This is a genomic window from Mangrovibacterium marinum, assembly GCF_003046625.1.
GTDB lineage: Bacteria > Bacteroidota > Bacteroidia > Bacteroidales > Prolixibacteraceae > Mangrovibacterium > Mangrovibacterium marinum.
This window is the reverse complement of sequence record NZ_QAAD01000015.1, coordinates 1-96,297: the sequence shown is the minus strand read 5'-3', so window position 1 is coordinate 96,297 and position 96,297 is coordinate 1. Positions and strand designations below refer to the sequence as shown.

79 protein-coding genes, 5 tRNA genes and 1 pseudogene are annotated in these 96,297 nt (G+C 45.7%); 39 read left to right on the top strand and 46 right to left on the bottom strand.

The window, feature by feature from the left end:
* The first annotated feature begins 203 nt into the window (after positions 1–203).
* Complete coding sequence (locus C8N47_RS13865; protein ID WP_107823173.1) at positions 204–1,736, top strand: alpha-N-arabinofuranosidase; 1,533 nt, start codon at positions 204–206, stop codon at positions 1,734–1,736.
* A 171-nt stretch (positions 1,737–1,907) separates the two neighbouring features.
* The gene (locus C8N47_RS13860) at positions 1,908–2,249 is read left to right on the top strand and encodes a hypothetical protein (RefSeq protein WP_107823172.1); all 342 of its coding nucleotides are present in this window, start codon (positions 1,908–1,910) and stop codon (positions 2,247–2,249) included.
* 87 nt (positions 2,250–2,336) lie between these two features.
* Here C8N47_RS13860 and C8N47_RS13855 read toward each other — a convergent pair whose 3' ends face one another.
* The 9 genes from C8N47_RS13855 to C8N47_RS13815 form a co-directional block, all read right to left on the bottom strand.
* The gene (locus tag C8N47_RS13855) at positions 2,337–3,341 is read right to left on the bottom strand and encodes an arabinan endo-1,5-alpha-L-arabinosidase (protein WP_211316142.1); all 1,005 of its coding nucleotides are present in this window, start codon (positions 3,339–3,341) and stop codon (positions 2,337–2,339) included.
* Between the two features lie 22 nt (positions 3,342–3,363).
* The gene (locus C8N47_RS13850) at positions 3,364–4,971 is read right to left on the bottom strand and encodes an arabinan endo-1,5-alpha-L-arabinosidase (protein WP_107823170.1); all 1,608 of its coding nucleotides are present in this window, start codon (positions 4,969–4,971) and stop codon (positions 3,364–3,366) included.
* A 166-nt stretch (positions 4,972–5,137) separates the two neighbouring features.
* Entirely contained in the window at positions 5,138–6,949 is a 1,812-nt protein-coding gene (locus tag C8N47_RS13845; protein ID WP_107823175.1) for a RagB/SusD family nutrient uptake outer membrane protein, read from the bottom strand.
* 19 nt (positions 6,950–6,968) lie between these two features.
* Positions 6,969–10,166, bottom strand: coding sequence for a SusC/RagA family TonB-linked outer membrane protein (locus C8N47_RS13840; protein ID WP_211316141.1), 3,198 nt, complete (start codon positions 10,164–10,166; stop codon positions 6,969–6,971).
* Positions 10,167–10,198: 32 nt separating this feature from the next.
* Positions 10,199–11,959 (bottom strand): RagB/SusD family nutrient uptake outer membrane protein, encoded by a 1,761-nt coding sequence (locus C8N47_RS13835; RefSeq protein WP_107823168.1) that lies wholly within the window; start codon positions 11,957–11,959, stop codon positions 10,199–10,201.
* Positions 11,960–11,965: 6 nt separating this feature from the next.
* On the bottom strand, positions 11,966–15,076 hold the full coding sequence (locus C8N47_RS13830) for a SusC/RagA family TonB-linked outer membrane protein (protein ID WP_211316140.1): 3,111 nt from the start codon (positions 15,074–15,076) through the stop codon (positions 11,966–11,968).
* A gap of 31 nt (positions 15,077–15,107) precedes the next feature.
* Positions 15,108–17,357, bottom strand: coding sequence for a LamG-like jellyroll fold domain-containing protein (locus C8N47_RS13825; RefSeq protein WP_107823166.1), 2,250 nt, complete (start codon positions 17,355–17,357; stop codon positions 15,108–15,110).
* Between the two features lie 100 nt (positions 17,358–17,457).
* Positions 17,458–17,751: a hypothetical protein gene (locus tag C8N47_RS13820; RefSeq protein WP_107823165.1), complete on the bottom strand. Its 294-nt coding sequence runs from the start codon at positions 17,749–17,751 to the stop codon at positions 17,458–17,460.
* Positions 17,752–17,907: 156 nt separating this feature from the next.
* Entirely contained in the window at positions 17,908–22,260 is a 4,353-nt protein-coding gene (locus C8N47_RS13815) for a hybrid sensor histidine kinase/response regulator transcription factor (protein ID WP_107823164.1), read from the bottom strand.
* A 344-nt stretch (positions 22,261–22,604) separates the two neighbouring features.
* Between C8N47_RS13815 and C8N47_RS13805 the strand changes: the two genes are divergently transcribed.
* Both C8N47_RS13805 and C8N47_RS13800 read left to right on the top strand, forming a co-directional pair.
* Positions 22,605–22,817, top strand: a complete 213-nt coding sequence (locus C8N47_RS13805) for a dodecin family protein (RefSeq protein ID WP_107823162.1) — start codon at positions 22,605–22,607, stop codon at positions 22,815–22,817.
* A 153-nt stretch (positions 22,818–22,970) separates the two neighbouring features.
* Entirely contained in the window at positions 22,971–24,269 is a 1,299-nt protein-coding gene (locus C8N47_RS13800) for a citrate (Si)-synthase (RefSeq protein ID WP_107823161.1), read from the top strand.
* A 127-nt stretch (positions 24,270–24,396) separates the two neighbouring features.
* On the opposite strand, the gene C8N47_RS13795 is transcribed toward C8N47_RS13800, so the two are convergent.
* From C8N47_RS13795 to fbaA, 21 genes and pseudogenes are all read right to left on the bottom strand, one after another.
* Positions 24,397–24,717 carry a DUF3467 domain-containing protein gene (locus C8N47_RS13795; protein ID WP_107823160.1) on the bottom strand — a complete coding sequence of 107 codons (321 nt, stop codon included), beginning with the start codon at positions 24,715–24,717 and terminating at the stop codon, positions 24,397–24,399.
* Between the two features lie 2 nt (positions 24,718–24,719).
* A complete protein-coding gene (rpoC, locus tag C8N47_RS13790) occupies positions 24,720–28,997 on the bottom strand; it encodes a DNA-directed RNA polymerase subunit beta' (protein ID WP_107823159.1) in 4,278 nt (1,425 codons plus the stop codon).
* Positions 28,998–29,054: 57 nt separating this feature from the next.
* The gene (gene rpoB / locus C8N47_RS13785; RefSeq protein ID WP_107823158.1) at positions 29,055–32,867 is read right to left on the bottom strand and encodes a DNA-directed RNA polymerase subunit beta; all 3,813 of its coding nucleotides are present in this window, start codon (positions 32,865–32,867) and stop codon (positions 29,055–29,057) included.
* A gap of 107 nt (positions 32,868–32,974) precedes the next feature.
* Positions 32,975–33,352: a 50S ribosomal protein L7/L12 gene (gene rplL, locus C8N47_RS13780; protein WP_107823157.1), complete on the bottom strand. Its 378-nt coding sequence runs from the start codon at positions 33,350–33,352 to the stop codon at positions 32,975–32,977.
* Between the two features lie 38 nt (positions 33,353–33,390).
* The gene (gene rplJ, locus C8N47_RS13775; protein WP_107823156.1) at positions 33,391–33,915 is read right to left on the bottom strand and encodes a 50S ribosomal protein L10; all 525 of its coding nucleotides are present in this window, start codon (positions 33,913–33,915) and stop codon (positions 33,391–33,393) included.
* Positions 33,916–33,930: 15 nt separating this feature from the next.
* Complete coding sequence (gene rplA / locus C8N47_RS13770; RefSeq protein WP_107823155.1) at positions 33,931–34,623, bottom strand: 50S ribosomal protein L1; 693 nt, start codon at positions 34,621–34,623, stop codon at positions 33,931–33,933.
* A 14-nt stretch (positions 34,624–34,637) separates the two neighbouring features.
* Positions 34,638–35,081 carry a 50S ribosomal protein L11 gene (rplK, locus tag C8N47_RS13765; RefSeq protein ID WP_107823154.1) on the bottom strand — a complete coding sequence of 148 codons (444 nt, stop codon included), beginning with the start codon at positions 35,079–35,081 and terminating at the stop codon, positions 34,638–34,640.
* A 21-nt stretch (positions 35,082–35,102) separates the two neighbouring features.
* Entirely contained in the window at positions 35,103–35,651 is a 549-nt protein-coding gene (gene nusG, locus C8N47_RS13760; RefSeq protein WP_107823153.1) for a transcription termination/antitermination protein NusG, read from the bottom strand.
* 18 nt (positions 35,652–35,669) lie between these two features.
* A complete protein-coding gene (gene secE / locus C8N47_RS13755; RefSeq protein WP_107823152.1) occupies positions 35,670–35,861 on the bottom strand; it encodes a preprotein translocase subunit SecE in 192 nt (63 codons plus the stop codon).
* A 145-nt stretch (positions 35,862–36,006) separates the two neighbouring features.
* The gene (gene tuf, locus C8N47_RS13750; RefSeq protein ID WP_107823151.1) at positions 36,007–37,194 is read right to left on the bottom strand and encodes an elongation factor Tu; all 1,188 of its coding nucleotides are present in this window, start codon (positions 37,192–37,194) and stop codon (positions 36,007–36,009) included.
* Between the two features lie 40 nt (positions 37,195–37,234).
* Positions 37,235–37,306: transfer RNA gene (locus tag C8N47_RS13745), tRNA-Thr, on the bottom strand.
* Between the two features lie 17 nt (positions 37,307–37,323).
* Positions 37,324–37,396: transfer RNA gene (locus C8N47_RS13740), tRNA-Gly, on the bottom strand.
* 78 nt (positions 37,397–37,474) lie between these two features.
* A tRNA-Tyr gene (locus C8N47_RS13735) sits at positions 37,475–37,560 on the bottom strand.
* 44 nt (positions 37,561–37,604) lie between these two features.
* Positions 37,605–37,678, bottom strand: a tRNA-Thr gene (locus C8N47_RS13730).
* Positions 37,679–37,838: 160 nt separating this feature from the next.
* Entirely contained in the window at positions 37,839–38,141 is a 303-nt protein-coding gene (hpf, locus tag C8N47_RS13725; RefSeq protein WP_107823150.1) for a ribosome hibernation-promoting factor, HPF/YfiA family, read from the bottom strand.
* A gap of 22 nt (positions 38,142–38,163) precedes the next feature.
* A complete protein-coding gene (locus C8N47_RS13720) occupies positions 38,164–38,784 on the bottom strand; it encodes a tyrosine-type recombinase/integrase (RefSeq protein ID WP_245915718.1) in 621 nt (206 codons plus the stop codon).
* A 15-nt stretch (positions 38,785–38,799) separates the two neighbouring features.
* Positions 38,800–39,048, bottom strand: a pseudogene (locus tag C8N47_RS18935) (site-specific integrase); the annotation flags it as partial.
* Between the two features lie 37 nt (positions 39,049–39,085).
* On the bottom strand, positions 39,086–39,277 hold the full coding sequence (rpsU, locus tag C8N47_RS13715; protein ID WP_107823148.1) for a 30S ribosomal protein S21: 192 nt from the start codon (positions 39,275–39,277) through the stop codon (positions 39,086–39,088).
* Between the two features lie 265 nt (positions 39,278–39,542).
* A complete protein-coding gene (locus C8N47_RS13710) occupies positions 39,543–40,460 on the bottom strand; it encodes a helix-hairpin-helix domain-containing protein (protein WP_107823147.1) in 918 nt (305 codons plus the stop codon).
* Positions 40,461–40,542: 82 nt separating this feature from the next.
* Positions 40,543–41,907: a sodium-dependent transporter gene (locus C8N47_RS13705; protein ID WP_107823146.1), complete on the bottom strand. Its 1,365-nt coding sequence runs from the start codon at positions 41,905–41,907 to the stop codon at positions 40,543–40,545.
* Positions 41,908–42,033: 126 nt separating this feature from the next.
* On the bottom strand, positions 42,034–43,113 hold the full coding sequence (gene fbaA, locus C8N47_RS13700; protein WP_107823145.1) for a class II fructose-bisphosphate aldolase: 1,080 nt from the start codon (positions 43,111–43,113) through the stop codon (positions 42,034–42,036).
* A gap of 258 nt (positions 43,114–43,371) precedes the next feature.
* Between fbaA and C8N47_RS13695 the strand changes: the two genes are divergently transcribed.
* The 3 genes from C8N47_RS13695 to C8N47_RS13685 all read left to right on the top strand — a co-directional run bounded on the left by C8N47_RS13695 (position 43,372) and on the right by C8N47_RS13685 (position 45,686).
* A complete protein-coding gene (locus C8N47_RS13695) occupies positions 43,372–44,367 on the top strand; it encodes a class II fructose-bisphosphate aldolase (protein WP_107823144.1) in 996 nt (331 codons plus the stop codon).
* Positions 44,368–44,626: 259 nt separating this feature from the next.
* Positions 44,627–45,151, top strand: coding sequence for an RNA polymerase sigma factor (locus C8N47_RS13690; protein WP_107823143.1), 525 nt, complete (start codon positions 44,627–44,629; stop codon positions 45,149–45,151).
* Between the two features lie 13 nt (positions 45,152–45,164).
* Positions 45,165–45,686 carry a hypothetical protein gene (locus C8N47_RS13685; RefSeq protein ID WP_107823142.1) on the top strand — a complete coding sequence of 174 codons (522 nt, stop codon included), beginning with the start codon at positions 45,165–45,167 and terminating at the stop codon, positions 45,684–45,686.
* Between the two features lie 217 nt (positions 45,687–45,903).
* On the opposite strand, the gene C8N47_RS13680 is transcribed toward C8N47_RS13685, so the two are convergent.
* Positions 45,904–46,656 (bottom strand): DUF6261 family protein, encoded by a 753-nt coding sequence (locus C8N47_RS13680; protein ID WP_107823141.1) that lies wholly within the window; start codon positions 46,654–46,656, stop codon positions 45,904–45,906.
* 934 nt (positions 46,657–47,590) lie between these two features.
* Between C8N47_RS13680 and C8N47_RS13675 the strand changes: the two genes are divergently transcribed.
* Positions 47,591–48,025, top strand: a complete 435-nt coding sequence (locus tag C8N47_RS13675) for a hypothetical protein (protein WP_107823140.1) — start codon at positions 47,591–47,593, stop codon at positions 48,023–48,025.
* An 8-nt stretch (positions 48,026–48,033) separates the two neighbouring features.
* On the opposite strand, the gene C8N47_RS13670 is transcribed toward C8N47_RS13675, so the two are convergent.
* A complete protein-coding gene (locus tag C8N47_RS13670; RefSeq protein WP_107823139.1) occupies positions 48,034–48,495 on the bottom strand; it encodes a globin domain-containing protein in 462 nt (153 codons plus the stop codon).
* Positions 48,496–48,760: 265 nt separating this feature from the next.
* Between C8N47_RS13670 and C8N47_RS13660 the strand changes: the two genes are divergently transcribed.
* The 4 genes from C8N47_RS13660 (at position 48,761) to C8N47_RS13645 (ending at position 52,733) form a co-directional block, all read left to right on the top strand.
* Positions 48,761–49,765, top strand: coding sequence for a PhoH family protein (locus C8N47_RS13660; protein WP_107823137.1), 1,005 nt, complete (start codon positions 48,761–48,763; stop codon positions 49,763–49,765).
* Positions 49,758–50,705, top strand: a complete 948-nt coding sequence (locus C8N47_RS13655; protein ID WP_107823136.1) for a phosphoribosylaminoimidazolesuccinocarboxamide synthase — start codon at positions 49,758–49,760, stop codon at positions 50,703–50,705. The genes C8N47_RS13660 and C8N47_RS13655 overlap by 8 nt, the downstream gene beginning before the upstream one ends.
* Before the next feature lie 145 nt (positions 50,706–50,850).
* Positions 50,851–51,381, top strand: a complete 531-nt coding sequence (locus tag C8N47_RS13650; RefSeq protein WP_107823135.1) for a TlpA family protein disulfide reductase — start codon at positions 50,851–50,853, stop codon at positions 51,379–51,381.
* Positions 51,378–52,733, top strand: a complete 1,356-nt coding sequence (locus tag C8N47_RS13645; RefSeq protein ID WP_107823134.1) for a sensor histidine kinase — start codon at positions 51,378–51,380, stop codon at positions 52,731–52,733. Before C8N47_RS13650 ends, C8N47_RS13645 begins: the two co-directional genes overlap by 4 nt.
* A 93-nt stretch (positions 52,734–52,826) precedes the next feature.
* On the opposite strand, the gene C8N47_RS13640 is transcribed toward C8N47_RS13645, so the two are convergent.
* Complete coding sequence (locus C8N47_RS13640) at positions 52,827–54,851, bottom strand: cache domain-containing protein (RefSeq protein WP_107823133.1); 2,025 nt, start codon at positions 54,849–54,851, stop codon at positions 52,827–52,829.
* A 306-nt stretch (positions 54,852–55,157) separates the two neighbouring features.
* On the opposite strand from C8N47_RS13640, the gene C8N47_RS13630 reads away from it, so the two are divergent.
* Positions 55,158–56,603 carry a Do family serine endopeptidase gene (locus C8N47_RS13630; protein WP_107823131.1) on the top strand — a complete coding sequence of 482 codons (1,446 nt, stop codon included), beginning with the start codon at positions 55,158–55,160 and terminating at the stop codon, positions 56,601–56,603.
* A 114-nt stretch (positions 56,604–56,717) separates the two neighbouring features.
* Positions 56,718–57,578 (top strand): sigma-70 family RNA polymerase sigma factor, encoded by an 861-nt coding sequence (locus C8N47_RS13625; RefSeq protein WP_107823130.1) that lies wholly within the window; start codon positions 56,718–56,720, stop codon positions 57,576–57,578.
* A gap of 128 nt (positions 57,579–57,706) precedes the next feature.
* Here the strand turns inward: C8N47_RS13625 and C8N47_RS13620 are convergent, their stop codons facing one another.
* The gene (locus tag C8N47_RS13620; protein ID WP_107823129.1) at positions 57,707–58,444 is read right to left on the bottom strand and encodes a class I SAM-dependent methyltransferase; all 738 of its coding nucleotides are present in this window, start codon (positions 58,442–58,444) and stop codon (positions 57,707–57,709) included.
* A gap of 65 nt (positions 58,445–58,509) precedes the next feature.
* Complete coding sequence (locus tag C8N47_RS13615; RefSeq protein ID WP_107823128.1) at positions 58,510–58,983, bottom strand: low molecular weight protein-tyrosine-phosphatase; 474 nt, start codon at positions 58,981–58,983, stop codon at positions 58,510–58,512.
* Positions 58,984–59,184: 201 nt separating this feature from the next.
* Here C8N47_RS13615 and C8N47_RS13610 point away from each other — a divergent pair, with 201 nt between their 5' ends.
* Together C8N47_RS13610 and C8N47_RS13605 are read left to right on the top strand one after the other, a co-directional pair.
* Positions 59,185–60,528, top strand: a complete 1,344-nt coding sequence (locus C8N47_RS13610; protein ID WP_107823127.1) for an MATE family efflux transporter — start codon at positions 59,185–59,187, stop codon at positions 60,526–60,528.
* Positions 60,529–60,797: 269 nt separating this feature from the next.
* Complete coding sequence (locus C8N47_RS13605; protein ID WP_107823126.1) at positions 60,798–63,092, top strand: sodium-translocating pyrophosphatase; 2,295 nt, start codon at positions 60,798–60,800, stop codon at positions 63,090–63,092.
* Between the two features lie 64 nt (positions 63,093–63,156).
* On the opposite strand, the gene C8N47_RS13600 is transcribed toward C8N47_RS13605, so the two are convergent.
* Positions 63,157–63,864, bottom strand: a complete 708-nt coding sequence (locus C8N47_RS13600; RefSeq protein WP_107823125.1) for an RDD family protein — start codon at positions 63,862–63,864, stop codon at positions 63,157–63,159.
* Positions 63,865–64,022: 158 nt separating this feature from the next.
* Between C8N47_RS13600 and C8N47_RS13595 the strand changes: the two genes are divergently transcribed.
* From C8N47_RS13595 to C8N47_RS13565, 7 genes are all read left to right on the top strand, one after another.
* A complete protein-coding gene (locus C8N47_RS13595) occupies positions 64,023–64,997 on the top strand; it encodes a stage II sporulation protein M (RefSeq protein ID WP_107823174.1) in 975 nt (324 codons plus the stop codon).
* Complete coding sequence (locus C8N47_RS13590; protein ID WP_107823124.1) at positions 64,981–65,841, top strand: DUF7847 domain-containing protein; 861 nt, start codon at positions 64,981–64,983, stop codon at positions 65,839–65,841. The genes C8N47_RS13595 and C8N47_RS13590 overlap by 17 nt, the downstream gene beginning before the upstream one ends.
* Positions 65,834–66,556, top strand: coding sequence for a DUF4129 domain-containing protein (locus tag C8N47_RS13585; RefSeq protein WP_107823123.1), 723 nt, complete (start codon positions 65,834–65,836; stop codon positions 66,554–66,556). Before C8N47_RS13590 ends, C8N47_RS13585 begins: the two co-directional genes overlap by 8 nt.
* Positions 66,553–67,758, top strand: a complete 1,206-nt coding sequence (locus tag C8N47_RS13580) for a hypothetical protein (RefSeq protein ID WP_107823122.1) — start codon at positions 66,553–66,555, stop codon at positions 67,756–67,758. The genes C8N47_RS13585 and C8N47_RS13580 overlap by 4 nt, the downstream gene beginning before the upstream one ends.
* Before the next feature lie 3 nt (positions 67,759–67,761).
* The gene (locus C8N47_RS13575; protein ID WP_107823121.1) at positions 67,762–68,751 is read left to right on the top strand and encodes an AAA family ATPase; all 990 of its coding nucleotides are present in this window, start codon (positions 67,762–67,764) and stop codon (positions 68,749–68,751) included.
* A gap of 32 nt (positions 68,752–68,783) precedes the next feature.
* The gene (locus C8N47_RS13570) at positions 68,784–70,118 is read left to right on the top strand and encodes a DUF58 domain-containing protein (protein WP_107823120.1); all 1,335 of its coding nucleotides are present in this window, start codon (positions 68,784–68,786) and stop codon (positions 70,116–70,118) included.
* Between the two features lie 213 nt (positions 70,119–70,331).
* Positions 70,332–71,345, top strand: coding sequence for a dihydroorotate dehydrogenase-like protein (locus C8N47_RS13565; protein WP_107823119.1), 1,014 nt, complete (start codon positions 70,332–70,334; stop codon positions 71,343–71,345).
* A gap of 62 nt (positions 71,346–71,407) precedes the next feature.
* Here C8N47_RS13565 and C8N47_RS13560 read toward each other — a convergent pair whose 3' ends face one another.
* On the bottom strand, positions 71,408–72,718 hold the full coding sequence (locus tag C8N47_RS13560; protein WP_107823118.1) for a DEAD/DEAH box helicase: 1,311 nt from the start codon (positions 72,716–72,718) through the stop codon (positions 71,408–71,410).
* Between the two features lie 69 nt (positions 72,719–72,787).
* On the opposite strand from C8N47_RS13560, the gene rlmF reads away from it, so the two are divergent.
* Positions 72,788–73,750, top strand: a complete 963-nt coding sequence (gene rlmF, locus C8N47_RS13555; RefSeq protein WP_107823117.1) for a 23S rRNA (adenine(1618)-N(6))-methyltransferase RlmF — start codon at positions 72,788–72,790, stop codon at positions 73,748–73,750.
* Between the two features lie 21 nt (positions 73,751–73,771).
* Here rlmF and C8N47_RS13550 read toward each other — a convergent pair whose 3' ends face one another.
* The 4 genes from C8N47_RS13550 to C8N47_RS13535 are packed head-to-tail and all read right to left on the bottom strand — an operon-like array spanning position 73,772 to position 76,680.
* A complete protein-coding gene (locus C8N47_RS13550; RefSeq protein ID WP_107823116.1) occupies positions 73,772–74,014 on the bottom strand; it encodes a hypothetical protein in 243 nt (80 codons plus the stop codon).
* 46 nt (positions 74,015–74,060) lie between these two features.
* Positions 74,061–74,519 (bottom strand): 3-oxoacyl-ACP synthase, encoded by a 459-nt coding sequence (locus C8N47_RS13545; RefSeq protein WP_107823115.1) that lies wholly within the window; start codon positions 74,517–74,519, stop codon positions 74,061–74,063.
* A 50-nt stretch (positions 74,520–74,569) separates the two neighbouring features.
* The gene (locus C8N47_RS13540; RefSeq protein ID WP_170111398.1) at positions 74,570–75,712 is read right to left on the bottom strand and encodes a SpoIIE family protein phosphatase; all 1,143 of its coding nucleotides are present in this window, start codon (positions 75,710–75,712) and stop codon (positions 74,570–74,572) included.
* 35 nt (positions 75,713–75,747) lie between these two features.
* The gene (locus C8N47_RS13535) at positions 75,748–76,680 is read right to left on the bottom strand and encodes a PAS domain-containing protein (protein ID WP_107823113.1); all 933 of its coding nucleotides are present in this window, start codon (positions 76,678–76,680) and stop codon (positions 75,748–75,750) included.
* Positions 76,681–77,022: 342 nt separating this feature from the next.
* On the opposite strand from C8N47_RS13535, the gene C8N47_RS13525 reads away from it, so the two are divergent.
* The 12 genes from C8N47_RS13525 to tnpA all read left to right on the top strand — a co-directional run bounded on the left by C8N47_RS13525 (position 77,023) and on the right by tnpA (position 86,528).
* The gene (locus tag C8N47_RS13525; RefSeq protein WP_107823111.1) at positions 77,023–77,367 is read left to right on the top strand and encodes a hypothetical protein; all 345 of its coding nucleotides are present in this window, start codon (positions 77,023–77,025) and stop codon (positions 77,365–77,367) included.
* 3 nt (positions 77,368–77,370) lie between these two features.
* Positions 77,371–77,781, top strand: a complete 411-nt coding sequence (locus C8N47_RS13520; protein WP_107823110.1) for an ATP-binding protein — start codon at positions 77,371–77,373, stop codon at positions 77,779–77,781.
* The gene (locus tag C8N47_RS13515; protein ID WP_107823109.1) at positions 77,782–79,161 is read left to right on the top strand and encodes a [Fe-Fe] hydrogenase large subunit C-terminal domain-containing protein; all 1,380 of its coding nucleotides are present in this window, start codon (positions 77,782–77,784) and stop codon (positions 79,159–79,161) included. It begins immediately after the preceding gene.
* Positions 79,148–79,486 (top strand): DRTGG domain-containing protein, encoded by a 339-nt coding sequence (locus tag C8N47_RS13510; protein ID WP_107823108.1) that lies wholly within the window; start codon positions 79,148–79,150, stop codon positions 79,484–79,486. The genes C8N47_RS13515 and C8N47_RS13510 overlap by 14 nt, the downstream gene beginning before the upstream one ends.
* The gene (locus tag C8N47_RS13505) at positions 79,486–80,229 is read left to right on the top strand and encodes a PHP domain-containing protein (RefSeq protein ID WP_170111397.1); all 744 of its coding nucleotides are present in this window, start codon (positions 79,486–79,488) and stop codon (positions 80,227–80,229) included. Before C8N47_RS13510 ends, C8N47_RS13505 begins: the two co-directional genes overlap by 1 nt.
* Positions 80,226–80,777, top strand: coding sequence for an ATP-binding protein (locus tag C8N47_RS13500; RefSeq protein ID WP_107823106.1), 552 nt, complete (start codon positions 80,226–80,228; stop codon positions 80,775–80,777). The genes C8N47_RS13505 and C8N47_RS13500 overlap by 4 nt, the downstream gene beginning before the upstream one ends.
* Before the next feature lie 83 nt (positions 80,778–80,860).
* Positions 80,861–81,256, top strand: coding sequence for a (2Fe-2S) ferredoxin domain-containing protein (locus tag C8N47_RS13495; protein WP_107823105.1), 396 nt, complete (start codon positions 80,861–80,863; stop codon positions 81,254–81,256).
* A 14-nt stretch (positions 81,257–81,270) separates the two neighbouring features.
* The gene (locus C8N47_RS13490; protein ID WP_107823104.1) at positions 81,271–83,064 is read left to right on the top strand and encodes an NADH-quinone oxidoreductase subunit NuoF; all 1,794 of its coding nucleotides are present in this window, start codon (positions 81,271–81,273) and stop codon (positions 83,062–83,064) included.
* A gap of 15 nt (positions 83,065–83,079) precedes the next feature.
* Positions 83,080–84,831: an NADH-dependent [FeFe] hydrogenase, group A6 gene (locus tag C8N47_RS13485; protein ID WP_107823103.1), complete on the top strand. Its 1,752-nt coding sequence runs from the start codon at positions 83,080–83,082 to the stop codon at positions 84,829–84,831.
* A gap of 94 nt (positions 84,832–84,925) precedes the next feature.
* Positions 84,926–85,285, top strand: a complete 360-nt coding sequence (locus tag C8N47_RS13480) for a four helix bundle protein (protein ID WP_107823102.1) — start codon at positions 84,926–84,928, stop codon at positions 85,283–85,285.
* 83 nt (positions 85,286–85,368) lie between these two features.
* The gene (gene nuoE / locus C8N47_RS13475) at positions 85,369–85,872 is read left to right on the top strand and encodes an NADH-quinone oxidoreductase subunit NuoE (protein ID WP_107823101.1); all 504 of its coding nucleotides are present in this window, start codon (positions 85,369–85,371) and stop codon (positions 85,870–85,872) included.
* 191 nt (positions 85,873–86,063) lie between these two features.
* Positions 86,064–86,528, top strand: coding sequence for an IS200/IS605 family transposase (gene tnpA, locus C8N47_RS13470; RefSeq protein ID WP_107823100.1), 465 nt, complete (start codon positions 86,064–86,066; stop codon positions 86,526–86,528).
* A 954-nt stretch (positions 86,529–87,482) separates the two neighbouring features.
* Here tnpA and C8N47_RS13465 read toward each other — a convergent pair.
* Positions 87,483–88,766, bottom strand: coding sequence for an L-cysteine desulfidase family protein (locus tag C8N47_RS13465; RefSeq protein WP_107823099.1), 1,284 nt, complete (start codon positions 88,764–88,766; stop codon positions 87,483–87,485).
* Positions 88,767–88,942: 176 nt separating this feature from the next.
* A complete protein-coding gene (locus C8N47_RS13460) occupies positions 88,943–89,407 on the bottom strand; it encodes a DUF4268 domain-containing protein (RefSeq protein WP_107823098.1) in 465 nt (154 codons plus the stop codon).
* A gap of 131 nt (positions 89,408–89,538) precedes the next feature.
* Between C8N47_RS13460 and C8N47_RS13455 the strand changes: the two genes are divergently transcribed.
* Together C8N47_RS13455 and C8N47_RS13450 are read left to right on the top strand one after the other, a co-directional pair.
* A complete protein-coding gene (locus C8N47_RS13455) occupies positions 89,539–89,916 on the top strand; it encodes a hypothetical protein (protein ID WP_107823097.1) in 378 nt (125 codons plus the stop codon).
* A gap of 61 nt (positions 89,917–89,977) precedes the next feature.
* Positions 89,978–92,266 carry a TonB-dependent receptor domain-containing protein gene (locus C8N47_RS13450; protein ID WP_107823096.1) on the top strand — a complete coding sequence of 763 codons (2,289 nt, stop codon included), beginning with the start codon at positions 89,978–89,980 and terminating at the stop codon, positions 92,264–92,266.
* A gap of 120 nt (positions 92,267–92,386) precedes the next feature.
* Here the strand turns inward: C8N47_RS13450 and eno are convergent, their stop codons facing one another.
* Both eno and C8N47_RS13440 read right to left on the bottom strand, forming a co-directional pair.
* On the bottom strand, positions 92,387–93,688 hold the full coding sequence (eno, locus tag C8N47_RS13445) for a phosphopyruvate hydratase (protein WP_107823095.1): 1,302 nt from the start codon (positions 93,686–93,688) through the stop codon (positions 92,387–92,389).
* A gap of 161 nt (positions 93,689–93,849) precedes the next feature.
* Entirely contained in the window at positions 93,850–94,215 is a 366-nt protein-coding gene (locus C8N47_RS13440; protein ID WP_107823094.1) for a DUF190 domain-containing protein, read from the bottom strand.
* A gap of 244 nt (positions 94,216–94,459) precedes the next feature.
* Between C8N47_RS13440 and dacB the strand changes: the two genes are divergently transcribed.
* Positions 94,460–95,920 (top strand): D-alanyl-D-alanine carboxypeptidase/D-alanyl-D-alanine endopeptidase, encoded by a 1,461-nt coding sequence (dacB, locus tag C8N47_RS13435; RefSeq protein ID WP_170111396.1) that lies wholly within the window; start codon positions 94,460–94,462, stop codon positions 95,918–95,920.
* 195 nt (positions 95,921–96,115) lie between these two features.
* Here dacB and C8N47_RS18780 read toward each other — a convergent pair.
* Positions 96,116–96,191, bottom strand: a tRNA-Leu gene (locus C8N47_RS18780).
* Positions 96,192–96,297: the final 106 nt, after the last annotated feature.

The following is a 96,297-nucleotide window of genomic DNA, read 5'->3' as shown; positions in this document are numbered from 1 at the left end:
AAATCATAGTACATCCTTTTTTTTGTGAAACATCAAGGATGTGAAAATCGAAAGAATAATCCCGAAAGCCTATACGTTATCGTGGAGACGGATACCTTTTCTCGTTGAGCTTCCAATCTCCGGAATCAGTAAGTTTTAAAACACAAATGATAAAAGTATTACCTACTTTTATTAAATTTGGAAGATCATTCAATAACTAAATCATGAACAAAAACAGAAGTTTACTAGTCCTGTTTCTGCTATTATTTACAGGAACACTATCCGCTCAAAATTCAATTAATCTAAACGCCGCCGAGGCCAGGACGACAATCAGTAAAGAAATTTACGGCCATTTTGCCGAACACCTTGGACGCTGTATCTACGGAGGAATCTACGTTGGTGAAGATTCCGACATTCCCAATATTCAGGGATACCGCGAAGATGTAATGGGAGCACTAAAAGATATGCACATTCCCCTACTCCGCTGGCCCGGAGGATGTTTTGCCGACACCTACCACTGGAAAGACGGTATTGGCCCCAAACACGAACGTCCGTCCATTGTCAATGTAAACTGGGGAGGTGTGACCGAAGACAACAGTTTTGGAACACATGAGTTCCTGAATTTTTGCGAGTTAATTGACGCCGAGCCTTACGTAAACATCAATGTTGGTTCGGGAACTGTTCAGGAAGCTTCGGAATGGGTCGAATATGTGACCTCATCGAACGTAAGCCCGATGACCGACCTGCGTAAAAAAAACGGACGCGAAAAACCATGGGATGTTAAATTCTGGGGAATCGGGAACGAAAACTGGGGCTGCGGGGGCAACATGACACCGGAATATTATGCTGACTTGTACAACCGCTTTGCGACTTATTGCCATGGCGACCTGTACCGCATTGCCGGGGGCCCCAACGTGGACGACTACAACTGGATGGACGTTTTAATGCAAAAGACAACACGCCACCGTCAGCTGGTACAGGGTGTTTCGTTGCACTACTATACCTTTACCACCTCATGGGGAAACAAAGGTTCGGCAACCGACTTTGGCGAAAAAGAGTGGTTCTCCGTTTTGAACAGAACGCTCCGAATGGATGAGCTGATTACCAAACATTCGGCCATTATGGACAAATACGACCCTGAAAAGAAAATTGGCTTGATCGTTGACGAGTGGGGCGACTGGTTTAATGTTGAAGAAGGCACCAACCCGGGATTTTTGTATCAGCAAAATACCTTGCGCGATGCCTTGGTTGCCGGTATCAACCTCAACATTTTCAACAATCATGCCGATCGGGTAAAAATGGCCAACATCGCCCAAATGGTGAATGTATTGCAGTCGGTGATCCTGACCAAAGAAGATCAAATGGTGCTCACTCCAACCTACTTTGTATTCAAAATGTACGCAGTACACCAGGATGCCCAGTTGCTTCCGATGCACATCGACTGCGAAGACTATGAACTCGACGGCAACAAAGTACCGGCAATCAGTGCTTCGGCCTCGCTCAAAGACGGGAAAGTGTCCATTACACTTTGTAATCTGAATCCGGAAAAAGCTGAAAAACTCGACATCAACCTAACGGGATTGAATTTGACAACTGCCAGCGGTCAAATCATCACCAGCCAAAATATGAACGACTATAACGATTTTGATCAGGATGAGAGAGTTAACCTGCAAAACTTTAACGTTAAGAAACCGAAAGACGGGAAACTGAGCCTGGAACTTCCGGCAAAGTCGGTTGTACTGGTTCAATTACAATAAACATTGGTTGACATCCAATGCCCAAAGGTGCCTCGCAAGGGCACCTTTTTTTATGCTCTTAAATAGCTGTAGGTATATTCTTTAACATCTTTTTTCAGAACCGGCGAATAATCATTTTGTCATAAATTTGTTAAGACAACATCACCCAGTGTTAATTTAAAGTTATACGCCATGAAATATGTAAAGATAGCCAGACAGGCCAGCAAGCCACAAATTAACTTGAATGAATTCATCCGGGCATACCGTTCGGTTCACCAGTTAGTAGCGATGAAAGCACGCAATGAAAAAGAAGATGCGCTTTTTCAGCAAGACTTAAAACGGAGTGCGGAGCTTTTGGATCATATTCATGCTTTCGTTGATCCGAAGATCAATCAAATGCTCAACTTCTCGTTTCAATATTACCTGACTAAGCAGGAAGAAGCTCTGGAAGGAGATCAGCAGGCGGCACGTATTGTTCGCGATCTGAAACCATTGTACCACAAAGAACTGTTATCACTATCCTTTTCAAACTAGGCGATTTACTGAAGCTCGCAATAATAATGAGAGGCTACCCGAAAATATACGGATAGCCTCTTTTATTACGGAATTGCGTGTACTTTTTTACAACTTGGCTGTTGGCCATTGCTCTCTGTCCCAACTAATTTCTCGAATCAGCAACTTCGGATGACCGCCATCCTTTGCATCGTAGCCGTGAAAAACGAGATAGTCTTTCCCATCGAAACGCACAACGGCATTATGTCCCACGCCATGCCAGTTCTTGTCGCCTTTCAGAACGATTGTCCCGCCACCATGCGCCATGTCGGTACCAGCTTTATCGTTAAACGGGCCGGTTAAATTTTTCGACCGACCGACAATCATCTTATAAGTACTCTTGACTCCTCGGCAACAGTAGTCGATCGAGGCAAATAAATAATAATAGTCTCCTTTCTTGAAGACAAACGGAGCCTCGATGGCATTTTCACCAGCGTCTGCCGACAGTGAAGTCGGATCTTCCTTGGCTGCTTTTCGTGATGCCACGGTTGAAATTGAATCCAAATCTTCGGCAACCGATACTAAATCGCTGTTCAATTTCACCCGCTGCAGGCCGTCCCAAAACGAACCAAAAAACAAGTATGGTGTTCCCTCTTCATCCAATATCAGATTGGGATCGATGGCATTCCAGTTGTTTTTTCCGGGGTAAGACTGAACTACCTTTCCGTGGTCAACCCACTGAAATTCGGGATCGTCCGGATCGAGTGTTTTGTTGGTTGCCACACCAATGCAGGAGGTATTTTTCCCAAAAGCAGAGACCGAATAATACAAATAATACCGTCCGTTGTGATACGAAATATCGGGAGCCCAAATATGCCCGGTAAATCCGGGAACCGCATCGACAGCCCATTGTGGGGCAACAGCGAATACGGCTTTTTCCTTGTTCCAGTTTTTCATATCGGCCGACGACCAAACATCAATCCCCTGCCCTGTGGCAAACAAGTAATATTTTGAATTTTCGCGAATCATCACCGGATCGTGTACAATGATGGACTGCGCGCTAAGTGATTCCACGCAGAACAATAAACCAAGCAACAACATCCACGAGTAGCTTGAAACATTTACAATTCTCATATCTTCTAAATCTTTGCTTGAATTAATTCTTCTTTCCCCAGATTGAAACTCCGGAAGAATTTAAACCGGAGAAAACAATTGTCAGCTCTCGCGGCGATGCTTCCCAATCGAGTTCGCGTTCTACACACAACTCAAGACTGCCAATAGTCAGCACCTTATTTGCAGCATCAAAAGACCATGTTCCGGTTAATGCGCCTGTAGCCTTATGATCTGATGATAAGCTTAAGGCAACTGAGCTTTGTTGTGTTCCCCGGGCATAATTGAGTGTAATTTGCTCCCAACTTCCGACGAATTCATCTTCGGTAATTTCTTTCTCCGGCACTGCCGTGTATCTTTCGGGCATTACAACAGGCCAACCATCTTCAGTCCAGCGAATTTTACGCACATGCCCCATCATTATGGCATTACTGTAAGCATTGCTATTGGTATTTGCTGGCAGGCGTCCTTGCGATGAATAATACCAATCACCGGTTTCTTCATTCTGAAAGACACAGCAGTGCGAAATTCCCACCCATCCGGAATGGTTGTTAAAAGCATAAGGATGAGTAATAATTGGGAAACAATCTTTTCCTATAACCGCAGAGCCGTCAAAACCTTCATAAGGACCGGTAATATTCCGTGAACGACAGACGCGGGTATTATAAGCTACCGAAAGTTCGTCGTAGGCTAAAAACAAATAGTAGTAGTCCGTTTCTTCATTGTAAATAATTTCCGGTCCTTCAGAAGCTTGCCATCTCGAAGAGCTATTCCGTGTATAAATCGTTGTGCCCCAGGTCGATTCATCATTAACATCAAATTCATTTAAAGGAAGACCGGTTTCGGGATTCAACTGAAGAGCTGCAATGCCGCTGTGCCACGAACCGTAAACAAGCCAGTGCTCGCCTTCCGGGGTAACGACCAATGACGGGTCGATGGCATTGTATTTAAAATAGCCACTCCAGTCACCAGTTGAAGACCGGCTCCAATCTGTTCCGCGATCTGACACCGAACATACGACCATTCCTTTATCTTCCCAGTCATTCAGCAAGGGACTGGAAGTTTCCATCATCCCGATAAATGCGCGTTCGGTCCAGGTATTGTCAAAGTTTGCCTCTGTATTCGGTAATCCGTTCCCAATAAAATTATCAACCACAATGCTGTAGTACATCCGGTATTTGTCGCCAACTTTACGCACTACCGGTGCCCAGTGCCCAAAAACAGGATCTGCAATTGGATCGAGCCCTACCCTTGTTCGCATGTTATTGAGTGTATCCTTAACCCAGTCAGGCGTTGCTGCCATGGCCGTCCCTTCGAAGTCCCAGTTTACAAGATCTTTCGATTTCTTGTACGGAAAGTGCCCGTGCCCTTCGAGTGCATTTCCGTACGAAGCATCGGTTCCATACATATAGTAATACTTCCCGTCGGAAACAACACTGGGATCATGTACATTTGCCAAATTCCAGCTGCTTCTATTCTCCCAGGAAGCGATTGCTGAATAGTCATCGGCATACACTGGCCCCTTATAGTCGGCAAGTACATCTTGTTGTTCTTCCTCCTCTATCACGGGCAAGTCAGAACTCACCTCATCGTCCTTACAGGAATAAGCCACGACAATTAGTGCCATAGAGGCCATAAATAAACTTTTTCTCATAGTGTGGTATCTATTTTCAATTCTAAATAAAAAACTGTCTCTCAATTCACCAGCCGGAATTGACGCACTAAAAGCCGTCTGCAAAAGCAGCAGAATCCTGTGATTGATCTTAAAAAGCGGTAAAAGGAATGGTTACCTTTTACGCTCTTTAAGTATTTATTGAAGACTATTCGTCGGTGTTGTCCGCAACTTCTTCCTCGGACGATGCAGCAAGTTCCCAACCGGGGTTTTGCTTCAACTTAGGTGCACGTTTCACTTCATCATCCGGCAATGGGAACAAGTAGTTTTTCGGACTTGTAAATGAGCGAGTCGGATGCACGTCGGCTGGTCCGTATTCGTAAACAGGGTTGTCCGCATTGGTTACAGTTACCCCATACAAATTGTAGAACTGTTGGTAATAGGGATTTCCCTTCTCCGCGCTAACAGTTTGCCCTTCGAATATCTTCCAGCGGCGCTCGTCAAAGAATCGATGATCCTCGAAGCAAAGTTCAATCCGTCGTTCATTTCGAATTCTTTCACGCAGCTCGTCTTTTGTCATTCCCGAATAAGCCGGCATTCCAACTCGTTCGCGAAGTTGATTAACGTAGGTGTACGCGGCACTTGGCCCTTCGGACTCGTTAACGGCTTCTGCGGCATTCAACAAAATTTCGCCGTACCGGAATATTGGCCAGGCATGAATCGGTGTAGTCGGATTTTTAAACGAAATATTGTTCAGGAATTTTTTCGTGTAGTATCCGGTTAATGTACCACCATGAAGTTCCTGGTAGTCGATACCATCAGGACTGGAAACATCGACAGCACGATACTCTTCCTGTTCTACATCGCCCCACATGGAACCATGGTGAAGTATTGTCTGCTCCAAACGAGGATCGCGATTAGCATACGGATTCTGCTCATCGTAGGATGGATCTTCATCAATTGGTAAACCATTCTTGGTTTCATAACAATCAACCAAATTTTGGGTTGGATTGGTACGACCCACTGAGTTTAGCGATCCACCAAATCCACAAGGAGCCAGGAACGCTTCAATCTCGTTTGTTGTCCAGGTAGAACGACAAAGAATGAACTCATTGTTCAAGGTTGGAGTTGTGACAAAGCATTCGTAGTAGTCGTTGTCCGGATTTCCGGTATTGTACAGTTGATACGGATTACTTTGTTGATTATTAACGCTGATAAAGTCCTTCGCGGCCTGTGCAGCTTCAGTCCAGTAGCTTGAATTATTATCCGGATTATTCAAGGCTGAGGCACGATAAAGAAGCGCACGTGATTTCAGCGCATAAGCTGCTGCGCCGTTCATACGGCCCCAGTTTTCGGTCTCGTTTTCGTAACGGAAGGGCAATTCATCTTTCACCAAATCACATTGATCGGCAATCCACTTCAAGGCATCGGCAGCATTGGTACGCTCCATGTTCATTGCTCCTGAATTACCCAAATCGAATACAATTGGCGTACCGTTTTCGTCTTCGCCAATAATCGGAGCAGCTCCAAACCAGCGAACCAGTTCAAAATGAAAGATGGCGCGTAACAACTTGGCTTCGGCCATATTCCGATCGAACAAACGATCATCATCGCCATCTTTTTCGGCATTACCAATTACTGACTCCTGCGCATTTTTCAAAAACTGATTCGCTTTTCGAATTGCACTGAGGTTGTCAGACCAAAAGAAGATGAGGGGGTGATTGGTTGCGTCATAACTGTCGGTCAATACACCGTGGTAATAGTGCACGTTCCAATACGAAATCGCGTTGTCAGTCATACAGTCGCGGGAAGCGCCCAAAAACTGACCGTTGGTATAGCCGCTGAACCCATCCGGCAGGTTGGTGTAAATATTCGCCAGGAAGCCACGGGTATTCTCCTGGTTCGAGAACACCTGTTCTTCAGCTAACGAAATATCGTATTCTTTATCAAGGTAGGTGCTGCACGAGGACAAGCCAAGCGTAAGCAACGCACCTGCAATATATAATGTTAACTTATTCATTTTAATTTCGTTTTTCAAGTTAGAAACCAATTTTTACACCCATTGAGAAAGTACGGGTCTTCGGGTACCACCACACGTAACTCATCGGCTTTTCCGGATCGACACCTTTCGGAAGATCACTGAATGTATGCAAGTTGTATCCGCTAAAGTAGATTCGACATTGAGTCATATTAATTTTAGAAATTAAAGACTTCGGCAATGAATAACCGACCTCGACATTACGCAGTGATAAGAAATTTCCGTTTCTAACCCAGATATCGTTTTGGTAAGTTCCCGATCCCCGGTCGCTGTCAATTGCATTGAACCCGCCATAAGTAGGCCGTGGATAAAGCGCATTAATGTTACGCGAATCGCTTGGATCGTCCGTATAATAGCCCCAGGCTTTCGTAACCTCGTGGGTTCCCATATTACTCCAGCCCGAATAACTGATTGATGGCGACAGGAAGACCGAGCGATTTAAATAAGCAGTCATGATCACGCGGGCATCGAAGCCTTTCCATTCAAATCCGACATTCAACGAGGGTAACAATTCCGGGATCATGGTATAAGAGTCCGGAGTCATATCGTTTGAATCAATTTTTCGGTCTCCGTCCAGATCTTTAAAAACAGCAGTACCCAAAGGCTGGCCTGTACCCGAAGCCGTGTGATAAGGGTATTTATCGGGGTTGGCAATTGCATCTTCGTGACTGGTGGCAATTTTGTCCGGATCGCTGGCCCATTGTTCAAACTTATAAATGTTCCATCCCCCAACGGTGTTGTTAAATGAACTTTCGTACAATGCCGCAACGGAGGTGTTGTCGTAAATCCGTTTACCTGTTTTGCGCTGCCATTCAACGTTGGGTTCCAACTCATCCATCTCTGTAATTTTGTTGGTATTCCAGGTTAACTGCCCTTGGATGTAGTATTTAAAATCTCCGATATTATTCTGATGTCCAAGCGACAATTCAAAACCCCGGCTTTCGGCCTTACCATACGAATCGTCAGGTGCTGTAACCCCCAAAAGAGTAGGAACAGTAGAACGTTCCACCAAGATATTGGAACGCCATTCTTTAAACACGTCAACTGTACCGAACAATTTTTTGTGGAAAAAATCAAAATCCAGTCCCAAATTCGCCATATCCGAGATTTCCCATTTGCTGTTGTAGTTACCGGCTTTACTTTCGTATACCCCGGAAATATAGGACTGAGAAGTACCAAACGAATAGCCGGTACCAGAAGCATAAGTACCTTGATAAGGATATCTGCCGGCTCCGGTAGTCGATTGTCCGGCACGGCCATAAGAAGCTCTCAGCTTTAACAGGCTGATATTGGCATTATCCAACCACGATTCCTCCGACAGGACCCAGCCGACAGAACCACCGGGGAATACCCCAAAACGTTCCCCTTCGGCAAAGTTATCACATCCCATATATGACACATTTCCCGATAAAATATATCGGTTGTCGTACACATAGGTGGCTTGTCCGTTGTAAGACAAGAACCGATTAGACGATTCCGAACCATGGGACACGTTTTTGTAGGTGCGAACAAATGCCTGAGCATTCACCGCATGTTTCCCGAATTTATGATCGTACGCCAGTCCGGCCCTCATGTTGATATTGTAATAATAGTCGCGAGGCGAAGTCGTTGGGTTTGACAACGCGGAATAAGTTGAAAAACGCGTGTAGGTATATTCAGACACATCGTTTACATCGCTGGTATAATCATAATTGTATGAATTCACATTATTGGACTGATAAGCCATAAATGTTTCGTAGGAGTCGAAACTGACAATTGCATTCGCTTTCAATCCGGGTATCAGCTCGTCCAGGTTACCCGTTAAATTAACGGTACTGTACAAGTTCCGGCGACGGTTCTTGTTGATCCCGGAAGAAGCCAACAAACGTCCTGCGTTAGCGGCAGTACTGGAAGCATATATTGTTCCATCGGGGTTGTATACAGGCTCCATTGGGTTGGCTTCAACAGCACCAAATGTTACGATGCTAAATACGCCGGTCAGTGGCTGCGAGATGTTATCGATACGGCCTCCCAGGTCCAGAGACACATTCAGGTATTTGTTGACATCGATATCAATATTTGAACGAAGATTGTAGCGATTCAGCTTATGCTGCGTACTAAAGTCTTTGTTATACTCGGTCCATTTATCATTCCACATACCCGACTGATACAGATGAGACAACGACACATAATAGCGGGCCGTTTTGTTACCGCCACTAAGCGAAACATTGGTTTTGGTAGTCGGCGCGGTTTCCCGGTAAAGTTCGTCATACCAGTTGGTATTGAAATATTTATACTGATCCATTCCGGTCAGCTTCTCGCCATTGCTCACCCGACGATACATCTCAATTTGCTCATCGGTATACAAGGGGTCTTTTCCGTCCAGGTATCTGACCTGGTTACGGGTCAACGCCATGTTGTACGAGTTCTGCGTCTCCATCTTTCCGGTTAGTGTTTGCACGCCAACCTCCTGATTGATGGTAATTTTAGTTCGTCCTTCTTCGCCACGTTTGGTCGTTACCACAATGGCACCGTTAGCTCCCCGCATACCATAAATGGCAGTCGATGCAGCATCTTTCAGGATGGTGATTTTTTCGATTGGATAGGCATCCAGGAATGACAGATCCCGCTCAACATCATCCACAATCACCAGCGGCGCACGAGCGCTGCTGTTCATCGTTCTTAAACCACGAATATAGATCGCTGTTTCGGACCAACCCGGTTCGCTCGCCCACTCGTAAGTTTCCACACCGTTAACCGTTGATGTGAAAGCGTTTTGCAATACGGTTATGGGGAAATGCTCCAGCTCCTCACCGGTAACCGAAGAGGTAGCCTCTGTAACCAACTTCTCTTGCTTCCGACCGAAAGCAACCGGGGTGGTGTGCGCATATTCATCCAAATCAGGCTCCATTACTACTTCAAAGCTGCCGCCAAAAACAGCTGTTTCCGATGTGTTTTTATAACCTTCACCCGTAAAGATAATCTCATCGCTGTCTTTCACTTTGGTCAGGCTAAAATTACCATCCTGATCAGATAAGACAATCCGACTTGATTCGGCGACATTTACAACAACACCGGAAATTGGATTTCCTGCGGGATCAACAATACGTCCTGTTAAGACCTTTTCCTCTTGCGCATAAGTTGTTAGCGCAGTCAGGAAGAGTATTCCCATCAGCATAAGCTTAAAAGCTCCTGCCAGATTATTACTTATATATTTCATTATATTATGCATAGTATAACTCAATTTAAGGATTACCACCCTGGGTTGTTTTCAATATCGGTTTTCCAAACTTCGGCCTCCGGAATCGGATAGAGGTACATTTTATTTTCGAATACCCGGCTTTGGGCTACCTTTCGTGAAACAGAGCCATCAGCAGCGACTTCTACCCCGTAAATATCACGCGAAAGCGCTTTGGTAGCCACGTTCCAACGACGAACATCCCAAAACCGTTGTTCTTCGAATGCAAATTCCACCGCTCGTTCTTTTCTGATGAAGTTCCGCATATTCTCTTTCGAGGAGGTCAAGTCCGAGCGATCTTCAACATTCCCGGTAATCCCGGCACGGTGACGAACGGCATCCAAAGCGTCGTACACTTTAGTTGACGGCCCTTCCACTTCGTTCATGGCTTCGGCGTAATTCAGCAGAATCTCGGCATAACGGATGATAATCCAGTTCCGATAGCTGGAACCGGTGTGTACCGCACTTAATATATTCGCAGGGATGTACTTACGCACATAATATCCTGTTGGAGTAGCATTGGCATTACCCACCGGGTTGTCGCGTTGTCCCTTTATTACATTGATTGTTCCGTTCCCCCAGCTCACACCCTGGTATAATACGGTTGCTGCGAGACGAGGATCTCGGTTAGCCCATGGATCGTCATCGGAATAATCACTTGCCGTGTTAATCGCAGGTGTTGCCGTGCCGTTATATACAGGAGCTCCGGTTTCATCATATTCGGCAAAGGGAGACGAGCCATCGGCCATATCATACATATCGACCAGGTTTTGCGAAGGGCATAAGCCTCCGTTTCCACCTTCACCCACCGGAGTGTCATCTACGATAGCGCTCCAGCCAACTCTCACATCGTTGCGGTAGAAGATCACTTCGTTATTTTGGCCTTCATACTGTGTGCGTAAAATCGAATTGGTGTAGGCTGTTTTCCCATCAGCGGCAACGAACAGGCCGTAATTATCCCCATAATCTTCAATAAAACTTTTGGCGGCATAAGCAGCTTCATCCCAGGTAATACCCGACTCGCTGCTGTAACGATCGCTTGCCATGTAAAGCATGATTCGGGAATATAAGGCTCTTGCCATTGGCCTACTGATTCGGCCGGCATTTGCAGATTTTACACCATCATCGTAGGACATTAATCCCGCCTCGCAATCTTCCAATTCGTCCAAAATAAAATCGACTACGTACTCTTTAACCGTAGGACGTGTTGTGTAGTTACTCAATAAGTCGCCATCCGGATCAAGCACATCGGTTACGATTGGAATCGGTCCGTATCGCAGGAACATTTCCCAATAAAAGAAAGCACGCAGAAAACGAGCTTCTGATTTATAGTTCAATTTATCGATTTCGTACTTTTCGTCACTTAAATCGGATGCCTGCGGAACGCTGTCGATGCGTGTCAGGATCATATTACATTTACGAATGCCACGATAGTAATGCTCCCAGGTTGCTGTCAGCTCACTAGCTCCGGCACTGCCGTAATAGTTCCCGATATTAAAGGTAGAACGAACGCCCCCACTTGAGAAACTGGTCTCGGCTAAATCGGATGCTGCATCCAACCATGATCCGTTGATTCGTCCGGCACCGTGGCGTAAAAAATTATAGGTGTCAAAGTGGAACTGTTTGGTCGTTTCCCAGTCGCCAAAAACCTGTTCTTCGGTTAACTCATTACTCGGTTGCTTATCCAGAAAGTCGCCAAACATGTCTTCGCAAGAGGTCAGTGTTACGGCTGAGATCCCCAATAAGCCAATTATATTTAATAAAATCTTCTTCATGACTTGTTAGAATTTTAAATTAACGCCACAGTTAACTGTTTTCATAATCGGATAGCGGTTCGATCCGTTGCTTTCCGGATCCGAAACATCATCCAGATGATCCCAGGTAATTAGGTTATTTGCATTCACATACAACCGGCAATCGCTCATACCAACCGTTTTTATCCACCTTTTGGGAAGCGTATAACTGACTTCGATATTTTTCAAGCGGACAAAAGCCCCGTTTTGCAGGAAATAGGAATTTAATTGCTGGTTATGATCTCCATTACTGTCGTAATGCAAGAGCGGATATTTGGCGTTGGCCAGGTTATAAGCCTCTGTTTGGGAAGGATCCCAACGGTTAAGGTGATGTTCTTTCACTTTACCACCATCCACAAAAGCGTACATCGCTTCGGCATCGTAGTAGCGGCTCACGTGGTCAACTCCCTGGAACATAACACTGAAACCCCATCCTTTATAATCGCAGCCCAGTGTTAGTGAGTAGGTGTTTTCCGGCACATTGCTGAAACCGATCATGGTTTCGTCTCGGTCATCAATAAAGCCGTCGCTATTCATATCACGATATTTCAAATCGCCAACCTGAACATCGCCATAGGTTGAAATTGGAAGGTCGGGGTTTGCCAAATCGGCAGCTGTTATGAATCCATCACACAGCAAACCAAAATACTGCCCAATCGACTGCCCTTCCCGCTTGCGGTAATCGGTTTTTAAGTCGGGCTCATCCATATTCTTGATCTCATTTTTAGCATGAGCATAAGTTAGCCCGACATTGTAGTTGAAATCCGAGCCAATCTTATTCGAATGTTTCAATTCAATTTCGTAACCGCTATTCTTTGTTTCCCCCAGGTTTCCGGCAGCCATGGTTACACCAACCCACTCCGGACGAGTGAGGAACTCGGTCAGGATATTGTTTCGCTTTTCGCTGAATAAATCGATGTTACCGCTGATTAAACGATCGAATGCGGTAAATTCAATCCCAAGGTTGTATTTATTGGCCCGTTCCCAGGTAACACCGTAATTGGGGTATTGTCCTTCGTAAATACCAGTATATCCGGTTGTTCCAAAGTAATAATCGTTCCCGATTTGCGACCATTTTTGCTCATACAGGAAGCGTTGTTTCACGCCATTCACCAAGTAGATATCGTTACCAACCTGTCCGTAAGAAGCTCTGATTTTGAGGTTGTCCAGCCAGTCTTCGGTTGAACTCATGAACTCTTCGTTACTGATTCTCCAGCCAACTGAAAACGACGGGAAAAATCCGAAACGTTTTCCTTTCATGAAGTTTTCGGAACCGTTGTAACCAGCATTGACTTCCAGCAGGTAACGATCGTCGTAACCATAGGTAACACGTCCGACTAAACCTTGATAGCGCTGTGCCAACTCGGCCTGGTAGCGATAGTCGTTCTGGTTATAGAGCATCATCGCCGAGACATCGTGCTTGCCAAATTTTCGTGCATAGTTCAATTGATATTCAAAATAAAGCTTCCAGGTAGTCGTCTGATTATTTCCCGCATAAGCCAATTCAGTATCACTGTTAAACTTGTTGTACGCATCAACCGATTCGTAATTCGTTCTGTCATTCAGTTCGTAAGTCGCGAAGTCTGCTGTAAAGCGACGGTTATAATAGCCATCATAGTCGAAAGACATCATTGCTTTGGCTTTTAAACCTTCGGTTAACCAATCCATTTTGTAGTCCAAAATAAAGTTGGTTTCACTGATGGTGTTGGTCGCTTTATAAAAACCGGCTTTGGCCAATCGTGCAGCAATGTTGTTTTGATATTGCGAGCTACCGCCATACAATACTTTTTCGGACTCACCATCCGGAATGGTGTAACTTACCGGGAAAAGCCATCCCGGCGTATGGTTCAATTCATAAAATACTTCACTATAAGAAGAGCTTTCAGAAGTATTTGGCCCGTTACGTTCTTCGAAGCGTGTTCCGAAATTGATGGACGCTGTAAGGTCCTGTGTCAATAAGAAATCGAGGTTTGCACGAAAAGCATATCTGCGGAAACTCGTATTGGATTTATTTCCGTACTTATCCTCGCTTAAGTCTTTGTACAAGCCTTGTTGATCGTAAAATTCGCCGGATGTAAAGTAGCGCATTCTTTTGGTTCCGCCCTGTATGTTCACATTGTAGCGCTGCGCAGGAGCCGAAGAACGTAAAATTGTATCGTACCAATCAACATTCGGATAAAGCATGGCATCGACACCACTTAACTCTCCGGCAGAAGATTTACGATACATCTCAATGTCGGATGTTGAAAACTGAGAAGGAAGATTGTCGTTCGCCAAAGCTTCTTCCAACAGCAGAACCGACTGGTATGAGTTCAGGTAAGTATTTTCGCGCGTAGGGCTTTGCGATTGCCAGTTAGCCGTAAGGCTGACCACGGGTTTTTGATCGCGACCGCGTTTGGTTGTCACCAGGATCACGCCGTTTGCACCGCGCACCCCATATACGGCTGTTGCCGAGGCATCCTTCAATACAGATATGGCCTGAATATCGTCGGGAGCTATTTGCGAAAAAGAGCGTTCCACACCGTCAACCAACACAAGCGGCTGTCCGTCTCCCGCAAAAGTAGCGCGGCCGCGGATATAGATCTGCGCATCGTCGGCCCCCGGAGCACCTGAAGTTTGCGAAGTAACCACACCGGGAATTTTACCGGAAATGGCTTGGGTGATATTGGCTGCCGGCGAACTCAGGATTTCGTCGGAGGATAATTGAGAAATCGCTCCAACAATACTTTCCTTTTTCTGAGCGCCGTATCCAACCACCACCACTTCGTCCAGTTGCTTATCTTCTTTTTCTAAGACGACATTGAACTGTGTTTGCCCATTCAACGCAATTTCCTGAAGCGTGTATCCAATAAAACTCACTTGCAGGGTCGCATCGCTACTGCTAAGTGTAAGGTGGAATTCTCCGTTAAAATCAGTTATTGCGCCGTTGGTTGTTCCTTTTTCAACCACTGTGGCACCAATAACGGTTTCTCCGGTCTCGTCTTTGACAACACCGTTCACTTTTACCGACTGGGCAAACAAATTTTGCCCGGTCAGTAAAAACATCAGTGTTATCATCATACCGATCAACCGACGGCATGGTGTTATATAAGTTCTCATTCTTTTCATAATTGGTTATCTTGACTTAAGATTATTCGGTTGCATATTTTGCAGTCATGATATCTGCTATTTGACTTTCGGAAAGAGCTACAGAATAAATAGCGACATCGTCAAACTTGTATGAAGGATCATTATCGCCCCAATTCCAAGCCTGGTTACCGCCTAAGCAAACATAAGGAAGTAAATTACCTTGTGTTAATGGTCCTGAAATGTATTCTCCGTCCGTTGTTACACCATCAACAGTCCAACTATTTCGGACAACACCGTCAACATAAATAGTTAGCGTTGTTGATGTCCACACTGCAGTGTAAAAATGCCATGCTCCATCGTGCAACCAATCGTTAACGGCATAATTTACACCTTCATCATTTTGAGAATCTGTAAAATCACACCATTCTCCGCCCGGGCAATTCACTTGTGCCACAAGTCTTGACTGTAAAATCATCATTGGTGTTGTATTTGAATTATCAACAGGCGCCGCCCCGTAAGCAGAAAACATAGGATACCAATTAAATCCGGTATCAGCAGTCCCCTGGTTTACCCAAAAAGAAATGGTCATTTCATTCGTCTGAGCGTTGGTAATATTAGAAAAGACATTGCTTGGTAATAGCAAATAATTGGATCTCTGAGCTTCAGTACCATTAGCACCAACATTGTAAAATACTTGTCCAAAATGCTGACTGTCGTCAGAGTCATCAGCAACAATTTCACCTGAGCCGACTATTTGTTCTGATGTTAAACCATTTTCAAAATCCTGAGCATAAACAGGTGTCGGAAGGACATCTGGGTGTGTGTATTTTTCAGAAATTATTTGTTCTATTTGAGTTACAGAAAGAGCCTCTGAATAAATAGCGACATCATCAAATTTATACGGCACATCCGGATCGCCCCAAGTCCACCCTTGGTTTCCACCTAAACAGATATATTGAAGCAAAGAGCCTTCTGTCATTGGAGAAGAAATGAAATTACCGGCTGAAGATCCATCAACAGTCCAAGTATTTTTAGCGACTCCGTCAACATATATCGAAACAGTTGTTGTTGTCCAAACGGCTGTGTAAAAATGCCAATCGCCATCCAGCCACGTCACATCTACTGTATTTTCACCCGCATCGTTTTGAGCATCTGTAAAATCACACCATTTATCACCAACGTTGTCTTTACCATTCGTGTTTATCATTGTAGCAAGACGTGCCTGAAGAGCAAAGAACGGAGGATAATTCGCTCCCGACTCCGGAGCAGCATTGTAAGCTGCAAAAAGTGGACTCCAATAATAGGAAGAAGAAGCAGCCTCGCCATTATTAACCCAAAATGAAATTGTCATTTCATTACTTCCTGAGTTTGTAACTTTAGAAAAGATATCACTCGGCAATTGCAAGTAATTAGTCCGTTGCAATGCGATTTCAGGTGAACCGGCGTTATAATACACCTTTCCAAAATAGGGGTTATCATCAGAGTCATCAGTTACTACAGCTCCTGTCCCCATTATTGTTTCGGTAGTTAGGCCAAACTCAAAATTCTGGTAATAAACAGGCGTTGGAAGAACTATTCCAGCATCGTTGATCACCTCCGGAATTTCTATATAATCTGCCGTAATAAGGTTCCGAAAAACCCTGATATTGTCCATCCATATTGCATCCGGAGCAATTCCGGATCCATAACCTAAATAAAAAGATCGTAAAGATGGAACTGCATCTATGACTTGCTGAAAATCGATACCTGAAGATGTTACGTTTAACTTTTCAACGCCATCTACATTCACAACATAGCCATCAGTTTCAATCGTGATTGCCAGATAATGCCATTCGTTAGCTGTAAATAAATCTTCGGATATACTGTTCGAAGTAGTTCCTTCAGAAGTCGCATAAGTTAGGGAGCCATTCTCTGTCATATACAATGTTGTTCCTTCGTCGTTAGAAAAAGAAAACAGTGCGGCATCGTCCGGATTCGTATCCGAAACTTTTACCCAGATGGTAAGAGAAAAACCTTTTTGTAAAGAAGCGTCAAAAAGAGGATTGTCTACTTTTATATAACCAGTGCTTAATCCGGCTACATATCCAAGAGAATCATCTACGATTATCGACGGATTCACTCCGCCTTCGAACGCTCCTAAAGTAACTTCCTCAGGAAATTCTGCGCTAAACCGAAAGTCCCCCTTTAAAACCAGTTTCGGAAAAACCTGGTTCCCGGCGGGCGGATCCATCTCTCCCCATTCCTGGCAGGACCATAAGCCCAATAAGCCAAGAATGACAAGCATCATTATCGATCTGTTTTTTTTATTCATAAATTAAAATTTGGATTGGTTATAATAAGATTTTCATCATTCACGATCAAACAAACACAGGTGTTCGTTGCCCCACCATGAAGCCGGGGAACGGAATCTGTCAACACGCAATTCTGAAATAATCTGAAATTCGTGCAACGAAAATTGAAGGGTGATCTATCCGGATTTGTTTTGTTCCGGATGAACACAGCAGAACAGTCGCAGCTGCTGCATGACCGGAATCGGCTTCGGCTTTTACAGCCCATCCGACCAAGTCGGCTACATGCTTGGTTCTGTCCAAAAGATCAAATTCAGTTCCAACCAATGGCATTGGCAACCGGGAAGTTGGTGTTAGGGAATATGCGCCCGCGAAAGAAAAAAAGAAGTTAAAAACAGCAGCATTTAGATTCTTCATAAGATTTGGTTTGTCTTGTTCACTTAAGTCAACCGTAAAAGTACGCAGCAAGGGAATCAGCCGGGAGGACTGACGAATAATTGAAGTGGACAAAACAGGAAATCAGGGAGACTCTACGTTCAATTCAAAATCATAACCAACTGACAGACTGACATTTTAATCCTTCGCTGCAAATTCAGTCGGGGTCATGCCGTAGAACTTTTTAAAGATGCGGCTGAAATACTTCGGATCATTAAAACCGGCCTTAAAAGCGACATCAGCGATCGGCAATTTACCTTCTTTAATCAGCGAGACAGCTTTCTTCAACTTATATGAATTGATGAAATCGGTAATATTTAAATCGGTAATGGCTCGTATTTTTTTATACAGCAAGCTGCGGCTCATAAACATTTCGGAGGCAAACTGGCTGGCTGAAAAATCGGGATTCGAATAGGATTTTGCGAGCACTTCGTAAACCCGTGCCATAAACTCTTCATCCACCGGATTGGTCGTTCCTTGCCCGGGCATCACCTCGGCCGGGTTACTGAACATTTTCTTCAACCGAAGTCTTCCTTCAATCAGGTTCGTCATGCGTGCCTGCAACACCTGCAAGTTAAACGGCTTCGGAATGTAATCATCAGCTCCGGTCTCCAATCCTTCAATCCAGTTTTCAACCATATTGCGGGCCGTTAGCAGAATAACCGGGATATGGCTGGTTTGAATGTCCTTCTTCAGCCGGCTACACAGTTCGATGCCGTCCATTTCGGGCATCATCACATCGCTGATAATCAGCTCGGGTGAGTATTTTTTAGCCGCCGAAAGACCTTCTTTTCCATTCTCGGCACCAATCACCCGATAGTCTGAGCGCAAGGTTTGAACCAGGAAGCTGCGCAAATCGAAATTGTCTTCAACAATCAGCACCAGAGGCTTCGACTTGGAGTCTTCTGGCCCTTCATCGTCCGGTTGCTCCGCTTCGTCGGGCTGACTAACACTTTCTAACAATACATCGATGCGGCCACGCAAATTCACTTCCGCAGGCACAACGCTATGATCCAACTCCTGTTCGTCGAAAGCATCGGCTGTGTAGGGAAGTAAAACTTTAAAGCAGCTCCCTTTTCCGGCCGTGCTTTCCACCTCCAGTTTGCCGTGTAAAGCCTGCACCAGCTCCAGGGTCAAAGCCAAACCAATTCCGGAGCTTTTCAGCTTCGAATGCTTCTCGGAACTAACCTGATAAAAACGTTCGAAAATGAATGGCATATCTTCTTCCTTAATACCCACACCGGAATCATGTATCTCCACACAAAGCAACGGCTGATCTGCTCCCGAATCGATGCTTTGGGTGACATAACTAATTCTCATCGAAATACGTCCCCTTTCCGGCGTATATTTAAAGGCATTAGAAAGCAGATTATAAAAAACATTTTCGAGCTTTTCGGCATCAAACCAGCTTTCGGCGGGCGCTTCGGCGGCACTGAACTGATAGTCGATGTGCTGATGCTGGGCCAGGTCGACGAATGATTCGTAAACCTGGTACAAAAACGAGTTGAGCTCCCCCATACAAACCCGCAGATCGAGCTTCCCGTTTTCGATTCGTCGAAAGTAAAGAAGTTGATTGATCAGGTGCAACAATCGTTGGGCATTTCGGTTGACAATTTTCAGCGTACCCAAGGCGTTTTTATCGCCCTTTAACTTTTTCATCAGATGCTCAATCGGGTCGATAATCAGGGTCAGCGGGGTACGGAACTCATGCGAAATATTGGTAAAAAAACGGAGTCGCAGTTGATTAACCAGCTTCACCTTCTCGTTCAACTCAATTAACTCATCGCGTTGCAAAGCAATTTGAGCATTTTGTTGTTCCAGTTCCAGTTTTTGTCCTTCAATCAGGCGTTGCCTTTCCTCCAATTGATAATTGGTGCGCTGCAAGCGAAACGCCTGCTGCTCGAGTTTTTCTTTTTGTGCTTCAATTTGCTGTGTTCGCTGGTGGACCAATGCTTCCAGTTTTCGCTTTTGCATTTCCAGAAAACGTGTTCGATAGCGAATATAAGCGATCACCGCAACAACCAACAGCAATATCGCAAACAACTGAAACCAGATGGTCTTGTAAAAAGGAGGATGAACCGTAATCCGCAATTCGGCGCATTGATCTGACCATACACCATCGCTGTTTGAGGCTCGAACTTTAAAAATATAGTTGCCTCCGACCAGATTGGTGTAATTGGCAAAGCGCCGGGTAGCCGGAACTTGAATCCAGTTTTTATCCACGCCCTCCAATTTGTACTGGTATGCTATTTTTTCGGGTAGGAAGTAATCCAGCGCTGCAAACTCAATGGAGATCACCGCATCCTTGTGAGACAACCGGACTCTATCGGTTTGAGAGATTGTGCCGGACAGGATTTGTTGCGAATGATACTTCTTCCCAATTTCAACCGGTTTGTTAAAAACTGAAAACGCTGTTAACACGGCCTTGCGGGTTGGACTGTAGCGTTCAATCTCAGCTGCGTTAAAATAGTTCAGCCCGGCAATGCTGCCAAAATACAAATTCCCTTCATGGTCGGCACAGGATGCCCCCCAATAAAACTGATCGCTCAACAAACCATCTTTAACAAAGAAATTCTGAAAATGCTCTTCTGCCGGGTTAAATTTCGACAAGCCTTTATCGGTGCTAATCCAAATATTGCCTGCCGGATCTTCGGCAAGCGCATAGGCTACATTATTGCAAAGCCCATTGCTCTGGTTGTAGTTTTCAAACTGAATGTTTCCGTCGGCTCCGTTTACGAAAGCACAAATACCGTTTCCATAAGTACCTCCCCAAATGGTTCCGTCGCTGGACTGCAACAACGAGATGACATAATTACCCGCAAGCGAACTTGAGTCGGAGGGATCGTTGAGATACAAGTCGTAGGGGATCCGTTCGAGTTGGTCAAATTGTTCCAAATCCTGCTGCCGAAAGCGAAAAAGTCCGTTTCGTGTACCGAGCCAAAGGTTGCGCTGTTGATCCAGCAGCATACAGCCAATTTCCATGGCTTCGCCCCTCCCCGTTTTAAGATCAACATGTTTAAAGTGCCTGGAGTCGACATCAAAAATATCGAGCCCGCTTTCCGTACCTACTAAAAGCACTCCGGGGGACATCTCACAAACCGAAGAGACAAATCCGGACTCGATAGAATGCGGATCGTCTGCCTGCGGGACAAACGACTCAAGCTGCTGCGAACGAAACGATACCAATCGTTTAAGGCCTCCCCCCCAGGTTCCGAGCCACAGATCGCCCCGGGAATCGCGAAAAATGGACGAGACAAAATTATCGACCGAGGAGCTTGCATTCAGTGGGCTGAGGCTGAGGCGCTCAACACGCGTGTTGTTTGCGCTGATGCGATTCAAGCCACCACCGGCCGTACCAACCCACAGCACCTCGTCTTCTTTCAAGATTGAGTTAACCGTATTCAGGCTTAAACTGTTTGCATTAGCCGGATCGTGAACCAGTGCGAAAAATGGCTTCTGAAAAATATTGTAGTGATTTATTCCCCCCTTGTCCGTACCAACCCATACATTGCCATCTTCGTCAGCGGCCATACTATTTACAAATGGATTATTTAAGCGTTCATTTTCAAGATTTCCATTTCTCAAATGCACAAATCCACCAACCTCGGGTTGGTAATAATTCAGTCCGCCCAAGGTGCCAACAATAACCGTATGACTGGCATCTTCAACAATAGAGCTAACCGCCAAATGATTCAGACTGTAGGGATCATCCGGATTGTGATAAAACTCAGCGACCGAATCCCCGTTCTTGCTTTGCATATAAAGCCCCAGGCCCGTCCCAATCCAAAGATTCCCTTTTGAATCGGCAAAGATCGCACGTACGTCGAGCTCCTGAACAAGTTGTTGCAAACGGCTATAGTCGTTTACAGCTTGTTTGTTCGTCAAATCCAGCACTTCAAGGCCCGCCTCTGAACCAACAAACAGCAGATCACCGGCAACATACAGACGATTGATGGTTCGTGCAGGAAGTATATTCTCCACTCGCCTCGCCTCCCCGCCACGGTCAAAAGCAACACACCAAAGGCCGGCATCTTCGGTAGCAACCCACAAGTTTCCCTTACTGTCGAGCTTCAGGTCGTTGACTGCCAAAGCGGCAAAAACCGAATCTATGACATCCGGCACGTCAAAGCGCTCTTCATTAAAAATGTAATGAGTTAATCCGCACCGTGTTCCCACCCAAATATTGCCATCCGAATCGTTGCATAGCGAATAAATAAAATTGTTGGGTAATCCTTCAGGCTCGGACTCCTGCCGGTAAGTTACAAATGAATAACCGTCGAACCGGCACAAGCCGTTCCAAGTGCCAAACCACATAAAACCGCGAGAATCCCTCAAAATACAGTCAACCGTATTTTGCGCCAACCCGTCATCGGATGTATAGTATTGAAAGCGAATTTGATCTTGCTGCCGCAGCGTTGAATATGCAAATCCGAACTGCGAACAAAACAATATGCTTAACAGGAGGAATAGTTTGGCGTAGGTGGCTTTCATTCGTAATTAAAAGATAATTTTCGCATTCGCTGTGAACCAACGAGATCAAAGCCCATTGCAGCAAATACTCTTCGGGCTGTTCTTTGTTCGATCCGAAAGTACAAAATTCACGAAATATCAGAAACCCTCACCCGATAAAAAGCGCAGACAATTTTTCGGGAAATGCCCGAACAAACACATCTTAAGAATTGATCGCCTCATAGCTGTTCTAAACTTCGAGAACCGTTTTGCAGCCTTTCGGGCAGTCAAAGATGTGGAAGCTATTGTCAAGCAGTTGATTTTGCGAAACTGATTCAACAAAAATTCGGTACAAGCTAGTAAAACCAATTAGAAAGGAGTAAACTATGGCAGAAAGCGTTTATAAAGTGATTGAACTTGTTGGCACCAGTACCGAATCCTGGGAAAAAGCAACAACAAACGCAATAGCTAAAGCTTCTGAAACACTACGCGACTTACGTATTGCAGAGGTAACAGCTATGGATGTCCACATTAACGACGGCACAATGGAATTCCGTACCAAGCTGAAAGTATCCTTCAAGTTTGAAGGTCACCATTAATGTCTTCAAGACCTTCCCTCGAATCGTTCGGAAGGTCTTTCTTCTTTAGCTGATAAACAAAATGCCTATAAATCATGCTGGCAGTCGTTGGTTGTGGCCCACGAATGGATCAATCGACCAGGCTGCATAACGCACCTAATCGCAAAATATACGATGGAAAAACTTATCGAGAAAGTCAAGCGCCGCATCGAGTCTCTAGCGCAAGAGCTCGAGCACATTTACAATGATTATCCCGAAGCTGTGATCGGCGAAATTACGGTCAAGAATATACTTGGAGGCATGCGGGGAATGAAAAGTCTGGTATGCAACACGTCTTATGTTGATCCCTACAAGGGGCTTTTCATCAGCGACCTGGAGATCCCCGATTTCGAAGATAAAAGCCCGGAAGAAATTTTCTTCCTGCTGGTTACCGGAAGCCTCCCCTCGGTCGACGAGCTTAATGAGTTGAAGAGCGAGTTCAACAAGCGCAGTCGGGTTCCGCAACATGTATGGACCACTTTAAAGTCGATGTCCCAAACCACCCACCCCATGACCATGTTCAGCATCGGGATCCTGGCGATGGAGGGGGAATCGGTCTTCAAACAAAAATATGCCCGGGGAATTCCAAAAAGCGACTACTGGAAATACACCCTTGAAGACTCGCTAAACCTGATCGCGAAGCTCCCCGAGCTGGCGGCCGGCATCTATCGGATCCTGTTCATGAATGGTGAGTTAATTGACACATCGGACGAAAAGCTGGACTTAGCCGGCAACCTAACCTACCGCCTGGGATTTAACCGGCACAATCCTTCATTTGCCGATTTAAACAGATTGTACCTAGTACTGCACTGCGACCATGAAGGAGGCAATGTAAGTGCCTTCACCTCGCGGGTCGTCAATTCGGCACTTTCCAACATCTATCTAGCGGCATCTGCCGGGCTCAACGGGTTAGCTGGGCCGCTTCACGGACTCGCCAATCAGGTGTGCTTGAACTTCATCACCTGCATTCACGACCAATTTGGCAACAACCCAACTGTTGACCAGGTTCGGGATTTTGTAACAGCTACCCTCGATGCAGGAAAAGTTATCCCCGGCTATGGGCACGCTGTCCTTCGCGTTACCGATCCGCGCTTCACCTCGTTCATGAAATTTGGCGACGCCCATTGCAGTGATTCACCTTATTTGCAAACGGTTAAAAAGCTCTTCCAAGTAGTTCCCGACATTTTGAGATCGTACAAAGGTGGCAAAGTCGCTAATCCCTGGCCTAACGTCGATGCCATTTCCGGCTCGTTGTTGTACCACTACGGCATGACACACTATGAGTTTTACACCGTGATGTTCGGAATATCGCGGGTTCTAGGGTTCTGCGCGCAAAACACCATTGCCCGGGGACTGCACCAGCCTATCATCAGGCCTAAAAGTGTTACAACCGCCTGGTTAAAGGAATACCTGAAAAAACAACCGGGAAGCTAGAAACGGCATCTTGAGGCACCCGGCACCCGCACATCTGCAACCTGTCGATCTCGTGTTCATGAATAGATATAGAAAAAGCCGCTTCCAATTCAGGAAAGCGGCCTTTTTTATTTTATCAAGCTATGAATCAAGCCTCAGCTGTGGGGCCTCCAAAAGTCATTGGCGGCATCATTGGATTAGCACCACCGGGAACATTAATTGTCCCTTGTGCCTTTTCGAACTTCTTCACATTTTCTTCCAAGGCCATCAACAGGCGTTTGGCATGCTCGGGAGTCAGAATAATTCTCGATTTGACGTTTGCCTTGGGTATTCCCGGCATAACACGTACAAAATCGAGCACAAACTCGGAAGTTGAATGGGTGATAATAGCCAGGTTCGAATAAGTCCCCTGAGCCACTTCTTCACTCAATTCAATCGTCAACTGATTCTTGTTCTTTGGATCTTCCATAACTATTCTTCGCGATTGGCGTTCTCAGCTTCTTTAATATCGACCATACGGTCGTATTCTTCGCGTGAACCCACAACCAGGTTTTTGTATTCTTTCAGACCGGTACCGGCAGGAATCAGGTGACCGCAGATCACGTTTTCCTTCAAACCATCCAAATAGTCAACCTTACCCTGGATCGCAGCCTCGTTCAATACTTTAGTTGTTTCCTGGAACGATGCGGCAGACAACCAGCTTCTGGTTTGCAGGGCAGCACGGGTGATACCTTGCAGGATTTGGCTTGATGTTGCCGGGATTGCTTCGCGCGATTCAATTAACTTCGCATCGCGACGACGTAATGTTGAGTTTTCGTCCCGTAAGCGACGGGCTGTTACAATCATTCCGGCGCGCAATTCTGAATCACCCGGATCCACAACGACCTTCTTATTGTAAATCCAGTCGTTCTCGTGCAGGAATTCATTCTTATCAACAATTTGTCTTTCCAGGAAGCGGGTATCACCCGGATCAGAGATCTCAACTTTACGCATCATCTGACGGATAATAACCTCGAAGTGCTTATCGTTGATTTTTACCCCCTGCATTCGGTATACATCCTGAACTTCATTCAAAATATACTCTTGTACGGCAGTTGGCCCTTTGATACCGAGGATGTCGGAAGGTGTAATTGCACCGTCGGACAGCGACGTACCTGCTTTGATATAATCGCTTTCCTGTACCAGAATCTGTTTTGACAGTGGTACCAGATATTTTTTAATCTCTCCGGTTTTCGACGTGACGGTGATCTCGCGGTTACCACGTTTGATTTTACCGAAAGAAATTTCACCATCGATTTCGGAAACAACAGCTGGGTTCGACGGGTTACGAGCTTCAAACAACTCGGTAACACGAGGAAGACCACCGGTGATATCGCCTGCTTTACCTGAAGCACGCGGGATTTTCACCAAAACCTTACCAGCGTTCACCATTTCACCTTCATCGACTGAAACGTGACCACCTACCGGCAAGTTGTATGAACGAATAACTTCGCCTTTTTCATCCAACAATTGCAACGATGGGTTTTTCGTTTTATCACGGGTTTCAATGATCACCTTCTCTTTGAATCCGGTTTGCTCATCCGACTCTTCGCGGTAAGTAATACCTTCGATCAGGTTTTCGAATGACACTTTACCGTTGTATTCCGAGATGATTACACCGTTATAGGGGTCCCATTCACAAATTTTCTGTCCTTTGGTTACTTCGGCTCCATTCTCGATGTAGAGTTTCGAACCGTAAGGGATCGTGTGGTTTGACAACGGAATACGTGTGTTCTTATCGATAATACGTAATTCGGCCAACCGACCAACAACAACATAAACCATGTTGCCGGCTTCGTCCTTGGTTTCAACCGTACGCAACTCTTCAATTTCGGCAATACCATCGTAACGCGACTCAACCATAGATTGAGAAGAAATGTTACCGGCGATACCCCCTACGTGGAAGGTACGAAGTGTCAACTGTGTACCCGGCTCACCAATTGATTGGGCCGCGATAACGCCGACGGCTTCACCACGACGGGCCAGGTTTGCAGTAGCCAGGTTACGTCCGTAACACTTACTACATACTCCAACCTTCGACTCACAAGTCAATACCGAACGAATTTCAACGCTTTCAATCGGAGAATCTTCGATTCTTTTCGCAATTTCTTCGTCAATCAACTCCCCGGTTGCTACAATCAGATCTCCGGTTAATGGGTGGAAGATATCGTGAACAGATGTACGGCCAACAATACGTTCGAAAAGTGATGAAACCACTTCTTCGTTATTTTTGACGGCTGTAGCAACAAGTCCGCGCAACGTTCCACAATCGTCTTCCGAGATGATTACATCTTGAGCAACATCCACCAAACGACGTGTCAAATAACCGGCATCGGCTGTTTTAAGAGCGGTATCGGCCAAACCTTTACGGGCACCGTGGGTCGAGATAAAGTACTCCAACACCGACAGACCCTCTTTAAAGTTTGCCAAAATCGGGTTTTCGATAATTTGAGCACCGGTAGAACCTGATTTTTGCGGCTTAGCCATCAAACCACGCATACCACACAACTGACGAATCTGCTCTTTCGATCCCCGGGCTCCGGAGTCCAACATCATGTAAACTGAGTTGAAGCCCTGACGGTCGGTACTCAATGTTTTCATCACCGAGTTTGTCAGTTTCGCGTTGGCATGTGTCCAGATATCGATAACCTGGTTGTAACGTTCGTTGTTGGTAATGAAACCCATATTATAGTTATTCATTACTTCTTCAACTTCGTTGTAGCCATCTTCTACAATCACCTTTTTGTCTTCGGGGATAACAACATCGCTCAGGTTAAACGACAAGCCTCCGCGATAGGCTGCTTTGTACCCCATTTCTTTGATATCATCCAGGAACTTAACAGTTGTCGCGTTTCCGGTTTTCTTGAAGATATCAGAGATAATATTTCTTAATGACTTTTTAGTCAATAGTTCGTTGATATAACCTGCTTTACGAGGTACCACCTGGTTTACCAACACACGACCTACTGTTGTTTCAACAATGTGCTTAAAGTATTCACCATTGTCGTCAACATCTTCTACTTTTACTTTAATGATCGTGTGTTTCTCCAAGCGACCTTCGTTATAGGCGATAATCACCTCGTCGGGAGAATAGAAAGTCATTCCCTCGCCACGAGCGCCTTCGCGGTGCTTGGTCATGTAGTACAGCCCCAGAACCATATCCTGTGAAGGTACCGTAATAGGCGCACCGTTTGCAGGGTTCAGCAAGTTTTGAGACGCCAACATCAACAACTGAGCTTCCAATACTGCGGCATTTCCCAGCGGCACGTGTACCGCCATCTGGTCACCATCGAAGTCGGCGTTGAAACCGGTACATACCAGCGGGTGCAAACGGATTGCTTTACCTTCGATCAACACAGGCTGGAATGCCTGAATTGACAGACGGTGCAGAGTCGGTGCACGGTTCAGCATAACCGGGTGTCCTTTCAATACGTTTTCCAGGATGTCCCAAACAACCGGATCTTTACGGTCAACGATTTTCTTGGCTGATTTAACGGTTTTTACAATACCACGCTCGATCAACTTCCGGATGATAAATGGTTTGTAAAGCTCGGCAGCCATATTTTTAGGCAAACCACACTCGTGCAATGACAAGGTTGGCCCAACAACAATTACCGAACGGGCTGAGTAGTCAACACGTTTACCCAACAAGTTTTGACGGAAACGACCTTGCTTACCTTTCAATGAGTCTGAAAGTGATTTCAGTGCGCGGTTATTTTCGGTCTTAACAGCGTTCGATTTTCGGGAGTTATCGAATAATGAATCGACAGCTTCCTGAAGCATCCGTTTTTCGTTACGCAGGATCACCTCAGGGGCTTTGATTTCAATCAATCTTTTCAAACGGTTGTTACGGATAATTACACGACGATACAAATCATTTAAGTCTGAAGTCGCGAAACGTCCACCATCCAGTGGCACCAACGGACGTAAATCCGGTGGAATAACGGGAACAACCTTCACAATCATCCATTCGGGACGGTTGATATTTTTGCTGGCACGAAATGCTTCAACAACCTGCAGGCGTTTCAACGCTTCATTTTTACGTTGTTGAGACGTTTCAGTGCTTGCGCGGTGACGTAAGTCATACGAAAGTTCATCCAGTTCGATGCGCTCGAGCAATTGATACAATGCTTCGGCACCCATTTTAGCGATGAACTTGTTGGGATCATCATCATCCAGGTACTGGTTTTCTTTCGGAAGCGTATCCAAAATATCCAGATATTCTTCTTCAGTTAAGAAATCCAAATTCTTGATTCCATCCTGAGCTTTAACACCAGCCTGAATCACCACATAACGTTCGTAGTAGATGATCGTATCTAATTTCTTTGTCGGTAACCCCAGCAAGTAACCAATTTTGTTTGGTAACGATTTGAAGTACCAGATGTGAGCAACCGGAACCACCAGCGAGATGTGTCCCATACGCTCGCGGCGTACTTTCTTTTCGGTTACTTCAACACCACAACGGTCACAAACGATCCCTTTGTAACGGATGCGCTTATATTTACCACAATGACATTCATAGTCTTTTACCGGCCCGAAGATCCGCTCACAAAACAAACCATCGCGTTCTGGTTTATAGGTTCTGTAGTTGATCGTTTCAGGCTTCAATACTTCACCGTGGGAACGTTCCAGAACTTCTTCCGGAGAAGCAAGACTAATTGCTATCTTCGAAAAACTGCTTTTAACTTTATTATCTTTTCTGAAAGCCATATATCGATGTCTTTTTTACAAATTAACTAAGAGGAACACCGAAGTGTCCCGTTGTCATCAGTCCATGTTAACACTTAACCCTAAGCCGCGCAACTCGTGCAGCAATACGTTTAGTGACTCCGGGATTCCGGGTTGCGGCATTGGCTCACCTTTAACAATGGCTTCATACGCTTTCGCACGGCCCAGAACATCGTCTGATTTAACAGTCAGGATTTCCTGTAAGATGTGTGAAGCACCAAATGCTTCGAGTGCCCAAACTTCCATCTCCCCGAAACGCTGACCACCGAACTGTGCTTTACCACCTAATGGCTGTTGCGTAATCAATGAGTATGGTCCGATTGAACGGGCGTGCATCTTATCTTCAACCATGTGTCCCAGTTTCAACATATAGATCACCCCTACGGTTGCAGGTTGATCAAAACGCTCTCCGGTTTCGCCATCGCGCAGATAAGCTTTACCGAAAGCGGGAACACCAGCTTTATCCGTATAAGCAGTTACTTCTTCAAGACTAGCACCGTCGAAAATCGGCGTAGCAAATTTCAGTCCTAATTCCTTACCTGCCCAGCCTAAAACAGTTTCGTAAATCTGTCCCAGGTTCATACGCGAGGGTACCCCTAGCGGGTTCAATACAATATCAACCGGCGTACCGTCTTCCAGGAACGGCATATCTTCGTCGCGAACAACGCGCGAAACAATACCCTTGTTACCGTGACGACCGGCCATTTTATCACCGATTTGTAGTTTACGTTTCTTCGCGATATAAACTTTCGCCAACTGAATAATACCTGCTGGTAACTCATCACCAATTGTTACATTGTAACGTTTACGACGAGCTATCGCTTCGTATTCTTTATATTTCTGGATGTAATTCAACACCAGACTGCGGATCATGTCATTTTTATCGTTATCCGTTGTCCATTTGTTTGGATTAACTGTAAGATAATCGATCTCCTGCAATTGCTTCAAGGTGAACTTCACACCTTTGGCAATCAAATCGCCGCCGTAATAATCTTTCACACCCTGGCTGGTTTTGCCATTTACCAGGTTGAAAAGTTTATCTTCCAAACGGGCATTCAACGCGCTGATCTGACGATCGAACTCTTCGTCAATCTGCTCCAGCATCGGCTTAGTAGCCTGTTTTCCCTTTTTGTCTTTCACAACACGAGAGAACAGTTTTTTGTCGATTACAACGCCATTTAACGATGGAGAGGCTTTCAACGAAGCATCTTTCACATCGCCGGCTTTGTCACCGAAGATCGCACGCAGCAATTTCTCTTCCGGTGAAGGATCTGATTCTCCTTTGGGTGTAATTTTACCGATCAGAATATCGCCTGGCTTAACCACTGCACCGATACGGATCAAGCCGTTTTCGTCGAGGTTGCGTGTTGCTTCTTCGCTCACGTTCGGGATATCTGAAGTAAATTCTTCAACTCCGCGTTTAGTATCGCGAACTTCCAACGAATACTCATCAACGTGAACCGAGGTAAACACGTCTTCACGAACGATGCGCTCTGAAATTACAATCGCATCCTCGTAGTTATATCCCTGCCAAGGCATGAAGGCCACTTTCAGGTTACGCCCCAAGGCCAATTCACCGCCTTCAGTTGCATAACCTTCCGTCAGAATTTGCCCCTTCACCACACGCTGACCTTTTTCAACGATTGGTTTCAGGTCGATTACGGTACCTTGGTTGGTTTTTTGGTATTTAGAAATTTTGTAGCTTTTCAATTCGTTGTCGAAGCTCACATATTTCTCGTCATCCGTCATATCGTAACGAATGATGATTTGGTCAGCATCAACATAGTCGATAACGCCATCACCTTCGGCAGCCACCATCACACGCGAATCGCGTGCTGAAGGTCCTTCCAATCCGGTTCCTACAATTGGTGCTTCAGGACGAAGCAATGGCACCGCCTGGCGCATCATGTTCGATCCCATCAAGGCACGGTTCGCATCATCGTGCTCAAGGAAGGTAATCAACGAAGCCGCTACCGATGCAATCTGGTTAGGACCAACATCCATCAATTGCACTTCTTCTTTTTCAACGACAGGATAGTCACCTTCCAAACGCGATTTTACCCGTTGATTCACGAAGAAGCCGTTATCGTCGATCGGCGCGTTGGCCTGAGCGATGATCTTTCCTTCTTCTTCTTCAGCTGTCAGGTACATTACACCGTCTTCAGACAAGTCAACCTGACCGTTTTCAACTTTCCGGTAAGGAGTTGAAATAAATCCGAGGTCGGTAACTTTCGCGAATACACACAGAGAAGAGATCAAACCAATGTTTGGTCCTTCAGGTGTTTCAATCGGACACAGACGACCGTAGTGCGTATAGTGAACGTCACGCACCTCGAAACCGGCACGCTCACGCGACAGACCGCCAGGTCCAAGAGCCGACATACGTCGTTTGTGGGTCATCTCAGCTAATGGGTTGGTTTGATCCATGAACTGAGAGAGCGCATTCGTTCCGAAGAACGAATTAATTACAGATGATAATGTTTTTGAGTTGATCAAGTCAATCGGAGTAAACACCTCGTTGTCGCGAACGTTCATTCGTTCACGGATTGTACGGGCCATACGGGCCAGACCAACTCCGAACTGTTGCGACATTTGTTCGCCTACGGTACGTACGCGACGGTTACTCAAGTGGTCGATATCGTCAACATCAGTTTTCGAGTTAACCAGCTTGATCAAATATTTGATGATTTCAATAATGTCTTCTTTCGTTAGTACTGTTACATCCATGTCGATGTTCAGTCCTAACTTTTTGTTGATACGGTAACGTCCTACTTCACCAAGGTCATAACGTTTCTCTGAGAAGAACAATTTATCGATTACGTCGCGGGCAGTCGCTTCATCGGGCGGTTCTGCGTTACGCAGCTGACGATAAATGTGCAATACAGCTTCTTTTTCCGAGTTACACGGGTCTTTTTGAAGCGTATTATATATAATGGCAAAATCCTGCAGGTTGTGATCCTCTTTGTGCAACAGGATTGTTTTAGCACCAGAGTCCAGGATTTCTTCAATATGTTCTTTTTCGATAACCGTTTCACGGTCAATCAGAACTTCGTTTCGTTCGATAGATACCACTTCACCGGTATCTTCATCTACGAAGTCTTCAACCCATGTTTTCAATACACGGGCTGCAAGTTTTCGGCCTACAACTTTCCCCAGGCCAGTTTTCGAAACTTTAATTTCGTCGGCCAGTCCGAAGATCTCGAGGATATCTTTATCCCCTTCGTAACCGATGGCCCGCAACAGGGTAGTTACAGGTAATTTCTTTTTACGGTCGATATATGCGTACATCACGCTGTTGATGTCAGTCGCAAATTCGATCCAGGATCCTTTGAAAGGAATAATACGGGCAGAGTATAATTTTGTGCCGTTAGCATGTACACTCTGGCCAAAGAAAACCCCAGGAGAACGGTGTAACTGAGAAACAACTACCCGTTCAGCACCGTTGATGACGTAGGTACCTTTTTCAGTCATATAGGGTACTGTTCCCAGATATACATCCTGAACCACGGTATCAAAATCTTCGTGTTCAGGGTCTGTACAATACAGTTTCAGTTTAGCCTTCACAGGGACACTATAAGTCAATCCCCTTTCGATACACTCGTCAAGTGAGTAACGCGGTGGATCAACTTGATAATCGATAAATTCCAGAACGAAATTATTGCGTGTATCTGTGATCGGGAAATTTTCTTCGAATACCTTGTATAAACCTTCGTCTTTTCTGTTTTCAGGAGTTGTTCCTAATTGAAAAAAGTCCTTAAAAGATTTAATCTGTACTTCGAGGAAATCTGGATAATCAAATACTGTTTTTGAAGAAGAGAAACTAATCCTCTGGTTTTCAACGTTTAATGACATGTATCAACTAAATTAAGTGAACTTAAAATCTAAATATGCAAAAAGGCTTAGAATCCCACAAGGCGTGGGACTCTAAACCATCAAGACCATTTATGGTCCTTAGTCTCTTATTTAAGTTCAACTTCGGCTCCAGCTTCTGTCAATTGAGCTTTAAGAGCTTCTGCTTCGTCTTTTGAAACTTTTTCTTTGATAGCTTTAGGCGCACCGTCAACTACTTCTTTTGCTTCTTTAAGACCTAAACCAGTTAATTCTTTAACCAATTTAACTACAGCCAATTTTGAACCACCAGCTGCTTTCAAAATAACGTCGAATTCTGTTTGTTCAGCAGCAGCAGCTTCGCCACCAGCAGCTGGACCAGCAGCTACAGCTACAGCAGCTGCAGCAGGTTCAATACCATATTCTGATTTTAAAATGTCAGCTAATTCATTAACTTCTTTTACAGTCAAGTTTACCAACTCTTCTGCAAGCACTTTTAAATCTGCCATTTCTTCTTAAATTTTTATGCGATAAATTGTAACTAAAATTATTCTTTTTCTGATAATGTCTGAAGGATACCGTGGATGGTGTTTCCGCTTGATTGCAACTGACCCAATACGGTTTTGATTGGTGATTGCAACAGGGCAACAATATCGCCAAGTAATTCGTCCTTAGACTTGATAGCGGTCAATGCATCTAATTGGTCTGCGCCAACATAAATTGATTCTTCAACATAGGCAGCCTTCAATAAAGGCTTTTTCTTTTTATTGTCTTTGCTGAAAGCTTTAATCAATTTTGCCGGTTCGTTACCAACCTCACAAAACATGATCGATGTATTGCCTTTAAGTACTTCGTAAAGTTCCTCTGCATTCTTTTCAGAATTTTCCAGAGCTTTACGCAAGAGTGTATTCTTAACAACAACCAGTTTGATGTCTTTGCTGAAACACTGACGACGAAGACTACTAGAGTCTTCTGCATTCAAGTCGGCAACGTCAGCAAGGTAAAAGTGGCTGTAAGAATTGATCTCTTGCGTTAGACTATCGATGATCTCTAACTTTTCTGATTTTTTCATTTCAACAATTCTTTACTAGTCAACTGACTTTGGTTCAACTTGAATTCCTGGACTCATGGTACTTGAAATGTAAATGCTCTTCACATAAGTACCTTTAGCAGCAGTCGGTTTCAGTTTGTTGATTGTATTCATGAATTCGCGTGCATTGTCTTCAATTTTTTTCGCGTCGAAAGACACTTTACCGATTGAAGTATGAACGATTCCGAATTTGTCAACTTTGAAATCAATCTTTCCTTGCTTTACTTCTTTGATAGCTTTACCAACCTCCATAGTCACGGTACCGCTTTTGGGGTTTGGCATCAAGCCTCTCGGACCAAGTACACGTCCCAGCGGGCCAATTTTACCCATTACAGGTGGTTGTGTAATCACAACATCGAAATCTGTCCAACCGCCTTTGATTTTGTCGATCATATCATCCAGACCTACGAAATCAGCACCGGCTTCTTTTGCTTCAGCTTCTTTATCTGGTGTTACCAGCGCCAAAACACGAACTTCTTTCCCTGTACCATGGGGTAATGACACAACGCCTCTAACCATTTGATTCGCTTTTCTGGGGTCAACTCCAAGGCGAACATCAATATCTACTGAAGCATCGAATTTGGTGAAAGTGATTTCCTTCACTAATTCAGAAGCTTCGGCCAGAGTATAGACTTTACCTTCTTCAAGTTTCTCCAGAGCTAGCTTTTTATTTTTTGTAATTCTGCCCATTTTAAAAATTTTAATTAGTTATTAGCTGGGAATTCACCTTCAACAGTAATACCCATACTTCTGGCAGTACCAGCAACCATTTTCATTGCTGACTCAACTGTAAAACAGTTTAAGTCGGCCATTTTAGATTCAGCAATTTGTTTTACCTGATCCCAGCTTACTTTCGCTACTTTTTTAGCGTGAGGTTCAGCTGAGCCTGATTTCAATTTTGCTGTTTCTAACAATTGAACGGCAACTGGGGGTTGTTTAATTACAAAATCAAACGATTTGTCTGCGTATACAGTAATGATAACGGGGAGCACTTTCCCAGCCAACTCTTGAGTACGGCCGTTAAACTGCTTGCAAAATTGCATGATATTTACCCCTTTGGCACCCAATGCTGGTCCGACTGGAGGTGAAGGGTTAGCTGCACCCCCCTTAATTTGTAATTTAATTAATCCAGCAACTTCTTTAGCCATAATAATAAATAATAAATTTAACTACTCCTTCTCGACTTGCATAAAGCTAAGTTCCAAAGGCGTTTTTCGTCCAAAAATTTTGACCATCACCTTCAACTTCTTCTTCTCTTCATTGATTTCCTCAATGATACCGTTAAATCCGTTAAAAGGACCGTCAGTAACTTTCACCGTCTCTCCAACAACATAAGGTATGTTCACCTCGGCGTCGGCTTCTGCCATCTGGTCTACCCGTCCTAAAATACGGTTCACCTCAGACATACGCATCGGCACAGGATCTCCTCCTTTGGTGTCACCTAAGAAACCGATCACGTTGGTAATATTTTTCAACATGTGCGGAATCTCACCAACAAGAGCAGCTTCAATCAAAATGTAACCGGGGAAGAAATTTCGCTCTTTAGCAATCTTTTTTCCGTTACGAATTTGATAAACCTTTTCTGTTGGAATGAGTACCTGTGAAACATACTCTTGAAGTCCAGCATTTGCTATTTCGCTTTCGATATACTCTTTAACCTTCTTCTCTTTACCTCCGACGGTTCTAAGAACATACCATTTTTTGACGTTTTCGCTCATTCTGAATCTCCAATCGTTTTAATAAAATAAACTGTACACTAAGTTCATAATGTTCTCAAAAGAGATATCCATTACGAAAACTATAAGTGCTATAATAAAGGAAGCAACCATTACAATAAAAGCACTGTTCTGCAACTCTTTCCAAGTAGGCCAACTAACCTTATGCACAAGCTCGTTATAAGCCTCTTCGAAATATAGTTTAAGTTTCATTCTAACTTTTTTTATCAGTTGTGGCGGATGAGTAAGAGTCGAACCTACTTTTAGAACACAAAAAACTCCCGTCGAGTTTCATCCGAAAAGAGTCCCGAATCCGAAGATCCGGGACTTCTCTTTATTTATTTTTACAACCTAAAAATTAGGCAGTGATTTCAGTTACCTGACCGGCACCTACAGTACGTCCACCTTCGCGGATTGCGAAACGAAGACCTACGTTCAATGCTACCGGGTAGATCAACTCAACGTTGATAGTTACGTTGTCACCAGGCATTACCATTTCGCGTCCTTCTTCCAGTGAAATTTCACCAGTTACGTCCAAAGTACGCAGGTAGAATTGAGGACGGTATTTGTTGTGGAATGGCGTGTGACGTCCACCTTCTTCTTTTTTCAATACGTAAACCTCAGCTTTGAATTTGGTGTGAGGAGTGATTGAACCAGGTTTCGCCAGAATCATACCACGTTTGATTTCTTTTTTGTCGATACCACGCAACAACAAACCTACGTTGTCACCAGCTTGACCTTCGTCCAAAATCTTACGGAACATCTCAACACCAGTACATACAGTCTTACGACCTTCAGCACCCAAACCGATGATTTGCATTTCGTCACCTGTGTGGATGATACCAGTTTCGATACGACCAGTAGCAACAGTACCACGACCAGTGATTGAGAATACGTCTTCAACAGGCATCAAGAATGGTTTTTCAACATCACGTGGAGGCAGTGGAATCCAAGTATCACAAGCTTCCATCAATTCCATTACTTTATCTTCCCACTGAGCTTCGCCGTTCAATGCACCTAATGCAGAACCTTGAATTACAGGAGTGTTATCGCCGTCGAAATCGTAGAAAGAAAGCAATTCACGAACTTCCATTTCAACCAATTCCAACAATTCTTCGTCTTCAACCATGTCAACTTTGTTCAAGAAAACAACGATTTTAGGTACGTTTACCTGACGACAAAGCAGGATGTGTTCACGAGTCTGAGGCATAGGACCGTCAGTAGCAGCACAAACAAGGATAGCACCGTCCATTTGAGCAGCACCAGTTACCATGTTTTTCACGTAGTCGGCGTGACCCGGACAGTCAACGTGTGCATAGTGACGAGTTGCTGTTTGGTACTCAACGTGAGCTGTATTAATTGTAATACCACGCTCTTTTTCTTCCGGAGCACTGTCGATAGAATCGAAAGATTTTACTTCTGAAAGACCTTTTTTTGCCAATACAGTTGTAATAGCAGCTGTCAGGGTAGTTTTACCGTGGTCAACGTGACCAATAGTACCAATGTTCACATGGTCCTTATCCCTATTAAAATGTTCTTTAGCCATAACAAATAAGAATTTTAAATTTTATTTTAATTTCAATCAGAGCCGAAGACGAGATTTGAACTCGTGACCTCATCCTTACCAAGGATGCGCTCTACCCCTGAGCTACTCCGGCAACTTAGTCCAAATTTGAGCGGGAGACGGGGATCAAACCCGCGACCCTTAGCTTGGAAGGCTAATGCTCTATCAGCTGAGCTACTCCCGCTAATCAGTTAAAAATCCAGAACACAAAGTTCAAAAGACAAATTTGGAATTTGAGCTTTGAGATTTGAAATTTCAACAGTGGTGGGGAGAGCAGGATTCGAACCTACGAAGACGAAAGTCAGCGGAGTTACAGTCCGCCCCAGTTGGCCACTTTGGTATCTCCCCATCAATTTCTTTCAATACTATAAAGAACGTTTCTTTTTCTTTTGAGCCGGATCACAGATTCGAACTGTGGACCCCGAGATTACAAATCACGTGCTCTGGCCAACTGAGCTAATCCGGCGTAACATTTGCTTAACCTTTTCCGGTGAACATGTCGCCAAACTGTTAAGCAGTTTAATTTCTCTTATCCTTTTAACGTCAACACACAGGTTCTCCGAAAAGGGTTTGCAAATGTATAAATATTTTTAATCACAGCACAAGTTCAAGTGCTTTTTTTTGAATTATTTTTCTTTGAGCTTTTCTTTGAATTTCGAGAGCTGCTTTTTCAATGCGTCCAGTGACAAGTCGATTGCCTCTTCGAAAGAATCTCCTTGCTTTTTAGCAAACAAATAATCGGCAGAAGGAATTGAAATTTTTATCTCGGCCAATTTATTATTGGCAATCTCCGGTCTTACTACTTTCAATACAACTTCGGCTGATATAATACCATCAAAGAAAGTATCCAACTTACTTGTTTTTTTAACTGCAAAATCGACCAACTTTTGATCGGCAGTAAAATGAATGGCATTTACTGTTACGTTCATAACTGTTCCTCCTCTTTTTTAATTAAGCCCTGGGGTGAGCTTGTTTATAAATGCTTTGTAATTTATCTGTCGATGTGTGCGTGTAAACCTGCGTTGCGGCCAGATTACTGTGCCCCAACAATTCTTTAACAGCATTCAGGTCGGCGCCACGATTCAACAGGTGGGTTGCATAGCTATGTCTTAAGGTATGCGGACTTTTCTTTTCGAGTGGGGTAACTAACGCTAAATGATTATTCACAACCCGATAGACCAACTTATGGTAGACGGGCTTCCCTTTGGCGGTAACAAATAAGCAAGCGGCTTGATCTCCAAATTCAGCTTTTCTCATACTTAAATAGTCTCCAATCAGGTTATTCAAACTCTTTGGATAAGGGACAATGCGTTCTTTCTTGTTTTTACCCAAAACCCTGATCAAAGTTTCATGTTGAAAAATATCCGAATCCTTCAGGCCGACTAATTCTGAAAGCCTGATCCCGGTACCGTAAAACAAGCTAACAATTAACTTGTCGCGGACACCTTCAAAATCGTCTCTAAAATAACCATTATCCAACAGTCGATGCAAAGCTTCTTCATCTACAAAAACCGGCAATTTTTTAGGAATCTTAGGAGCAACGACCGAGACCATCGGCGTTTGTTCAATCAATTCCTGCCGTTGCAGGTATTTATAGAATGACTTCAGCGTTGTAATTTTCCGATTCACCGTTTTCGCAGTCATTCCTTCTTGCATTAACGAAACAACCCAACTCCGGATCAGCTTACTACCAACCGCTAAAACGTCAAAATCCCCGACCGTTTTGAATAAATAATCTTCAAACTGATCGAGGTCTTTCTTATAAGCAACAACTGTATGATCCGAACAACGTTTTTCGAATCTCAGATATTTCAGAAAAGACTCCTGATGGGACATATAAGCTAAATTAATGCGACCAGGAACCTAGTAAAAACTAGTCTTCCTGACGCTGCATTTGCTCAATGTAGATCGCTTTTTTGACCTCAGCTCTTCTTTCAACAGAAGGCTTTGTAAAAGCTTGTCTCTCACGCAATTCTTTAATGACACCAGTCTTTTCGAATTTTCTTTTGAATCTCTTCAGGGCTCTTTCGATATTTTCGCCTTCTTTCACCGGAATAACGATCATATTATAAAATTTTAAATGTTTTTATTTTTTCGAGCCGCAAATTTAGAAATTTTGAAATACTTATCAAACTTATCTTGAAAAAATTACAAAATCCAATCAATTTTAACTACCAGCACCCAAGCTTCGTGATTCGTTTAATCTACATCGTTTTTATTTTATACTCGCTGCTATTTCTCTCCTCGATTTTTTCGACTTAAAAAGCCGCCAGTCCTTCGAACCTAGCTACCATTTTCTTTGTGCGCAATTTTTTTTTCCTCCATGCATACTATTTTAAATAATAACTTAATTTTCGAAAATGCTCCTGCCCGATAACTGAATCGGAAAGAAGGATGTTCTTATCGCTAATATAACCGTTTTTACTTCTGAAATCAACTATTCGTCGTGCTTCTTTATAATTAATGTATGGGTGAGCTGCCAACTCATCGACAGACAGGAAATTAAAGTCCAGCTTTCGCACCAAGGTAGAGTCCACTGCCAAAAAATCGCGATTACGATCCACCACTTCGGGATCCAGGCCATATACCTCTTTCAGTTGATCAACGCAAGCATAGCCGCCCAGCAAATCACGAAACTTCACAATCCGCGCTGACAATACAGGGCCAATGCCCCGTAGTTGCTGCAATTCGTCGGCTGAAGATTTATTGATATCGATTAGCGGTCGTTCTACTCGGGGCGCTGGTTCTTCAGCGATCTCCTCATTTGGCTTTTCCTGCGCACGCCGCTTAGGAGATGTTTTCAACTCACTGGCAGCAATGCTCACTTTAACTTGCGGGGAAGTAATTTGCAGGTACGGCTCAATCGCCGCATACACCGAATCGTTCATTCCGTACAATTTCCGAAAATCCCGGGGCCTCGAGAACCGCCCGCCATGCTGACGATAGCGCAACAAATTACGCTTCACAAAGAATGGAAGATCCAGCTTAGCTAAACTCAATGAATCGATTGTATTGGGGTCGAAAGTAAAAAGAGTCACTTTGTGCCGCTGATTATGCTGTTCCGCGGCCTTCTGCCCGGCAACAAACTGCTCAAAACTTTCGCGATCTGCCGGCGTGGGCTGCTCAAAACAAAAGAGCATCTGCTTGACTGCAACAACAATCGAGATCAGGACAATCAACACGATGATCCCCAGGCGCTCACCCCGTGTGAAGGAAAAATATTCTTTTATGGCTCGCCGTAATTCCATAAGCAAAAGTTGCCATAAAATACGAAAAAACAAGCTAAATATAAAAGGCACAAAAAGCTGCTCACCACGAGCCCCAAAGCCGCTAAATATTCAATAAGCCAATTCCCTTCAGGAAGACAATCGCAATGGCGAAAGGCGCAATAAAGCGAACCAGAAATATAAACACGGAGAGGAAAAGTGCCGAAATACTTCCGCCTTTTTCAATTTCCTCGCGAACGCGCTTACGACCAAGCTTCCAACCAACAAATAAGGAAATAAACAAGCCGCCGAGCGGCAACAACAGGTTCGCTGAAATCCAGTCGAGCAAATCGAAAAAGTTAAGATCGAAAAAGGTGTAATCTTCGAAGATGCCCATCGACAGGGAACAGATCACCCCAAGTAAGGCAATAATAACCGTTGCAAAAACCGTCGCAATTTTACGCTTCAGCTTCAACTCTTCGTGGAAATAAGCGACCACCACCTCGAGAATTGAAATAGAAGAAGTCAACGCAGCCACCGTCAGCAATACGAAAAACAAAATTGAAAAGACGTAACCACCGGGCATTTGTTCAAACACCGTTGGAAGTGTAATGAACACCAAGCCCGGGCCACTGCCCGCCTCGATTCCGAAAGCAAACACCGCCGGAAAAATTGCCACACCTGCAAGTATCGCGATCATCGTGTCGGCCACGGTTACATTAATGGCTGTATTAATCAGGTTATTCTCCTTATCGATGTACGAACCGTAAGTAATTAAGGTCCCCATCCCGAGGCTTAACGAAAAGAAAGCATGCCCCAGAGCACTTAAGATCCCCTCTCCTGTCAGCTTCGAGAAATCAGGGTGAAACAAAAATCTCAATCCTTCGCCTGCGCCGGGCAAGGTAACCGCCCGCACATCCAACACCAAAATGATTACAACCAACAGCGGCATCAGGATCTTCACATTCTTCTCGATCCCGTTTTTAATCCCGACCATCACAATCAGACCCGTCAAAAACATAAACACAAGCTGATAGATGACCGGCCGAAAGGGAGCAGCAATAAACTGCGCGAACATCTCGTTCAACTGCTCGGGCGATTGCGATTTAAACCCATTCAGAACCGAAAGCACCACATACTCGACACTCCAGCCCGCGACAACTCCGTAAAAGGCTAAAATCATAAAGGCCGCGCCAACGCCCATTATACCGACATAACGCCACATTGACTTTGGAGCTAATTTCTTAAATGCGCCAAAAGCATTCCGCCTCGACCGACGACCGATAATCAACTCCGAAAGCATAACAGGCAATCCAATGGCCAGAATAAAGCCCAAATAGACGAACAAAAAGGCAGCCCCTCCATACACACCGGTTATGTATGGAAATTTCCAAATATTTCCAAGGCCAACAGCCGAACCTGCTGCTGCCGCAATTACGCCGAACTTACTGGAAAACTCTGCTCTTCCGCCTTTGTTTTTTTCCGCCATACTTTCAATTTTATATCAGCTCGTATTTGTTGATTTCAATTTGACGTAAAAAAGCAAAAAATATAAATGGAATACAAAAAAGCCCCCCGAAGGTCGGAGAGCTTTAATAAATATTTGATAAAGAGCTTAGTTCTTACCAATACAATTCAAGTCTTCGAAAGCGATTTTCAAACGCGCAATCTGCGCCTCTTCCGCTTTACGAATCCAGACACGAGGATCGTAATATTTCTTGTTCGGCTTATCCTCGCCCTCGGGATTACCAATTTGCCCCTGCAGGTAACCGCGATTAGCAGCCTCGTAGGCACGAACACCATCCCAGTATGCCCATTGCGTGTCGGTGTCGATATTCATTTTGATGACACCATACGAAATGGCTTCTCGAATTTCGTCGTGTGTTGAGCCCGAGCCACCGTGGAATACAAAATTCACCGGTTTAGCTTCAGCCAGGCTGTACTTTTGAGCGATGTATTTTTGCGATGCATCCAAAATCTTCGGTGTCAGTTTTACGTTACCTGGCTTGTAAACACCATGCACATTACCAAAAGAGGCCGCAATGGTGAAGTTCGGGCTTACTTTCTTCAGCTCTTCGTAGGCGTAGGCTACTTCTTCGGGCTGTGTATACAATAAGGCATTATCAACATCGGTATTGTCAACTCCGTCTTCTTCGCCTCCGGTAACACCCAGCTCAATCTCCAGCGTCATGTCGATTTTAGCCATGCGCTCGAGGTATTTTTTACAAGTCTCAATATTTTCTTCCAGCGGTTCTTCCGACAGGTCGATCATGTGAGAAGAGAACAACGGCTTGCCGGTTTCGGCATAAAATTTTTCACCTGCATCGAGCAGACCGTCAATCCAGGGCAACAATTTTTTTGCGGCATGATCGGTGTGCAAAACCACGCGAACGCCATATAATTCGGCAATTTGATGAACGTATTTTGCACCGGCAATGGCGCCGGCTATTTGGACTTGTTGTCCGTCCAGCTTTAATCCTTTACCGGCATAAAACTGAGCACCGCCATTCGAAAACTGAATCATCACCGGAGAATCGACAACTTTGGCTGCTTCCAACACAGCATTCACCGAACTTGAGCTTACAACATTTACAGCAGGCATTGCAAACTGACCTTCTTTTGCCAATTTGAAAAGTAACTGCAAATCAGCGCCGGTCACAACTCCTGGCTTAATGTGATCTGATATTTTTCCCATTGTTAAAATGAATTTTAATAAACAACTACACTCACAACTATCAAGTTGCCGAAAAGTTCATCCAAATGTGTTAAGCTTAGTTTAAAATCGAAAACACCAGCTGCCCCCAGGCTGGTCAAATGCTCAAATAATTGCTAAACTTGTTGCGGTTTTGAAAAACCGAGCAGCACAGATGCCCGCGAGGTGTTTTGAATGCTCTGTTTTCGGAAGCTAAAAAACCGAGAAAAAAGTAATTTAATCAACTAATTATCATCAAAAATGGCAGTAAGTTATAAAGACTTAGGGCTCGTTAACACAAAAGAGCTGTTCAAAAAAGCTGTTGACGGCGGTTATGCAATTCCTGCATACAACTTCAATAACCTGGAGCAACTTCAGGCAATCATCCAAGCATGTGTTGAAACAAAATCTCCTGTAATTCTTCAGGTATCTTCAGGTGCACGTAAATATGCCAACGCGACTTTGTTGCGCAACATGGCTCGTGGCGCTGTTGAATACGCTGCTGAATTAGGTTACGAAATTCCTGTTGTTCTTCACCTGGATCACGGCGACACATTCGAGTTGTGTAAAGACTGTATCGACAATGGTTTCTCTTCAGTAATGATCGATGGTTCTCACCACCCTTACGAAGAAAACATTGCGTTGACTAAAAAAGTGGTTGAATACGCGCACGCACACGGCGTAACTGTTGAAGGTGAGTTAGGCGTATTGGCCGGCGTTGAAGACGACGTTGTTGCTGAACACTCAACTTATACGAAACCCGAAGAAGTAGAAGATTTCGTAAAACGTACTGGCGTTGATTCATTGGCAATCTCAATCGGTACTTCTCACGGAGCACACAAATTTACACCTGCACAGTGTACTAAAAACGCAGATGGCGTATTAGTTCCACCTCCATTGAAATTCGAAATCCTGGAAGAAATTGAAAAACGTATTCCTGGTTTCCCTATCGTATTACACGGTGCCTCTTCGGTTCCAATGCAATACGTTAACCAAATCAACGAATTTGGTGGTTCATTGGCTGCTGCTGTTGGTATCCCCGAAGAACAATTGCGTAAAGCTGCGAAATCAGCCGTATGTAAAATCAACATCGACTCTGACGGTCGTTTGGCCATGACTGCTGCTGTACGCAAAGTGTTCATGGAAAAACCAGGCGAATTTGACCCTCGTAAATACCTGGGACCTGCTCGCGACGAGTTGAAGCAATTGTACATGAACAAAAACATCAACGTTTTAGGTTCTGCTGAACAAGCTTAATCAAGCGCATATAATATTATAAGGAAGGATGGCCCCAGGGTCATCCTTTTTTTATGTCCGAAAATCGGACAAATAGCCTCGAATACCGGCACTCACGGCACAAAAAGATCTGCTGAGGTCTGCAAATATTCGGGTCTGCTGTTGATCTGCGTCAATCAAACCTGCTTCACTCCTTCTAAAATTCACCGATATCGAAAAAAAAAAAAATTGTAACAACCCGTTCCTTCTTCGAACTAAATTGAAAAAACACCTCCATTGAATGACTACAAAAGAAGAACGATTCAACAAAATTGTTGCCGACAATGAAAAACGAATCCGGCGAATATGCCGCTACTATGCGCCCTTCGAACAGGACTCGGACGATATGTGCCAGGAAGTACTGGTCAATATCTGGAAAAGCCTGGACAATTTCCGGGGCGATGCGGCCATCAGCACCTGGATTTATCGCATTGCGGTGAACACCTCACTCAGTTTTGCGGGCCGATCGGTTAAACAAGCCCGGTTCCGTGTCGATGCCGACCTGCAACAATTGGGAAAGCTCATTGACGACGACAAGTCCGACTACGAGTTGCGCGAGTGGCAGCTGGATGCCATGCAAACCCAAATCAACCAACTATCGATTATCGACAAGGCACTCATCAGCCTGGTACTCGAAGATTTGCCGGGCAAAGAGATTGCCAGCATCATCGGGCTCACCGAGCCAAACGTGCGGGTCAAGCTCCACCGCATAAAAGAGACACTTCGACAATCGCTGCAACAACAACTCAATCAACAAGACCTGTAAAAAGATTAGCAACATGAATCAACTCATTCAGAAATTACAAAAAGAAGATCGCCGGATGACCCGCCTGATCCGCGGCGTCAAAATCATGTACCTGATTTTGATCCCGATTTACACGCTCCTATCCCTGTTTACCCCCGACTTCACGCTCGTTCAACGTGGCGGAGGGATACTGGTGGTCTTGGGATTCATCGCATTCACCGTTTTATTTCAACGACGCATCAATGAGTTTAACTCCGTTGACTATGCCCTGCCAACCACCCAAATGCTCTCCCAAACCATGAAACGGTACAAATTCTGGAAACCCGAGCTGCCCTGCGCGCTGCTTGCGGCCCTGCTGATTGACGCGGGGCTTTGCCTGATCCATGTCGAGAACTTTACCGACCCGCAAATCCGGGCCAAACTGCTCGACATCCAGGGCACCATGCTCCCGGCCTTGCTAATCGGGATAGTCATCGGAACAGCGTGGTGGTATCTCAAACACAAACCGCTACACGACCAGGCTCAAACGATGCTCAACGAACTAATGCAGGAATAGCCACTCGATCCGACCGACACAAAAAGGTCGGATCTTTTCTTTTTCGGGAAGTCCCACCCTCCACTGCCACCCCTCCGGGAGTGCCGAAGCTTTCAGCCGGGCTCTCACCATCTACCATAAGTCAGCCAACTCCCGATTCCGCCCAAAAAGAAACTCCGATCCCAAAACGGAACCGGAGTCTTTCTTCCCCATTTTCATAAAAAAGCGATCAAACCATCTATTGATCAGTTTGAATGTCCGACACTTCTTTTTCTTTGTTTTTATTTTTGCTTTCGCGCGTCTTCACCACTTTTTCGTAGTATTTAATTTTCTCGTTCAGTTCCTTCACAAAAGGCTCAACCTCGTCCGAAGCAATATTCAGCAAGATCATGGCATTGAGCCGATCGACCAAATTCGTGTAGAGCGGATCGATGGCCAGGCGTGCGGTCCGAACATCGCCACTCTCGCGACCAGAGTATTCTTTGTTACGGGCATTCATCAGTGCGATGAAATTATTGTTCTCCTTCTCCAGCTCGTCCACCCAGGGGCCAATGCCCACCGACAGCAGATAGCCTGCATTCTGTTCCGATTTCAGGTCGTACACCAGATTGGTCAAGGCGGCGCTCTCGGCATTATAGCTCATTTGTCGAACATTTCCGTAGAGATCGAAGCAGCGCATTAATGCCCGGGCGCTTTCGCGTTCGGTTTCAAACGGACTCAGCAATGTAGACTGGGTACGACCGCGAACAGCCGAATAAATCTCGTCGCGGGCATGATCGGTGTCCTTTACCGATAAGGTTTTTAAACTACCGGTTTCTACTTTCATGTGCAGATCTTCGTTCTGAAAGGCTTCCAGAAAAGCCGGAAACACGTTGTCGATTCCCAGCATTTCGGCATTATGCGCAACAACCAGGTCTTTCACATCGGTCATAAACTGAAAATGCTCGTTGTTTTGCATCGGGTACAGGCTGATTTTCTCAATTTGTAACATGCTTAATTATTTATTGTGGTTTTCAAACTTTCGTGCAAGTTACAATAAGCACAAACATCTATCAATATTCTTTCCTATGTTTATAATCATCAAAATAAATTGTTATTAATTGATAACTTTTAATATTTTATACGGAAGATAAATTCATCAACAAGCAACTATATACCACAACTATAAAGACACAATTACAAAAAGCGACATCGCTCCAAACGCCGCACGACCACACCAACAAACAGAATCCCTAAAAATAAATACTGATAATGACGACACACAACACCTCGGCCATCTGCCGAACAAAAGCGAGCAATCCTTCGCAAGGGTACTCACAGCATGAGTACCCTTGTGTTGCACTATATTCCAGTGCTCATGCCATGGGCGCATAATTGTTGCACAACATTTTCGTCCTCACGTCATGAGCGCCCAATTGTTGCATAACATTTTCGTCCTCACGCCATGAGCGTCCAATTGTTGCACAACATTTTCATCCCCACGTCATGAGCGTCCAATTGTTGCACAACATTTTCATCCCCACGTCATGAGCATCCAATTGTTGCACAACATTTTCGTCCTCACGCCATGAGCGCCCAATTGTTGCACAACATTTTCGTCCTCACGCCATGAGCGCCCAATTGTTGCACAACATTTTCGTCCTCACGCCGTGAGCTCCCCATTGTTGCAGAACATTTTCGTGCTCACGCCGTGAGCAGTTATATCGGGCACCCAACAGGCATGCTAAGCAAGACGACCAAAGCATTCGCACCACGAGAACCAGCCGGCAAGGTCACCATCATCGAAAAAAAGCGGAAAAAACTTCAACTAAGGTGATTATTCATTCTGATAAGTTTTGTAATTTGCTGATCGAAATAAAAATAGGGATGAAAACGCCTCAACAAATCAGCGCATCCTGCAAGCTAGCTAAACGAACTCAAACCAGATGAAAAAAAACAAGACCAAACGCCCTATCGGGATTTCCCAAATCGCCGGGATTATTGTTGGTGTCGCCGTTGCCATTTTTGTTCAACAGTTTTTCTTTACCACCGCCACTTTCGAGGAAACACTAAGCGAAACAGCCTCGGAAATTAACCAAACCTGCCCCATCATGGTCGACAGCGAAACGCGGCTCGACAGCACCATGGCCATGCCCGACCACTGCTTTGCTTACAACTACACCCTGGTAAACCTGGAACGCGACACCATCGATGCCGAAGCCTTTGCGCGCTACATGACTCCGGTTTTGGCCGACCACATCAAAACCAGTCCCGACATGAAATCGTTCCGCGAGCACCAGCTCAGCCTCACCTATACGTATAAAGACCGCAACGGTGTGTTCATCACCAGAATCACCATCACGCCCGATATGTACAGTTAACCGGGAGCTTACTTTCGGTTCATCAAAATTGAAGGTTTGTCGGGGGTATTCACCATCCAGTTCGAGAAGTCGTGCAAATAGTTCCAGAAGGCTTCAAGCACCGGCTCGGGAACATTTTCGAGCTTGGCCAGCACCCGGGCATAGCATTGCAGCCACACAACCCGCGCGTCGGCATCGATGCGAAAAGGCAAGTGCCGCGATGCCAGTTGCGGCGAACCACGGCGCTGGTTAAAATAATCGGGGCCACCCAGCCGCTGAATAAAAAAATCGGCCGAGCGCTGCTTGGCTCCCGCCAACCCCTTTTCATCATCCGGAAAGAGGTGCTTAATTTTACTCGCTGCCAGCAGGTCGTAATGATCGCTCACCAGTTGCCGCACCCCTTCTTCACCCAACACCGCATACAGCTCGTTATCGGGTTGATATTTATTTAGTCGCAAGCCAAAAGGCAAGCGTGTAATCTTGAATTCCATTTTCTGAGACTTTTTTTTTCAGCTATAACCCGTCAGTATGGCCGAAGGTTTAGCCGTTGAATACAACTTTTACTCATCGCCTGCCAGGTGGGAGGCAACAGTTCCCCAAACCGGCCGATCGCCCCACACTGCCAGGGCAAGCGCACAGCCCTGCGGGGCCAACATTAATCCTGTAAAAAGAATCGATAAGAGACCTTCAAATCCGGAATACTGCAAACAATTTTTGTTACTTTTGCTCAGGCAAAATAGCATTGGAAACAGATCTATGTTTGAAAAGTTAATCGTACTCGAAGGGGTTGATCCTCTTGAATTCTACGGCGTAAATAATGCCAAAATCGATTTGATCAAGGCATTTTTTCCCAAACTGAAAATTATTAGTCGAGGCAACCAGCTGATTGTGCAGGGCGACAAAAAAGAAAGCGCTCTGTTCGAAAAGAAACTGGAGCTTTTGCTCGACCACTACCACCAGTTCAATATTTTACCGGAAGAAACCATCCGCCAGGTGATGAACGACGACCTACAGTCGGCCGACTCGATGAATGTGAGCACCACCGATCTGCTGTTACACGGCAACAACGGCAAACCCATCCGGGCACGCACCCCCAATCAGCGCATTTTGGTTGAAGAAAGCCGCAAGGCCGACTTGCTCTTTGCCATTGGTCCTGCAGGAACCGGGAAAACATACACCGCCATCGCACTGGCTGTTCGGGCGCTAAAAAACCGGGAGATCCGCCGCATCATCCTCAGCCGGCCGGCCGTTGAAGCGGGTGAGCGACTGGGCTTTTTACCCGGCGATTTAAAAGAAAAAATCGATCCCTATCTGCAACCGCTCTACGACGCCCTGCAGGACATGATACCGGCCAAAAAGCTCGAAGAGTTCATGAAAGACGGCATCATCCAAATCGCCCCCCTGGCCTTTATGCGCGGCCGGACACTGAGCGACGCCTTCGTTATTTTGGATGAAGCGCAAAACACAACCCTCAATCAGCTGAAGATGTTTCTGACCCGCATGGGAATGAATGCCAAGTTCATCATCACCGGCGACGAAACCCAGATCGACCTGCCATCGGCCAGCCAGTCGGGCCTGCTACAGGCCAAGAAAATTTTGCGAAACATTGAGGGGATTTCCTTTGTTCATTTCAACACCAAAGACATTGTGCGCCACCGCTTGGTGCGCGACATTGTTGACGCTTACGATAAACACCATCAAAAGCAATTAGCCAAATTTGAAGAACGAAAATCACAAAATAAATCAGAAGAAAATGAGTAAAGCATTGACCAGAACGGATTTCAATTTTCCGAATCAAAAAAGTGTATACCACGGTAAAGTGCGCGATGTTTACAATATTGGCGACGAATATCTGGTAATGGTTGTCAGCGACCGCATCTCTGCATTCGACGTTATCCTGCCCGAAGGCATCCCCTATAAAGGACAGGTATTAAACCAAATTGCAGCCAAATTCCTGGACGCCACCGCCGACATCGTCCCCAACTGGAAAATTGCAACTCCGGACCCCAATGTAACGGTTGGCCATGCCTGCGAGCCTTTTAAAGTTGAAATGGTGATCCGCGGCTACCTGACCGGTCACGCTTGGCGCGAATACAAGAGCGGAAAACGCAGCCTGTGCGGCGTTCCCCTGCCCGATGGTATGGTTGAAAACCAAAAATTTGAGCAGCCCATCCTCACGCCGACAACCAAAGCCGACGAAGGACACGACGAAGATATTTCGCGCGAGGAAATTATCAGCAGCGGATTGGTGAGCCAGGAAGACTACGAAATGCTGGAAGACTACACACTGAAGTTATTCCAACGCGGAACCGAAATTGCAGCCGAAAAAGGCTTGATTTTAGTTGATACCAAATACGAATTCGGTAAAAAAGACGGTAAAATTTTCCTGATTGACGAAATCAACACGCCCGACTCGTCTCGCTACTTCTACGCCGAAGGATATGCCGAGCGTCTGGCCAAAGGAGAACAACAAAAGCAGTTGTCGAAAGAATTTGTTCGTCAATGGTTAATCGAAAACGGTTTCCAGGGAAAAGACGGGCAAAGCGTTCCTAAAATGGACGAAGCCTTCGTGGGTTCAGTAACCGATCGTTACATCGAGCTTTTCGAAAACATTACCGGCGACCAATTCCAAAAGTCGGAAATCGATGACATTCAATCGCGTATTGAGACCAATGTAACAGCCTTCCTGAAGACGCTTTAATTGATCCGTAATCCGCTAAAAAAGGAGTTATTAGCTTCCCGTAATTAACAATCGGGAGTTAATAACTCTTTCTTTTTTTACAAACGCATCACCCGGGATCTTTCAGAATAATCTCTATCTTGCTTACCAGTAAGAAACTGATCGAATGAAAGCAACAGTCTTCTTTTCAATTTTTATTTGCCAATTTTTCGTTCTTTCGCTGCACGCTCAGAATGCGGTAGACAAGTCGACCCGTGTCGCGATCGGCCAGCAAGTGCCGGCTTTCGAATTTGTCAGCGGAGATGGTGAGAAAGCATCCATTGCCGACTACCATGGCAAATTAATTCTGATCAACTTCTTTGCCACCTGGTGTGGCCCCTGCATGAAGGAACTCCCCCATCTTGAAAACGAGATTTACAATAAATACAAGGATAATCCGGATTTTGTGTTGCTGGTTGTTGGCCGCGAGCATAGCCGGGAGGAGATGAAAGCATTCCGCACCAAAAAACAATTCAGTTTCGACCTGATTGCCGACCCCCAACGGACCATATACAGCAAATTTGCCAAAGAGTACATTCCCCGAAATTTCCTGATTGACAGAGACGGAACAATCCTGTACAGTTCCATCGGCTTTAACGACGCAGAGTTTGCCAACTTAAAAGAACTAATCGCCCAAAAATTAGATTCGATAAAATGATTCGCAGCAGCCAAATAGCAGTCCTTTTCATTTTCCTAAGCATGCTTGGGCCGATGAAACTTTGGGCTGCCGCAAGCGATAGCGACCTAGGCATTCGGGAAAAAATTCACGCACTCAACGAACTGGCCGACCTGGAAGCGGAGAGCGAAAATTTCATGAGTAGCATGCAGCTTAGCCAAACTGCCCTGGAGCTCTCCAAGAAATATGGCATGCTCGGCGAGCTTGCGTTGGCCAACGAAAATATGGCTAACAGCTTCCTGGGCTTCAACAATTCGGCCAAGGCCATCAGCCATCTGGAAGAAGCCATTCGCCTTCATAGCAAACTAAAAAACAACGACAAATTATTAGCACTGCACCACCAGATGGCCGGCCTGCTATCGGCCCTGGGCAAATACCAGGCTTCTATTGCACACACACAGGCCTACCAAAACCTAAAGGACAGCATCACCGAGCATAACCAACAAAAACAAATTGCAGCGCTGGAGGCAGGCTTCAGCAAGGAAATACAAGAAACCGAAAATCGCCTGCTAGCCATTCAGTCGGAGAAACAACAGACAAATAATATATTACTGATCATTTCGCTTGGTTTACTACTGCTTGCTGTAACCGCGCTCGTTGTTGCCGTTCGGAAGCACTTGCAGGTAAAACGCTACTTCCTTCGCCTGAACGAGCAAAAAGACCGCATGTTCTCCCTGATCAGCCATGGGTTGCGAGGCCCCATCGGAAGTGTAAAAGGTATTTTCGACCTGATTGTTGAACAAGATATGGACGACCCCAACGAATTAAAGACCATCCTGAACGAATCGCGGGAGGTTGTCGACAGCTCTTTCAATCTACTCGAGAATTTACTGAACTGGTCGAAAAGCCAAACCGGCAACCTGACGGTGAACCCACAGAAAATAAGTATCGCCAGTTTGGTGAAAGAAAACCTGATGTTGTTTACCAGCTCTATTCAGCACAAAAATTTCACCATCGAGAATCAGGTTAACGAAAACCACTATGCCTTTGCCGATATGGAAATGGTAAATGTCGTAATCCGGAACATCCTGTCCAACTCCGTTAAGTTCACCCGCACGGCAGGCAAAATAAGTCTGTATTCGCAAATTGCCAAAGACAAACTACTGCTAACGGTGGCCGACACGGGAGTGGGCATGACCCGCGAAATGATTGAAGAAATCATGGAGGACGACCCAATCGTGATTGGATCCAAAGAAGAAAACTACGAGAAGGATCGCGGTATCGGCCTTAAAATCTGCAAAGACTTCCTGCTGAAAAATCAAGGTAAATTAAGCATTGAGAGCTCGCCCAACCAGGGAAGTCGCTTCTTCATCTACCTGCCTCTTAGCGCCTAAATCAAGGCCAAACAGTCGGGCAACAACTTTTTACGTGGCTGCCATTCGAAAGCCACCAACTGCACAGCCGCCAAGCGGACGGTCTGTTGCTTATCACGGATTCTGCTCGCGCGATTCAACGGGTATATAAAACCCGAAGGTTGAGCCCTCGCCCAAAACAGACTTAACAGTGATCTCTCCCCCAAGCAAACCCACAATATTCTTACATATTGCCAGCCCCAGGCCTGTTCCGCCGAAGTTTTTGTCTCGGTGATTGGCCGACTGCATGAAACGTTCAAAAATAACGTCCAACTCATCCTTGGCAATACCAATTCCGGAATCGGTTACTGTAAAATACAGGCATTCGTTTCGCAGGACAACATGAACCCCCACCTTCCCATGTTGGGTAAACTTAATCGCATTACCGATCAGGTTATACAACACTTGTTTTAAGCGAAAAGCATCAGAGAAACACGGGTATTCGCTTGGTATGTCCAAATTAACTCCGAACGCAATCGACTTGTCCGGATCATTCTCTACAAGTCCGCAAAAATGGGCCTCTAACTCAGCCATCAAATCGTTCAGCCGAAACCAAGCTTTGGTGACCGACATCTGGCCCGATTCAATCTTGGCAATATCAATAATATCATCAATCAAACACATCAGCATTTGCCCGTTTTGACGGATCAGGCGAATAAAGGTCTTCTGCATTTCCGGGTCCAGCTCCTCATCATCCACCAATTCACCAAATCCGATAATCGCATTCATGGGCGTCCTGATCTCATGCGACATATTGGCCAAAAAGGCCGTTTTCAACCGATCCGACGCCCGGGCTTTCTCCTGCTCGGCAACCAACTGATTGTGAATCCGACGCCTTTCTTCAATCATTTCATTGGCCACAACCCCCATCTCGGCAAACTCCCGAAAGTGTATTTTTTCAACGCTAATCATCTCATAACTCCCCTTCCCTCGCTGGAAGAAATGCTTGAACATATCGAAATCCTGTTTAAAATGAAGCCGGAACCGATAGAGAAGATACAACTCAGCCAATACAACCAGCAAAACCAGCAAAACAACTTGCACAATATTTCGCACAACCCCACTCTTCAGTTCCATATTCTGAAGCCTCAATTCCGACTCGAGCTCGTCGATATAAAAACCGGCGCCAAGCATCCAGCCGGCCGGCTTATAATACCGCACATAGGCTATTTTCCGCCCCTTGGTTTGCTCAGTAAAGCCGTTCCAGTCATAATGTATGAAGCCACCTTCGTCACTCGATTTTGCAACTTTCAACTGATTGAGAAACACATTCTGCTGCGCTTCGTTAATGGCTCGCCCCGTCTCGCTGTCCTCCCGATAAACCGAGCCCTCCAGTACAATCGGATAAGCGTCGCTATCCGTCAAAAACAAATAGCCACCATAGCGAAAACGCTCCGAGCTGACCTTCCGGGCAATCTCATCCTGAAATTCTTCGTCATAATCACTTATATAACACTTTGCTCCGAAGTACCAGCCCAACGCATCAAACGGCTCCACGTAACTAAGCTTATCGCCTTGCCCACTTCCCCCGGAGCTTGCATCACCATAATAAATAATACCGCCTTCCGCCTGATGAATCTTGTCGATTTCGGCCTGCACAACCTTGTTGCCATAACTATCGGTAAGCTCCACTAAATTTTTACCGGCAAAACCGGGTTTTCCCGAATAGTAAACCCCTTTGCCATCCAGGGTGTTAATAAAAATATGAGTGTAAGGTGAAAAACCCCGCAACGACGATACTGCCTGAATAATGAGCTTTTCAAGCTCCGGTTGATTCATATCAGCATGATACCGGTTATACAAATCCTCCGCCAGCTGTCGAGCTGTTTGAACATGATCGACCAACTTTTGCGCAACCTCATTGTCGAAAGCCCTTTTCTGATTTTCGATATACTCAACTTCGATTGCAATCAGATCTTTAACAAATTGCTTCTGCTTTTCAATCATCCCATGACGCAATTGCTCACTGGTATTTTTGTATAAAACCAGTTGCTGCGCAATAACCAGCACAGTAACGCTAATGGTGATCAAAACAGTAGTCAGCACAACAACGCGTCGAATATACTCCGGTATACCGGGTGGCGAATTTCTTTTAAACATGAATAAACGACATTACGGTCAACTAGATTTACATACAATATTGAAAGATAAAAATAATACTTCAATAATGTCCCTTCCCCGTATAGTTTACCACAACGTTCACAATATTTTAAACATCTACCTCTCCCGTAACCTAAAGTCCAGGAGAATAAAAGCCGGGAAAAAGCGGAAAAATTATCGTCTGTTAAAACATGTTAAACATATTGAACGTATCAAAAATGAGAAAACACTGGCACTCATTATGCGTTAAATTTACCACTGCAAACAAGGCATAAACACATAATGAACAAAATAAGATTGAATGCTATGAAAAATGTTAAAAATTTGGGTTTAACACTAATTATTGCGTTCGGAAGCGCACTTATTACACTTTGGGCTTACACAAAATTCTTCAACGAACCACAGGTTGTTCGGGTTGAACAGCAGCAGGCAATGCGATACGCGAACCTGCCATCGGCCCCACAAGGTAAAGCTCCGGATCTAACTTATGCTGCCGAAAACTCGGTACACGCCGTGGTACACGTAAAGGTCGTTTCGAAAGAAAATGTCGTCACCTACTCCAATCCCTTTTATGATTGGTTTTATGGCGACCGTTACCAACGTCAACAACCGCGAATCCGCGAAGGATCCGGCTCGGGCGTTATCATGACAGAAGATGGTTACATCGTTACCAACAACCACGTGATTGACAGAGCCGACGAAATCAAAGTTGTACTGAACGATAAACGGGAATACGAAGCAAAGCTCGTTGGAACAGATCGCACAACCGACGTCGCCTTACTGAAAATCGACGCCAATGACCTTCCCCACCTCTCCTTCGGCAACTCCGATGCGTTGAAGCTGGGGGAATGGGTGCTGGCAGTGGGAAACCCGTTCAACTTAACCTCGACCGTTACTGCCGGCATTGTAAGTGCGAAGGGGCGCAACATTGGCATCAACCGAACCGATATGAGTATTGAGTCATTCATCCAAACGGATGCGGCCGTGAACCCGGGAAACAGCGGCGGCGCATTGGTAAATATGAACGGTGAACTCGTTGGTATCAACACAGCTATTGCTTCACAAACCGGCTCCTACACCGGCTATTCATTTGCGATTCCCTCGGCAATTGTTCAAAAGGTAATTGCCGACCTCAAACAATACGGGCAAGTACAACGGGCCTTGCTGGGTGTGAGCATTGGTGATGTGAACGCCGAGGTGGCCGAGAAATACGGGCTCGACAAAATAGAAGGTGTTTTTGTAGCCGGTGTGTCGCCCGATGGAGCTGCCCGGGAGGCCGGACTGGAGCCTGGCGACGTTATTCTGGCTGTTGATGGGGTAACTGTAAACTCTGTTGCCGAGTTACAGGAACAAGTTAGCAAACACCGTCCCGGCGACGAGGTAAAAATTTTGACAAAAAGAGACAATAAATCGAAACCCTATAAAGTAACACTCCGTAATATGCACGGAGATACGGAAATTCTTACCACGGACGCAAATGAATTTCTTGGAGCCAAATTTGACAATGTTACAGAAAACGAGAAGTACAAACTACGCATAAGCCAAGGAATAAAAATTACAGAATTAAGTCGAGGTAAACTAAAGGATGCCGGTCTGAGTGAAGGATTTATCATTACCCAAGTAAACAAACAAGAGGTGAACGGGGTTAATGATTTTGTTGCGATTGTAAAAAAAGCAAAAGGTGGCATTTTTATTGAAGGTGTTTATCAAAACGGAGAAAGAGCCTATTTCGTCTTTTCAACAGAAGACTAGCTGTGGCTTTTAATGAAAACTATTAACATTTGAACTACAAATCGGCCGATTTTGCTTTCGAATTTGAATTATTGACTTTGAAAGTCTATATTTGCACGATTTTTTTAACAGGGTATGAGACAATTAAAGATTACAAAATCTATTACTAACCGTGAGAGTGCGTCTTTGGACAAATATCTTCAGGAGATTGGCAAAGAGGAACTTATCACTGTTGAAGAGGAAGTTGAATTAGCACAACGAATCAAGAAAGGAGACCAGGCAGCGCTGGAAAAACTGACACGCGCCAATCTTCGTTTTGTCGTTTCCGTGGCTAAACAGTACCAAAACCAAGGTTTAAGTCTTCCCGACTTGATCAACGAAGGGAACCTGGGACTGATAAAAGCTGCCGAGAAGTTTGACGAAACCAGGGGGTTCAAATTCATTTCTTACGCCGTATGGTGGATTCGCCAGTCAATTCTTCAGGCTTTGGCCGAACAATCACGTATTGTTCGTTTGCCGCTAAACCAAGTTGGCTCACTGAATAAGATTAATAAAGCTTATTCAAAGTTCGAACAGGAAAATGAGCGGAAGCCTTCACCAGAAGAATTAGCGGATAAGTTGGAGCTACCGGCAGAAAAAGTTGCTGACACACTTCGCGTTTCGGGTCGTCACATTTCGGTTGACGCGCCATTCGTTGAAGGAGAAGACAACAGCCTGCTCGACGTTCTTGTCAACAATGATTCGCCCAATGCCGACCGAAGCCTGATTATGGAGTCTTTGGCTCGCGAAATTGAACGTGCTCTTGCTACCCTTACAGAACGAGAAAGCGACATCATAAGGATGTTCTTTGGAATTGGTTGCCAGGAAATGACCCTGGAAGAAATTGGAGAACGATTTGGGCTTACCCGCGAAAGAGTACGCCAAATTAAAGAAAAAGCTATTCGCCGCTTAAGGCATACATCCAGAAGCAAATTGCTAAAATCATATCTTGGATAGTAAAAAATTTTTCAACCGCCTTTTAAGGCGGTTTTTTTTTGCCCAATTCAAAGCAGCTGTATTCTGCAGGCTCAGTCAGTGCAAACACAACAGACTGACCTGAGCGAACACTCAACTAAAAACAAAGACTACTTTCGGGCAACTACCACTAGCGGGAGTTGTGTTTCAGCATAGGGAGCTCTATCGAAACTACTGTAAAATTCGAGCGTCGAAAACCCCACTTGCCGCAAAATCCACTCAAGCTCATCCTTTTTCAGAGGCATCAGGCTCGCACTATTCTCAGTGATCCGTCCATCCGCTTTCACAGTAAGTTTCGTGTTAAAAGTAATCTTCGGTAATTTGGGGCCCGGCAACTTATAAGCCCGTTCGAATCGGATAAAATCATTCTCGATCAGCGGCAGCGACTCTATTTTTTGCGCCAGAATATGTTTGTAGTTTAAGATCTGCAAAAACAACAGCCCGGTTGCAGGCAACAGCTGAAAACATTGACTTAAAAAATTGTGGATTTGCGACAAAGACTCCAGATGAACGAGCGTATTTCCAAAACAGATTATTGCATCAAAATAGTTGAGCGGAAAATTTTCCCGCAGCTTCATCATATTCATCTCCTTAAAAAGAAGATTAACGCCGCGGTACTCTCTATTTGCGCGCTGTACCATCCGCTGATCCAGGTCTACCCCTACGCCATGCGCGCCAAACTGCCCCAATCGACTCGCCAGTTGCCCGGTAGCGCAACCAACATCAAGAAAAGAGAACTCTTGATCGATTTCGAAATGCGACTTTATAAAGGTCACCTGCTGCTCTTTAACCGGGAAAATATACTCGTAAACATCCGCTATTGAACTATAAAACTGCTGTTTCTCCATCTCCTCAACTTCTTTCTAGGCCAAACAGCAGATTACGATAAAATGTTTGATCCAAACATCGATCACTAAGCGCCCCGAACCTCATTCAGCAAACCTTCACAGGCATCCTCCAAAATATCCAACACCAGTTCGAACCCTTCGGAACCGCCATAATACGGATCGGGCACAGAGTAATGCCCTCCCTGGCTACAAAAGTCGGTCATTTTGAAAATTTTATTCAGGTCCCCAACATTTGATGCTAAATCCTGCAAATCGTTCACGTTATCATCATCCATTCCAACAATGAAGTCGAAACTATCAAAATCAACCTCCGGGTCAAACTTGCGAGCTACCGATGTCAACCGGTATCCGCGGCGGATCGCGTGGCTTTGCATACGCTGATCAGCCGGTTCTCCTTCGTGATACCCCGCTGTTCCTGCTGAATCGCATTCGATATCACTTTCCAACCCGTTCTTTTTCACCAGGCCATTAAAGACAGCCTCAGCACTTGGAGAACGACATATATTTCCTAGACATACAAATAATACTCTTTTCTTCATAATGTAAATAATTCTTGTTGCTGGCTATTCTTTTCATAACAATCTCGAAAGTCCTACGAAGTTTGAAAAACCGAAACGCAAAATTAGTGCTTTACCGACAGCATAAAACAAGTTACCATAAACTTAACCCAACATTAACTTTCAGCCCCCTATTTTGAAATTCAGGTAAAATTAAGGAAATTTGAGCTCTTTATTTGACTTATGAGAGACTTTACAGAGGGGAGTGAAGCACAGCTGATTCTTCATTTTTCAGTTCCGTTAGTTTTAGGAAATATTTTTCAGAATCTATACAATATTGTCGACAGCGTTATTGTGGGTAATTTCTTGGGCAAAGAGGCGCTGGGTGCTGTGGGTGCTTCATTTCCAATCATCTTCACCTTAATCTCACTGGTCATCGGTGTTGGCTCGGGAGCATCAACCGTTGTTTCGCAATACTTTGGTGCCAAAGACGTCGCGAACGTCAAAAAGACCATTGACACAATTTTCATCTTCTTTTTATTTGCCTCGATTGTTGTAACCCTGATTGGACTGAGCCTCAGTCGCTCAATTTTTTTACTGCTCCAACTTCCTGCGGAGATGCTAAACGAGGCTGTAACTTATTTGAACATCTACCTTTCGGGGATGTTCTTTTTCTTTGGGTTTGCCGGCATTACCTCAATTCTCAGAGGAATGGGCGACGCCAAAACCCCGCTCTGGTTTATGGTTATCTCCACCATCCTGAATATTGTATTCGACCTGCTTTTCATCATTGTCTTTAAATGGGGAATCGAGGGCGTTGCACTGGCCACAGTAGTTTCACAAGCATTTGCATTCTTCTCGGCCACCTGGTACCTCAACAAACGCCATACGGTTATCAATTTATCAATCCGTAAATATATTTTCGATCGATCAATTTTCAGAAGCTGTATCCGAATCGGTTTGCCAACGGGCTTTCAGCAATCTTTTGTCGCTTTCGGGATGATGGCCATCATGGGAATCGTGAATACATTTGGCACCAATGCAGTTGCAGCCTACACCGCTGCCATGCGAGTGGATTCCTTCGCCAAGATGCCTGCTCTAACCTTCAGTTCGGCACTATCCTCCTTTGTTGGTCAAAACCTGGGTGCGGAACAGGAGCAACGGGCCCGCAAAGGACTAAAAATCACCATCTTTTTTTCGCTGGCCTACGCAACGGTAATCTCTGCAATCATCATCCTGTTCGGGAAATACATTATCCGGATTTTCACACCCGACCAAGGGGTTATCGACATTGGTCAGGACTATTTAGTGATTGTTTCTTCCTTCTATCTGCTCCTGTCCATCATGTTTACCCTTACGGGATTTTTGCGGGGAGCCGGGGCCACGCTAATCCCCATGTTAACGACCATCGCCTCGCTCTATCTGGTGAGAATTCCTTTAGCCTATTTTTTATCCGACCATATTGGTGTAAACGGAATTTGGTGGGCCGAACCTGCCAGCTGGCTACTGGGAATGCTTATATTAATTGTATATTACTACACCGGTAAGTGGAAAGGGAAAGTGGTTACGCGTACACGAAAAGCATAAGGCAAAACACGTCTGCACCAGCCTCTTTCTAACACGATAAATCCACCGGCAAACCGTCCTCTTTAGATTCAATTCAAATTACAAGAACACTCACACCTCCTAATGCCTGTTAACCAACAACTTGAATCTACACTCCACCTATTTACACGGTAAACTGTGCCCAATAACATTTGCCTATACCCAAATAACAAACCCTATAATTTATTAAATTCAAAGGCAAATGAACAACTAGCTAAAACCGCAACCCTGTTGCACAAAACTTAAACTTTATGAATAGTATTTTCTGGATCGTACCACTTTGTTCGTTAGTGGCCCTGTTCTTTGCATGGATTTTCTTTAAGTCGATGATGAAAAGTTCTGAGGGTACGCCACGAATGATCGAAATTGCACAGTATGTGCGCGAAGGAGCGATGGCATATCTTTACCGCCAGTACAAAGTTGTGGGAATGGTTTTCATAATCCTCCTACTAATTCTTCTTATACTGGCATACCTTGGCGTGCAAAACCCCTTTGTTCCGGTGGCTTTCCTGACCGGTGGTTTTTTCTCCGGCCTTTGTGGTTACTTGGGTATGAAAACAGCAACTTATGCTTCAGCCCGAACAGCTCACGGCGCATCAAAATCACTAAACCAAGGCCTAAAAGTTGCCTTCAGAAGCGGAGCCGTTATGGGGCTGGTAGTTGTTGGCTTTGGCCTGCTGGACATCGCTGCCTGGTATTTATTTCTGAATAAGGTTATTTTCACTCCAGAGCATCTGACAAATGGACTTCACTTTTTAGGTCTCGATTTCGTACACCCAGGCACGACGCCTGAACAGAAATTGGTTGAAATAACAACGACGATGCTGACATTCGGCATGGGTGCATCAACACAGGCGCTATTTGCACGTGTTGGTGGGGGTATATACACAAAAGCGGCTGATGTTGGTGCCGACCTGGTCGGAAAAGTTGAAGCAGGCATCCCCGAAGATGACCCTCGCAACCCCGCCACAATTGCCGATAACGTTGGCGATAACGTTGGTGATGTTGCGGGCATGGGTGCCGACCTTTACGAATCATATTGCGGCTCTATCCTTGCAACAGCTGCATTAGGGGCTGCGCTCCCTGCTGCCGCATTAAAAGCTACCGGGATGGAACAAGAAATGGCTGTAATTGCTCCAATGATCGTTGCTGCAATCGGCATTATCTTCTCTATCCTGGGTATTTTCATGGTTCGTACAAAAGAAACAGCAACTCAAAAGAACTTATTGAACGCACTGCTTCTGGGAACCGGGGGATCTTCCGTATTTATTTTACTTGCAATGGCCGTTATGGCTGCAATCGGTTGGATTACCTGGGGCGTATTTGGTGCTGTGATTATTGGATTGGCTGCCGGTGTAATCATCGGGCAAGCTACGGAATATTACACTTCTGATGAGTACAAGCCGACGAAAGGCATTGCCAATCAAGCGCAACAAGGCCCGGCAACGACAATTATCGACGGGATTGCTGTTGGTATGTATTCTACCTGGATTCCAGTTATAACAATCGTTCTGGGTATCGCAGGCTCGTACTGGGCTGCCGGTGGTTTTGAACACTTTGCAATGGGGGTATACGGTATCGGGTTCGCTGCTGTAGGGATGCTCTCAACATTAGGAATTACGCTTGCCACTGACGCTTTCGGTCCTATCGCTGATAACGCCGGAGGTAACGCCGAAATGGCTGAGCTTCCGAAAGAAGTTCGTGAACGCACTGATGCGCTTGATATGCTTGGTAATACAACAGCGGCAACAGGCAAAGGCTTCGCCATTGGATCGGCAGCTTTAACTGCAATGGCTTTAATTTCTGCTTATATGGAAGAAATTCGCTTGTGGTTTGGTAAGATTGCAAAAGCCGGACAAGGTTTTGTTGAAATTGGAGAATATGTATTCTACAACGATGTTGCTCCAGCCGTGCACGACAGCGTCAAAGCAATTCAAATTTCGGCGGCATCTGTAAAAGATTTCTCAGCGGCTTACGATATCACATTATTTAACCCATTATTCCTGGGAGGTATTTTCGTTGGTTCAATGATGGCATTCCTTTTTTGTGCCATGACCATGAAAGCTGTTGGACGTGCGGCCGGTGCGATGGTTGAAGAAGTGCGTCGTCAGTTCCGCGAGATAAAAGGAATTATGGAAGGCAAGGCAACTCCGGAGTATGCCAAATGTGTTGAGATTTCAACAAGAGGTGCTCAGCGCGAAATGTTGCTCCCCTCGCTTATCGCCATTATAGTTCCTGTTGCCGTTGGTGCAGTGATGGGCGTAGCCGGTGTGGTTGGCCTTTTAGCAGGAGGCTTAACCTCGGGATTCACCCTGGCCGTAATGCTCAATAATGCCGGTGGAGCCTGGGACAACGCAAAAAAATACATCGAAAAAGGAAATTACGGCGGCAAAGGCAGCGAAACTCACAAAGCAGGAGTCGTTGGCGACACCGTTGGCGATCCTTTCAAAGATACATCCGGCCCTTCACTAAACATCCTGATCAAACTGATGACCATGGTGTCGGTGGTAATGGCTGGGTTAACCGTAACACTGAGCTTAATGTAAACACCCCCTATTTATAGGATTTGAACGACCTGCAAGCTTCGGTTTGCAGGTTTTTCTTTTCTGCCTATTGATGAATATTGCAATAATCTTTCAGCAACTGTTCCAGAAACGGAATCGGTTTAAGCTCCGTTTCCACTCCGATTTTCTTTTTGATGATATTCGTGGTTTGCAACACCAGTTGGGCAGCCTTTCCGTGGAATCCAACTTCCCGGCCGTAGGCCAGTACTTCCCGAATGACGGAGATGTCCGGATCGTCCAACAAAGCCGCCTGTGCAAAAACGGGCGCCTCAGCCTCTCCTCGCACATAAGATAATTCATCCAAGCGCCGACTTCCTTTCAATGAAATAACCAACGTGTTAGCTGCCAGATCTCCAACGCGCAGTCCACGTCTGGTTAACACGATGGTGCAAATCCCAATGGCTGCAAAAAAGATCCAAACATCGATGATGCGTAGTAACCATCTCAATAAATACGAACTAAAAGGCACCTGCCGACCGAGCTGGTGTACAACCTTTATTTTCAGAAGCATCTTTCCCAGTGTTTGCCCATGAAACAACAGCTCCAGAATCAGGCTGTAAAAGTACACGGGCAACAGATACACCATCAGGAACACATTGCCCAGAGCCAATGACCGGGTCAAAATAAATCCGATCATTGCGTAAGCAAACATCAAAATAAGATCTACTATTGCAGCTAAAATGCGATCTCCAAGCCCCGCATTATTCAGGGCTAATTGTGTATTCTGGGCGGTTTGAATTTTAAGGTCAGTCATCGGCAATTTATTATCAATAAATTATGCAGGTTATCAAGTATTTTCTATTTTAGCCTATGAAAATAACATATTCTTTTTTTTCAAGAATATTTTTCACCAAAAAAGAACTCAATAAATCAGTTTCCAGCGAACCGGACACAAGCAATCAAACCAACAGGATGAAGGAAATCGTTTTTATCAAACGAAACTCGGCCAGATGGAAGAAAATCGAAGGACTTCTTTCCGATAATACAACCATACCGCCTGATGAGCTCTATGAACTTTATATTGGGCTGAATGATGATCTATCGTATGCCAACACCTTTTATCCGAACTCCGGCGCTGTACAATTCCTGAACAAACTGACCATTGATCTGCACCAAAAGATTTATCAAAATCAAAAAATCCAAAAAGGCCGTTTTAAGCGTTTCTGGACGACTGAATACCCGCTACTGATTTGGGAAAACCGAAAATATATTTGGTATGCTTTGGCCATTTTCATTGTCAGTGCCCTAATCGGAGCCCTTTCAACGGCCATCGACCATGATTTTCCGCGGCTGATCCTGGGAGACCGCTATGTGAACATGACGCTCGATCATATCCACCAGGGAGACCCAATGGCCGTTTACAAAAAGGCCAATGAGGTGAATATGTTTTTGGGAATCACGATCAACAACATTCGTGTTGCGCTGTACGCTTTTGTGGCCGGCGTGCTATTGTCGGTCGGAAGCGGCTTGGTGCTACTCAAAAACGGCATTATGCTCGGCTGCTTTCAATATTTTTTTTACCAACAAGGTGTTTTAGGCGAATCGCTATTAACAATATACATTCACGGAACCTTGGAACTTTTTTCGATTGTGATTGCAGGAGCTGCGGGAATGCGGGTTGGCAACGCCATCCTTTTTCCGGGCACCTATTCGCGACTTGTTTCCTTTCAGCGAGGGGCAACTGCCGGTTTAAAAATCGTTGCAGGAGTAACTCCGCTATTTGTTGTTGCCGGCTTCCTGGAAGGATTCATCACCCGCCACACCAATTTTCCGGCTGCTACAAGAATTGCAATCACCATCCTATCAGCCGCTTTTATTATTGGCTATTTCTTCTTATATCCCAAATACTTATCACAACAAACTAAAACTCATGCAAACCAACTTTGAATTCAGACAAATCCGGGACTTTGGACTGGTAATCAGTCACTCGTTCGATTTCATAAAACTGGAGTACAAACGATTGGGAAAGGCGCTACTTCTTTATGTGTTGCCTTTTTTAGTTGTAACCGGCATTCTACAGTTTTTTGTTCAAATTTCCTTTGTGAACAATTTCACCAAAACAATTCCACACACTTCCGATCCTTTTGCTGTTTTCAAAAACGGAAGCTTTTTCATCAGCTACTTGCTGCAAGCGCTGAATTACACCGTGATGTCGTCAGTCATTTTTCTGTTCATCAAACTTCACCAGGAAAAAAACGGTGACTTTGAGATTGAACAACTCTGGCCAGCCCTGCTAAAAACGAGCGTAAAACTGCTTATCGCCCTGTTTATCACCAGTGCGATATCGATTGCAGCCATGATTTTCCTACTTGTTCCCTGCATTTACCTGGCAACTGTTCTAAGTTTGGTTGGTCCAATTATCGTTATCGAAGAAGCGAGCCTCGGAACAGCCATGAGCCGAAGCTTTACACTGATCAAAGAAAACTGGTGGAAAACCTTTGGTGTGATCATCATCGGTTGTCTTATCCTCTATATTTTCACAATAGTACTAAGCATCCCTCTGATTATAGTTACCGCATTCAAAACCTTTAGTGCCATTTCCAATAAAACCAGCCCGGAGCTGTTTAGCTCTGGATATTTTGTTGCCAACACGGTTATTTCCGTATTCCAAACGCTTGGTTACAGCCTGATGGTCATTTTAATAAGCATTCAGTATTTTAGTTTAGTAGAACTGAAAGAGCGTCCGTCACTGCAAGATAAAGTTGACCAGCTAGCTTCGGACAATGCCTGACAACAAGCGACATATCACGCGCTTCGTGCTACTCTGTATCCTGCTTTTGGGCATCGGCCAGTTTTGCTTTGCTTTAGTACCCGAATCGCGGCAAACGAAAGCCGGACATTTCAATGAAGAAAAGCTGGCGAAATTTCGCAGCAACCGGGACTTCAGCTACGAAAACAACAGTCCGATGAATGACAGTATCCGTGAGAGGATACGATATTATATCCATGAGTTTCTAAAATTCATTTTTAGCGATAAAGGCGCGGCACCCTACATTCGCTACACTGTTTTAGCAGCCATTATAGTTGCTGCCATCGTTTACCTAACCGGTGGAAAGTACCAGTGGTTTTTGGCAAAAGAATCAAACGTAAAAGCGGGAATTGTTGCATTGCCACAGGACGATATCACTCAGATAGATCTGGAAAGCCTGGCTAACCGAGCGTCTCAAAATAAGGACTACAGACTTAGCATTCGCTACCACTACCTGCACCTGCTGAGCCTATTAAATGAGCATCAATACATTGACTGGCATAAAGATAAAACCAACACCGACTATCTGCACGAAATTAAGCCGCCCGACATTAAAGCGCAGTTTAAGCAAAACACCGTGGTGTTCGACTACGTCTGGTACGGACAGTTTCAGGTGAACGACCAGCAGTTTTATGCCATCCGCGAAAGCTTTCGGAAACTAACGGAATCCCTTCAAAACAGAACTGGTAAAGAATGAACAGTAAGTTAAAATACGGCGTCATTACCGGGCTGTTATTGGGGATCCTGGTTTATTTGGAAAGCATTGCCCCCCGGCAAACCGACTGGACGACCAGCTACTCGAAAAACGACAAAATACCATACGGTAGCTGGGTGATGCAACAGGCCTTAACAGATTTGTTTCCCGGCACAAACATTCGGACAATCGAGGAAAGCTTCTATCAGCATTGGAACCGACAAAACATGGACTCGAGTAGCGTTATCATCGTTACATCCAATTTTGAGCCGGATTCTCTGGACCTCGATCTATTGTTCCGAAAAGCTGCCCAGGGCGATCAGATTTTTATTGCCAGCCAGCAGTGGCCCAAAAGCCTGAGCGACTCGCTAAAGTTCAATTCGAAACGATTGCATTCAAGTTTACTGGATTCGCTGACACTCCTGCAAGTGCAGGGCAAAGCCGGCTGGAGCGAACCATTCGCCATGAAAAAGCTGGTTACAACAAGCTGGTTCGAGCTGCCTGAAAACAGTCCCATCGACTCCTTAGGACTGGGAAACGGGAAGCTTAACTTCATGGCAATTCCCTATGGCAAGGGTAGTTTCCTGCTGCATTCGCAGCCGCTGGTATTTACCAACTACCACATTTTGTATAACGATCACAGCTATCTGGAACGGGTTTTAAGCCGAATAACTCCTCGGGCAAGCCTGGAGTGGGATGAATATTACAAACCCCTTCGACAGAAATCGAGCTCCCCCATGAAGGTAATCCTGTCGGTAAAAGCATTGAGAGCTGCCTACTGGCTATTGCTAATCGCTTTGCTGCTCTACATCCTGAGCAATATCCGTCGCCGTCAACGCACAATACCGGTGCTTCAGCCCAAAGTCAATCTCTCGCTCCACTTTGTCGAAACAATCGGTATGCTTTACCATAACCGAAAAGATCATAAAGACTTGGTGAAGAAAATATTTACAGTGTTCGCAGAGCAGGTCACAACCAGATACTTCATTCGCATCGACTTCAGTAATAGCTGTAGCGAAAAGCTGGCCAACAAGTCGGGAGTGAGCGATAAAACGGTAACACAACTTTTCAACCGCTACCAAATTCTTTCGAAAAAAGAACAGGTTTACGACGACGAGCTAATGAGATTTAACAACCTGGTTGAAACTTTTTACCGCGAAAGTCGACAAGCAAAATCACAAAATACCTCCAATCATAAAAACTAAATCATGATACAGATGCAAGAGAACAAACTGTTTGAAACACGAACCGATTTTACAACACTTTGTGAAGCGGTCGCTAAAATCAAAAAAGAATTAGCCAAAGTGATTGTTGGGCAGGAAGCCATGATTGACCTGCTGCTCATTGCCATACTAACCAACGGGCACAGCCTGATAGAAGGGGTGCCTGGTGTAGCCAAAACACTGGCGGCAAAGCTGCTGGCAAAGTCAATCGATGCCGGATTCTCGCGCATCCAGTTCACGCCCGACTTAATGCCCTCGGACGTGATCGGAACTTCGGTTTACAATATGGGCAAAGGTGAATTTCAATTTAAGCCGGGCCCTATTTTCTCAAACCTGGTACTAATTGATGAAATCAACCGGGCACCGGCCAAAACGCAGTCGGCCCTTTTTGAAGTAATGGAAGAACGGCAAGTGTCGCTCGATGGAACCAGCTATCCCATGCAACCTCCTTTTCTGGTTGTAGCCACACAAAATCCAATCGAACACGAAGGCACCTATCGACTTCCGGAAGCCCAGCTTGACCGTTTTTTATTCAAAATCACCGTAAACTATCCGTCGGTTGACGAAGAAGAGCAAATACTGAATGTTCACGATGCCGGTAAACATCGGGTACAGACCGACGCAGTTTCGCAGGTACTGACGGCCAGCGAGCTAGTGGCTTTCCAAAAGCAAATCTTCGAGGTTACCATTGATGCAAGCCTGAAAAAGTACATCGCCCGCATTGTCTCAACAACCCGCAATCACCGCGATATTTACCTTGGAGCATCGCCCCGGGCATCCATCCATATTATGAATGCCGCCAAGGCCCGGGCTGCCGTCAGCGGGCGCGACTTTGTCACCCCAAGCGACATCAAAGAAATCACCAGTCCGGTTTTGTGCCACCGCATCATTCTGTCGCCCGAGAAGGAAATGGAAGGAATACGAGCCGAAGAGCTCATCAACCTTTTGGTACAATCCGTTGAAGTTCCGCGCTAAGCAATAAGCGTCAACACCTAAAAAAGCAATCCATGAGTAAAGGATACCGCAAAATATACCTAAATAAACGCTTCTTTGGAGCCTTATTTACCCTAGTTCTACTATTCGCACTCGGGTATCCCTTCCCCTGGATGTACAATCTGGCCAAAATCACCCTTTTAATTCTTTCCATATTGCTGGTAACCGACATTCTTTGGCTTCGTTTCAGCAAAGGAACAATTGATATCCGACGAAATGCACCGGCCCGTTTTTCGATGGGAGACGATAACCCCATGTCGGTAACATTATCCAACACCTTCCCTTATAAAATACACTACGAACTAATTGAAGAGCTGCCCTTCCAGTTTCAAAAACGCGACTTCAGCCTGAAAGGCGATTTGCGAGCAGGCCAGCACATCACCCGCGACTATCTTCTAAAACCCCTAAGCCGGGGTGCTTATCATTTTGGACAGTCGAATGTTTATGTCACAGGTAGCATTAAGCTAATCTCGCTGCGTATAAAAGCCAATAACGAGCAGGTCATTCCGGTTTACCCATCCTTTATCAGCATGCGTCAGTTTGAGTTGATGAGTATTTCGAACCGACTGGAAGAATTGGGGATAAAACGAATTCGCAGGCTTGGCCAACATTCCGACTTTGATCAGATTCGCGAATATGTTCCGGGCGATGATTCGCGAATCGTCAACTGGAAAGCTACCGCCCGCAAAGCTTCATTGATGGTTAACCAATACCAGGATGAACGCTCCCAACAAGTTATCTCGCTTATCGATATGGGCCGGGTGATGGAGATGCCCTTCAATGGCATGTCGCTGCTCGATTATGCGATTAATGCCAGCCTGGTAATCTCGAATATTGCCATGCTGAAACACGACCGGGCGGGACTAATCACTTTTTCCAAACAAATACACAGCCTGCTTCCTGCTGAACGCCGCGGCGGACATCTGCAACGCATAATGGATGTGCTGTACAACCAACAGACCAACTTTATGGAGTCGTCGTACGAGGCCTTGTACGCCACCGTTACTGCCAAGATCAAGCAACGTTCGCTACTCATCCTCTATACCAACTTTGAAGGACTCCCATCGTGGCGACGACAACTGCCATATCTAAAAAAACTAGCTGCCAAACACCTGCTGCTCGTGGTCTTTTTCGAAAATACTGAAATCGGGCAAATCGTAAACCGTAGATCTACCTGTATCGAGGAAGTATATATCAACACGATTGCCCGAAAGTTTATGCACGATAAAAAGGTCATCGTGAACGAACTTAAACGCGCCGGAATACTGGCTTTGCTAAGTCCCCCCGAAGGTCTGTCGGTTAACCTGATCAACAAATACCTCGAAATTAAAGCCCGGGAATTAATTTAATCAGGGCCCCAGCCGCACTTGTGGATTGAAAAAAAAACAAAATTTACCCGCTTCTTATTCCTTCACGATCTACTTTTTGCTAACTTTATTAGCACCAACGCAATCGACATGCCTGAGCTGCAAATCGATTGATCGCTAAATTCGTTAAGCGGCTGTGAACAAAAGCCAATCGGTACAGTTTAAATAGCAGAAATCAAATAAAAAATCTAAACTATGGCAGACTTATCCACCACTTACATGGGATTAAAGCTACAGTCCCCTATCATTCTCGGAGCAAGTAACCTGGTCACCAAACCCGAAGCAATTGAGCAAATTGAACAAGCGGGTATCGGTGCCATTGTCTACAAATCGTTATTCGAAGAGCAAATTCACCTGGAGTCTATTCAGCTGGATGAAGACTTGCATGAATACGAGGATCGGAACGCCGAGATGACCCGGCTTTTCCCGGATATGGAACATGCCGGCCCCAAAGAACACTTGCTGAATGTAAAATCGCTGAAAGAGAAAGTGAAGGTTCCGGTTATTGCCAGTTTAAACGCCATTTACGAAACAACCTGGGTTGAATATGCCCAAGAGCTCGAACAAACCGGCATTGATGCCCTCGAAATAAACCTGTATGCTACGCCCGGATATTTTGAAATTGAAGGCGAAAAAATTGTTGAAAAGCAGGTTCAAATTGTACAGAGTATAAAAAAAGCGGTTAAAATACCTGTCAGCGTTAAGCTAAGTCCGTTTTATACCAACACTTTAAATTTCATTAAGCAGCTGGATGAAGCGGGAGCCGATGGTTTTGTGCTGTTTAACCGTTTCTTTCAACCCGAAATAGACATCGATAAAGAAGAATTTTTCTATCCCTGGGATCTGACACAGGAGCGCGACTACCAGCTGGCACTTCGCTTTGCCGGCCTACTGTATGGCAATACCGACGCCAGTATCTGCTCAAGCCGCGGGATCTCCACATCCACCGACATCATCAAAATGCTGCTTGCCGGAGCCAACGTGGTTCAAATGGTCTCGGCCTTTTACCGCAATCAACCAGGCTATGCGGCAACACTTATCAGCGAGATCAACCAATGGATGGACAACAAAGGCTATAAAAGCCTGGCTGATTTCCGCGGAAAGCTTTCGCGCAAAAGCCTGAAAGATCCGTTCACCTACCAACGTGCACAATATGTCGACATTTTGATGAAATCGGAAGAAGTGTTTAAAACGCATCCGATGGTTTAACAACTACAATTCAATGTAATCCATAAAGGCTTCTCCCCTCGGGTTGAAGCCCTTTTTATGCTCTAAACAACCGAAACCCGAATCTTGCGGTTCTTCAGCTTAGTGCCGTCAATCAAGCTGATCAGTTGTTTAACCTTGGCTGTATGCACAGCAACGAAAGCACAATCCTGCTTCAGCTCAATCACGCCCAGCTGATCTTTCCCCAGTTGCCCTTGTTTGAAAAATAATCCGACCAGGTCTCCTTTCGATATTTTATCTTTCCTTCCGCCGGAAACCATCAGCGTTGTCCATTTCGAAGCCTCAGGAAGAGGCGCCTCAACAAGATCTTCAAGCTCCGTGTCAGGGATAAATTCAGGAAGGCTTTCGTCGGCCCATTTCAAGATATAAGCCGTACCGTCGCTAAACATACGGGCTGTACGACCATTGCGGTGCGTAAACTCGTGACTGCGGCCCGGCAGTTGGTAGTGAATAATAAACCGGATTTCGGGAACATCGATACCACGAGCAGCCAGGTCGGTTGCCAACAGCAACTGGTGTGTGCCGTTGCGAAATTTAATCAGCGCCCGCTCCCGGTCTGCCTGCTCCATGCCTCCGTGAAAGCAGGCGTGAGCGATCTTCTTTTCGGATAAAAAATTACTGATCCGATCGATGGTTTCCTTGTAGTTACAAAAGATAATTCCCGGTTCGTTGCCCAGATGGCAAAGCGCCTTAAGCAACGTTTCCAGTTTGTCCTTTTCCGGCGAGATGATGGTTTTTATCGCTAACTGCGATTCATGCTCTTTCAAAAAGTCCAACACTTTCGGTTTTCGCAAACCCACAAAAGCAGGTATCGAGGCATACATGGTTGCCGAGGTCAGTACTTTCTTTTTAAGTTCCGGAAGCAGGGCAATAATCTCCTCCATTTCGGCCTCGAAACCAACTTCCAACGATTTGTCGAACTCGTCGAGCACCAGCATTCGAATCGCATCCGTCGAAAAAGTCTCGCGGCGTAAATGATCGGCCAGTCGCCCCGGCGTTCCGATCAATATGGCAGGTGGATGTGCTAAATTCAGCCGATCTTTCGAAAACGACTGACCGCCATATACAGCATTCGTCTTAAACCCGGATCCCATATCCCGGGTAACCTGTTCAATTTGAATGGCCAGCTCGCGCGTTGGCACAATCACCATCGCCTGTACCTCCTCTACTTCCGGCTTGAGCCCGGCAATTAAGGGCAGCATAAAGCCCAGCGTTTTCCCCGAGCCCGTGGGCGACAATAAAACAACTTCTGCATTCGCATGAATTGCCTGCTGCGCCTCTTGCTGCATGGGATTAAGCTCGGCAATATTCAGTTTAGCCAGTATACTTTTCTGATTTTTAATCGACTTTGACATGCCGCAAAGATAACGGAATTTGTTTCTGCGCGATAAAGGCTAAATTTGCAGACTCAGAAAGATTCATTCATGACAGACAAGAAAAAAATTCGCCCAACGGTAAAAACCCAACTGCATCCCCGAAATAAGAACCGCGGACGCTACAATTTCAGCAACTTGAGCGCTGTTTGTCCCGAGCTGAAAGCCTTTGTGCGGCTAAATCCTCATGGCGATGAATCGATCGATTTTGCGAATGCGCAAGCTGTAAAAACGCTAAATCAGGCCATCCTTAAGGCCGATTACGGACTCAACTTTTGGGATATCCCGGCAAACTATCTTTGTCCGCCCATCCCCGGGCGAGCCGATTACATCCACTATCTGGCTGATTTGCTGACCGAAGCCAACAACGGACTGGCACCGACGGGCAACAAAATCAACTGTCTGGATATTGGCGTGGGAGCCAACTGTATTTATCCGGTGATTGGCTGCATGGAATACGGCTGGAACTTTGTGGGTGCCGATATTGACGCGACTGCCCTGCGGTCGGCTGAAAAAATTGTGCAGTTAAACGAAGCTCTATCCCATAAGATCGTCATTCGTCATCAAGCCAATTCGAAAAATATTTTCAAGCAAATCATTTTGCCCGGTGAGCAGTTCGACCTCAGCCTGTGTAATCCTCCCTTTCATGCTTCGGCTGCCCAAGCTGCTGCCGGCACACTTCGGAAAACCCGCAACCTGAGGCAGAAGAGAAATGTAGTCCCCAGCCTGAACTTTGGAGGACAAAGCAACGAACTGTGGTGCGATGGTGGCGAGGAAGCCTTCCTGAAAAGAATGATTTGGCAAAGCAAGGACTATGCACACTCGTGTTTTTGGTTCACCAGCCTGGTGTCGAAAAGTGAACGACTACCGACTATCTACCGCATACTAAAAAAAGTTGACGCCAGCCAGGTAAAAACAAGCACCATGAGGCAAGGGAACAAAGTCAGCCGATTTGTGGCCTGGACATTCCTCTCCGACCACGAACAGAAACAGTGGACAAATCGATGGAAATAAACCAACTGCAACAACAGATCATCAGCACCGTCCCCGGGCACAGGGGCTGTTGGTAATCAAAAAACCAAAGAATGCCCCAATCAATATACTATACAAATTCTCCAGCAGGCTCAGCTTTGCCAGATCACCGGTGATTAATGAAAACACCAGGCTAAACATTGCGCCGGCCAGCATATAAATGAATGTACGCTTCCGGTGCGGAGTCCAGAGCTTTCGCTGGAACCAATTTCCCCGGGGCTTTAGATCGAGTTGCTTAAATTTCATATTAAAAAAGGTGTAGAAATAGATACCTAAAAAAACTCAGGAGCGATTAATAAATTTCCTCAACAACGATTTTCTTTCCGTTAAAAAGTAGCTCATCACCAACGGTCTTCCCGTAAAACGCTTTCCCCAGGGGTGAAGCCAAGGATAAACAAATAAAATTGTCGCTGTCTATTTCAACTTTGCCAACTGCAATCGATAAAAAGTAGTTTCCGGGATTACAGATCAGCAAGCTGCCAAATTCGGCCTGCCTGTTTCGTTTCTCCGGATTTATTTTACCCAGATCGACTTTCAATTGGCGGGTATGAGCCAGTTGCCCTTCGAACTTATCCACCTCCTGCTGAATCATTTCGCGCCCGGTTTCATACTTATCACCGGCGCTGCTTTTGGTGTCGCTGTCGCGCGACTCCTTTGCCGACTGAATCGACTGTTCGAGCGCCGCCACGCGTTGATCCAACAAAGCATCCAGATGGGCAATCAAGCGGGCTTTCATTTTTGCAGTATTCATAAAACCTGATTCAAAAAATTAGATGGACAAAGTAACAGCACTTTGGCCAACTAAATAAATTCAAGATTAACCTTTTTGAAAAATCGTTCTTCCAGGATCTTCACAATTCGCCGGACAACAAATTTGCGCATCTGAATTTCGAAAGGCTGCTCCGGGTCGTGATGGGCACGGTTGATCCGCATGCCCAAAAGAATATGAATAACGTCGTGCTCCAACAGCAACTTAACAACCTCCTCGGGAGGCGAATCTTCCAGACGGGTATTACTGGTATAATTTTCCAGGATTTCTTCGACCTTTCCCAGCGTTAAAATACCTTCGGTAACCATTTCGAAGCCCTCCATTTCGGCTGCCGGCGGAATATTTTCCCAATCGTAATGATGTTGAATAGAGATGTTCAGGTCCATTTCGCGGGCAATAATCTCGGCTGTTGTTCCGCCGCAAATAATCTTTTTGCCCGGAAAGTCCTTCACCATACGTACAAAATCCTGATCTTTAATTTTATAAAACGGAGGGCCTGTGATGAGCATAAACTCACGCGGCTCTCTGAAATTTATGACTCCGCAGCTGGCATCATCCTTCATCTTAAACTGATCGTTCATCTCTACCTGGTTCATGATTTTGCGGGCCAGGCGTGTTGCCGTAATCTCGGGCTGCCGCTCCAGCTGCTTTTGAATAAATTGGGCCAGCTGACCATCGCCCCAGCCCATCGGAAACAGCTTGCTGCCCAAACCGCTTTGAGTAACACCGTCGCTCATGAACACGATACGGTCGCCCCGCAATGGCTTAAACTCGCGCACCCGCAAAATCTTCCCTTTGTTCTCGGCTCCGCGAACCGGAATCTCCAACTCGCGCGGAACGAAAGCTTTACCAAAACGAAATATCTGTGTCGCCGGATTGTCGTAATTGATAATCCGCACCAACTCGTCGTTATCAATTTCGATGATCGTGAAGGTTGCATAGCTTTCCTTTCCCTCGCCGCTACGCGGCAGAACACGCATAAAAATATCGGCTGCTATTTCGGGTTTGGTGTGAAACGAGGTATAATTCATCGCCATCGATGTGGTTAAATTGGCCAAAACATTCGCCCGGATACCATGTCCCAGTCCATCGGATAAGATCAGGATGTAGCGCCCCTCACCACTGATACGCCGCGAATGAAATACATCGCCGCAAACAATTTGGCCAGCTGTCATTTTTTGCTGAAAGTCGACATCGACATGCAACCCGCTCATACTTCATCCTCCTCACCGTAACTGTACGATTCGATAATGGAGTGCAACAGCTCCTCCATAACCGAAGCATTTTCGCCCAATAAAAAGGCGATTTTTTGCACCGTCTCCATATTCTGCTTGTTCACACGCTGGGCCCTGCTGACAATTTCCTCGCGCACCAGTGCCGGCGCCGACATATCGCGAATGAGTGCTCCCACAACCCGATTTTTATAGATGGTGATAACCGACACGTGTAACAGTTTATTCTGATAACGCAGGTCGCGCTCCAGGCTGGCCTCGCCCGAGTTCATCACCGACACAAACATCCGATAAACGGCATCGGGCACCAACTCGCGGAAATTTGCGCCTTTTAGCCCGGGCACCGACTCGTACAAATCGACCACCTCGCCTCCAATAAGGTGTGCAAATCCGGGGTTCGAGTTAATGACATGCCAATCACTGTCGACAATCACGATCCCCGCGCGAATTTTGTGCAACATAGCCAAAGCCATCTCCGAGGCTTCAAGAGCCTCGGTCAGTTCGCGTTCAGCTTTGCGCTGACTACTCAGATCGGTCATCACCGCTAAAATCCCGATAAATTCGTGCTGATCGTTATAGAGCAACGATTTTTCCAGTGCATATTCGGTCCAATGTCCGGTGGCATTCCGCATCCGCAACTCGTAACGCCGGCTCACGCTGTCGGCCAGCACTTCCTGGTCGTAACGCTCCAGCAGGTCAAGTTGCTTGTCATCCACAAAATCAGACAATTTCTGTCCCTGCGTGGCAGGCAATCCGCAATGTACCAGCTCACAAAAAGCCTTATTGGTTAAAAGCAAGTCGCCGTAAGGATTTCGCAGAAACACCGGCATTGGCAGGCGATCGATCAATTGTGTCTGAATACCGGAGAGGTCAGGACCATCGGGCAGAAAAGATTTCTCATCGTAAATCATGAGCCAATTTGTTTTGGATTATCGATTCAGTTTGCTGTTTAAAAAGTACAAAAAATAGTTCAAACAACGAAGCCGGATCAGCACCGGTACCACAAGCGGATTGATCTGTAAAAAAGTCGGTTGCAAGCGCGTTGGATGGAACAACGGGAAAACTCAGCCGGGCATTGCTGCTGCCGCACATTCCGGAGTACAAACCTTCGATTAACGGACAGGCACAGCGCTAAATAAGGCTATTTTAAAATCAATCTAAATTTCGAAAAAACAGGCAGATTAGCTCTAAAAATATCGTTGAATTGGGCCATTTCAGCCATATTTGTAGAAACAATATTGAATTCCGAATTCATGAAGATCTCTGAAGTCAGCAAGTTGTTATGCGCAAAAATGATCTGCGACCATCAATTGCATGCTTTTGACGTTGAAATTGGCTACAGCTCCGATTTAATGAGCGATGTTCTCACCCTGGATACGGACAATCTGCTTTTGATCACCGGCATGTGCAATTTGCAGACCATCCGTACCGCCGAGATGGCCGATGTTCATGCCATTGTTTTTGTGCGCAACAAAAAAGCAAGTACCGAGATGATTGCGCTGGCCAAAGAGCACGGAATTTGTATCATGGAATCGCCATTCACCATGTTTAAAGCGAGTGGACTTCTTTTTAATGCTGGACTAAAACCTGTTTATTAGACGATGGAGCTTAATTTTTCGATTGAAGGAGGAGATTTCACACAGGCAGGCCAGGCATCGAGCCGGGTAAAAAAAGTTTTGAAACAACTGGGCGTCGACCCCAAATGTATCAAGAGCATTGTCATTGCCCTTTATGAAGCCGAGGTGAATGTGGTGGCTCATGCTCACCGCGGGCAAATCCGCATTCAGATTGAAAAGGATAAAATCATCACCATCATCGAAGATGAAGGCCCGGGGATTCCCGATATTGCGCTGGCCATGCAGGAAGGCTTCTCAACGGCCAGCAAAAAGGTCCGCGAAATGGGATTTGGCGCCGGCATGGGACTTCCAAACATTAAAAAGAACACCAACGAATTGCAAATCGACAGCGTTGTGGGAGAAAGTACAACCGTAAAAATGGTTAACTATTTTTAAATGCACAGACTACCCGATACATATCATGCCTTAAAGGTTGACGCACAAAAATGCATTGGCTGCACCCATTGTATGCAGTCGTGCCCAACCGAAGCGATCCGCATCCGCAACGGACTAGCCGTTATCGACAAAAAGCGCTGCGTCGACTGTGGCCAATGCCTACGGGCCTGTCCGGCAAAAGCCATTTTTGTGGAACAAGACGACCTGGATAAAATCAAGTCATTCAAATATCGGGTGGCACTTTTCCCGGCAGTGACCATCGGTCAGTTCCCCGAGAATATCAGCGAAAATCAAATTTACGATGCGCTGCTGAAAATCGGCTTCACACACCTTTACGAGCTTGAACAGCCCATTGGTTTTCTGAAAGATTCGATTAAGGAATACTGCCGCAAAGATAAAAAGGCCCGTCCTCACATATCCACTTTTTGCCCCTCTGTAGTCCGGTTAATCCAGATTCGTTACCCCTCGTTGCTGGACAACCTGATTCCGCGCAAAGCCCCGCACGACCTGGGAGCCCATCTGGCACTGGAGCAACTCCAAAACCAGGGAGCCCAACGCGACGAAATCGGCATATTTTACATTACGCCCTGCATTGCCAAAATCAGCTCGGTGAAAAGTCCACTGGGTGAAAAGGAATCGATTGTGGACGGGGTCATCAATATGAATGTTCTTTATAACAAAGTGCGCAAAAACATTCGGACTACGGATATTCCCGACACCAGCGACCGGCGCGAAACGCTCACCCGCGATGGTATTCTATGGAGCCTCACCCGGGGTGAAGCCCGCCACTTTGGCGAACGCAGCATGGCGATCGACGGCATTCACAACGTGATTCGCTTTTTAGAGCGGCTGGAGAATGAGGAAGTTCCCGACATCGATTTTCTGGAACTGCGGGCCTGCGACCAAAGCTGTGCCGGTGGCAACCTCACTGCGGGCAATCGTTTTCTGACGGTTGAACGGCTGGAGCACCGTGCCAAACGCTACGAGTCATCGAGTAAATTTAAAGACCATCCGATACAACGTTTAGCTCCCAAACTGAAATCGAAACTGATTTCAGACCCGATTGACGCTAAACCGGTTTTTATCTTGGACCGTGACCGGGAAAAAGCCCTTGAAAAGATGAGCAAAATGCAACGTATCATCTGTTTTCTGCCGGGCATCGACTGCGGAGCCTGTGGCGCTCCCAATTGTCAGGCATTGGCCGAGGATATGGTGAACCAGAAAGCAAAAATGTCGGATTGTGTATTCCTGCAACAAACCTGGCAGGAAGAAAATAAAATATCAACCTCCAAAGCCCTGAAAAACATGGAGAAAAAATGGGGCAAAGATCGATTTAAAGCAGATTGTAACAAAAGAGGAAGACGAAATGAAGGTTTCTGAAATTATAGATCAACTAGGACTGAAAGTAATCTCCGGCGAGAAAGGTCTCGACCGGGAAGTGAGCGGAGCTTATGTCTCCGACTTATTAAGTGATGTAATGGGTAACGCCCGCGAAGGACAAATCTGGATTACCCTGCAAGTGCACCAAAACGTGATGGCCATTGCCTCGCTGAAAGATATGGCTGCCGTGATCCTGGTAAAAGGACTGCAAGCCAACGAAAACACCATTCACCACAGCGATGAGGAACAAATTCCGATCCTGTCAAGCTCTCTGTCAACCTACGAAATCACCGGTAAACTGTACGCTTTATTAAATAAACAATGATGCGCAGGTTCAGGGCCGATTTGCATTTGCACAGCGTATTGTCGCCTTGTGCCGACCTTGCAATGAGCCCTGACCAAATACTGGCTTCGGCCAAAGAACGAAAGCTGGACATCATCGCCATCACCGATCACAACAGTACTAAGCAGTGTAATGTGGTTCGCGAAATGGCCGCCAAGCAGCACATCATTGTGCTGAACGGCTGCGAGGTGAATAGCCAGGAAGAGGTCCATGCGCTTTGCCTTTTCGAGGACGACCATACCCGCGATGAATTTCAACAGTTCATCGATCAGTATTTACCGCACATTCCCAACCACCCCAACTATTTTGGCTACCAGCTGGTGGTGAATCGAAATAACATGATCCGGGAAGAAATTCCCTGGTACCTGGGAAACGGGCTGCAAGTGAGCCTGGAGAAGATCGCTGACTATGTGCATCAACTAAACGGCATCTTTATTCCCGCACACATCGACCGCCCCATTAACAGCCTCTTCAGCCAACTGGGCTTTCTACCCAAAGAGCTGAAGATTGACGCACTGCAAATCAGCAAGCATGCCGATGAAATGGCGATCCGCAAAAAGTTCGACATTCATCCAGATATCACGCTAATAAAAGCCTCCGACGCTCACTACCCCGAAGATATTGGCACCGCCTGCTCGGTTTTTGAGCTGATAAATCCTACCTTCGAAGAAATACGCTGGGCTTTACATCAGCAACATGGTCGATCGGTAAAAATTGAAGCATGATAGAATTAGCGCTCCATATCCTCGATATTGCCCAAAACTCCATCCGGGCTAAAGCCCGACTGGTTCAAATACTCATCAGCGAGAACCCGGACAAGGATTATTATCGGATCGTCGTCAAAGACAACGGTAGCGGAATGGATGCCCAAACATTGGCAAAGGTTACCGATCCGTTCTACACATCGCGGACAAGCCGTAAAGTTGGCCTGGGCATCCCCATGTTGAAGCAAAATGCTGAACAATGCGGAGGCTCGCTGCAAATTAAATCCACCCCCGGAATTGGCACCACATTAACGGCCACCTTTGGCTATCATCACATCGACCGTCCCCCATTAGGTGATATCATCGGAACAATCATGATCCTGTTGAACAACGAGGAGGGAACAGACCTGCTATACCGCCATCAAACCCTGCAGGGCGAATTCAATTTCGACTCGCGTGAAATAAAACGGATACTGGAAGGAACACCCTTGGTGACCAAAGAAATAAGGAACTTTTTAAAGTCGATGATTGAAGAAAATTTAGACCAAATACAGATTACAAAAGAATGATTTTTAACAGGTGTAACCCAACATAGAAGACCGAACTTTAAAAGTAAAAATTGAAAAACCATAATAACTAAATCAAAATCACGATGACAAAAATCAAATCGCTGGCCGACCTGCGCAAACTCAAAGACGAGGTGCAGTCGAAAATCAAACTTCGGGAGAAAGGAGATCATCCCGAAAACCTGATCCACATCAAAGTATCCATGGCCACCTGCGGCATCGCATCGGGAGCCAAGGAAACCATGAACTACCTGATTGAAGAACTCGATCACCAGGGAATCGATGCCATCGTCACCCAAACCGGTTGCATGGGATACTGCTATGCCGAGCCAACCATCGAAGTGAGCATCCCCGGCAAGGAACCCGTTATCTACGGACACGTCAACAAAGACAAAGCGCTCGAAATCATCGAAAAGCACCTCAAACTGAACGAGCTGGTTGACGGCATTATCCCGACCAACTACAAAACCATCGAAGACTAACTAACCCAAACAAAATGGCAGAATTTAATACGCATATACTGGTCTGCGGAGGAACCGGCTGTAAAGCTTCCCAAAGCGACCTGCTAAAAGCAAATTTGAAAAACCGACTGGCTGATCACGGACTGCAAAACGAAGTGCAGGTCCTGCAAACCGGTTGTTTTGGTTTTTGCGAGAAAGGACCGATTGTCAAAATTCAGCCCGACAATACTTTTTACGTTTCTGTTGAGCCGAAGGACGCCATCGAAATTGTTGACGAGCATATTTTGAAAGGCCGCAAGGTGGAGCATTTGTTGTTTAAAGATCCGAAAAACGACAAACGGGTGGACGACAGTAAACAGATGGACTTTTACAAAAAACAAGTTCGTATTGCACTGCGCAACTGCGGTTTTATCAATCCCGAAAATATCGACGAGTACATCGGTAACGACGGCTACGCTGCGCTGGGTACCTGCCTCGAAAATTACAAACCGACCGAAGTAATCGACCTCATCAAAAAGTCGGGCTTGCGCGGTCGTGGCGGTGGCGGTTTTCCCACAGGCTTGAAATGGGAAATCACCAACAAAGTTGAAGCCGACCAAAAATATGTGGTTTGCAATGCCGACGAAGGCGACCCGGGAGCCTTCATGGATCGTTCAATCCTGGAAGGCGACCCGCATTCGGTGATCGAAGCCATGGCCATTTGCGGCTACTGCATCGGCGCATCAAAAGGCTTGGTTTATATTCGTGCTGAATACCCACTCGCCATCAAACGTTTGAAAGTTGCCTTGGAACAAGCTGCGGAATATGGTCTGCTCGGCAAGAACATTCTGGGTTCCGACTTCAATTTCGAAATTGAAATCCGCTACGGAGCCGGAGCTTTTGTTTGTGGTGAAGAGACCGCCTTGATCCACTCCATGGAAGGTCTGCGCGGCGAACCGACTTTTAAACCGCCATTCCCGTCAGAATCGGGGTACATGGGCAAGCCAACCAACGTGAACAACGTGGAAACCTTTGCCAACATTCCGCCAATCATCAACAAAGGAGCTGACTGGTTCGCCAGCATTGGCACCGAAAAATCAAAAGGCACTAAAGTGTTTGCCCTCGCCGGCAAAATCAACAATGTCGGCCTCATCGAAGTGCCAATGGGAATCACCCTCCGCGAAGTCATTTACGACATTGGCGGTGGCATTAAAGACGGCAAAGAATTTAAGGCTGTGCAAACCGGCGGCCCCTCGGGTGGCTGCCTCACCAAAGATTTCCTCGACACTCCAATCGATTACGACAACCTGCTGGCGGCCGGATCGATGATGGGATCGGGTGGTATGATTGTGATGGACGAAGACGACTGCATGGTGTCGATCGCGAAATTCTACCTCGAATTTACCCTCGACGAATCCTGCGGGAAATGTACGCCTTGCCGCATCGGCAACAAACGCCTGTATGAAATTCTGGATAAAATCAGCCAGGGGAAAGGCACCAATGAGGACTTAGACAAACTCAGATTGCTGAGCCAGGTGATCAAAGACTCCAGCTTATGCGGCTTGGGCCAAACCTCGCCCAACCCGGTACTGTCAACCCTCGACCATTTTATGGACGAATATGTTGCTCACGTCGATCATCACAAATGTCCGGCTGGTCAGTGCAAAGCGCTGCTGAGCTACCACATCGACGAAGAAAAATGTACCGGCTGTACGCTGTGCTTCCGCAACTGTCCGGTTGGCGCCATTTCAGGCGAAAAACGCGGTCCACATTACATCGACCAGTCACTTTGTATTAAGTGCGGCATCTGTTTGGAGAAATGTAAGTTTGACGCGGTGAAGATCGCATAACGAAGAGGATTGAACATGGAAAAAATCACCTTAAATATCGACCATAAAAACATCGAAGTTCCCAGGGGAACGACGATTTTGGAAGCAGCTGCACAAGTGGGCATCGACATTCCGACGCTTTGCCACATGAAGCTGCACGACATGAATATTGAAAACAAGCCCGGTGGATGCCGTGTTTGCGTGGTGGAAGTAAAAGGCCGCCGCAACCTGGCGCCGGCATGCTGTACAGAAGTAGCTCCCGGAATGGAAATCAGCACCCACTCGATGCGTGCCGTGAATGCCCGCCGCACGATTCTGGAGCTGATCTTATCGGATCACCCGGCCGACTGCCTGGTTTGTGCCAAATCGGGCAATTGCGAGTTGCAGGACATGGCTCACCAAATGGGCATCCGCGAAATTCATTACCAGGGAGCACAAACCCACTACCGCGAGGACACTTCGCCTGCGATCATCCGCGAAATGGACAAATGCATCCGCTGCAAACGCTGCGAAACCATGTGCAACGAGGTTCAAACTGTGGGCGTTTTATCAACCATCAATCGCGGCTTCGAAGCCGTCGTTTCACCGGCTTTCGAGATGAACCTCGACCACTCGGTGTGTACCTATTGCGGCCAGTGTGTGGCGGTGTGTCCAACCGGCGCATTAACCGAAGTTGACGAAACAGGCGCTGTAATCCGGGCATTGTCTGATCCTTCCAAAACAGTGATCGTTCAAACTGCTCCCGCCGTGCGTGCTGCTTTGGGTGAAGAATTTGAACTGGAAGCCGGAACACTAGTTACCGGGAAAATGGTATCGGCCCTGCGTCGCCTTGGGTTCGACTATGTGTTCGACACCGACTTCGCTGCCGACCTCACCATCATGGAGGAAGGAACCGAATTGCTGAGCCGTTTGGGCAAATACCTGGCTGGCGACAAAGAGGTGAAGATGCCGATCCTGACATCGTGCTGCCCGGCTTGGGTGAAGTTTTTCGAACACCAATTTCCGGAGTTGAAAGACATTCCATCGACAGCCCGCTCGCCGCAGCAAATGTTTGGCGCCATTGCCAAAACTTATTTTGCCGACAAAATCGGGGTGAAACGCGAAGATTTGGTTGTGGTGTCCATCATGCCCTGCGTTGCCAAAAAATATGAAAGCAGCCGCGACGAATTTGCCGCAAATGGAAATCCTGACGTAGACTATGCCCTGACAACCCGCGAGTTGGCATCATTGATCAACCTATCGAACATCGATTTCAAATCGTTACCGGAGGAAGATTTCGATCAGCCGCTGGGCGAATCAACCGGAGCCGGTGTGATCTTCGGAACAACCGGGGGTGTGATTGAAGCAGCTGTTCGGACAGCTTATGAAATCCAAACCGGCAAAACATTGCCTCGTCTCGATTTCCACGAATTGCGCGGAATGGAAGGTCTACGAAAAGCAACAATCGATTTCGACGGTACTCCGATCAACATTGGCATTGCCCACGGATTGGGGAACGCCCGGAAATTGCTGGAAGAAATCAAAGCCGGGAAAAGCGAGTTCCATGCTATTGAGATCATGTCGTGCCCCGGCGGATGCATTGGCGGCGGTGGCCAGCCATATCACCACGGCGATGTGGAGATTCTGAAAAAACGCCAAAAAGCGATCTACTCCGAAGACAAGAACAAAACACTTCGGAAGTCTCACGAAAACCCGCACATCAAAAAGCTTTATGAAGAATTCCTGGGAGCACCGATGAGCGAAAAAGCCCATCACCTGCTGCATACCGGCTATTTCGACCGGAGCTAGTCGCCGGAAAAGTCAATCGTTGTCATTGATTGTCATTCAATAGTCATTTAGTTGTCATTAATAGTCAATAATTGTCACGCTTAGCTACCTTAACATGAAACTGGAAGATTTACAGGTTTACCAAATATCGATGGAGTTGGCTGATGAAGTTCACGCCCTTGTTATGCAATGGGACAACTTTTACAGGTTTTCGACCGGGCAACAGCTTCTGGAGGCCGCCGATTCAATATCGGCCAATATCAGCGAGGGTTTCGGACGGTTTTACTACAAAGACCATAAGAACTTCCTCTATTTTTCAAGAGGTTCGCTGTTTGAAACCAAAACATGGCTGACCAAAGCCGATCGGCGGAAATTGATCGATGAAGAAACATTCCAAACACTCATGAAATCTTACGATACTTTGGGAATCAAACTAAACAATTACATCAATTCAATTGGCCCCAAAGGCAATTGAGAAGCAAAACAACGAATGACAAATGACCTAATGACAATTAATGACTTCAGATAAAAGCATCATTTCAACTTAAACGAAACATCATGACCAAAATAAAATTAGCAGAAAAAACCATCGAACTGATCAAATCGGTTTGTACTCAGTTTGGCAACAAGGAATCGGAATTGATCAATGTGCTGCACCAGATTCAGAGCAAACTGGGCTATCTGCCTGCCGAAGTGCAGGAAGTGATTGCCGCCGAGCTGAACATGTCGGTAGCCAAAGTGTACGGCGTCGTCACGTTCTATTCGTTCTTCACCATGCTTCCGCAAGGCGAGCACCCGATCTCAATATGCATGGGAACAGCCTGCTATGTTCGTGGCGGCGAAAAAGTACTGCACGAGTTTAAACGCCACCTGGGCATCGAAGTTGGGCAAACCACCGCCGACGGCAAATTCTCGCTCAGCTGCCTGCGATGCGTAGGCGCCTGCGGTCTGGCCCCAGTCGTTCTGGTTGGCGAAAAAGTGTACGGACGCGTATCGCCTCAACAGGTAAGCAAAATTATTGCTGAATACCAGGAAGGCTGCGTGAATGTGCAAACAGCGTAGGCAGTGCAGCAGTGGCTACAAATATCTCGCAGCGCTACTGCTTTAAACGATTGGGCTTCATGTCTCACCACAAACAACAAGGTGCAACGCACCAATCAAATTTGTAGCATTATAGAACAATATCAAAACAACAATGTGCAGCGCACCGGTCATATTTATAGCTCACAGATAACATCCTAAATGATCACAACATGGCTAATACATACACACAAGCCTATTTTCATCTGGTGTTTTCGCCCAAAAACAGGAACGCCCTGATTGGCAAAACCTGGGCTGCTGACCTGGAAAAATACATTACCGGCATCATTCAAAACAACAATCATAAATTACTGGCAATTGGCTCCATGCCCGACCATATTCATATTTTCATTGGATATAACTTAAACCAACTCATACCCGATTTGGTAGAAAGCATTAAAACTTCGAGTAACGCATGGATAAAGTACAACAGCTTGTCGAAATATAAATTTGAATGGCAAAAAGGTTACGGGGCATTTACACATTCGCATTCACAAATAGACACGGTCGTGAACTACGTGCTAAATCAAGATAAACACCACCAGAAAAAATCGTTCAGAGAGGAATATCTTGAAATCCTGCATAAAAACAATATCGAATTTAACGACAACTACTTGTTTGATTTTTTTGATGATTAACGGTGCGCCGCACCTTCACCCATACGCCGAACTACAGGCTACAAATATCTCGCAGCGCTGCTGCTTTAAACGATTGGGGTTCATGTCTCCCCCCGCTGCCGCCGATTTGTAACCAATAGCTTACCCAGCACGGTAAACTTTTACTCTTTCACAGCAAGGCACGGCGCACAGACCCGCAGCACCAGGGGCAGTGAAGCCAACAGGATGCCGGAGGCATCGCATGTTTATAGAAAAAAATCGAATCTGATGACTCGCATACGACTCCGACCGGAGTCGAATCCCTCATTGCCAATCAAAAGGCTATAAACATTCAAATCCGCCGGATTTGTTCCAGACCAATCGCATTGCGAGCAACTCGGCCATGTAACTCTTCTGATTTTCCGACACTAAAGCGTTATATTTGTTTCGGTTCGAGCCCGTTGGACGAGAACCTCCCGAAAAGGCAGTAGTTTCTGACTATTGCCTTTTTAATTAATTTGATACAATACCAGAACAACGAGGTGTAGCGCACCGCCCATATTTATACCCCCGCGGAGGGTTTACCCAAATGCCCGGTATCTTTCATCCAAACGCTCCGTATCTTTTACCAAAATGCTGCGTGTCTTTTACCCAAAAGATACGGAGCGTTTTAAATTTCCTCTATAATCTTTTTTTAAAAGCTAAGTATCTTTTTAAAAAAGACTATTGAGCTTTTCCGGTACAGCTAATTTCCCTCTTCGCTGGCGCCCGTTTGTAATCGGCGAGGACCTAGGAATCCGATCTTTCGAAAAGATCGAATCCCTAGGTATATACGAAGTCATGTATTATATTGCATCGCACAATCTATCCAATGCTGTCTTCGATTAATTCGCTTCGGCTTCCGAAACTGCCCCGCGCCAACAAGGGAGGCCTTGAAACGCAAAAAAAGGCCATCCCCGGAGGAACAGCCCTTTTCGAACCCTAAAATTAAATTTTCTATTTTTTCAGCATGATGTTGAGCACCATCTTATCGACTTCACTCATGCCTTCGGAACCAATGTCGCTCAAATTGTTAATGGTTTTATCGACGTCCTCGTCGGCAATTCCTTCCAGCGAACTCACCACTTTATTATCCATCGCCATCATCGCAGAGAAGGTGGCCGATGACACCGAGCTCGACACTTTCAGCGCACAGCTGGGTTTGGCGCCGTCGCACAACATACCGGCAATGTTGCCGATCATGTTTTTTACCGCATAAGCTACCTGATCGCGGTTGCCGCCCATCAGGTGCGTGATTCCGCAAGCTGCGCCTATGCCGGCCACGGTTACACCACACAAGGCCGACAGACGCCCCAACCGGCGTTTGATGTAAATGACCATCAGGTGGCTCAAGGCCAGCGCCCGCACCAGATCGTCTTCCGGCTTGTTCATCTCCTCGGCAAATACCACCACCGGAAGCGTGCAGGTAATGCCCTGGTTGCCGCTGCCCGAGTTGCTCATCACCGGAACCATTGCACCGGCCATACGCACATCGCAGGCCGAGGCTGTGACTGCCACCAAACGGTTATAAATACTGCTGCCCATTACGTGGCGGAAGGACTCATTTTCGATCACGCGGGCTACCGAATGACCGAAGGTTCCCTTCTTCGATTCTTCGGCGGCCAACTTATTCAAACGCGCGGCCTCCAGCATAAAATGCAGGTCGTCGAGTGGCGTTTCCATCGCGAAGTCGTAAATCTTGTTGAAATTCAACCGGACATCATTGCTTTCAACCTGGCTGAAATTGCCATTGGTAAATTCGTCGTGCAGCACTTCACCATTGGCCTCCACATAAACAATGTTGTTATGGCTTCCGCATATAATGGCTTTCGAGCTGTTGTGCTTGCCGTAGCAGCGTGCTTCGATGTACAATTTGTCGGGCGCATCTTCTTTTAACTCCACCGAGGTCCGTTTGTCATCGACCAATTGTTTGGCTTCGGCCAGCGCGTCGGGGTTCATATCCTTGAGCACTTCCAAGCCGTATTCCGACTTGCCGACCACCATGCCCAGAGCAATGGCGATTGGCAGCCCGATCATTCCGGTGCCGGGAATACCCACGCCCATGGAGTTTTTCAGGATATTACGGCTCAAAAACAATTCGGAGCGCAGGGGCTTTTCGCCCAGCACTTCTTTGGCCCGGGCAACCGTCAGGGCAACAGCAACGGGCTCGGTACAGCCAATTGCAGGCACTACTTCTTTTTTAATCAATGCTAAAATCGCATCAATATCTTCTCTGTTCATTTCCGGTATTTTGATATCTAATCATTCAACAATCGCATAGGTCGGCGAAATGTGGGATTATTACAGATTCGGGCGACCTTTTTCACGAAGTTTGCAAGCAGGAGATTATCGCCATCGAAAACAATGATTTTTAACAGCACGATCGTCCTAAATACGGGGCGATTTCGATTTTTTATTCAACCCAACTCTTCCTGCAACAGGTCGCGGATTTCCATGAAATTGCGCTCCAGCACGAGCATATTGTCGATGAAGAAATTGTAGATGTCGGGCCACTGGTTTTGGCGGTGAATATCGAAGCCATCGTTCATCACATAAATACGGCAAACCTCTTCGCCCCGCTCGCGGGTGTAGCAAAGTTCCCATTCCAGCCCGTTTTCAAAGTCCTCTTCCAGAATCACTTTGTACTTCTCCAGCAGCTCAAAAATCTGAAGCCGGCGGTCCTCACTTTTCGCGTTCACCTCAATCATCACCCAGGCTTCAAACCGGTCGATGTCGAACTTCAGATCCAGTCCACCGATCTTGGTATCATACAAAATCCACTTCTTTTTACGGTGCTGCAGTTCGGGAACAATTTCGCAACGTTTGGCAAAAGTGATCCAGAAATCTTTCCGCAGTTTTTTGGCTTCTTCTCTCGAATACATCTGTTGAAATTGGTCTGCAAAAATAGAGCAATCGTCGCAACTATAAAAATAGTGAGCAGCTTTTCGTTGGCTGAACAAAAGCGTGTAAATTTTGTCTATGGAGTTGAATCAAATCATCTGACCGATAAACCATGTGGAAACAGCTAGCTGCCCTTCTTGTTATTTCATCCATTGCCTGGCATATTCTGGCCGAAGCAGCTGTTTATATTTCGTTTAAAATTAATCAGGATTATATTGAAACCTATTTGTGCATAAACCGAGACAAGCCGGAGTCGGACTGCCACGGTTGCTGCCAGTTGAAGAAAGAGCTGGAAAAACAGCAGGAAACAAAATCGGAAATGCCGGATATACAACTGAAAAAAATTGAAATTCAGTATTTCCAGTCAAGTTCCGATAGCTCAAAACTATTTCCGACCGTTTGGGAAGACCACCCCCAACCGTATCCATACGCACACGCATCGACACCACTCAAAGCCATTTTTCATCCTCCCCGAATAGCACTTCTTTAATGTCGTTTTAAACGAAAGGGAATAAATCCAATCCCCAATATTTACCAAAGAAGTATCAAAAATGAAGAATTTACATTCGCCTTTTCAGCGGAAAGGGCAGAAATATGTGCTGCTCACAAGCCTGTTACTTTTACTGTTCACTTGGGCTGGCCGGGCGCAAACATCATCGTTCCGCCTGATTGATCGGGACAGCGGAGTGGCCATTCAGAATGCCGGGTTTCATTACGGTCAACAAAGCGGTAATTCGGCTGAAAACGGAATTATTACAATCGCGCCGGATCTGAAAAGTACACTAATAATCAGCCACCTGCAGTATGGCAAGCAGGAAGTCAGTGCAGCCAAAGTAGCACAAGCCATAAAAGCTGGCTATCTCGCCATCGAAACGCAAACGCATTTGCTGCAACCGGTTGTTTACCTGCAAGTACATCAATCGGCCGGTGAAAAGGCGAGCAAAGATTTCAGATCGGCAGATATCCTGGAACACGACGCCGGGCACTTGCTCGACCAATTTATGGGGATTGCCAGCATTCGCAAAAGCGGCGCTTACGGATTTGATCCGGTCATCCGCGGCTTCAAATACGACCAGGTCAATCTGGTAATCGACGGCGTGCAAGGCGCAACGGCCGGCTGCCCGAACCGAATGGATCCATCGTCGAGCCAGGTGCCCATGAACATGATTAACCAGGCCGAAGTGGTGAAAGGCCCTTACAGCCTGCGCTACGGCAATGCGTTCGGCGGAACTGTCAATTTTAAAAGTGCTGGTTTCGCGTTTACCGACAAAAGCCAGCTCGGCGCGCGCCTCAGCAGCAGTTACGAAACCAACGGGGCTGTTTCGCGCAACGAAGGGTTGGTGAACTTCAGCAACCGGCTTGCCAACCTGAAACTGTTTGGCTCCTACGCCACCGGCGACGACTACGAAGATGGAGACGGCTTAACCGTTCCGGCGAACTTCAACCGAAGAAATGTCGGTGGAAAGTTGGGGTTCAAACCAAGTGACAGCCAGCAAATCAACGCGATGATAGCCAATAACCACGCAAAAGATGTCGATTTCCCGACACTACCAATGGATCTTCGAAAGGACGACACCTGGCTTTTCAACCTAGGACATCAAGCTCAATTTTCAAATCATTCGCTGACTAATTGGGAGACCCGACTTTATGCCACCAAGGTGCACCACGTGATGGACAACTACGATAAAGTCATGAATCCTCGCATGGTAGATGCCATTACAGTTGCCCAAACGCGCAATTTTGGCGGCAGAACAGAGCTCCAATTCAATTTCGCACAATCGTTCCTGTATGCAGGTGCCGATCTACGGGTTGAAAAAGCCGAGGGCGAACGCCAGCGGGCAATGCTCATGGGGCCAATGAGCGGAAAAACAATGTTCGATAATGTTTGGCAGGATGCCCAAATCAGCAAAAGCGGCATTTTTGCCGAATACCATCTTCCGGGCAATCGTTACCAACTGGTATTTTCAGGTCGTTTGGAAATAAACCACGCCAAAGCGAACAAGCCGGATTCGAACTTCGCGGATCTGTATGATGGTGATCTGAAATCGGATTTGCTGAACCCCGCATTCAGCCTGGGAGGCACCCGGCAAATTACGAATCATTTTTCGACGGGGCTTTGGTTTGGATTGGCCCAACGCAGCCCCGGACTGGCCGAGCGTTACATCAACTATTTCCCGATCGGCGTTGATCCGTACGAGCTGGTTGGCAACCCGAATCTGAAGGCTGAAACAAATAAGCAAATCGACCTGGTTTTATCGTGGAAATCGGAGGAAACCAACATCAACCTGAACGCCTTTTCGGCTTTCATCGGCAATTATATTTCGTCTGAAATTCGCGAAGATTTGAGCCCCCGCATGGCTTCTGCACCCGGCGTTCGACAGTACATCAACATCGATCAGGCCCAGCACAGTGGTTTTGAATTGAGTTGGAAACAGCGGTTTGGCCTGCACTTGCAACAGCAAGCGGAGCTAGCCTACACCTACGGCAAAAACAAAGACAGAGGAGAAGCACTGCCTGAGATTCCGCCGATGGAATTCCGATACCGCCTGACGGGAACTTTTATTCAGCAAAAATTGCAGGCCGAAATCAGCTACCGGCATTCCTTCAAACAAGACCGGATTGCGGAGAGCTACGGAGAAAACGAAACACCGGCTTTCGATGTGTTTGACCTGAAAGCCAGCTACCGGATTGCACCGGCCATCAGCTTCCGAACCGGCGTGAACAACCTGCTGGACGAAGCTTACTACGAGCATTTGAGCCGGAATATGAACGGTTCCACCCGTCCGCTGTATTCCCCGGGACGAAGTTTCTATTTCGCCCTGGCATTTAACTTCCTGTAATCAGATTGAGGGTTTCACTTAAAGTGAAGCCCTCAATTGCAGTGAAGCCCTCAATCACGAAAACTAAAAAAGCCGCTGTCCTTTCGGAAAGCGGCTTTCAAATTTATGGTGTATTCAGAATTACTTCTTGTATACTTTTTTGTATCCGTAGATGGCAGCAGCACCCAATTCTTCTTCGATACGAAGTAATTGGTTGTATTTAGCCATACGGTCAGAACGGCTCAATGAACCAGTTTTGATTTGACCTGAGTTTGTAGCTACGGCGATGTCAGCGATCGTTGAATCTTCAGTTTCACCTGAACGGTGAGAAGTTACTGAAGTGTAACCAGCGCGGTGAGCCATTTCAATAGCGTCCAACGTTTCAGTCAACGTACCAATTTGGTTAACTTTGATCAGGATTGAGTTAGCAGCACCCAATTCGATACCTTTTTTCAGGTATTCAACGTTAGTTACGAACAAGTCGTCACCAACCAATTGGCATTTGTCACCCAATTTCGCGTTCAAAGCAACCCATCCGTCCCAGTCGCCTTCGTCCATACCGTCTTCGATTGAATCGATCGGGAATTTTTCCACCAATTCAGCCAGGTAAGCAGCTTGCTCTTCAGAAGTACGTTTTGCTCCGTTAGCACCTTCGAATTTGCTGTAGTCATAAACTCCGTCAGTGAAGAATTCAGAAGCAGCACAGTCCAAAGCGATAGAAACATCACCACCATCTTCTTTGCGACCTGGTTTGTACCCAGCGTTTTTGATTGCTTCGATGATTGAGTTCAAAGCATCTTCAGTTCCGTCCAACGCAGGAGCGAAACCACCTTCGTCGCCTACTGCAGTACTCAAACCGCGTTTGCTCAATACTTTTTTCAAGCTGTGGAATACTTCAGCACCCATACGCAGACCTTCACGGAATGAAGGAGCACCGATAGGACGAATCATGAATTCCTGGAATGCAATAGGAGCATCAGAGTGAGAACCACCGTTGATGATGTTCATCATCGGAACAGGCAATGTTTTGGCATTCACACCACCGATGTAACGATATAAAGGTACATCCAAAGCATCAGCAGCAGCTTTAGCAGCAGCCAACGATACACCCAACATGGCGTTAGCACCCAATTTAGATTTTGTTTTAGTTCCATCCAGAGCCAACAAAGCGGCATCCAAAGCAACTTGGTTCGAGGCGTCCATACCAATGATTTCTTTGGCAATCACTGTATTTACGTTCTCAACAGCTTTCAAAACACCTTTACCCAGGTAACGACCTTTGTCGCCGTCACGCAATTCCAGTGCTTCGTTTTCACCTGTTGATGCACCTGATGGTACAGCAGCTAAACCTTTAGCGCCACATTCCAAAGTGATTTCCACTTCTACAGTTGGATTTCCGCGAGAATCAAGGATTTCTCTACCAACAACGTTACTAATTAACATGATTTATGGTTTTGAATTAAACTTAATATATAACCTTCTAAGACTGATTAAAGTCAGCTTTTTAAAAAGCCGCAACAAATATAGTAAATCCCTAAAACTTTAACGGAAAGCCCTCCAATGAATAACTTAAATTTAACCCCAATGAAGAAGTGCAGTCAGGCTTAAAAATTACTGAACTGATTATACTTTGCGCCACGTTTATAGAGCAAAACATCAACATCTTGAAGAGTAACCAACGCACCTTTCTGCGACTCGTCAATCAACTCTTTTGCCCGGATAAAAAAACGATTAATTTTTTCCTCCTCATCAACAAACTCGATCAATACGGGGATTTGGTGGGTTGGAAACACGACATTGGCTCCATGTATTGAATGACTGGCTCCAAAAGACATAATTCCCTGATAGACGGTTGCCCCTCCCAAACCGGCCTCCCGGCCCTCACGAACAATTTCTTCGTACAACAACCGATTTCCTAAACGATCTGACGTAGAAATATAGATTTTCAATAGCTTAATTTTACCTTCCATGACCTTGCAGTTTATTTGTTTTGAATAGCTCTCTCCATCTGTTTACTGCGTTTAAGCTTAGCAGGTTTAAGCTTTGAAAGCTTATTTCTGAAGAACAAGCATGTTCACGTGAAAAAAATGTTGCCCCCAGTAAAAACAACTAATCCGGGTGCCTGTGTCCCGGTCGGAACAAAACGATAAAATGAGCTCGACCAAACGCATATCGAAGGATTCACTATTTTTAAGGCAACAAAAGAAAAAAACTATGAGTTATCGCTTCCTAATCGCAGTTTGCCTGTTAATAATTAGTAGCCGGGCAACGACGAGCGCACAAGCACAAAGCAACTTGCAAACAGAGCTCACCCAATGGCAACAACAAGATTTAATGCAACATAGTACCGTTGGCTTTTATGCCATTGATGCCGAAACCGGAAAAGTTCTGGCCCAATCGAATCCACAGTTAAGTATCACACCTGCCTCAACCCAAAAACTGATCACCACCAGTACAGCCCTGGAACTGCTGGGTGCCGGCTATCGCTTCAAAACAACCCTGACTTATTCAGGAAAGCTTGAAAACGACACCTTGTTTGGCGACATCGTTCTTATTGCCGGTGGCGATCCGGCCTTGGGCTCGAAATATTTCAAGGATTATACCCCCTACCAGAACTTCGTTGCCAAGTGGGCCGAGGCAATCAGCAACCTAAACATCAAAGCGGTTACCGGCAACATTTTCATCGATCTTTCAACCTACGACGATCAAAGCATTCCAAACACCTGGATCTGGGAAGATATGGGCAATTATTACGGTGCCGGTGTCTTTGCATTAAGCGCCTACGACAATACTTATGAGATTCATTTTAGCTCGCCCGCCCGGGCCAACGAGCAAACTAAAATTGAATACACAAGCCCGGTACTTCCAAAAGTTGATTTCGATAATCAGGTAATCTCGTCGGATGACAACTGGGACAATGCTTATGTTTTTGGAAGCCCGCTCGACAGCCGTCGGGTTCTTCGCGGATCGATCCCCAAGAACCGACGCGATTTTAAAGTGAAGGCCTCAATCCCCAATCCTCCGATGTTGGTTGGTGAGCAATTAATGCTGGAACTAGCCCTGTCTGAAATCCAATTTAATGGAAGAATTTTAACCGGCACCTACGATTTTAAGGTAAAACCGGACACCATCAGCACCATTGAATCGCCACGACTCGCTAAAATTATCGATGTGACAAACCACGAAAGCGTGAACCTGTTTGCCGAGCACTGTCTGAAGCAAATTGCTTACGAAACCACCGGTAAGGGAACAACAAAAGCTGGATTGGAGGCAGTAAGCGAATTTTGGGAAAGTAAGGGGATGGACACGAAATCGCTATTTCTGGAAGATGGCAGCGGCCTGTCGCGATTTAATGCTTTGACGCCTCAACAGATGGTGTTTGTCTTGAATTACATGAAGCATTCGAGCATCAACAGCGAAGCCTTTTACAATAGCTTACCAACGCCCCCCAACGGCACCTTGTGGTATCTCAACGAAGCAAACTTTCCACAAAACAGCCTGTATGTAAAAAGCGGAAGCATGACCCGAGTTCGTAGCTTTGCCGGCCAACTAACAACTAAAGAAGGTAAAAACATTTTGTTCTGCATCATTCTCAACAACTTTGATTGCAGCCAAATGCAAGCTGTAAAAGCAATTGAAAAGCTTTTGGTAAAAATGAGAGCTTGGAATTATTGAGCGAAGACATTGGAATAACTCTCCCTCAAAGGCACACGCGGATTTTCAAATATCCTGTTGTCCTGGCTATCGAAAGTTATCGGAGTGTCACCCTCGATAGCATCAAAACCTCTTGATGGTTCAGCGCTCTGGCTAGTTGACCTTCTCCAAAAGGCACAAAAAAAAGAGGAACACTTTTCTGCATTCCTCTTTGGGTGGGCGGTGAGGGAGTCGAACCCCCGAACTCTCCCGATGTTAAATCGGGATGCTCTAAACCAACTGAGCTAACCGCGGATCATTCCCAAAAGTTGTGGAGCTTCATTTTTTAGGCATAAATTTTAGAGATTCGATACAGGAAGAAAGCGGTATCATTTACCCCTCTCAAACACGCCCTGAAA

Excerpts from the sequence above, each read along its gene's own strand:
- C8N47_RS13865 (WP_107823173.1), top strand. The coding sequence starts at position 204 with ATGAACAAAAACAGAAGTTTACTAGTCCTGTTTCTGCTATTATTTACA.
- C8N47_RS13860 (WP_107823172.1), top strand. The coding sequence starts at position 1,908 with ATGAAATATGTAAAGATAGCCAGACAGGCCAGCAAGCCACAAATTAAC.
- C8N47_RS13855 (WP_211316142.1), bottom strand. The coding sequence starts at position 3,341 with ATGAGAATTGTAAATGTTTCAAGCTACTCGTGGATGTTGTTGCTTGGT.
- C8N47_RS13850 (WP_107823170.1), bottom strand. The coding sequence starts at position 4,971 with ATGAGAAAAAGTTTATTTATGGCCTCTATGGCACTAATTGTCGTGGCT.
- C8N47_RS13845 (WP_107823175.1), bottom strand. The coding sequence starts at position 6,949 with ATGAATAAGTTAACATTATATATTGCAGGTGCGTTGCTTACGCTTGGC.
- C8N47_RS13840 (WP_211316141.1), bottom strand. The coding sequence starts at position 10,166 with ATGAAATATATAAGTAATAATCTGGCAGGAGCTTTTAAGCTTATGCTG.
- C8N47_RS13835 (WP_107823168.1), bottom strand. The coding sequence starts at position 11,959 with ATGAAGAAGATTTTATTAAATATAATTGGCTTATTGGGGATCTCAGCC.
- C8N47_RS13830 (WP_211316140.1), bottom strand. The coding sequence starts at position 15,076 with ATGAGAACTTATATAACACCATGCCGTCGGTTGATCGGTATGATGATA.
- C8N47_RS13825 (WP_107823166.1), bottom strand. The coding sequence starts at position 17,357 with ATGAATAAAAAAAACAGATCGATAATGATGCTTGTCATTCTTGGCTTA.
- C8N47_RS13820 (WP_107823165.1), bottom strand. The coding sequence starts at position 17,751 with ATGAAGAATCTAAATGCTGCTGTTTTTAACTTCTTTTTTTCTTTCGCG.
- C8N47_RS13815 (WP_107823164.1), bottom strand. The coding sequence starts at position 22,260 with ATGAAAGCCACCTACGCCAAACTATTCCTCCTGTTAAGCATATTGTTT.
- C8N47_RS13805 (WP_107823162.1), top strand. The coding sequence starts at position 22,605 with ATGGCAGAAAGCGTTTATAAAGTGATTGAACTTGTTGGCACCAGTACC.
- C8N47_RS13800 (WP_107823161.1), top strand. The coding sequence starts at position 22,971 with ATGGAAAAACTTATCGAGAAAGTCAAGCGCCGCATCGAGTCTCTAGCG.
- C8N47_RS13795 (WP_107823160.1), bottom strand. The coding sequence starts at position 24,717 with ATGGAAGATCCAAAGAACAAGAATCAGTTGACGATTGAATTGAGTGAA.
- rpoC (WP_107823159.1), bottom strand. The coding sequence starts at position 28,997 with ATGGCTTTCAGAAAAGATAATAAAGTTAAAAGCAGTTTTTCGAAGATA.
- rpoB (WP_107823158.1), bottom strand. The coding sequence starts at position 32,867 with ATGTCATTAAACGTTGAAAACCAGAGGATTAGTTTCTCTTCTTCAAAA.
- rplL (WP_107823157.1), bottom strand. The coding sequence starts at position 33,352 with ATGGCAGATTTAAAAGTGCTTGCAGAAGAGTTGGTAAACTTGACTGTA.
- rplJ (WP_107823156.1), bottom strand. The coding sequence starts at position 33,915 with ATGAAAAAATCAGAAAAGTTAGAGATCATCGATAGTCTAACGCAAGAG.
- rplA (WP_107823155.1), bottom strand. The coding sequence starts at position 34,623 with ATGGGCAGAATTACAAAAAATAAAAAGCTAGCTCTGGAGAAACTTGAA.
- rplK (WP_107823154.1), bottom strand. The coding sequence starts at position 35,081 with ATGGCTAAAGAAGTTGCTGGATTAATTAAATTACAAATTAAGGGGGGT.
- nusG (WP_107823153.1), bottom strand. The coding sequence starts at position 35,651 with ATGAGCGAAAACGTCAAAAAATGGTATGTTCTTAGAACCGTCGGAGGT.
- secE (WP_107823152.1), bottom strand. The coding sequence starts at position 35,861 with ATGAAACTTAAACTATATTTCGAAGAGGCTTATAACGAGCTTGTGCAT.
- tuf (WP_107823151.1), bottom strand. The coding sequence starts at position 37,194 with ATGGCTAAAGAACATTTTAATAGGGATAAGGACCATGTGAACATTGGT.
- hpf (WP_107823150.1), bottom strand. The coding sequence starts at position 38,141 with ATGAACGTAACAGTAAATGCCATTCATTTTACTGCCGATCAAAAGTTG.
- rpsU (WP_107823148.1), bottom strand. The coding sequence starts at position 39,277 with ATGATCGTTATTCCGGTGAAAGAAGGCGAAAATATCGAAAGAGCCCTG.
- C8N47_RS13710 (WP_107823147.1), bottom strand. The coding sequence starts at position 40,460 with ATGGAATTACGGCGAGCCATAAAAGAATATTTTTCCTTCACACGGGGT.
- C8N47_RS13705 (WP_107823146.1), bottom strand. The coding sequence starts at position 41,907 with ATGGCGGAAAAAAACAAAGGCGGAAGAGCAGAGTTTTCCAGTAAGTTC.
- fbaA (WP_107823145.1), bottom strand. The coding sequence starts at position 43,113 with ATGGGAAAAATATCAGATCACATTAAGCCAGGAGTTGTGACCGGCGCT.
- C8N47_RS13695 (WP_107823144.1), top strand. The coding sequence starts at position 43,372 with ATGGCAGTAAGTTATAAAGACTTAGGGCTCGTTAACACAAAAGAGCTG.
- C8N47_RS13690 (WP_107823143.1), top strand. The coding sequence starts at position 44,627 with ATGACTACAAAAGAAGAACGATTCAACAAAATTGTTGCCGACAATGAA.
- C8N47_RS13685 (WP_107823142.1), top strand. The coding sequence starts at position 45,165 with ATGAATCAACTCATTCAGAAATTACAAAAAGAAGATCGCCGGATGACC.
- C8N47_RS13680 (WP_107823141.1), bottom strand. The coding sequence starts at position 46,656 with ATGTTACAAATTGAGAAAATCAGCCTGTACCCGATGCAAAACAACGAG.
- C8N47_RS13675 (WP_107823140.1), top strand. The coding sequence starts at position 47,591 with ATGAAAAAAAACAAGACCAAACGCCCTATCGGGATTTCCCAAATCGCC.
- C8N47_RS13670 (WP_107823139.1), bottom strand. The coding sequence starts at position 48,495 with ATGGAATTCAAGATTACACGCTTGCCTTTTGGCTTGCGACTAAATAAA.
- C8N47_RS13660 (WP_107823137.1), top strand. The coding sequence starts at position 48,761 with ATGTTTGAAAAGTTAATCGTACTCGAAGGGGTTGATCCTCTTGAATTC.
- C8N47_RS13655 (WP_107823136.1), top strand. The coding sequence starts at position 49,758 with ATGAGTAAAGCATTGACCAGAACGGATTTCAATTTTCCGAATCAAAAA.
- C8N47_RS13650 (WP_107823135.1), top strand. The coding sequence starts at position 50,851 with ATGAAAGCAACAGTCTTCTTTTCAATTTTTATTTGCCAATTTTTCGTT.
- C8N47_RS13645 (WP_107823134.1), top strand. The coding sequence starts at position 51,378 with ATGATTCGCAGCAGCCAAATAGCAGTCCTTTTCATTTTCCTAAGCATG.
- C8N47_RS13640 (WP_107823133.1), bottom strand. The coding sequence starts at position 54,851 with ATGTTTAAAAGAAATTCGCCACCCGGTATACCGGAGTATATTCGACGC.
- C8N47_RS13630 (WP_107823131.1), top strand. The coding sequence starts at position 55,158 with ATGAAAAATGTTAAAAATTTGGGTTTAACACTAATTATTGCGTTCGGA.
- C8N47_RS13625 (WP_107823130.1), top strand. The coding sequence starts at position 56,718 with ATGAGACAATTAAAGATTACAAAATCTATTACTAACCGTGAGAGTGCG.
- C8N47_RS13620 (WP_107823129.1), bottom strand. The coding sequence starts at position 58,444 with ATGGAGAAACAGCAGTTTTATAGTTCAATAGCGGATGTTTACGAGTAT.
- C8N47_RS13615 (WP_107823128.1), bottom strand. The coding sequence starts at position 58,983 with ATGAAGAAAAGAGTATTATTTGTATGTCTAGGAAATATATGTCGTTCT.
- C8N47_RS13610 (WP_107823127.1), top strand. The coding sequence starts at position 59,185 with ATGAGAGACTTTACAGAGGGGAGTGAAGCACAGCTGATTCTTCATTTT.
- C8N47_RS13605 (WP_107823126.1), top strand. The coding sequence starts at position 60,798 with ATGAATAGTATTTTCTGGATCGTACCACTTTGTTCGTTAGTGGCCCTG.
- C8N47_RS13600 (WP_107823125.1), bottom strand. The coding sequence starts at position 63,864 with ATGACTGACCTTAAAATTCAAACCGCCCAGAATACACAATTAGCCCTG.
- C8N47_RS13595 (WP_107823174.1), top strand. The coding sequence starts at position 64,023 with ATGAAGGAAATCGTTTTTATCAAACGAAACTCGGCCAGATGGAAGAAA.
- C8N47_RS13590 (WP_107823124.1), top strand. The coding sequence starts at position 64,981 with ATGCAAACCAACTTTGAATTCAGACAAATCCGGGACTTTGGACTGGTA.
- C8N47_RS13585 (WP_107823123.1), top strand. The coding sequence starts at position 65,834 with ATGCCTGACAACAAGCGACATATCACGCGCTTCGTGCTACTCTGTATC.
- C8N47_RS13580 (WP_107823122.1), top strand. The coding sequence starts at position 66,553 with ATGAACAGTAAGTTAAAATACGGCGTCATTACCGGGCTGTTATTGGGG.
- C8N47_RS13575 (WP_107823121.1), top strand. The coding sequence starts at position 67,762 with ATGATACAGATGCAAGAGAACAAACTGTTTGAAACACGAACCGATTTT.
- C8N47_RS13570 (WP_107823120.1), top strand. The coding sequence starts at position 68,784 with ATGAGTAAAGGATACCGCAAAATATACCTAAATAAACGCTTCTTTGGA.
- C8N47_RS13565 (WP_107823119.1), top strand. The coding sequence starts at position 70,332 with ATGGCAGACTTATCCACCACTTACATGGGATTAAAGCTACAGTCCCCT.
- C8N47_RS13560 (WP_107823118.1), bottom strand. The coding sequence starts at position 72,718 with ATGTCAAAGTCGATTAAAAATCAGAAAAGTATACTGGCTAAACTGAAT.
- rlmF (WP_107823117.1), top strand. The coding sequence starts at position 72,788 with ATGACAGACAAGAAAAAAATTCGCCCAACGGTAAAAACCCAACTGCAT.
- C8N47_RS13550 (WP_107823116.1), bottom strand. The coding sequence starts at position 74,014 with ATGAAATTTAAGCAACTCGATCTAAAGCCCCGGGGAAATTGGTTCCAG.
- C8N47_RS13545 (WP_107823115.1), bottom strand. The coding sequence starts at position 74,519 with ATGAATACTGCAAAAATGAAAGCCCGCTTGATTGCCCATCTGGATGCT.
- C8N47_RS13540 (WP_170111398.1), bottom strand. The coding sequence starts at position 75,712 with ATGACAGCTGGCCAAATTGTTTGCGGCGATGTATTTCATTCGCGGCGT.
- C8N47_RS13535 (WP_107823113.1), bottom strand. The coding sequence starts at position 76,680 with ATGATTTACGATGAGAAATCTTTTCTGCCCGATGGTCCTGACCTCTCC.
- C8N47_RS13525 (WP_107823111.1), top strand. The coding sequence starts at position 77,023 with ATGAAGATCTCTGAAGTCAGCAAGTTGTTATGCGCAAAAATGATCTGC.
- C8N47_RS13520 (WP_107823110.1), top strand. The coding sequence starts at position 77,371 with ATGGAGCTTAATTTTTCGATTGAAGGAGGAGATTTCACACAGGCAGGC.
- C8N47_RS13515 (WP_107823109.1), top strand. The coding sequence starts at position 77,782 with ATGCACAGACTACCCGATACATATCATGCCTTAAAGGTTGACGCACAA.
- C8N47_RS13510 (WP_107823108.1), top strand. The coding sequence starts at position 79,148 with ATGAAGGTTTCTGAAATTATAGATCAACTAGGACTGAAAGTAATCTCC.
- C8N47_RS13505 (WP_170111397.1), top strand. The coding sequence starts at position 79,486 with ATGCGCAGGTTCAGGGCCGATTTGCATTTGCACAGCGTATTGTCGCCT.
- C8N47_RS13500 (WP_107823106.1), top strand. The coding sequence starts at position 80,226 with ATGATAGAATTAGCGCTCCATATCCTCGATATTGCCCAAAACTCCATC.
- C8N47_RS13495 (WP_107823105.1), top strand. The coding sequence starts at position 80,861 with ATGACAAAAATCAAATCGCTGGCCGACCTGCGCAAACTCAAAGACGAG.
- C8N47_RS13490 (WP_107823104.1), top strand. The coding sequence starts at position 81,271 with ATGGCAGAATTTAATACGCATATACTGGTCTGCGGAGGAACCGGCTGT.
- C8N47_RS13485 (WP_107823103.1), top strand. The coding sequence starts at position 83,080 with ATGGAAAAAATCACCTTAAATATCGACCATAAAAACATCGAAGTTCCC.
- C8N47_RS13480 (WP_107823102.1), top strand. The coding sequence starts at position 84,926 with ATGAAACTGGAAGATTTACAGGTTTACCAAATATCGATGGAGTTGGCT.
- nuoE (WP_107823101.1), top strand. The coding sequence starts at position 85,369 with ATGACCAAAATAAAATTAGCAGAAAAAACCATCGAACTGATCAAATCG.
- tnpA (WP_107823100.1), top strand. The coding sequence starts at position 86,064 with ATGGCTAATACATACACACAAGCCTATTTTCATCTGGTGTTTTCGCCC.
- C8N47_RS13465 (WP_107823099.1), bottom strand. The coding sequence starts at position 88,766 with ATGAACAGAGAAGATATTGATGCGATTTTAGCATTGATTAAAAAAGAA.
- C8N47_RS13460 (WP_107823098.1), bottom strand. The coding sequence starts at position 89,407 with ATGTATTCGAGAGAAGAAGCCAAAAAACTGCGGAAAGATTTCTGGATC.
- C8N47_RS13455 (WP_107823097.1), top strand. The coding sequence starts at position 89,539 with ATGTGGAAACAGCTAGCTGCCCTTCTTGTTATTTCATCCATTGCCTGG.
- C8N47_RS13450 (WP_107823096.1), top strand. The coding sequence starts at position 89,978 with ATGAAGAATTTACATTCGCCTTTTCAGCGGAAAGGGCAGAAATATGTG.
- eno (WP_107823095.1), bottom strand. The coding sequence starts at position 93,688 with ATGTTAATTAGTAACGTTGTTGGTAGAGAAATCCTTGATTCTCGCGGA.
- C8N47_RS13440 (WP_107823094.1), bottom strand. The coding sequence starts at position 94,215 with ATGGAAGGTAAAATTAAGCTATTGAAAATCTATATTTCTACGTCAGAT.
- dacB (WP_170111396.1), top strand. The coding sequence starts at position 94,460 with ATGAGTTATCGCTTCCTAATCGCAGTTTGCCTGTTAATAATTAGTAGC.